Source organism: Shewanella kaireitica (assembly GCF_023284045.1).
Lineage (GTDB): Bacteria > Pseudomonadota > Gammaproteobacteria > Enterobacterales > Shewanellaceae > Shewanella > Shewanella kaireitica.
Genome location: NZ_JAKIKQ010000001.1, coordinates 1 through 115343 on the forward strand (window position 1 = coordinate 1; position 115343 = coordinate 115343).

Genomic DNA, 115343 nt, shown 5'->3' on the forward strand with positions numbered 1-115343 from the left:
GTGCCAGTGCCAGTGCCAGTGCCAGTGCCAGTGCCAGTGCCAGTGCCAGTGCCAGTGCCAGTGCCAGTGCCAGTGCCAGTGCCAGTGCCAGTGCCAGTGCCAGTGCCAGTGTCAATAAGCTGGGCTGTGGGTTGTGGATTTGGAACTGATATTGAGGTTTTTTCTGGGGTTATAGTCGTTAAGGCTACGGTAAAGTGAGGCTGATTGTTTTCATTAGCAGTGAAGGTTAACGGTTCTGCTATGCTGCTCAAATCTATGGCACCATCAATGTTTGCGTGAAAATGTGCTCCTGAATGCAAGCCTGTTGTTTCGCTGGAACCCTGCTGCTGAGTGAGTGGCTGTTGTGCTATTTGAGCATTCTCTGTTGCATCAGCTTTCGCCTGCTTTGTCGATACTGTTTGCGTCTGTGTGGTTTTCGATTCGGTATCGAGTTGCTCGATATGCTGCTCTAGCTGAGCAGTGTCAGTTTTGGGCTCAGCCTCATTTTCATTGGCTATCGGAGTCGGAGTGCCCCAAGATTTATCCGCGACCAAGTCCTTATTGCCGATGATACTGGCTTTGCCACCGCTATCACGAAGCTCTTTGGCTTTTAAGCGGGCAACATCTTTATCCAGTTGCTTAGCCTTTTGTTTTGCTTCCAATTCCCTTTGTTTTTTTTCAGCTTCAATCGCTTCTGGTGTCTTAACACTTGATGTGGATTTCTTATCGTCCTGACTCATGATCTACTTCCTCTTTAGCGCTCACCAAAAGCTTCTGTGACATTAGTAAATACCGGCTTCCATAGATATTGGAATACCGTTTTATCGCCGGTTACGATGTCGGCTTCACCTGTCATCCCTGGGATCAGGTCAAACTGACCCGGCTTATCAGCAAAGTAAGGTTTATCTATACTGATTTGCACTTTATAAAATACGCCTCCTTTCTCATCTGAATCAGTACTAGGAGATATGCGTTTAACAATGCCATCGAGAGCACCATAACGGCTGTAATCAAAGGCATCGATTTTAATCCGCACAGGCTGGCCGACTTTCACAAAACCAATATCTCTTGGGGATAGTTTGGCTTCCATTAAGCCAGTTTTAGTCATGGGTACTATTACCGCGACAGTGCCACCTGGTTGGATGACGCTGCCTGTAGAAGAGGAGGGGATTGACTGAATAATTCCATCTACTGGCGCAGTCACAGTATTTTGTGACACCAATGAACCTGATGATTTTAAGCGGGCGATAATCCCCAGTAGCTCGGCTTGGGCATCGGTTCGTTTTTCACCAACCTCTTTTAGGAGAGTGGCTTGCTTCTGTTTTAACTGCTGCTCCAAGTTAAGCAAGTTTTTAGACAGTACTTGCTGTTTACTCTCCATGCCTTTGAGCTCACGCATATAGGAATCAAGTTTTTGTTGCGACTCTAAAATTCGCAGTTTTGAGACCGCTTGCTCCTCGGTTACTGATCGCATCATCTTAAGTGTTTGTTCGGCAGTATCTATCTGATCACTAAGCGGTGGGATCTCTGCTTTAAGGCCATCGATCTCTGCCTGGGATTTAGCGATGTCAGACTCTGACAGCTGCTGCATGGCTAAGCGTTCTTGATTCATTCTGCTAAGTGAAGCGGTGTGCAGTTTTACTAGTTGTGGATACTCCAACTCAAACTCGACGAAATTGGCTTCTCTTTGATCAATAAAGGCTTCGTAACGCTCAATTCTGAGTACCAAGTTGGCCCGTTTGCTCGCGAGTTCCTCTTCGGCTGATTGGCTGTCTATAGAAACAAAGCTGGCAAGCACATCACCTTTTTTGACCACATCCCCCTCTTCGACGACCACTGAAGCGATAGTCCCCCCGGTACGACTCTGTATGATCTGTCGGTGACCCAGAGGCACAACTTGTCCTTTAGATTTAGATATCTCTTCGACCTGAGCGAAAATAGACCACAGCAACATAATCAGTACCGAACCTGTGATTAAAAATATGATGCGCTTAATCAATTTTCTCTCTGCAGGCGCTTCAATTGCATCGGCAAATTCGTGCTCAGGCCATACTCGATTCGCTAGTTGACGATTATCCATTAGGGAGGTTCTCCTGAGGTGCTACTGATTGCGGTTGTTGAGCGGTTTGGTCGGGAATAGGACCTGCGTAAACGACTGCACCCTTATCTAAAATTACGACTTTATCAGCTTGCTGGATCAACTCTTGATCATGGCTGGTAAATAGCACGGTGCTTTTACCTTTAAGCGAGCTGAATGTTTTTAGCAATTGAGCTTTGGCTGCAGGATTACGGTTGGCAATGGGTTCATCAAGTATGAGTAAACTTGATTGCTTGAGCAGTGCTCGAGCTAAACTGATATAGCTACCTTCGACTGCAGATAACAGCGTGTGACCGCGGTTAAATAGATCGATGTTAAGATCATTTCCTAAGGCATTAAACAGTGACTCGCCTCCGGCAGCTTTGATAGCCGCAATCAGCTCTGCATCGCTGGCATCTTTTTTTGCTATGCGTAAGTTGTAGGCTAGAGAACCCGGGAAAAGATCTGGCTCTGCAGGGCAAAATGCGGCCCATTTTCGGTAAGCTTCAGGATCATATTGTTTTAGGTTTTTGCCATTAACACTGACGTATCCAGCCTGTGCTTCTGCGACACCCATTGCGGCAAGTAACATTGAGGTTTTTCCGCAGGCATTAGGGCCGATAATCGCTACATTTTCCCCTGGCTCTATATCTACGCTTACCCCTGCAAGGGCAGGATCTACATCTGCACCATAACGCAAAGTAAGGTGTTGAAAGCTAATCGCTGGCGGAGTATCTGTTGCTGGAGTATCGAGCCTTAATTCACTGTTCTCCGTTCCCGCTTGCATAAAGCGATCAAACTGCTTGATTGCCATATCCATCATGGTGATCTTTTGGCTAGAAGAAAACGCCAGTTGGGCTGGTCCTGTAATACGCCAGATTAGCATCACACAAGCAATGAGCGCTCCGGGGCTAATACTTTGGTTGAGCACTAAAAATATGCCGGTAAATACGGTGACCAATGCAGTGAGTAAGCTCATGGCATGGGCCACTGCGGCATTTAAACCATTACGCTTGGCAAAGAGAAAGTTTTGCCGACAATTTTCTTTGCACTGCCGCGCAAACTTAGTATTCCAACCGTCTGTTTCACCACTTGTTTTAAGTTGTAGTAAGTTTTTGGCTAGCTCGTTTATTGAGTTTTGGTAATCTCCGCTAATGGTGGGGGAGGCTGATTGAGCGTACTTATTAACTGCTTTCATCACCAAATAAAATAACAGCAACATTACCAGAGGAACGATGACTAACCAGCCACTCAAAAGTGCAATTGTGATAAGTGCAATAGCGGTAAAAGGTAGGTCGACTAGGCCTGCACCGCCAGGACCTGAAAGCAAGGTTCTTACTTTTTCGGCGTTACGCATTCGCGCCATATGGTTAGAGCTTCCCACTCTCGATAACACCATCAGCGGCATGCTTAATAGCCGCTTAAAAGTCAGATCCGATAAGTCTCGGGCAAAGCGGTTACTGGTGGTTGCGAGTACATTGGCTCGTGTCAGTCGAGTAGTGACCAACACCGCTAAGGCTAATGCGGCGCCAAGAGCGATAGTGGGCAGCACGTCTGGCGCTTGCCCACCAATGACACGGTCATAAACCGCCATGGTAAACAGTGGCACGGCTAAGCCAGTAATACTCGACAGTAAACTTAGCCAAAATACGGGTCGATACCATTTGGTGCGTTTACTCATATGGGCAGCAAAAGCACGTATGTTTTGCTTACTGGTTGGGAGGCTTTCGATAATAAAAACGTGGCCAACTAATGGTAAGTCTGCACCGCTTATGGGTTGCCACTGCTCAGTTTTCAGCTCAAAAATCTCATACCGCTCATCTCTACGTCGAGCTATAAGTGCAGGCCTATCATCGGGGATAATAATAAAGGGGTGAATGGCTTGTGATGTTGCCTCTTTATCAGCTTTAAATACTGAGTAACCGATATGGTGCTTGCTCAATAAATTAGCGAGTGTAACGGTATCAACATCCTTAACTGAGTCATCATTGACGATGTTGTTTGCTTGGGAGAATAGCCCTAGTTGCTGAAATAGCGCGACTAAAACACTTTTCAATTCTGTTAACTCTAATGCATCGCTTTCAGCTTCTGCTGGCTGAGCTTGATTGATTGAATTCATGATTCAGCCTCCTGAGTCGCCGTTAATAGTTGGCACTTACCTGCACTATCGATATTGACCTTTATCTCAGCGTTGTTAGCAAGCTCTACAAAATGAGAGGCGCAGATGATAGTCATCTCCCCTTTGTAGCGATTGATGACATTGATTAGCCGCACTTGGGAATCCGCATCTAGCGAAATCATTGGCTCGTCGAGCAGTAAAATAGAGGGGGATTGCACAAAAGCTCTGACCAAAGCGATGAGTTTTATCGCGCCTTTATTAAGCATTTGATTGTCGCTAACGCCCACTTCGGTTTGATAGCCAGATGGCAGCTGAGCGATGCTGCTGGTTAGCCCTAACGCTTCTGCTACCTCCATTGCCAGAGACTCTCGTTCGGGTCTAAACATGGTCATGTTTTCAAGTAAACTGCCGGCAAACAGCGTAGGCCAAGGTGAGACATAGGTTACCGATTGTCGATATTCATTGGCCTTGTGCTCGTCTTGCGCAATGCCTGCAATGGTAATTTTTCCTTGCTCTAAATGGTGGAAAGCACCAATAACGCTCAGCAGTAAACTGGCATGGGTGAGAGGATCTGAAGTTACCGTAACCAAACTGCCGCTTGGAATTGATAGGTTAAAATTGCTGAGCTTAGCACCCACTTGCGAGCTGGTAATATTGTCAAACTTGATTGGGCCTAGAGGCAGTTTCTGTTGATATTGGGTGCTGCCTTTAAACATCTCTTGTGGCAATTTAGCAAGGTCATTAACGTGATTCATTGCAGTATTTGCACTTGCGAGTCGCGATCGCAGACTAATGATGGCGCTGAGAGGGGCAATTGCTCTACCAGCCAATATCGAGCAAGCCGCAAGACCACCAGTCGTGAGGTTGCCATTGAGGACCTCATAACAACCAATCAAAACGATTAAAAGCGTAGTGCCCTGAGACGCGCCTTGGATCAACTCTTGTAGTTTGGAAGATAGCCAATCGACTTGTTGCTGCTGTTCTAGGCGGCGGTAATTTATCTCGCTATAAATTGCTGATAGTCGAGTTTCTAAGGCTAGCGCCTTTGCGGTAGTGAGCCCCGATAACACCAAAATCAGCATACGTGAGCGTTCACTGTCGGTGAGGGCTAAATCTTCAGTGGCACGGTTAAGCTTTTGACCGATAACAAATACCAAGCCACCGATAACAAACCAGACAGCAACGGGAATGAACACTAACGGGCCACCAATATAGGCAACCAGCGCTAGAAATATCAGCACAAAAGGGAAATCCATTAATGCCACCAGTGCTTGTCCTGAGTAAAGTTCGCGCATGGCGGCAATGCTAGCAAGGCCGTTTGATACTTTCCCTGTACCGAGACTTTCAACGTGGTGGTAGTCAGATTGCATTAATGCATTGACGACCTTAGTGGTGGTTTGTAACTCAAAGTTAGCGGCTGATGAGGCCAATAACCAGCTGCGAGAATAGCGTAATAGCAGCTCTAATAAGATAGCCACCGCCACCGCTGAAGCCAGCACACTGGCGGTGCCGTAGCCTTCATTTGGCAATATACGGTCGTATATTTGTAGCATGGTAAAAGGCAGGGCCAGCGATAGTAGATTGATGAAAGTTGAGGAGAGCAGTAACTCAGCCTTAGCGCGATTATTATTTAGTAAACTGAAGTTTTCTCTCATCGTTCATCACATCCTTGGGCCGTCAGAAAAGGGTGTATAAATAATAGTATAGCTTTCACTAACCTGTTCAACTTAACAGTTTTTTTACATCTTTGGTGTTAAAAATGGACAGTAATTTGTGATTTTCAGGCTTTTTTGGGGCTATTGTTCTAACCCTTAAGTCGTTGGGGGGGAGAGTCGAACATTGAATAATTGCCTGCTTTTTCCAAGCGGAGTTAGGGTGTCAGCCGGCAAATTGCAGGGGACCGGCTGACGATTAGCGCAACTAATGGAGCGATAGCTGCGCTAAATACTGCTTTGAAGTGGTAAGCTATTTGGCGTGCTTTATTCCCCCTTTATTTTTCATTGGGTCGCCATCATAACCTAGTGCTTTCCAATCCATACGGGTGCCTTTGTTATGGCAGTCGCTGCATTTCAATGCTTCCGTTTTTGGTGAAACCATGTGGTTTATACGCCACCACATCTCGGTTGCTGCAAAGCCATGTTCACCACTATAAGTGATACCTTTATCAGCTAAGACTTGATTGGCTTCCATGCCCAATTTAGCGGCTTTATCCCAATCATAATCTTTCCAATACCCGCCTTTACCGTAGACTTTAGCAGTAACAAAGATGTTCTGTTTACTGTCATAGATCTGCTTCCCGCGGTGTACTTTAAACGGATAGATTTTGGCGCTGCTATCGTTTATGTCTCCTAGCGGGCTTGTCAGTTTAGTCACCTTGGTTGGATCCATCTTGTCACCGACCATATAGGCATCGGCACTACCGTTATACCAAGCGTATTCAGGCTCAACCATCTTGCCCCAAACAAAGTTTCCTTTCTTTTTCTGGTAGCTCTTCTTGCCGTACTTATCTTTAGTTTCTTCAAGATCGCTACCCGCTGTAGACCAATCCCAGCTCATTTTGGTCGCTTCATTACGAGCAAAAAATGGAATATGACAAGTTTGGCAGGCAACACTGGCCGAATGGGTATTTAGCTTTTTATTTTTGTGCGGCGTGGCATCGTGGCAGTTAACACAACCAATTGGGTTTTGCCCTCCTGGTGATACCCCCATCGCATTTCCGGTGATCTGATGAGCTTCGGTGGTATGGCAAGTCTGGCATTGAAAATCGTTACCGTCGGTGTCCATATGCACATCGGTCGCTTTATCTGGGTAAGACATTGATGAATCTAAATCACCATGCTTTACCGCATCGCCACCGCCACCAAAGAAGTGGCAAGTGCCGCAGTTATCGCGCACTGGCGCGCCGACATTTTTAGCAACTCGCTCAAGGTTAACCTTGGCTAAGGCTTCGCCTGCGCCAGCGGGATCTTTGACATAGGTACCAGTGGTGTCATGACAGACAAGGCAGTCAACTTTGGTCATGTCAGTAAAATCAAAGTTGTTGTCTTTCCAACCATAGCCAGCATGACAACTGGTACATCTTGGTTCGTTACCTGAGATAGAGGTGCAGAAATTGTTGATGGCGTCTTTTTTACCACGTTTCACTGTACGTCCTGGTAACTTCTGTTCAAGTTCCCATGTCCAGTGTGACGACTTCATAAAGTCTTTAGCGTGGTCTTCGTGACATTCAATACATTGAGTGGTGACTTCTGAGCCTTGGGTAAATGGCCCCTCAACATACTCGCTGTGTGGGTTCGACGCCATGGCGAATTGAGCGCTGACAAGTAGCCCAAATACCAGGGTGGGGATGATGATTTTTTTCATTTTTAACTCTCCTGCCCCGGCTAACGCCGGGGGGATTCACTAGACTTAGAATTTAACGGTAAGAGAGGCGTTGAGGTCATAAGCCGTGTCGACCACGGGTAGCATTGAGTAAGCACTGCCTTCGATGACATCATCGATTTTCTGAGGTGCGCCAACTGGCGTGCCACTGCCGGTATATTCGAAGTCGTAATACATTCCAGCCAATTTGATGAACATATTAGGATTGATATCGAACATGTAATACGCCTCAGCAACATGGCCGCGGGTCGCTAGCTTGCTGCCGATCGGATCATCTTGTGCTTGGGTGAACGGAGTCCAATATTTTGAGCCGTAGTTGTATTCAAAACCGACCTTGCCGTAAGGCGCTGGGATCTGAATACCGGCATAGATGCTGTAACCGTCTTTGGCGCCGCTATCATCAGCTGCACTCGGCATCATGATAATTTCGCTGCCGTCAGAGTTAAGTTGCGCTTCAAAGACAGCGTCACTTAACATGCCGCCAAACATACCAGCATTGCCATTGCCATCAGCACGAGTCCAGCCTCCAGAGACAAACCATTTCACGTCGTTGTCTTCTTCACGTGAGAAGCCAATTCCACCTAAGAACATGTCGCCAATGACACCGCTTGGTTGTACGCGAGTGACAAAGTTAAAATTGTCGAATTTTTGCATATCTTGGTACATGGTTGGCGCAAAGATCCCAGCAAGTTGAGTTGGGAATGCCATGGTGCCTTTGAAACCATCATTAACATCTTTGGCACCAAACAATGTGAACTGGAGGAAGTTTTTACCATCGTTGATGGCATCAATATTAAACCCGCCGAGATGGGTATCTTTAGTGACGATGTCACCGAATAGTTCGCCATTTCCCCACTGTGATTCAAAACCTTGGCCGTAGCAGAAGCGCACCACTTGACCTTCAACGCCGGTAATATCACCGAGGTGGTAACCCATAGTCGCGCCGTCAAAATTGAAATTAACTAAGTGGCCTGATGGTGTGCCGCCACGCTTTTCATTCTCACGATATTGGGTGGGTGGGCCGTAAGTTGATGGGCGGCGTCCAATTGATAGATACAGCGGCGAGCCGTTAATATTTTTCCAGTCAAAATAAGCACGTTCAACTCTAAGCCAATCGCCACTGGTACTGCCACCGTTAGTGCCATCCATGGTAAATGAGTTCCATGAATCAAACACTTTTACGCCCGTTGAGTCGCCCCAGTTTTTGTACATAGAAAGGCGGCCAGCAAAGCTGACGTTGTCCCAAACTTTGGCTTTCAAGTTAAGTCTGAGGCGAGTGGTGTAAAAAATATCGTTGTCGATGTCTTGTGTGGTTTTAGGTGCTAATACATAGGGCATTACGCCTTGCAGTTGACCACTCTGGAATGCAGCTGCCAAATTAGGATCGGCTGCCATCATTTTGCCTAGTGGCGAATTAGCATCAGTTGGCGAGCCAAATACTCCAGACATCGCTTTGGCGCCAAAGTCATTGAAATTGACTTTAATAGCCGGGTTCCAGGTGACATTTTGGTAGTGTAAAGTGTGCGCTTTAGTGCGGAAGTCGCCAGTAATTTCAAGTCTGTCGAGCGCCGTATGACGCTCATTCGTATCGACACGATCATTGAGATCGTCGAGTTCACTGGTGATATCTTCTAGTTGGGCTTTTAGGTCGGCAATTTTTTGAGCATCATTATCGGTAGCATAAACGCTACCAGAAAAAGCGAGGGCGTTGGCGACAAGTAGTGAAATAAGGGTACGCATAACATCTCTCCTTTTGAGTGTTAACCACCCTGCTTGGTGATTAACCTCGATTGATGTTGAAGAATGACCTCGCTATTGCTGATTTTTGGCAGCACTAGTCCCTGAGGTATTCCCCATTTTCAATTTAAAATGTTGTTAGATATTGATTAGAAGGACTTAATCCCTCATACGGTTAACCACAAGTTTGTGGTTGATCTGAATCGGCCGCATGGTCATAAAGGAATTGTTGAATATCCTTAAGATCTTTTTCTGATAGTGCGTTGAAGGCTTCTTGATCGCCTTTGTGTTTCATACGCTTAAAAAAGCGATCCCACTGGCTCATGGTTTTAGTCATTGGCGTTATTTCGCCACCAATATCGCCTTGGCTATGGCAAGCTTTACACTCTTTTTTATACAGATGTTTGCCTTTTTTAGGGTTGCCGCCGTCTGCTGCTTGGGCTTGAAGTCCCAAAGACAGCGCTAGAGCAAGACCTATTCCAACTTTAGTGATTGTTTTCATCATCAATTCCTTACTATTTTTATAGGTTTTACGCCGTCCTTTGCGTGGTTAACAGAATGGTTCCAAAGTGCTTCTGTCTTGTTGCTAAATTTAACAGCCTGCTGTTATGAAATAGTTGAGCTTGATCACTTTCATGATAAAAATCTAATTGATAAAAATATCATTGAAAAAAATCTAATGGACATTTGACTTGTTGGTTAAGCTTTTGTTTTTTAATGGTTTTTGTTTTTGTTTGATATTGAGGGCGGGGAAGGGGTGCTTAGTTTTTAGCTATTTAGAGGTTGTTCAAGATCACACTTTTTGTTTTTAGCTATCACTAAAGTAATAGATTGGTTAATTTTAAGTGACAAAAAAGCCTCTATAGCGGATGCTGTTGAGGCTTAGATTAGACGCTACAATTTACACCACTAAGACTTTGAACAAGTATTAGCGGCGTATAATTAAGGCTGTTGACGTGTTGTCGCCAAGACAATTTCACGCACACAAACATTTTGTGGCTGTTCGAAAGCAAAGATAGCCGCATCAGCGATTGATTTCGGTTCAATGATCCCGCCCATGAACTCTTTCCAATCTTCGTAGCCTGACTTAATTTCGTCATTAGTTGTGTGGCTTAGCAGTGGGGTTTCAACTGCACCAGGTGCGATAGTAATCATACGTACGTCATCCATGGCCACTTCTTCACGAATGTTTTCAGTTAACGCGTGAACGGCAAACTTAGTGGCACAATATGCAGCGTGGTTCGGGAATGTTTTGCGACCCGCAACAGAGCTAATGTTAATGATAGTACCGGTTTTACGTGCTTTCATGCCTGCAAGTACTGCGTGAATGCCATTAAGTACACCCATAACGTTTACGTTAAGCATTTGGCTCCACTCAGCTGGATCTTGTACATCTGCCGCGCCAAGTAACATCACGCCGGCATTATTGATTAAGCCGCCAACAGGACCAAACTTCTCTTCAGCTGCTGTGATAGCCGCTTTCATTGCTGTCGCGTCAGTAACATCTACACTTGTGCAAATGGTATTCTCAAGCTGCAGTGCTTCCATTGGCTCAACGCGACGAGCCAATAAAAGTAGAGGATGACCTTTAGCACTGAATGCTTGTGCCATAGCTGCGCCAATACCTGAAGATGCGCCAGTAATTACGATAAGTTGTTTCATATAAACCTCAGTGAAAATGTATTACTCAACTCATGCAGTTGAACTGACTGTATTGAGTCGGCAATGTTAGTTAGTCATGTCGAATTGGGCGTAGTCTAACGCCAAGCTTATTGTTGATATATAATACATAGCGAACATCATTGTTTACATATAACTCCTAATGTAAGCTTGCCACTCTGTTTTCAGCCGAGCCGATGAGATGTACAAAGATTTAAATCTAGCAGATGTTAGAGCATTTACAGTGATTGCTGAGCAGGGCAGTTTTACCTTGGCAGCTGAAAAGCTTGGTTGTTCACGCTCGCACTTATCTAAGCAGTTGACTCAGTTAGAGATTTATCTCGGGGTGACCTTGATTACGCGCACGACAAGGGCGCAAAGGTTAACGGATCAAGGCGATTTTTTCTATGAGCGCTGCCAACATGCACTCGATGTGATGGAGCAAGCCGTTGCAAAAACGGTAGATAATGCGCAAAACCTACAGGGTAATATCAATATTAACTGTGTTGGTGGCTATATTGGCGAGGAGATTGTCACCCGCTTAGTGAATGACTTTATTAGTGCTCATCCCAATATCAGCATTAACCTAGACTTTAGCAGTCAACGTGTTGATCTAGTGTTAGATCATTTTGATTTAGTGTTTCGCATGGGGGAGTTAGAGGACTCTGGCCTAGTGGCTCGTAAACTCATGGGCATCGCTAACTGCACCTTGGCAGCGCCCGCATATCTTGAGCAAAGAGGCATCCCATCTCATCCGAAAGCATTGCATGAACACAGTTGTATTATCGGCTCAATTAACCACTGGAGCTTTCAGCATAAAGCTGATGCGCAGCAAAAAGCAGAGGTAGCGATCACCGGCAAGTTTCGCTGTAAAAATGGGCGAGTGATGAAAAGCAGTGCGTTAGCTGGTCATGGTATTGTGCGCTTGCCTGAGCTCTATTGTATTGATGAGCTACGACGCGGAGAGCTAGTACATGTGTTTGAGCAGTGGCTTATCCCAGCTACGCCGCTGTACCTGTTATACAGTAAAGATAAGTTTCAACCAGCACGGTTAAGGGAGTTTATTACTTTTACTACTCAACATTTTCTGGACTATGTTTGATAGGTTTTGCAGATAGCTTCACGTGTCGCTTCGACCACGCCAGAGGCGGAGATAATCAAATTTCGTTTGATAAAGGTCATGGTGCTTCGCCCATTCCTGTAATCAAGAGTTGAGCCAAGGGGAAAAGCGGCTTGCGCCCGCTCTTGATTTCATAAGAGTCAATCCCTCAGCGCCCCGGCGAAATAAGCCTTAAGCTTGCTCTAGCAGTTCCTCGACACCGGTTACTCCGAAGTATTGCACTGAGTTCTTGATGCTGACCTTTTTGGCTATCAGTTCACCATCTTTATAGATCTTAACAACTTTTTTGCCGCCTCTGTCATTGGTGCTGTACTCGTACTCATCGTTAAGGCGAAGTTCGTCAAACTGAGTTCTCATGATTAGATGCATAGTCACTCCTGTTGTAGACAAATAATACGGCTCACATTTACCTAGGCCTACACTATTTAGACGCCTGTTGGCAGGTAATAGTTTCGCTTTATTGTAATACTTTAAAGTCGTATGTATGGCTCTGACTTAAGTTTCAATATAGGTTATCTTCCCAGCGTTTGTCACAGCTTTTATGATTAGTTTTCTGCTGTTGAGCAAGTATTGCTGCAGCGGGGGGAGTTGGTCAGTATGAAAGTGGTATCGCTAGTCTTGCAGAACCATTAGGGGCGCAGCATTTTTCCCCTAATGGAGTGGTATTTTGAGTATTAACTTAAAGAACCCGTTACAGCGTTTTTATAATGCGATCTAAGCCTTTTTTCGATAATGCCACAGCTTCAAGTGGTGTCAGCCCATCGGGATACTCTTCCTGCTCGACGACAAACCACTGGGTGCCACCAACGGCTATGTTGCTGCTGATCACCGCTGGCCAGTCAGTCATGTCTTCGCCAATAATTGCACGTTTTCCTGCTAAGGCTTCGGTGGCCACAAAGCTCTTCGGCAGCTTTGCTTTAAAGTGGGTTGTCTGAGTACGGTTTGGGTAACGGTTGATATAGAGCACCGGGCTTTTTTCGGCATAAGCAACCCAACCGACATCCATTTGCATCACAAAGTCATCAGTAGTGTTACGGGCTATTTGATCCCAGAAAGTGTGCTGTTGGTAGGCTTCAAACTCTTCATCATGGTTGTGGTAACCAAAGCGTAACCCTTCAGCTTTTAACTGCTCGTTTAGCTTATTAAGATCGCTGACTAGTTCATTGATTTTATCTGGATCATTGGCGCGTTCATCCCAAGGTACAATCACGCTATCAACCCCTAAGGTTTGGTAAAATGCCACTGATTTAGCAAAGTTGTCGGCATCAAAATGCTTAAAACGTACGTGAGCGCCACTGGCTTGCAGTCCAAGGCTGCTAAGGTAATCTTTAAGTCCTTGTGGATCATCGCCATAGGGGCCGAAATCACCAGCAAATTCAACACCGGCAAACCCCATGGCGGCAATACGGGTTATGGTTTGCTTAAAGTCAGCTTTCAGATCATCTTTAACAGAGTAAAGCTGCACGCTGATTCGCGGTAAGCTAGTGGCTGCTTCAACCTTGGCGGGAGTGGCGTTTGCTGTTGGTTTAGCGGCTGTCACAGTTACAGTCTCCTGCGGCGTTGAGTCGGTACAAGCAATCACAATAAGCGCGAGTGCTATAAGGCTGATATTAGAGAGTCTATTCATTGTAAAATCCATGCTTTTTATTGTATTAAAGTCGGCTCATTTAAAACTAATTGGCTTAAAGTCTTTTCTGTTGTAGTTCTTTGGCGGCGTAATCGACGGCTCTTGCGGTCAGCGCCATAAATGTCAGGCTGGGGTTCTGCACTGCCGATGAGCAGAAACTTGAACCATCAGTGACAAAAAGGTTGGGTACGTCGTGGCTTTGGTTATAACCATTTAAATATGAGGTTTTAGGATCGCGCCCCATTCTTGCGGTACCAACTTCATGGATCGCCAGCCCTGGTGCTTCGTTGGTCACTTCAGTTTTGATATTGGTTAAGCCTGCTGCGGTCAGCATTAGCTCTACTTGATTGGCCGCATCATGCATCATGGCTCGCTCATTTTCAGAGAACTGACAATTGATATTGAGCTGAGGCATACCCCATTTATCTTTTAGATTTGTGTGCAGGCTAACGTGGTTTTCATAGCGAGGCAGCATCTCACCTTGGGCCCAGAGGCCAAACTTCCATTTACCTGGTCGCCTAAGTTTATTCTTGAAATCTACACCAATACCGTCACTACGTTGCATACTTTTCCAGTCTTCACGGTAAGCACGGCCAGAGAGTGCGTAGCCCCGTAGGAAACCGCGTTTGTTATCTGGCTTATAGTTGAAGTTGGGCATATAAACGCCAGTAGGGCGACGACCGGAATAGAACTCATCTTCAAATCCAGCTAGATCGCCAGTGCCGCCAGCATTGTAGTTATGGTCCATTAAGTAGTGACCTAGCACTCCTGAACTATTACCAATGCCGTTGGGGAAACGCTTAGAGGTGGAGTTGAGCAAGATCTGAGTTGAGCCTAGCGTTGAAGCGCAAACAAACACCACTTTAGCAAAGTATTCACGCTGGCTAAGGTCATCATTATCAATGACTCTGACCCCTTTCACTCGATTACTGCTTTCATCATAGATCAGACTGTGAACCACGCTATTGGCAGCGATATGCAAGTTGTTAGTTGCTGCAGCGGCGGGCAAGGTTGAGCTTTGGGTTGAGAAGTAAGCGCCAAAAGAGCATCCCGCTTGGCATTCGTTTCGAGCCTTACACTGCATCCGTCCTTGAGATATTTGCAGCTCGGTTGGCTCTGTTAAATGAGCGGCGCGGCCAATAATCATCGGCCGTTCTGGGTAGAGCGCTGAAAACTGCTTTTGTAGTGCTTTTTCGGGAGCATTGAGATCGAATGGCGGTAAAAACTCGCTATCAGGCAGGTTGGGTAGGTTCTCTTTACTACCACTAATGCCGGCGTGACGTTCTACATGGGAGTACCAATCAGCAATATCTGCATAGCGAATAGGCCAGTCATTACCATGACCATCAGTTTTGTTGGCGATAAAGTCGTAAGGTCCCCAACGATAAGATTGTCGGTGCCAAAGTAGCGATTTACCACCCAATTGGTTGGCTCTTATCCAGCTAAATTGAGTGCCTTTAGCGGTGGTATAAGGTAGGTCTTTATCGTTACCAAAAAAGTGTTTAGTGGCATCTTTAAAGGCATAGCATTGTTTTTGGATCTTATGTTGCTCGTTCACGAGTAGGTTGTCGACTCGAGTACGTAATGGTTGCTGCCATGGCGCAATATTCTCACCAATATAATCTTTCTGGTGCTCGACAATACGGCCACGTTCTATCATTAAGGTTTTAAAGCCGCGTTCGGTAAATTCTTTAGCAGCCCAACCGCCTGAGATCCCAGAGCCTATTACGATTGCATCAAAGACAGTGTCGCTGTTCTTAATATAATATTCGTCTTTTTTGTTGTTCATCTTGTCTATCTCACTGTGCTTTTTTTAACAGAAAACTGCGTTAAATAAATCTAGTAAAACAAGCCTTGAGAGCCCCAGTTACTGTCATCTTCACCTAATGCCACTGTGCCCTTATAACCGTTAGGGATAGGATCAAAGCGTAGCTCTTTCGTCGCGCCAACCTCAGAGGTGTAATAACCAAAACAGATCAAACTTTTTAGAAATTTAAAGTCATTGGTCTGTGACTTATTGAAGGGAGATTGTCCGGTGTCGATAGCATTGAGTAATTGAACTTGCTGAGTGTCGCTCACCGCTGTAAACATCAGTTGATATTGATGTTTAGCAGCACTATTGAGGTTATTAAGCGTAGCAATGACTCGCTGCTGCTCTCGCGCTTCATAACAATGGGCTAACTGGTTATCGATAAAGCCATGGCAGTCGACATCGGCAGCACTTGGTGTGTTGGTGCGCGGTAACACTTGGCGACATACTTGTGCTAATTGCTCAAGCTGAAAAGCCGTTAATATTTGGCCTTTTCCCTGAATACCACCGGGCACTATTTCGTAAGCCTGCGCCACCGATAGACCATTGCCAAAGATAAATTGACCAGCAGCAAAGCTGCCAACAAGGGCACTGAGGCCTTTTAGAAAACGGCGTCGGTGTAGCTGTTCGCTCGAGTCAGTTTCGTTATGCGGCATAGTCTTCACCATGATTAGTTTGCGGCTCATTTCCCGCTGGGAGTGCTTTTTTCGCGTTGTGTTTTCTCATGTAAAGCAGTAACACACTAAATGCGACGATCAATATCACAGGGAATATGGATAAGCTTGCCAGTACCGATTGCCCAGCTGCTAGTTCGGGGTTACTGCTTAGCTGTGATGCACTTTCTCTGGCTGTATCTATCCAACTGCCGATGATAGGGTTCCAAATGCTGACACCGAACATGCCAATGCCACCCATAACTGCTAAGCCGAGTGCACCGGTTTGCGGCATTTGTTCAGCGACAAAACCTAGCATAGTAGGCCAGAAGTAAGTGACACCAAGGGCGAACAGTATCGCTGCAACGTAGACAAAGCCGCCGGTTGCCCAGCTCATGCTGTAGATGCCTAAGCTTGCGACGATTGCCGACCCGAGTAGCAATCCAACAGGGTTGAGGGTATTTACTAGGAACGCTGAGAAATATCGGCCTAGTGCCATAATGCCAGTAATGAGTGCCATGATGAGCATAGGTGAAGCGCCTGAGGCGCCGAGTATTCTCTCTATCCATTGCTGAGTGCCAAGCTCAGTCGTTGCCGTTAGTGTCATGCATACAGCCATGAAGATAAATAGCGGTGAAATTAGCGCAGAAACATTACGACGAGTCGATATTTGTTGCTGTGGGATTGGCGGGAATATTTGCCTAAAAGTGAGTATGCCGTAAATCAATGTTGGTACTAGCATAATGGCTATTTGTGTTTGCCAGCCAAACCCAAGCTGAGTTAACAGCTGTGATGAAAGTGCGCCAATCACGATCCCGCCTGGAAACCACACATGGAAACGGTTAAGCATGATGGTTTTCTTATCGGGGTAAGCTGCCGCGATAAGTGGGTTACAGCCCGCTTCGACTGCGCCATTGGCAAAGCCTATAAAGAAGGTGGAGATCAATAAACCATAAAAGCCCTCTGCCGAGAGAGTGAGCAGCAGTCCTAATAAGTGACAACTAAAAGCGATAATGAGCAGCTTTTTGGCACCGAGCGAGTTATAGACTAATCCGCCAAATAGCGTTGCTACTGGGAAGCCGAAAAACGCCATTGCATTAACCCAACCAAGTTGGTTGTCACTGAGGGAAAACTCGCTGCTGAGCTGGGTTAAAATGCCAGCCCTGATTGCAAAGGTCATCGCGGTAACAGTCAGTGCGATACAGCAGATCCTAAATAGCATTGAGGATTGCCTGTGGGTATTCATCATTGCTCATGTCCTTATGCTTAAAGCCCAAGTAGCTTTTGATTAAATGTTAGGTTGGTTTCAACCGCGGCAAAATCATCAAACTGTTTGTCGGTTGGCCTTATCAGTTGCTGCTCGATATATTTTGCACCTTCACTGGCACCATCTTCAGGGTGTTTCAAACAGCACTCCCACTCGAGCACTGCCCAGCCTTGGTAGTCATATTGGGTGAGCTTGCTAAAGATGGCTTTAAAGTCGATTTGACCATCGCCCAGTGAGCGGAATCGTCCGGGGCGCTCCTGCCATGATTGATAGCCACCATATACTCCAGAGCGGCCATTGGGGGTGAACTCAGCATCTTTGACGTGGAATGCTTTGATGCGTTCATGGTAGATATCGATAAAAGCCAGATAGTCGAGCTGTTGCAGTAGAAAGTGGCTCGGGTCGTATAAAATATTGGCTCGTGGATGAAAGTCTACCTCGGCCAGAAAGCGCTCGAAGCTGGCGCCATCATGCAGGTCTTCACCCGGGTGCAGCTCAAAACAGACATCGACACCCGCGGTATCAAATGCATCTAAAATCGGTCGCCAACGTGCGGCTAGCTCTTTAAAGCCAAGCTCAACTAACCCAGCTGGTCGTTGCGGCCATGGATAAACAGTTTGCCAAAGCAGAGCGCCAGAGAAGGTAGCATGTGCTTTGAGTCCTAAGCGCCTGCTGGCAAGGGCGGCATGTTTTAATTGAGAAACTGCCCATTGGGTTCGTTCTGTAGGATTATCTCTATATTGCGGCGGTGCAAAGCCATCAAACATAGCGTCGTAAGCAGGGTGGACTGCAACAAGTTGACCTTGTAGGTGGGTCGAAAGCTCGGTGATTATAAGACCGTGGCCAGCCACAATTTCAGTGATGCTGTCGCAATAGCTTTGACTGCTGGCCGCTTGTTCGAGATCAAGCAGCTTGGGATCGGTAGGCAGCTGGATGCCTTTAAAGCCTTTATCGGCAGCCCACTGACATAGCGAGTCTAGTGAGTTGTAGGGGGCGCTATCAGCCATAAATTGTGCGAGAAAAATCGCAGGGCCTTTAATCTGTTGCATTAGGACTGCACTCCAAGCTCAGTGCTTGGCAGTTTGTGCCATTTAGTCTCAGCTTGGCTGGCAGTCACAACACCTTCAATAAAGGCCATTCCTGTTATAGCGGCGTCAATACCGGGGAGGTCAAGACTAAAAGCACTTTCAGGAAGATTGTCGAGTCTGGCATTTAATTTTGCGGCAAACTGCTTATAAATATTGGCAAAGGCTTCAATGTACCCTTCTGGATGACCTGCTGGAGTGCGGGTACATGCAGCTGCAAGCGGACTGATAGCACCAACACCCGTGCGGATCACTGAAGTTGCATCGGGATGTTTTATGATAAGGCTGTTTGGCTCCATTTGTGACCATTCAAGACTGGCTTTGTCACCGTAAATTCTCAGGGTGAGGCGGTTCTCTTCACCTATCGCTATTTGACTACTAAGCAATACTCCATGAGCTCCAGAGTTAAAGCTGAGCAGGATACTGGCGTCATCATCTAGAACGCGGCCCTCTACATTGCTGCTTAAGTTTGCGGATACCTGCTCAATAGACAAACCACTGACATATTCAGCAAGATTGGCGGCGTGCACGCCGATATCACCAACACAACAGCTGATCCCTGACTGTTTTGGATCTAAGCGCCAAGCAGCCTGTTTGCTGTCTTCGTCATCTTGAGACGATAACCAGCCTTGGGAGTATTCCACCAACACTTTGCGAATGGTACCAAGCTCACCACTGGCGATGCGATGCTTAGCTTCCTTGACCATAGGGTAGCCGTTATAGGTATGCGTTAAGCCATAAAGCAGATCACTGCTTAGCAGCTGTTGTTTTAATGCGACTGCCTGAGCAAGGTTTATGGTTGCGGGTTTATCGCTAATGACATGGAAGCCATACTCCAATGCCATTTTGGCTACTGGGTAATGCAAGTGGTTTGGAGTGACGATTACCACGACATCCATGCGAATGCTTTCATCGAGTTTGGACTCTTCAATAAACATCTGCTCATAACTGGCATAGCAGCGATCATGTGCTAGATAGAGATTTTTACCAGACACTAACGATTTAAACGGGTCGGCACTGAAGGCGCCACAAACTAGCTCAAACTGTCCATCAAGCCGAGCGGCCATTCTATGGATCTCTCCAATAAAGGCCCCTTGGCCTCCGCCTACCATTCCCATTCTAATTTTGCGCATGTTTAAATTTAACCTTACTGCAGTGATTAACTTATGTTATCTAAGTGTTACTAATAGGGTTATTATGATTTCGGTTTATTATATGACAAAATCGGCGTGGTATATTTTATGCCTTTTGTAAGTCTTTGTTCAATTTCTATAAAATATTGGAATAAGTGGAGATGCTTGTGCATCAGCGGAATAAGTGGCCAAACGAGTTAAATCAAATACTTTTACTAAGGCAGCTGGTGGAAGCCTTCGATCTTATGCCTGATATTCTGTTTTGGGTGAAAGATTCAGACAGTCGATTTATTTACGCTAACCAGTACTTTCTTGAGCATGTAGGTGTGCAGACACAGGCGCAGATCTACCATTGTAATGATTTTGATTTTTCTGAGCCGCATATTGCCCGGCAGTTTATTAATGATGATCAAAAGGTGATGCGAGGAAACCGGGTTAATGATCGTCTGGAGATGAATCGCCTTAAAGGCCAGGAGGTTGCGTGGTTTATTACTTCTAAACGTCCAGTAATGAATGATGCGGGTGAAGTGATTGGTTCCTATGGCATATCACGGCATTTGCAGAAAACCTCACTGACCCTAAGTAGTATGGATGCCCTGAAAGTTCCGGTAGCGTTTATTAAAGAGAACTACATGCAGCCGATTACTTTAACTGAGTTGGCACAGACCGCACACCTTTCTATCAGTGCCCTAGAGCGACGCTTTACAAAACATTTAGGGCAGACACCGAAACAGTTTATCAATGAGGTGAGGCTAGAGAACGCACGCCGGTTGCTGATTGAGACTAATGAAAGTATTGCTAATATTGCCCAGGAAACCGGCTTTAATGATCATAGCTATTTTAGTCGCCAGTTTCAGCGCCTATTCGGCAAGAGTCCATCGCTGTTTAGGCGAGAACATTGTACTCATTAGCCTTCATCAATTAATGGATAAACACTTTAAACTTAGCTTTAGATAATGCTAAAGCAGCAAGTCAGACGTTGTGTTTTAAGGTTTTGATATATCGTAGTTATATGCGTTTTGCAGCCAGTATACATCACCATTCTGAAAGCCTATTGAACCCACATCTGCCCGAGTTAGTATGGGTTGGTAATAAAAATGTGAGTTTAACGTTAAAATTTATCCCTTAGTTGTTATTTTTGGCTTAGAATAACTCTAATAAGAAAAAACAATTTAAGACCTTTTTTCGATTTGAGCCGTATTGGTGTTAAAGCGTTAAGGAAATAAAAAGGGCGGAATGGATGAAACTACGTAAACTAGCGCTACTGTGTACCTTGATCCCCAGTTTTTTTGCCTACTCAGGCCAAGAATATTATGAAGCGCGTAGTGATGCTATGGGGGGGGCAGGTGTTGCCTCATCGAACCATGAGGGCGCAGCATTCGTAAACCCCGCTCTACTTGGTTTAAATGCCCACAAAGATAACTCCGCTGTATTGCTTATGCCGGTTTTAGGTATTGATATGGCAGATAGCGACAACATGATCGACAAGTTCGATTCGCTTATTGATTCTTACGACGGACTTGCAGCATCAATTGATGCTGGAAACAGTGCCGATATCGATGTTTATCGAGATGAGTTGATTCTAGATTTAGAATCGCTAAAGGGAACATCGGCATATGCTAGTGCTGGCCTTGGGTTTAGCGTTGCTATCCCTCATCAAAGAATGCCGATAGCCATCTTTTATAAAAGTTATGTTAATGCGGTTGGGGCTGCCAATATTGATCAAGCCGATATCGATGCGCTTGCGACTCTCGATCCTGTTAATCCACCGCAAGTGACAGATTTACTATCAGAAGGGCAAGTGATTGGTGGTGCAGTATCTGATTTAGGTGTCGCATTAAGCTTTCCACTTTCTATCGTTAACATGCCGATTTCTGTCGGTATCTCGCCAAAGTTCCAACGTATCGATACCTATAATTACATTGCTAATGCCAACAACTTCTCGGCCAGTGACTTTGATGATGTTGAGTACCGTAATGATGAAACTAATTTCAATGTCGATGTAGGTTTTGCTATTGAACCTCTTAATGGCTTAGTGTTTGGTTTATCAGGGCGTAACCTTATCAGCCAGGATGTGGAAACGATCGAAGTAGAAGGTAATAAGTTTACCTACAGAGTAGAGCCATTAGTCACAGCTGGAGTGGCGTATGATTGGAGAAAGCTCACTGTCACTACCGACGTCGACTTGGTTGAGAATAAGAAGTTTAAAGAGCTTGATGGTACTCAGTATTGGCGCGTGGGTGGAGAGGTCAGAGCATTTGATTGGATGTCACTACGATTGGGTTACCGTCATGATATGAAAGACTCTACTGCCAATATCTACTCTATCGGTTCGGGTTTTACTATCGGTGAATCTTTTTTCCTCGACTTTACTGGTATGTTTGGTAGCGATGAAGCTTTAGGTGGAGTGCTGCAGACCTCTTATCATTTCTAAAATTGAGCCTGTTATCGATAATAAGCCAATTTTGACAAACAACTTAGTGTGATAATTAACTTAGCTCAATAACAGACTTAATCGTCAAAATCACAGCACTTAAACTACATAAAGCCAGAGTGAAAGCTCTGGTTTTTTGTTTATCTATTTTTCCAACCAACCTTCCAGCAACCACATAGCCGAGTATAACTGACGGCAGTAACATCAAAGAAACCCACAGGTGTTCGAGCTTTAATAGGCCGGCGAACGCTAGAATGGCTAAAGCGATCATAGAGCTAAAAATAAAAAATGCCGATAGAGCCGCTCTAAACTGCGCCGCATCTTTGCCTGAGAGCAATATCGCCAGTGGTGGTCCACCAATAGCGGCAATATTGCCAAAGACCCCTGACAATATCCCTGCAATGAACAGCGTAAAGCGATTAACGGGCAGACTAAATTTGAGTAGGCTGAAACCGACGGCTAAGGCCACAATAAAGGCTATAGCAAGCCCCAAAATCGCTTGAGGTGCGGTTAGAATAAGCAACGCACCTAAGATCCCTCCAGGAATACGCCCGAGTAACGCATATTGCAGTCCATTGAACTCAAGTTGTCCTCGTTCTCTAAACAGCGTTAGCGCCGCGATTGAAAACCCCATCAAGATCACTGGAGCTGGCACAAGCGAGGGTTCGATAATATAAAGTAATGGACTGGCAACCACAGCTAAGCCAAAGCCAATTAAGCTTTGAGTTAATGCGCCGCAAAAAATGATCAGTGAAGCGAGAATAAGTGTGCTTGGATCTAACATCAGTTTTTTAGCCCTGTGATGGCTTTAGAGCTCACTAAGGAGGCGCAGAGCAATTAGGAGTGCAATGTCCAGCGTAGGTAAGAATTCAGTGACAACGGTACACAGTGCAGTATTAAGCCGCTATAGCCAAATAACAGATATTGCTAAATAGTTGCCAGCATTGTTTACCAAATCGTTCAGTAACAATAGAGTTGCGTTGATAGAGAGGCTATAAAATCAAAAGAGGATCGCTTAAGACCCTCGATTTAATAATATCGTTACTCTAGTTCTTCCCACTCGATGCCCATTTCATCCATGAGGCGCTTTACTTCCGCAGGCATGCTGTCAGGCTTATCTTTTGATAGATCACCATCATTTGGCAGCGGTTGACCAGTGTATGCATGTAGAAACGCCTCACAGAGTAATTCGCTGTTGGTGGCGTGACGTAAGTTGTTCACTTGGCGGCGTGTACGCTCATCGGTAAGCACTTTGAGTACTTTTAAAGGAATAGAGACAGTAATTTTTTTCACTTGCTCATTCTTTTTTCCGTGTTCAGCATATGGGCTGATATAATCGCCGTTCCACTCAGTCATTGACTCACCTGTAATTTTAAAATGCGGGGCAGATTTTAACCCCTTATGCAGCACAGTCAAATTATTGCCTCTATTTTATGACAAATGCAAATAGATTTCTAAATGCTTGGACGTCTAAACGGCTAAATTGGTTGACGAGGGTGGATAGCTTAGGTACATTTAGACGTCCAGACATCCCTAATAAGAAAATGTAGAGAGAGGAGTAGTACATGACCGAGCGTAAACTAGCCACCGCTGCTGTGCGCCAAGGCATTGAGTCCGATACCCAACACGGTGCAGTCGTACCTCCGATATACCTCTCTACAAATTATTCTTTTGATGGTCACAAAAATCCAAGAGATTTTGATTACAGCCGCTCAGGTAACCCAACTCGCTCGATTCTTGGTGATGCGATTGCTGAACTAGAAAAAGGCTGTACTGGCGTTGTGACATGCACTGGGATGGCGGCAATTACTTTAGCGACAAGTTTACTCGGTCCTGATGACTTATTAGTCGTGCCTCATGATTGTTATGGTGGCAGTTACCGCTTATTTACTAATCTGGCTAAGAAAGGCCAGTTTAAACTAGAAGTTGTCGATCAAACTGATGCCAGTGCATTAGCTACTGCGATTGCCAAACAACCTAAGATGGTTTGGCTAGAAACCCCTTCAAACCCATTACTTCGGGTCGTTGATATCGAAGCTATTAGCTCAGCTAGTCATGAAGTTGGAGCATTAGTTGTAGTTGATAACACTTTTCTATCGCCTATCTTGCAGCAACCTCTCTTACTTGGCGCTGATATTGTTATTCATTCGACCACTAAATACATCAACGGTCACAGCGACGTAGTTGGTGGCGCTGTGGTGGCTAAAGATGAAGAGTTGGGTGAGCTGTTGCATTGGTGGTCCAATACACTAGGGCTAACGGGGGGGGCATTTGATAGTTACCTTACATTGCGCGGAATTCGAACACTTGCAGTAAGAATTCGTGAACATCAGGCCAATGCTCAACGTATTCTTGCTACTCTTAGCGCTCATAGCGCAGTGGAAAAGATCTATTATCCAGGTCTTGCAGATCATCCTGGCCATGAGATTGCCGCTAAGCAGCAAAAGGGCTTCGGTGCCATGCTCAGCTTCGAGCTAAAGGGCGGCGAAGAGCAATTAGTCGCTTTCTTAAAAAATCTTAATTATTTCTCTGTTGCAGAAAGCCTCGGAGGAGTAGAAAGTCTAGTGGCAGTGCCTGCAACCATGACGCATCGAGCGATGGAACCAGAAGCGCGTGCAGAGGCGGGGGTAAAAGACACCCTTATTCGTCTGTCTGTTGGTATTGAAGATGCTGACGATCTTGTTGCTGATATTGAAGCTGCGCTTAATGCAGCTGTAGCTTGTTAATTAAAGGGGTTTAGGATGGCACGTTGTCACTTGCATAAATTTGGTGGCTCCAGTTTAGCCGACGCAGACTGCTACCGTCGCGTTGCACATATTCTCCTGACACATGGTCATAGTGATGATCTTGTTGTGGTTTCTGCAGCAGGGAAAAGTACTAACTTTCTATATCGTTTGCTTGAGCTGAGCACGACTAAGCAGCTTTGGCAGGAAGAGTTGCAGATCTTAATCAGTTTTCAGCAAAAACTGATAGAACAACTGTTATCTAATGAGCAAGCTCGTTCGTTAAGAGAGCGACTATCGAATGATAAAGCGCAGTTGATCAGCTTACTTTCATTAGCGGCGATTAATGATTACCAGAGCAGTCAAGTGGTGAGCTTTGGTGAACGTTGGTCGTCACGTTTGCTCGCAGCTTTACTGCGAGAGTCCGGTGTTGCGGCATCTGATGTAGATGCACGTACTTTGTTGATTGCAGATGAAGGCGCAGTGCCACAGATAAGATTGCAGCAGTCACGTCAAAGAGTACAAAAGCTGATTGATGAGCATCCTAATGAGCGACTCATTATTACCGGCTTTATCTGCGCCAATGATAAAGGCGATACCTTGCTATTAGGCCGTAACGGTTCGGATTTTAGTGCTACGTTAATCGCAAGTCTCGCTGATATCGAACGGGTAACGATTTGGACCGATGTTGAAGGTGTATTTAACGCAGACCCCAACAAAATTAATGACGCGAAACTATTGAGTAGCTTGTCATTAGATGAAGCCAATCGCTTAGCGCATTTAGGTTCGCCAGTATTGCATAACCGCACTTTACAGCCACTATTCGATACCCAAGTTAGCCTCGCTGTGCGCTCTAGCTATGCATCTCATACCGACTTCACCTTGATTGCGCCTAAAAGCTCTTCAGCTAGTGCACCAGTGGTAACCAACCTAAATAGTGTGTCTCTGTTTAACATTCAGTTGGATGGTGCTTTATCCGATCTATTGAGCTTATTGACTGATTCTGGGCTCTATCCATTAGCCCATTGGTCGCTGGCGCAAAAACGCGTTGAATTGACAGTTACGCTTGAGAATCAGAAACAAGTGCAGGCGCTGCTTGATGTCAATAGCGATGCATTGGGAATAACAGATATTCAGATAAGAGATGACTTGGGACTGGTGGCATTGGTGAGTGCTGATGCGGATCTCTACCGTCGTGGCTTTGCCAGATTATTGAGTCGTAATGCTCGACCATTGTTTAATGACGGTATGAGTTTAGTGACTTTGGTGCCACAGACGCAAGTGAACTTGCTAACTCAGAAAGTACATCGCCGTTGTGCAGGCCCGCGCAAACGTATCGGTGTTCTGTTGTTAGGTGTTGGCAATATTGGTGAAGCATGGATAGACCTGTTTGATGGTGCGAGAGCAGCGTTAAACAAAGAGCTCGAGGCCAGTGTTGATCTAGTTGGGTTAGTGAGTTCGCGTAAAGCTTTAATAAGTGACAAAGGAATCGCCCTTGATACTTGGAAAAGCGAATTTGAACAAGATGCGACGCCATGGCAGTACAGTCATCTTTTTGAAGAGCTTCAAGGCCTAGAATGTGATGAAGTTGTGGCGCTAGATATCAGTGCTAGCGCTGATCTGACATTGCAATACCCTGAGTTTTTTGCTCGTGGAATCCATGTTGTCAGTGCTAATAAGCTTGCTGGTTCTGGCCCACTACCTTTTTATCGAGAGTTGAAGCTGCAGCTGGGTAATCGCCGATTATTTTGGCGTTATAATGCCAGTTGTGGAGCAGGCTTACCTGTACAGCACGCGATTAATGATCTGCATAATAGTGGCGACAGCATTGAAGCCGTTGGCGGTATTTTCTCTGGTACGCTGTGTTGGTTATTTGAAAACTATGATGCCGTCAAACCTTTCTCTGAGCTAGTAGTCGATGCGCGTGGGCTTGGGATCACCGAGCCCGATCCGCGAGATGATCTGTCTGGTCGTGACATGCAGCGTAAACTGCTTATTTTAGCTCGTGAGATTGGTTTAGAGATAGAGCTTGAAGATATAGAGCTCAAATCCTTGGTCCCCGCTCATCTTGCAGAACTTCCGCTTGAGCAGTTTTTGTCGCGTATAAACGAATTAGATGAAGACATGCTACAGCAGTATCTTGCCGCAGTGGAGCAAGACAAAGTGCTTAGGTATGTAGCTGCTCTAGATAGAGTCAATGGTAAGCTTAAAGCTGAAGTGAGCTTGCAATGGGTTGATAATAGCCACCCGTACGCTAATTTAACCCCTGGCGATAATGTATTTGTTATCCGCAGTAAATTCTATCAGGACAACCCGCTCATTATTCGTGGACCCGGTGCGGGTCGTCAGGTTACCGCTGCGGCAGTGCAATCTGATCTGGCACATATCTGTCGAGACCTACTACAAGAGTAGTGACGCTTAGCAAGTCTTAATGAATCAATAATGAGTGCATTTCAGTTTATGGAATGCACTTTTTTTATGGTGGTAATCCGTCTTATCAACTTCAGTTATTTGCCGTTCCATCAAAACTTCACTTACTTATTGAGCAAATAGGCAGATAAACGCTATTGTTAACATATCTATAGATGGAGGTGTGATGATGAAACGTGGATTCATAATGTCGGCTTTACTCATGTTAAGTAGTGCATCTTATGCAGCTATGCCGCCTCAGGCTGCGCTGTGTGGCAGTTGTCATGGTCCTCAAGGGCAAGGTGTTGAACCTTTAGGTCCTCGACTGGCTGGGCTGCCATCAGACTATATAGTGAAGCAAATTAAGCTATTTCAGTCAGGTAAAAGACAAAATTCAACAATGCAACCGATGGCGATGACCTTGCAAGGTGATGCCATTGTTGCGGTTGCTGAGTATTTTTCTGCCTTTGACGTGCCTATGGTTACACCGCATCTACGTGGAGAGAAAGCAGTCTATTCAGATCCTACTGAACAGTTAGTTTATCAGGGCGATTGGCAACGGGTGATTCCTGCATGTGTCACCTGTCATGGGCCTTCTGGGCACGGTATTGGTGAATTCCCAAGGCTTGCAGGCCAACAAGCTTCTTATATCAAAAGCCAGTTACTTGCTTGGCAGAAAGATACCCGAAGTGGCGATCAGGACGGCGTGATGGACACCATCGCAGACAAGCTCACAAGTGCAGAAGTTGATGCATTAGCCAAATATTTTTCAGAATTGAAATAAGGAGTTAACCATGAAATTACATCATTTAAGTTGGCTCGTTATTAGTCTGTTTTTCAGTATAGGTTTCAGTGTTGTTGTACAAGCAGAAGAGCTACCCGATAAACAAGCAGAGCTTAATGCTAAAGTTAAGCAGGATGGACAATTATACTTAACGCCAGCACCGCTAAGCACTATTCCTGAGGGCGAATTTGGCGACAAAGTTCGCCTAGGTTACCAGCTGTTTGTTAACTCTCAGCAGATGAGGGATGCGTACGTAGGTAATAATCTTAACTGCTCTAATTGCCATATGGATGCAGGGCGACGAGCTAATGCTGCACCATTGTGGGCGGCCTACTTTGCTTATCCCGCGTACCGGAAAAAGAATGATAAAGTAAACAGTTTTGAAGAGCGTCTACAAGGGTGTTTTACCTATTCAATGAATGGCAAACCGCCAGCCTCGGCAAATAAAGAACTGGTCGCTTTGTCGGCTTACTCATATTGGTTAGGTATGAGCGGTTTGATGCAGCAAGCTGGGATTGATAGCGCAGTGCCTGAACTATCTGATAGCGAACTATTAAAGGGGGGGAAGCGCGACGAAATCCCTTTACCTGAATCAATTAAAAATGCCATGACTCTTGAACAGCGTGCTTCATTACCGGGTAAAGGGTATCCGAAAATAGCCAAGCCTGCTCAAGCCTATTCACCAGAGCGTGGTAAGAAGGTGTATGTGGCGCATTGTCAGTCTTGTCATGGTGATGATGGACAAGGTTATGAAACATCGGGTGTTTACTCTCTGCCGCCACTTTGGGGCCCTCAGAGCTTCAATTGGGGGGCGGGTATGCATAGAGTTAATACCGCAGCCTATTTTGTCTATGAAAATATGCCATTCGGCAAAAGTTACCAGCTAAGTAATCAAGATGCCTGGGATGTTGCCGCCTTTATTAATGCTCAAGAGCGGCCACAAGATCCTAGGTTTGAAGGGGATATTAAAGCCCTGAAAGAGAAGTATCATAAGCATCAAGGTTATTACGGCAGTAGTGTAAATGGACATAAAGAGCTGGGCAGTAAAGCTTATCCTATCAATCCTAAGCGCAGTGATTAACCGGTTTAGTGCACTGTACAGAATCAACAGGGTTCGCTAGCGCGAGCCCTTTTTGTTACATTGAACTTTGTTCTGATATTTGGAGTATAGGCTTTGAAGCAAACACATATCGCCAGTTGCCATTGTGGCGCGGTTCAGTTGGCGCTGAACCTTCCTCAAGGGCTGACAGACTTAAGGCGTTGTGACTGTTCCATGTGTCGCCGTCGAGGCACCATAGTGACTTCTGCTGAGCTTGATGGGCTCAAGGTTATTAGTGGTAATGACAAGCTATCGCTGTATCAATTTAATACTTTTACTGCCAAACACTATTTCTGCAGTGTCTGCGGTATATACACTCATCATCAACGCCGTTCTAATCCAAATCAATTTGGTGTGAACGTGGCGTGTATTGATGGGGTTAATCCATATAAATTGACCAATGTCGCCATGCCCGATGGAATTAATCATCCGGCGGATCGATGAAACAGAGGGGGAAGAGTGATGACAATAGATGCTACAAGCTGTCCACTATGCCAATCTAAAAATCGCTGCGCCGTGCAGCAAGGTGAGGCTATTGAGCAGTGCTGGTGCCTATCGCAGCCATTTCCTGCTAAGACTGTGCTAGATAGTGAAAAGTTAGCTAATAGCGTGCTAGATGCTGAATCTTGTGTATGTCAGGCCTGTATAAAAAAATTGAAGCAGCAAGAGGAGAGTCAACTTTATAAACAAGTTGATTAGACCTTCAGACAAAGCTCAACGGCATGATAATGAGATACAAAAAAAGGAACCATAAGGTTCCTTTTTCATTTTATAAAACGCTAAGCTTTAATAAGCTGGCATTTAATCTTACTCAGCGTCTTTTGCTGGACCTTTACGGTGCGGCTTTCTGTCACCAGAAGGACGACGATCGCCTGAAGGCTTACGAGGACGACGTGGAGGACGGCTATCGCCACCAGAAGTGTTCTCGAACGTCTCACCCGCTGCTTCGCGAATGTTTAATGGACGGCCACATACGCGTACTTTCTTAAGGTGCGCTAATACGTCTTTTGGCATACCATCTGGCAAATCGATTGCAGTGACTTGATCAAATAACTGGATTTGGCCAATGTAACGGCTGTCGATGTTTGCTTCGTTTGCAACAGCGCCAACGATGTTACCAACGCCAACACCATTATCACGACCTACGTCGATGATGTAACGGCACATCTTAACATCTGGGTTATCCTTTAGTGAGTCTGCTGAGCCAATGTTAGCTGGCGTAGGACGAGATTCACGACGAGGACGGTCACCACGGTCACGGGAGTTGCGGTCGTTACGGTCACGTGAATTGCGGTCATCACGGCTATCGCGCTGACGTTCGTTCATTGACGGCAACTGTAATGGACGATCTTTCTGAACTTGCTGAAGTAAAGCAGCAGCAAGTACATCAGTGTCAACTTCTAGCTCTTGGCATAGTTTTGCAACTGCACCTTTCATAAAGTCTAAAGAGTCTTTAGCGATTACTTCACCAATTTGCTCACCTAAACGAGACAGACGACGCTCGGTCACTGTTTCAGGACTAGGCACATCCATTGGCGAGATACGGCTCTTTGTTGCACGTTCGATAGTGCGCAACATACGCATCTCTCTGTGTGTAACGAAAAGAATTGCCATACCAGTACGACCGGCACGGCCAGTACGGCCAATACGGTGAACATAAGCTTCAGTATCGTATGGAATATCGTAGTTAACTACGTGTCCGATACGCTCAACATCAAGACCACGTGCAGCAACATCAGTTGCGATGATGATGTCTAGCTTGCCGCGCTTAAGTTGGTCAACAGCACGTTCACGGGCTTGTTGGTTCATGTCACCATGTAGTGGTGATGAAGCGTAGCCACGTGCTTCTAGCTTTTCTGCTAGCTCGACACAACTGTTACGAGTACGAACGAAGATAATAATACCTTCAGTCTTCTCTACTTCTAGAACGCGAACTAACGCTTCTAGTTTGTTGTGTTGTGATACTTGTACAAAGCGTTGCTCGATCGTTTCAACAGTGGTTGTTGTAGCAGCGATTTTAACGTGTACAGGCTCTGATAAATATTTGTTAGCAACACGCTTAATTTGCTCAGGCATAGTCGCTGAGAATAACGCAAGTTGGCGTTGCTTAGGAGTGTGCTCCAGGATCCATTCGATATCATCGATGAAGCCCATTTTTAGCATCTCATCAGCTTCATCAAGTACCATTGCTTTTAGTGACTCTAACTTAAGAGTGCCACGACGCATATGGTCCATAACTCGACCTGGAGTACCGACAATGATTTGAGGGCCACGACGCAAAGCATTCAGTTGTTGATGCATGCTTTGTCCACCGTAAATAGGTAGAACGTGTAGGCCTTTCATGAATTTTGCGTAGCTGCCGAATGCTTCAGCAACCTGAACAGCAAGTTCACGTGTTGGGGCAAGTACTAAAATTTGTGGAGAATTAGTATTTGGGTCAATGCTGTTTAGCAGAGGTAGTGCAAACGCACCTGTTTTACCTGTACCTGTTTGAGCTTGACCTAAAATATCTTTTCCGGCCATGAGAGGATCGATACTCGCAGCCTGGATTGGAGTTGGTTTTTCGTAACCGAGCTCATCAAGAGCACGCAACAAAGGCTCGGCAAGACCGAGTTCGCGGAAAGTTTTTTCACTGGATGACATGGGTTGTAGCCTTGTGGAATAGCAGAGTGCAATAAAGCACTTATGTTTATAGACAGAAAATCAACCCCGTGTCGACTTCCCGCACCGAAAACGTATCAGTAAGCCGACTATTATAGCAGGGTGTAATTGGTATTACCATTTAATGATGCTATTTTTATCAATATTCATAGCAATTACTAGGCCAGTTAGCGGCTTACAGTAAAATAAAAATCAATGAACGTGGCCTTTATGGGGCGTTTTTCAGAAGAAAACTGTCGATAACCAACAGTTGGTAAGCAGATTCCACTGTAGCGGCGACAAAGCTAATATCTATTTTATCTGCGATATCACTAGGTTGATGGTAATCTCTATGGGTTGGAACGCCAAAGTAAAGCCAAGGGATCCCTACTTTGTGCATTGCGTAATGATCTGATGCACGTAATAGATCAACACTGATAACACTGCCGTCGAATGATTTTGGCTGACGAGTCCTTATGCATAATTGGTTTGATTGAGTCATTAATTGCTGTATTTCATCGAATGAGTCGAATCGTCTTGCACCCTCAATATAGATAGCATTGCGACGATCTGGGCGGCCAATCATATCTAAATTGATAGCGAGTTCAATCTGGGGAATTTGCGGTTCACTGCGTTTGTTGGCCAATTTATCTGCAAGTGCGTAACCCCCATACAGCCCTGGTTCTTCTGCATCGGTCGCGACAAAAAGTAAGTTTACTGGACTTCCTTTGCTAGCAGCGTGCTGCGCAAGTTGCAGTAAGCCTGCCACTCCTGAAGCGTTATCATCAGCGCCATAGTATATACGAGAGCCTTTGTGACCAAGATGGTCATAATGGGCAAGCACCACACGCCATTTACTGGTTGGTGTAGTGGCTAGCTGCACGCCAGCAATATTGACACCCACTCTATCGCTAAAAGATTTAGTAAAGTTAAATGGATGTTGGAAATCACCTTGCCAAGGCTTAAGCCCAATTTGTTCAAATCGTTGGATTAGATATTGCCTTGTTAGCGCTGCACCTGCGGAACCCGTTTTTCGGCCTGCGAATTCTGTTGACGCTAGTTTATGTATATCGCGACTAATCTGTGCTTGGTCTGCCCATAATGTGCTGGGGCGCTTTTGGCATTGGGAGGTTGAACTGCAGGCATTCAGGCTTAGAGTGGTAATAATAACTAAGAGAGTCGTTAATTTTTGCATTTAACTGTCCCTTTATATATGCAAAAAGCCATTACAACAGTTACTCAACCTACAGGTAATGGCTTTAAATAGCGATACTCTTACTCACTTTGTTGATTTTCAGCCGATTTATCAATATTCGACAACTTTAACTTGTACTCGTGGGTACCTGAAAAAAGCCGTTGTTTTGCACCAACAGTGACTTGAGATTGCGGCGCTAAGTTGCCCACACTTACTCGTGCAACAGAGCCATCAGGTAGGGATATAGTACTGCTTTGCTGGTCGCTACTAATGACTCTTGCCTCAGTAGAAGCACATTGGCCAAACAATGGATCAACCACCACCATTATAAGTAGGCCTAGTGTTACCACAAGGCCTGAGGCTAATAAAATATTACTGCTTGTCATTGAACTGGATGATCTCTTACTTTGCTAAAAGTGGCTTTAAAAAGCGCGCTGTGTGTGATTCTGTATTCTCAGCAACAACTTCAGGGGTACCTGCTACCAAAATGGTACCTCCGCCTGAACCACCTTCAGGCCCCAGATCAATAATCCAATCCGCGGTTTTTATTACATCCAAATTATGCTCAATCACCACTATGGTATTGCCATGGGATTTAAGGCGATGTAATACGTCCAATAACAGCTGAATATCTGCAAAGTGCAAACCAGTTGTTGGTTCATCTAAGATATAGAGAGTTTTGCCAGTATCACGTTTAGATAGCTCTTTTGCCAGCTTTACTCGCTGCGCTTCACCACCAGAAAGTGTGGTCGCACTTTGGCCTAAACGGATATAGGATAAACCAACATCCATTAGCGTTTGCAATTTGCGGGCGACAGCTGGAATGGCATCAAAGAAAGGTCTGGCTTCTTCAACTGTCATCTGCAGAACTTCGTGAATATTCTTGCCCTTGAAGCGAACATCCAAGGTTTCGCGATTGTATCGTTGACCTTTACAGCTATCACATGGCACGTATACGTCAGGCAAGAAATGCATCTCTACTTTGATTAAGCCGTCACCCTGGCAGGCTTCGCAGCGTCCACCTTTAACGTTAAATGAGAAGCGACCTGGCTGATAACCACGAGTACGAGATTCTTGAGTGGCCGCAAACAGTTCGCGGATTGGCGTGAAAATCCCCGTATAAGTCGCTGGGTTCGAGCGCGGTGTACGGCCAATGGGGCTTTGATCAATATCGACCACTTTATCGCAATGATCCATTCCGACAATACTCTTGTACGGTGAGGGTTCATCAACGGTAGCGCCATTCAACTCGATATGAGCGATCTTATAGAAGGTATCATTGATCAGTGTTGATTTACCTGAGCCGGATACGCCGGTAATACAGGTAAACAGTCCTACAGGGATCTGCAGGTCAACATTTTTGAGGTTGTTGCCTGTAGCACCAAAAAGCTCGATAAGTTTGTTAGGGTCATACTGGGTTCGTTCGGTTGAAATGTGGATCTGCTTTTCACCGGATAAATACTGTCCAGTGATAGACTCTTTACACTCAAGTAGGTCTTTAAGTGTGCCTTCACCTATAACTTGTCCGCCATGCACACCGGCACCTGGACCGATATCGATAACATGATCGGCCATACGGATAGCATCTTCATCATGCTCAACCACAATGACGGTGTTACCGAGATCTCGCAGATGAATAAGCGTTTGTAGAAGGCGCTCATTATCACGCTGATGCAGGCCAATAGAAGGTTCATCGAGCACGTACATTACGCCAACGAGCCCAGCACCAATCTGGCTTGCAAGACGAATACGTTGTGCCTCACCGCCAGACAAGGTGTCAGCTGAGCGAGATAAACTGAGATAATTAAGGCCAACATTAACCAAGAAGCCTAAACGATCGCGTACCTCTTTGAGGATCTTATCGGCTATTTGAGCTCGCTGACCTGTGAGTTCAAGCTTTTCAAAGTAATCCATGGCTTCGCCAATAGACCATTGGGTTAACACTGGCAGATTCAACTCTTCAATAAACACGTTACGTGCTTCTTCACGCAGGCGTGAACCACCACAACTTTTACATGACTGAGTATTGATAAACTTGGTTAACTCTTCACGAACAGCATTCGATTCGGTTTCGCGATAACGTCTATCCATGTTATTCAAAATCCCCTCAAAAGGGTGATTCCGAACCACGACATCGCCGCGATCATTGATATATTTGAAGGCGATGCTTTGGGTACCAGAACCGTAAAGCACGATGTTTCTGACATCGTCGGTTAACTGTTCGAAAGGTTTTTCGATATCAAATTTATAATGTTCAGCCAAAGAACTGAGCATTTGGAAATAATAGAAATTACGTCTATCCCAGCCTCTAATCGCGCCGCCAGCGAGTGACAGTTCAGTATTGGTGATCACTCTTTCTGGATCGAAATACTGCTGTACGCCTAAACCGTCACAGGTTTGACATGCCCCTGCTGGGTTATTGAATGAGAAAATGCGTGGCTCAAGTTCCGCCATAGAGTAACCACAAACAGGGCAGGCGAAATTCGCTGAGAACACATGTTCTTCTGCTTTTACATGTCCCTCAACAGGATCCATGCTGGTGACTTTGGCTATTCCGCCCGATAGTTCAAGGGCGGTTTCAAATGATTCTGCTAAGCGCTGCTTAATGTCATCACGGACTTTAAAGCGATCGACGACCACTTCAATGGTGTGCTTCACGTGTAAGTCTAGTTCTGGTGGATCGGTTAAATCGCACACTTCGCCGTCAATACGAGCACGAATATAGCCTTGTGCCGATAAGCTCTCAAGCAGCTTTACGTGTTCGCCTTTACGTGCATTAACCACGGGCGCAAGCAGCATTTGACGACTGCCTTCAGGCATCTCCAATACTTTGTCCACCATCTGGCTGACAGTTTGTGCGGCTAATGGCTCGCCGTGAGTTGGACAGCGTGGTTCACCCACTCGGGCAAATAGCAGTCTTAAATAATCATAGATCTCGGTAATAGTACCCACGGTAGAGCGTGGGTTATGCGAGGTTGATTTCTGCTCGATAGATATTGCCGGGCTCAAGCCTTCGATGTGATCAACATCGGGCTTTTCCATCAAACTTAAAAACTGACGAGCATAGGCTGAGAGTGACTCAACATAACGTCGCTGACCTTCTGCATACAGGGTATCGAATGCTAGAGATGATTTTCCAGAACCTGATAGCCCGGTAATAACAATGAGTTTGTCACGAGGTATGGTTAGGTTGATGTTTTTAAGATTGTGGGTACGAGCGCCACGTACTTCAATATTTTCCATCTAGCGTTCAGATCTCAAAGCCGAAAAAAGTGGTTAAGTATCTCACAAATTTGCCTTAGGCAATAGACAAAGTAAGCTATCAATTGTAGGAGAAATATAACGTATTGGCAGGGAAAGTTAGCAAAACCAAGCATGCACGCGGGTTTGCTGCTAATGCTTAAAAGAGGGGTTGAGTATACATCTTTTACTTTTCCTTTTGGGCTATTGAAAAACTTCGTGATAAACTGCGCCCCTTATTTAGAGTTCACTGATCAGGGCGGGGGCAATGGCCAATAACGGACTTTCGAACACTGAGAAAAAAGTAGCGTTTTCTTTAGCCAGTGTATTTGGATTGCGCATGATGGGTCTGTTTATGATCATGCCTGTCTTCGCACTTTACGGGCAGCATCTAGAAGGCTTTTCACCGTTATGGGTGGGTATTGCTATTGGTGCTTATGGCTTAACGCAAGCCATTCTACAAATCCCTATGGGGATCTTATCTGACAAATACGGTCGTAAGCCTATCATTTTAATTGGCTTACTGATCTTTGCTCTCGGTAGCTTAGTTGCTGCTAATGCAGAAACAATTTATGGCGTAGTTGCTGGTCGAGCTCTGCAGGGGATGGGGGCAATTGCTGCCGCGGTGCTGGCATTGGCTGCTGATCTAACTCGCGATGAACAGCGCACCAAAGTGATGGCTATTATCGGCATGTGTATTGGCTTTTCCTTTGCCTTATCACTACTTGTCGGCCCTATTGTTGCTCAGCATCTAGGTCTATCTGGTCTGTTCTTTATGACGGCCGGGCTAGCTGTTTTAGGCATGTTAATCGTGCAGTTGTTAGTGCCTAACCCGATTTCACAAGCGCCGAAAGGCGATACGGTTGCCGCACCTGAAAAACTACGTCGGATGTTGGTTGACCCGCAATTATTTAGGCTCGATGCGGGTATCTTTATTCTGCACTTGGTGTTGACAGCTGTGTTTGTGGCACTGCCTTTGGACCTAGTCGACGCCGGACTTGCCAAAGAGGAACATTGGATGCTGTATTTCCCAGCATTTATGGGTGCCTTTTTCTTGATGGTACCGCTGATTATTATTGGTGTTAAACGCAATAATACTAAAGCGATGTTCCAAGTTGCCTTGCTGATAATGATGGTGGCCTTGGGTTCAATGGCACTATTTGCCAACAATCTGATGGTATTGAGCATTGCAGTGGTGTTGTTTTTTACTGGCTTTAATTATCTCGAAGCGTCTTTACCAAGCTTGATAGCCAAATTCTGTCCAGTGGGCGATAAAGGCTCTGCAATGGGCGTGTACTCCACAAGCCAGTTTTTAGGTGCTTTTTGTGGTGGCATACTCGGTGGTGGAGCTTACCAACTTGTTGGCGCAGAGGGCGTCTTTGCCGTTGCCTTGGGCTTGATGGGCATTTGGTTCTTGCTGACATTTGGTATGAAGAACCCAGTGCTATTGAAGAGCTACACACTGGAAGCAGACGTGTCCGATAAGCAAGCAGCCAAAGTGATGGCGACAGAATTGTCTGCATTAGCCGGTGTGTCTGAAGCTATCGTGGTACTCGAAGAGAAAGTGGCTTACTTAAAAGTAAATGATGATTTTGACTTGAAAGCTGCACGAGCGGTATTAGGTTCTGTAAACTAACAAAGGCTCTAAATTCACCACTAAAGTGGGAGAGCAATATTGCCTATTCAACTGCAATATTGCTCCTTACATTAGCTTTTTTGGCTAGCGAAAACCATTTACTACAAAGAGTAATCAGCAGAAAACCCACCATAATCGAATACTGCATCATTGGCATATTATTCCGTATCGATATCTAAGCGAATAACCTGACGTAATTGGCATGTCTGCCTCGATATCTGTTTTTTGACTATAGCCTTGTGCTAGCGTCCCGTTAGACTTGTCGATACGACTTCGATGCCAGCAAAATAGGTTGGTTGAGAGGCAGATGTATTGTTTATGTAACAACTAACTCTAAGCTTTGCTGATCAATATTCAATGGGTTCAAATATCTCATCTGCGATAATCTCTTCGGCAATGATTCTATCTTCAATGTCACGCCTTACAATTTCATCTTCTATAATTTGGCAATTAAGATCACAACCTCTGTGATCATTGTAGATCGTATGACGATTGCCACTATTGCTATTGTTAGCGCAGGCCGACATCCCTACGATCAGTATTAAAGTCAGTGCGATTTTCATATTTTGCTCCCTGTTATTAAGCCCAAATTATCTGGGCTTAGATACGAGTGCCCGCATGTTGCATTCGCTGCCATCGGCGCGGCGATTACTGTTGCCAAGGTCGTTGCTAAAGCGATAAGTTTTACGTTTTGCATATTTATTTCTTCAATAGAAATATGAGTTTTTAACTCAAGCGGTTCCTTGGTTGAGGTAATGATATGGCTATTTTGAAAATGTGTTCAGTTAGAAAGTATATGAAAATCGAATGAACTGAGTTGGGAGGTGGGGTACCTGAGGAGTTGGTTTAAAAATACAAATGAAACAGCAATATTGCGTTATTCAACAGCAATATTGCCCCTAACATTAGTTTTCTAGGCTAGCGTAAACCATTTACTAGAAAGAGTAATCGACAGAGAATCCGCCGTAATCGAATACTGCATCATTGTAATATTCATCAGTATCAGTATTTTGTGCAAATTGACCATAGAACAAGGAAGTTGACCATCGTTCATTGAATTGGTACTCAACACTGCCCCATAAAGAATCTGATTGGTATTCAGATAAACCTGAATACTTATAGCCAATGCTGGCGGAAATGCTCTCGGTAAACTGATAGCCACCCTCTACAGCCAAAGAGGGGACAACGAATAGATCATCATGCTCACCTAGGTTGTTGCCATTATAGTCATCTAAGCGAATAGACTGGCCGACAAATGCTATACCTGCTCCTATATCTGCTTTCCAGCGACTGTCCGGTAGCAAGCGGAACATGTAGTCCGCCGCCAGCGTCCAGTTACGGTAAGCTGATATGACTTCGCTGCCGGTGGCATAGCTTTTTCCGCCAAAAATAATGTCTTCTTTTAGAGTCGCAGTATCTCTGGTTTCCATTGGGGTAAATTCAAAGGCAAGATATTGCTGTTTATCGAGACCCCACTTTAGCATTGCTGAGGCATAGGTATTAGGCTCTGATTCTTTACTGAAATCATTTAGATCAAAACCATTTTGGCCCTGCTCATTAATGCTGTTCTTGTTAGTGTCGAAACCACCGATTAACAATGAATAACGACGCATAAGCTCAGTTTCTTTCTGTCCCCAACCACTATCTACGTTGGAAGAGGATCTAGCTTTACTACCCGCAAGACCGGGCGTATAGCTCATTGCTAAGCCTATTTGACCTTCACTAAAACTTGGGGCAATAACCAGATCTGTTGAGTTATAAGGATCGGTAAAGTACAAGCTGCTCATTACCGCAATAGAGCCACCAGCTAACACATCGTCGATATAGTGTTTGTTTGCCCACAATCGACTGCCACCAACAAATGTAGCCGCTGCGTATGCCGGGATCCCCCATGCATTACCGTATCTATGATGAATATATGCAGCGCCAGAGAATGCGGCTGATGTATGGCCTGATGGAAAAGAGTTATTCTCGGAGCCATCGGGTCTGAGGCGCTCATAACCAAACTTCAGCGTATGAGTAATTGCAGCTGTGGTTGCAACACCTTTAGTTAGCTGCCAAGCACCTTCAGTATCACCTATCCATAAACTGCCAATCAATGCGCCGGCTGGAAGCGCGATTTGAACGACATCACCAATCTCTGAAATAGTACCGGATTGATTATCAAAAATTTCACTCTGTGCTTGGCTTAAGTTTGGTATCGAAATGAGAAGAAAAGATGCGGTAATTGCGCGACTTAAACGGGAAGCCTGAAAATGCATAGAAGTAATCCCAAAAGATAGAAGTAGACTCAGTGTATCAGTAGAATAGTTGTTAATGCATTGTTTTGCGTTGTGTCGGTTGTAGTTTTTTGTTAATTGTGCGCGGTGTATTTATCTAGTAGAGGTTCTATTAATTATTGGTGTTTGAACGCAGCAGTAAAGTACGCAAGTGCTAATTAATTTAACTCTTATTTTAATGTGATTAATAGCGGATGCTTGTTGTTATTTGAAAATAAAGGGTTATTGTCTTTTTGCTGTCCAATGATTTAGCTACTAGGGGATATTTTTAATAGTAATACCATTGAAAAGTGAATTACTATTTATGAGTGAAGAATGAAAAATAGAAGTAAAACCTGGCAGAAAATGGGGTGATATTGTTTGTACACAACTGGTTAACTTTGTTTACATACTCAAGGCTATTGGTTAAGGTTGGATTCTGTCACTGATAAAAAGGCCAGTGTGTGAACTCAGCGTCAAGCAAATATCTTTACCTGTCTACTAGTATGAAACTTGCTGTTGCATCGAGCATTTTTTTATTATTACCAAGCTATCTTAATGCGATATCCATACAGTTCGAGACTTCAGTTTATGATCTTAGTTATTTGGCGACAGTTGAATTATTTGGCTTCGCATTAGCCTCGGTTATCTGTTATTTCCTGGCGAAATCCCGTTCAATTAAAATTAACGAACGCTTCGCTATGCTGGTATTAGCCGGTAGTCATTTTGCGAGTGCATACTGCAGTGATATTAACCTTTTTCTAGCGTTAAGAGCTATATCAGGCGTCGCAGCTGGGTTAATTTTAGTGCTATGTTATGAAGCCCTGTCCCATGAGGCAAATCCTGATCTTGCTTTTGGTAAGGCTATTGCTTTTCAGATGCTATATAGCGGCTTTCTGTTTCTTTGTTTACCCTATTTAATACAAGACTTTGGTGTTGATACTTTCTTTTTTCTGTTGGCAGGGTTGAGCGTATTCCTGTTGTTATTACCTAAATTTTCACCGTTATCCCCCGAATCTGCAGAGGTATTTAGCCTGCCAAAAGCTGACCTATCAACCAAGCTATTGGGCTTGGCGGCGGTGTTTATGATTATCTTAACCCACTCTGGTTGTTGGTCTATGTTGAGTGTTGTGGGTGATAAGCTACGGGTATTGCCGACTGAGCAAGGCCAGGTGTTAGCGGTTGGAACTCTGTTTAGCTTGTTTGGTGCTGTGTTAGCGAGTTTAGCCTCTTTAAGCCGCTTTAAAAAAGCGTTGACGATAGCTGGACTATTTTCTCAAGGGGTGGTGATTGTGTTGCTGTTTACCACTAAGAGCCAATTGTTATATTTTGTTGCCGTTAGTCTATTTATGCTGTTTTGGAATTTTTTATTACCCTTGTTTATGGGCACTATTTCAGAAAGTGATCACAGCGGAGACATTATTCGCTTATCGGTGGCGGCGCAAACAACAGGAGCTGCATTAGGCCCTTATGTGTTGCTTAAAGGCTGGGTGTTGTCTGAACTGGTGATTTTCTTAGCGATTACGTTAATCTGTATCTTTCCACTGCTATCTCATCGTCGCGCAGTGAGTGTAAAGTAAGCCTGTTGAGGCAAGTTTAATTTAACCACTAAAGCTCGACGAATTGCTCTACAAACCAGCGACCAGCAGGGCCAAGAGACGGGCTCCAAACAAGCTCTATTGGCCAGCCTGGTTGCTGCTCACTATCTTCCATTTTTAACTCTACTAAGGTATTTGCTATAAAGTGTTTTTCAGCTAAGTGGCTAGGAAAAAGAGCAAAACCAAGCCCGTTAAGTAGCATTGACTCTATCTGATAAAACTGTGAGCAATACAGTAAATTAGGGCTGAGCCTGAGAGATTCCACTAAATGCTTTTCAGCAAAAAGGTTTTCTGCGGTAATGATCTGCCGATGACTTATCAAATCTTGGTAAGTTAAGCGGCTTCTTATTTTGGCCAGCGGGTGGCTTGGTGAAGCAACGACCAGCCAATCTAGCTTATCAATAATTTGGGTATCGTAGCCGTGGCGCTGCTTTAATTGGCTTGGGGCGATGATGATATCCGCAGCATTACTATCGTCTACGCTAAGCGCTGTAATATCTTCTACATCCATTAAGTTAATGGTTAGTTCTGGAAATCTGTTGGACAGCGCCGCAATTTTATCGACATAACTGGGGAATAGGGTAAAGCCATACACTGCGATATTAAGTTTATCTTCTATCCCAGCTTGAAAAGCCTGCGCACGTTTCTCCATTGCTTGTAGCCTTGGAATGACCTCTAAAGCTTGCAAATACATCGCTTTACCAACTGCGGTTAATTGTGGCGCTTTGCCCGCTACACGGTCAAATAGCACAATATTTAGGTCTATCTCCATATTTTGAATCACTTGCGCGACCGCGGAGGGGCTCACACCCATCTCTCGGCCAGCGGCAGAGAAGGAGCCTTTATCTGCAACTAAGACTAAATAAGTTAACCGTTCAGGTGTGACCAGCATGTTGGACTCTTCGATATTGCGATTGACTGCTGCTAGCTTAATCAATTTGCGGCCTGTTTAACACCCAGCTTGTTCGCGACGATGACTAAATATCTGGGCTGCTAACTGTGGGGGCTCAAAAAGTAGTATGCCTGTACTTTTCACTAGTATTAAAAGTACAGACACTTTATCTTGACGCAATGTAGATGCGTGACTAGCGCTGCATTTGCGGATAGATATCTGTGTATAACCAATCCGTTTCTTTGCGAGGGAGGTGACAACCCTGGCAGTAGTTTTTGTCTTGATTGGTATTCACCGTTGGCTGTTTAACATCAGTGAATTGTGCCCAGCCCCAGCCATCACCCCAGATCGCTTTATTGCTTGTGTGTTGAAAGCGATTCTGAGTATCTTTAACCATGACAAATGCAATATCTTGGCTAGTTTGGTGTTGAACTTGACCCGAGAGCAGGCTTTTTTTAGCGGAAACAAACTTTAGGATCTTAACAATGAGTGTTCCATCTGGCCACTCTCCGGTTTTCTGATACCACATAAGGGCGGACTTTTGGGTGTAGCTAGAGTTTATATTAAAGATCTCGCCTGATTCAGGGGTGGCAACAGTATTGCTGCCCAGGTGGACAAAGCCGTCCATCAAAAAGTCACTTGGAAAAGTGATGTTTCCCTGCTGATCAACATGCTTGCTGTAAGTTTTTGACAGATCTCCAGCTTGTATAGAGAGGGAGAAAAAAATTAATACTGTACATAGTAGGTATTTCATAACGTTACCAAATAATTAGAGATTGACTGTTGCGCAACTGGCAGCAACTTGTGCTTTGACGCTTATAGATGATGGGTTGTCTCAGCTTGGTATAAATGTAAAGGGCACTTATTTGAGTGCCCTTTGAGTTTAAGCTGAGTCTTAGCTTTACTTCGCTTGTGGGTGTGCGCCAAGTACAACACGTTTAGCTTGGGTTGCGTCAAACATGTCAAAGCTATAGTGCTCAACAGTCCAAGTGTCGTAGCGGTCAAGGTTCCACTCTTTTGCATCGCGGTCTGTGTGAATCGTCCATAGTGTTGGGAAAACATCATTCACATAAGGGTCGATTTGGTCGTAGCCTGCGAATACAGTTGCTGCAACCGCTTTGATAGAAGCTTTTGCTTTGGTGTTATCGGTCACATCACGAGCATACATATCTTCGACAATCGTTTTTGCACGTAGGCGACGGTCATAGGCACGTACTGTTGAACCAGCTTCTGCTTTTTCAGCATCAAGCACTAGGTGTACGCTAAACTCTGGGTCGTTACTCATGTATGCAGAGCCATCTTCAGTGTAGGCTTTCATTTCGCCATCAATAAACTCAACTACTGCTGTGTTGCCTTGTGCATCTGCAAACTGGTAGTGCACAGGTGGGTATAAACATTCGCCTTCATGGTTAGGTAGGTCACACACTTTGGTCGGCAGTACATCGACGTTTTTCAGTGCGTTAATCACGTCTGATACAGTGTCAAAGTTATCAACAGCCCAGCTTGGAACATTAGCGGCATCGACGTTTTTAACCTTTGCTCTATCTGCAGCAAACTGGGTGCCAGCAGCAGTACCTAAGTAGAGGATACGTGCTTCAAGCCCTTGTTCATTCATGGCTTCAGCTACGATACCTGGCTTGAATGATTCAATTTTCATTGCAGCAAACTTGGAGTCAGTTTGCACGCCGTCAGTGGCGCTGTAAGTATTAGTCATGCCTGCACCTGTGCCGACGACTACTGCGTCGTCATGTCCAAACCAATCCATTGTGCGAACGGTTAGATGAGCATCGCCATTGTTATAAACGGCGGTGGTACATGCTTGAGCGATACCGATAGCAGCTGTTGCAGCAATAGCGATGACAAGTAGTGATTTTTTCATGGTGTTACCTCGATGTGTTGGTTAGTGCCTCGTTGGCTTGGGTGAATTATTGCAAAAGCTGTAATTCAGGTCGATTAGGCACCTTTAAGCCTGGCTGTTAGGTTGTTGGCGATTTAAGGAAGTTATGCTGCAGAGTAAGAAGGGAAAAGGAGCAATTGATAGAAGAAGCGACAGGTAAGTTGATGACGAACCTAGTCAAGACAATGAGCTACCAACTCGGCAGGAGCTTAATAACTAGGAGAGGGAAGATTACAAAAGTTAAATGTAGTTATGATCATTAATGGTGCGGTTACAGTCGCAGAACGGTAAAGGATAGAGTTGGCGGTATAACCAAGCTAAGCATTAGATCTCTTAGCTTGGTTAAGAATTGAAGCGGCTGAGTAATAAAACTTGATTAAAAAATCCAAGCGTAGCGCAGCTTGATAGTAGACTCAGTACCAGGCACGTAACCTGCAATAGGTGCATTTTCACCGACGTAACGGGAACGCATACCTGAAGCGCGATTATTGACCATAAAATATTCGTTCACTAACATGAGTTTGTGACGTTTACTTTCGGTCAGATCAAAAGTCGCTCCTAATTCCAACTTTAGGGTGGAGCCCATCGTATCTGATCTCCAATATGCATACTGAGGGTGAAATGACAGGCTGAGGCGATCATGCAATTTATAATCTAGCTTTACGTTGAGCTGTGCCCCATGGTCATTGAAGTTGCTACCGTCTGCCAACTTACTATCGAGTGTGGCTAGAGTTGGGTTGATGCGAAAGCATAAATCACCGCTGCAATTCTTATAGGCAACACCAGCTGCAAGTATGCTTGGTCCTACTCCTTGCCAATCGCCTTTAATGATGTCGAGTGACAAGCCAAAATTTTCGTTCCAATATCCATAAGCCCAATTTCTAGCGACCGTGATATTGCCATGACGATTGAATTTGGCTGCGGTGGTGTTATGCCAGTTTAACCCTGCAAAGTCGATTCCTATGCCTTGGACAATGGTTTCTATTTGCTGTACATCTTTTTTTGAGCTTGCCTGCACGGTTCTAGCTTGCTCTAGTCCGACTATACCGACCCAAGCTGATTTTGCATGGGCGGTATACGTGACTGTAGTGAGCAACAACGAACTGCACAGTATTAATTGTCTCGATATTGACTTTCTACGCAATAGCTTTATACACATTATCTTTAATCTATATAAGGAATAATTTGCAGATGGTGCAGTGGTTTTTATTAAAATGCTTGTTAACACCTTTAAGTTACTCTTTAAACTCAGCTGTATATTTATATGGCCATTTTAATGAAGGCTCGTAAGTTGAATTGCATTTTTACTGGTGGGTTATTACTGGAGTATTGATGTATGTGTTTTCCGAATGGTAACTACCTAACAAGTTAATCTGTTTACTTATAAGATGAGTGGGTAACGAATTGTTTGTTTGCTTAGAACCACTCCCACCATTTTAATCTTGAGTAGTCAGTATGATAAATACCTCATTATTAAAATTCTGATCGTCAAATTTTTCGTTATCCTCTTTTGCTCCCACTAGTTTCAATGTTTTGGCTGACGGCGTTGCTAGTTGGGGGCGCCTACTTGATTAACCTCTTCGTAAATGCGTCGATTTAAGATACTTGTAGGGAACAAAACTGTTTGTAGCAATTATAAGTCTATCAAGACCTCACTCTATTGAATGACCTTTCTATTGTATTAGCTGAACCCATTTTTATTTAAACTTTTCACTTTTTAAAAAATCAAACTGTAATGGTCGGTATTATAAGTGGACTAATAAAATATCAATTTAATATTTATTGAGCCGATCAATTGAATCCCTTCATCATGAAATGAACAACGGTAGCCGCTTTAATAAAAATTAATCTCACCAGCTACTGTATTATTCGTACTTATTAAAATTTTACCAATGACTGCGCTGCAATTTTATTCACCTCATAGCTGATACAAACTGAACCTGAGCTGATCAACTGTAGATTCAATTCTTTAGACGTATTCGTTTTCAATATAGTAACTAACTCAATGGATTTGGTTTTCGACGGGATAATAGCCCCACTTAGCGACAACGCGGAATGTTTCGCACTGCTAATTAACTTAAAAATTAACTCCATGAGGATGAACACTATGAAAAAGTCAGCCATTGTTATAGCAACACTAATCGCACTTTCTGCAGGTACAGCAAGCGCAAATACTGAAGTCTTAAATGGCTTCACTGGTAAAATTGAAGCGGAATTTACCACTCAAGATAAGAATGCAAACGTTGAAACCCAACTCGGTTACGATTTCAACTTCGGCGCAGTATCGGTTATCCCGTTCTTTGCCGCTGAAACAGCTTACTCTGGTGAGCGTAATCTAGAAGATGGTAAACGTGAAGGTTTTGATAATGGCGGCCTAGGTGGCGGTATCAAGATTCAAACCAACTTCGACAACTTTTATGCCTATGTTGAAGGCCGTGCGATGCGTAGAGACCGCATTAAATTAAGCATTGCCGATGACGCCGGTTTACCCATTCTGCCAGACCCAATCGCTAAAGAAACAACTTTAGCTAACGCTACAGTCAAAGAGTACCGCGCTGAAATTGGTACAGGCTACAAATTCGATAACGGTCTAAGTGCTGGTATCGAAGCCTCTTTCACTCAAGACCGATTCGAAGGTCTTAAAGATGAGAAGCGTGAAGTATACGCAGTTGCTGGTTACCAAGTGTCTGACAACTTCAACCTCTATGTTAAAGCTGGCCAAGCCGATACCGGTGAGCCAAAACCTGAGTTGGCGAAAAAATCAAATAACGATGAGTGGGAAACTAAAACGGTTATCGGCCTAACTTACAAGTTCTAAGCTGAGCTATCCCCTCAATAAAAGATGCCTAACGAGTTTGAGTTAGGCATCTAGTATTTAGCGTAACCTATCTAATACAAGGTGTTTCTTGAGAATAGCTTGTATGGAAACTGCTTATAAGGAGCCTAGTTGCAATGGCTAAATTTGATTCTTGTAACAAACTATTTAACTTAAAGCTGCCGATGCTTTTACCCGAATTGCCGCTTCTCAAAAAGCGAAAGTCTAAGCTGGCTAATTTTCTATCGATAGCCGCTCCTTCAGCAATGCTGGGTTTCATTCTTATCAATGATGCTAATGCCGCTCCGGTTTGTGGAAGTGCTGATTTTGAATGTAAAGCAGCTTATGCCGCTGAGGTTGAACGCGAACTCGATGAGCGTTTAGCGCTTTATAATAAGCAACAACAGCTACAACTTGAGAAACAACAGGTACAGCGCGAGCATATGAAACAGGCTCACAACCTTTGCCTTGAAGATCCGTTAACGCCAAAAGATGAAAGGGACTGCGAGCGTTGATAATGTTATTGCTGTGGATAAATTTAAAGCCTGAGTGTAGCCATTCAGGTTTTTTGTTGTCTAGTAGACTCCAATGAGTCCCCTATTCATTGCTACATTACTTGTGAAATATTGTTGACCATCTGCTGTTTTACTATTTATCTCTTACTAACTAGCGAATCTCCTGTTTTGTACGCTAATCTCTTTAAAAATCGCCAGTTAGTGCTGACTGAGATCATTAACCAACAGAACTGCACTCGCGATTAATCCGGCTTATTTAAAAGTTGCTGAGCTTTTCGATTTGAGAGTAGCCTAAGCTGTGTTACGCTCTGTCGATTAGTAAAAATTTTAAAATTTAGCAGGAGATTTCAATGGCCAGTCGTGGTGTCAATAAAGTAATTTTGGTGGGTAACTTAGGACAAGATCCTGAAGTTCGTTATATGCCGAACGGCAATGCCGTAGCCAACATTACCGTGGCGACAAGTGAGTCTTGGAAAGATCAAAGTGGTCAAAAACAAGAGCGCACTGAATGGCACCGCGTAGTGATGTTTGGCAAGCTTGCTGAAATCACTGGTGAGTACCTGCGCAAAGGCTCTCAAGTTTATCTAGAAGGTAAATTGCAAACGCGTAAGTGGAAAGATCAAAGTGGTCAAGATCGTTACAGCACTGAAGTTGTTGTCGATCAAGGCGGTCAAATGCAGATGTTGGGTGGGCGTGGTCAAGGTCAAGGTGCTCCTGCTCAAGGTGGTTATCAGCAACCACAGCAGCAAGCTCCTCAACAGGGTGGTTATGCGCCTAAGCCTCAGCAGTCAGCACCTCAGCAAGGTGGTTATGCACCTAAGCCTCAAGCGGCTCCAGCACAAGGTGGTTACCAGCAACCACAACAGCAACAAGCTGCACCGGCACAAGGTGGCTACCAAGCACCACAACAGGGCGGGTATGCTCCTAAGCCACAAGCAGCTCCAGCCGCTCCACAGCAGCGTCCAGCTCCTCAGCCACAGCAGAATGTGACGCCTGATTTGGATGATGGGTGGGACGACGATATCCCATTTTAGCAAACGGTTGATTTAAGCTGTAAAGCTAATGCTCAATTCGATAAGAACCCAGCCTAAGTGCTGGGTTTTTTGTTAAGTCATGCAGTAACGTCGAGTTTTACCAAGGCTCGATATGATACTTATCTAAAATGGCTTGGTATTGACCGGACTCTTTGATGTTCTGTATTCCTTCTGCAAATTTACTTGCATAGTTCTGCTCAAGATCTTTATGGCTAAAACCGACAAAAAGCGGAGTTGAAATCCCCTCACTACCAGCAAATTTTATGTCGTCGTAATAATCAAATTTCTTCGCTGTATATTCAATGACATAACGATTGCCAATTAAGATGTCTACACGATCTTTCTGCAGCAGGTTTAGGTTTGTTTTTAGTGGTGTTTCACCAGAAGCGCGAAAGCTAGTTGGGCTTTTAGCTAAGAGGGAGTTAAGTTTATCGCCATAGTCATAGCCTAAAATGCTGGCAATAGTTTTGTTATTCAGCTCCACCAATGATGAGTATTGCCAATGACTAGTAGAATGCACATAAAAGTCATTCGCATACTGGCCTAATATCAAATCAGAATCTTGCAAACTGGCCTTGCCAATATGCTCAGGAGAAACGGCCAATACTGCATGAATTCTATCTGCTTGGGCTAATCTCAATGCTCTCTGGAATGGTATAGTTTCGAATTTTGTACTGACACCAACTGAAGCAAAAGCTTGTTGAGTTAGCTCTACAAAGTAGCCGGAATTGTCTGCACAGACGTAAGGGCACCAAATATCAGATGCAATGACTATCTGTTCAGTTTCAGACTGAGCTTGGAAGCTCAAACATAAAAGGACAAGTAACTTAAGTTTCAAAATAGTTTGGCGAGCACTAAATGTCTGATGGTGAGTTTGGTAGTGTAACAAATATGGGCTAAAAAATCGCTTTTTTACATCGCTTCAGCGGGTGACCGTGCAGAGTGAAGTACTGTCGATCAGCAGGTAGATTGAGCTATTTCAGAGACTGACATCGTTTCGTCATATTAATTAAACACCATGTCTCTAGTCTTAGTATTATTGTTACACCTGAGTCCAAAATTCAACCTACTGATAAATGGCTGTTTGTTGCGCTTATTTGGCATTATTACAATTTATTCTCTAATAAAAACTTGAATAACGACGGCTTTGAACTAAATTCGATATTAGTGTAATTGAGTTGAAAAAAATTAGCTCAATTCATATGAATTATATGAACTTGGTCATTGATATTGACTCAAAAACTGTAAGAATATGGTCGAAAACCCAAGCTAAAATGATTGGGGAAACCGAAGTAAATGAGCGTTCATTTACTTTATATTGATTAGTATGTGTTGATTTTTAAGGGTATTAGCATATATGTATAACACGTCTAAAAAATCTGTTTGGTACGGAGAGCTTAGAACCTCTCGTGGAAATACCGTAATCATTTACGATAAGCAGTTCCCTGAAGCCTCTGCGGGTAGAGTTTATTTCTATAATACTACTCGAGATGCCATTATTGAGTATGCTGAAGAGATCGTTAGGCCTAATTTGCATGAGCTTACCGGTGCTGAGTTAGCCACCGCTGAGACAAACTACAGTGTTGCATGGGAACTGGCTCGAGAAGCGTTTATGGAGAAGCACTCGGGTTGGGTTGAGGCTAATAATCCAAAGGCCGTAAATGTGGCTAAAAAGCCTAAGCCAGAGCCTGAGCCAATTATGGAAACTGAAGACGAATCTGAGCTTGAGGTTGAAGCTGCAGATGATGATGACTTTAATCGTGGCTGGTCGAGTGACGACTTAGATGACTAAATTGGTAGTGAAAAAAACAGCGCTTAGGCGCTGTTTTTATGCTTCATTATCAAATTGATAACGACTTATATGGTGATAAAGAGCGCCTGGTTTGACTAATGCATCTCCGGCAAATGTTGGCTGATTCGGCGCGTCAGGTACCTGCTGGGGCTCAAGACAGACTGCTTGATATTGACACAAAGATTGCTGACCTTTACCGATTGTACCTTGCAAATGATTGGCACCGTAGACCTGTACGCTTGGTTGATTGGTATACAGTGTCATACCCCGTCCACTTTTAGCTGAACTTAAGCGACCAAATCGTTGCAGTTGCTGGTCGCTCTGCGGCATGACATAGCAGTGATCAATCCCTGATGTTGGGACGAATTCTTCTGCACCAATCAGTGACTGCATCAGCGTTGGCTGTCGCATATCAAGTGCACTATTCTCAGTTAAGCTTAAGGCGGTTGGTACGCCGACTTCATTCATTGAAAGATACTGTGTTGAGTCAATTTGTAGGGCGTGTTGTAAGCTTGAGTCACTACCATCAAGATTGAAGTAACTATGTTGAGTCAGGCTGATGGGACAGGTTTTATCTGTGCTTGCGAGTATTTCAATATAGAGATTATTGCCGGCTAATCGGTAATCAAGTTGCACAGTACATTTCCCCGGAAAACCCATGTCACCATCGGGACTCACTAAGCTTAAGCGCACACCGTCTGGTAATTGACCTAAATTCCAATGCTGGCGATTAAAGCCGTCCTTACCGCCATGGAGACAATTACTCGCCTGGTTGATGCTTAATTGATGGCTTTTTCCATCGGCGGTGAATCTGCCGTTGGCTATTCGGTTAGCAAAGCGTCCAGCAATGGCTCCTAAGTGGGCATCTTGCGCTAAATAGTCACTGGCACTATCACAGCCTAATACGATATTGGCCCGTTCACCATCTCTATCTGGTGTCCAAAGAGAGCGGATAATGCCGCCTAAGCTGAGCACTTCTATTGCTATGGTGCCATTATCTACTATCACCCGTTCAATTTGACCACCACGGGGATCGTTCCAAGGGTCTTGCGGGCGAAAACGTACCATGGTTTGTCCTTGTCATTAGCAAAACACTACAGTGTACTATTCTGGCGTTAACTTTTTGATTTAGCGAGATGAATACGTATTCTAATGTACATATACCCATCCCACTTGAAAATGCTCGTTTCAGAGGTGTTGTGCTAGTTCAATTCTAGGCGCGTTAACGTGGAAATGGCTATTCCCTTTTAAGTTGCCACAACAACGAAGTGGGCTTGCACAACACCTTCTTCGATGGGCGTTTCTTATATAAAAAGCATGGGCTTTACTCTGTGTTATTGATTTTACCAAGGGAGCGACCATTAGCTGCAATCAATGCCTCGCCTACATGGATGTAGGTGCTTAGGTTCAGCATGGAGCAATGAAGCTGTGACTAAAGCCCATTAAACTCCCACTGAATCCTGCATTTTCAGGTCGGATGGGTATAATTAGCTATCTATCCTTTTCGCCCCGTCAGAGGCTGAGCATAAATAAATTGAAGCTTCTATACCCGTTTTTTGCTGATACTGTTGTTCTACGGCTTCTACCACTGCATCGGTAAATTCATGATCAACCAGTGCAACCACACAGCCGCCAAACCCGCCGCCAGTCATTCTTACACCGCCTTTATCACCAATAACATCAGAGATAATATTGACCAGATAATCAATCTCAGGGACGGTAATTTCAAAATCATCACGCATTGATAGATGGGACTCAGCCATCAAGCTACTCAATTGAGTGATATTGCCTGATTCTAGTGCCCAGGCCGCATTCTGAGTACGCCGATTTTCAGTAATGACATGCTTAGCACGTCGGTAGCAAACGTCACTCAACTCATTTTTTGCAGCTTCTAAAGCATTAAGCTCCAGATGGCGCAGAGAATCTAACTGAAAATGCTCCGCCACTTGTTCACATTGCTCACGTCTTAAGTTGTATTCAGACTCCACCAAACCGCGCTTAACATTTGAGTTGATAATAATCAGGCTCAAATTATCAGGAATACTAACCGCTTCGCTATCCAGATCTAGACAGTCTATCAAAAGTGCATGATCTTGCTGTCCCAAGGCACTGATCATCTGATCCATAATGCCACAGGCGCAGCCTACGAATTGGTTTTCGCCACGCTGTGCGAGTTGTGCAATGGCTAACGGTGACAGTTTAATTTGGCTGGCATCATTGACCGCAGTACCAAAAGCAATCTCAAGTGCCGCAGAAGAGGAGAGGCCTGCGCCTAGCGGCACATTACTGACTATGGCTAAATCAATACCTTTGGGTGATAGACCTGCGGTAGCCATTGCAGAGCTAAAGCCTTTAAGGTAATCAGCCCATTCTGGATCTTGCGGTGTTTGGCCTTCTTGACCAAAGGTCCACGCTTTCATTTCGCCAGGAAAGGCGTCAGACACGGCACGAAATTGGGAGTCATCACGACGTTTAATAGCAATAATAGTATTAAAATTTATCGCCGCTGGCAGCACAAAACCATCGTTATAATCAGTATGTTCGCCGATTAAATTGACTCTTCCTGGTGCAAAATAGAGTGCATCAGCTTGGGTGCCGAAGGTTTGGACAAAGAGTTTATTGGCGCGTTGAACTGGATTGGACATGGTTTGCTGTGTTCCGTAAGTAGGCCATTGTAATTAAAACGAAATCTGCTTATTTTTTGCAACCGTTTACACTAGGGCGTGGTTAAACGTTGTAGTCGACGATGATATTTTTTGGTCCCGAATTTACGACTTTACTTAAGCGTAAAGTCGCTTATCAATGAAAGTGGGTAAGCTATTTAGCTTGCTACTCTGTCCCTGAGTCAAAAATATTTACTTACACTTCATTAGCTTTATATCACGACTTTACATCATGTGTAACTGAGTTTTTCTATTGATTTTGGTAATGCACTTCAGACTGAGCCCGCAGCAGATGTGCAGCTTGTTCCGCTGTGAGGTCTCGCTGACTTTCAGCCAGCATCTCATAACCAACCATAAACTTCTTCACATCGGCGCTACGCAGTAGTGGTGGATAGACGTGTCCATGCAGTTGCCATTCTGGGTGTTCGCTACCATCAAATGGTGCGCCATGCCATCCCATAGAGTAGGGGAAGCTGGTATTAAATAGATTGTCGTATCTCGTCATAAGTGACTTCATTATGCTGGCTAAAGAGGTATGCTGGTCTGCCGTGAGCTTATCCAAGTGTGCTACCGCAAAGCGCGGTAAAATTAACGTTTCAAATGGCCAAGCTGCCCACCATGGCACCACAACAAGCCAATCATCATTGCTGACGACGACTCGCTCTGTATTGGTGAGCTCTTTATTTGTATAATCAAGTAGCATGTTTTCTTGATTCTTTTTAAAGTAGTTAAGCTGGGTACGAGACTCTGTAACGGCTTCGTTAGGTAGCTCACTCACCGCCCATATTTGCCCATGGGGGTGGGGGTTTGAGCAGCCCATAGCGGCACCTTTATTCTCAAACACCTGAACCCAGGGGTATTGCTCTCCAAGTTCAGCAACCTCTTTGCCAAGTCTGGCGAATACGGCGGTAAGCTGTGCAATAGAAAGCTTTGGCAAGGTTTGGCTATGATCGGCAGAAAAACAGATAACCCGACTGGTTCCCGTTACGGATTGTAGCGCAAAGAGAGGGTCGTTTTTCTGAGCTGGCGGCGTATCTGCAGTTAGCGCTGCAAAGTCGTTAGTGAACACAAAGGGCTCTGTGTAGCTTGGGTTTTTTTCGCCACTAATTCGACGATTGCCTGGGCACAGATAACACTCAGGATCGTAATTAAGACTTGCGACTTCAGCCGTTGCTTCACGTTGTCCTTGCCAAGGACGTTTTGCTCGGTGAGGCGAGACCAGCAGCCATTGTTCGGTTAGCGGGTTGAAACGTCGGTGAGGGTGGTCGTCACGATCAAACATCTATCAATAATCCTTTATGATGAGCAGTTAAAGGGCTGCTTTATGCAACCCCTTTGAGTTTAAGTATTAGCGGTGAGCGGCGCGATATCTTGCTGCGCTGCGAATACAAATCGACTGAGGAACAAAGTGACCAAGATAGTTGCCGCCAGGGTAATCGCCATCATGTGAATAAAGTGGAAAGGACTCCAGACAAAAGTAAATACGGCGTATACTAAGACCCCAAATACTAGACCAACCTTAATCGCATTAGCGCTGACATTTTTAAATGCCAGTGCGCAGATAAAAGCTGCTAATACCGGCATAGAGTATAGGCCATTAAGCTGTTGTAGCAACGAGATGATACTTTTTGATTCCGCGAATACAGGCACTAATGCAACTGAAATTAGTGTAAATATCAGTGCAACCCGAGTGCCTATTTTTTTCACATTGGCATTTGGGTTGATATAGTTTTGGTGGATGTCACAGGTGTATAGCGCTGCTGCTGAGTTTAGGCATGAGTTAAATGAGCTTAATACTGCGCCAGCCATAACCGCCGCAAATGCGCCTGACATCCAAGTTGGCAATATATCGCCGACCAGTCTGCCATAGGCAACGTCACCCACATCACCATATAGTTTGTAAGCGACAAGCCCTGGCAGAACCACAATAATAGGGATAATAAGCTTCATCACTACCGCAGCATACAAACCTTTTTGTGCTTCTTTAACTGACTTAGCGGCAAGGGCGCGTTGGGTGATCACCATGTTGGTGCCCCAGTAAAATACTTGAATGAAAATCATCCCGGTAAGCAAGGTATGCCAAGGGATATCTGATTGGTCGTTACCAACTAAGGTTAGCCTTTCAATCGGTATACCAGATAGATCCCAGTTGACGGCATTAAGTGCAAGATAAGATACCACCACACCCATCACCAACAAGCCGATACCATTTAGGCTGTCCGATATTGCGATGGCTCTCAATCCGCCAAAAATAGCGTATATGGCACCAACAATGGCAAAGATAATCGCTAACGCGGTAACTGAAATAGACAGACCAAACATCGATTTCATAAACAGTGAACCAGTGTATAGCACTACTGGCAGCAAGATGAACGCATAACCGAGCATAAACAGCACTGAGACCATGGCGCGGATCCCTTTGTCATTATATTTGCGCTCAAGCAGTTCAGTGGTAGTGGTACAGTTATATTTGTAATAGATGGGGATTAACCATTTAGCGAGAATAATGAGGCCGACAGCAGCGGCTATTTCCCACCAAGCGACTAGAAGAGTTTGCGCACCGTTCATCCCCACAATCTGCTCGGCACTGATGTTGGTCATCATCAATGAGCCTGCGACAACGATCCAGCTTAAGCCGCCTCCTGCAAGAAAGTAATCTTTACTGTCACTGCTATCTCTGACTATTTTTCGGCACTTGAGGTAGGTGATCAGGCCGACGAGTGCTGTTAAGCCAAAAAATATGACCAGCTGAATAACTTGTTCCATGTTTATCCTTTATTATTTTTCTAATGCCATATTAATAGCTAATTTTAGGCGTGGTTACTTCCCAGTTCTTAAGGTTTTGTTCTTGCTTGTTGTTGAATATCAGCTGCTGCCGCTAGCGGTTCAATGGTAAATTTGAACTCCATCGGCTCAGCTTTGATGCGGTACGGCTGGTGAACTTGCCTGCCCCAAGAGGTATCTCCGCCTACACCCATCTGTTTATGGTCAATATTCCAAGTGACAAACTTCTGAGTTGTTATTTCAGCGCCGTGATTGACGGTAACGGGCACGAGCCCAGAAGCTGAGCCTGACGCGTCTCCTTGTCTGAAGTCGATATCGGCTTGTGCAAAGGGCCAAAGGCTGGTTTGCAAAGTGGTATTGTCTGCATTGGTTTTGGCTAGTAATCCTTTACCCTTACTATCAGTAATTGCTACATACCGCACATCAGTGCGTTGGCCTGTTTCTTGTGGGCGAGAGTAACGGTGAAAGGTTTGCTCGATTGGCAGTGCAAACCAACCGACTGGGTTACCTGATTTTCTATCGGCGTAGGTTTCTTCTGGACCACGACCAAAGTAATGCATAAAGCGTTGGCTAAAAGGCAACTGTGTTTGAAAACCAAAGCGGGGAAGGTCAGCAAGTGCTACTGTCCCAGGTTTAAACTGACTTTGTACCAGCAATTGACCTGCTGTACTGATTTGGTAGCGAGTGTTAAGACTGAAATCTAAGGTCGGATGCTGTTGCTGAACCTCAATACTGTAGGGATTAATGCGTTTAATCGATAGTAGCCTCAGCTCCTTTGCAGCATCTTGCCAAGCGCCTGCCCATTCGGGCATCTGATTACCTAAATCATTATCGGTTGGTGCACGCCAAAAGTTAACCATTAGTGGTGCGGTTAGTTGTGACAGCCCATCTTGTTTGATATCGGTGAGCCAACCACTATTTTTAGAGATAAGGTATTGGGTTTGCTCATTACCTAACAGCCAAAAACTATCTTGCTGCGCTATTGTTACCGCTAAGGTATGTGGTTTACTGCTGGCGGCTCGCAATGAAAATTGACCAAATGCGATGCGGTGATCGCTAGGTAGCATAGGTTGAGGCTTGTCGACTAACACCTCGAGCAACAACTGATATTCAAAATGGTCAGCGAATAGACTCTGATCTAGCGGCAGGTTTATTTGCTTAGATAAGCCAGCTTTGACTATCGGCATCTCAATGCTGCCGACGCTAAATGGGCGACCATCTTGCTGGATTGTCCATTTTAGTTGTAAGTTTTGAGTGCCTATAAAGTCATAGCGGTTTTCAAGTTCAAAACTCGCTGAATTAGCATTGACTACAAAATTGTTGAAACGTAGCGGTTGGTAAACCTTCTTCACCTCACTTAAATGCGGGTGTGGATTACGGTCAGGATCAACCAGGCCATTATTGAGAAAATTACCGTCAGTCGGCATATCAGGGTGGTAATCTTTGCCATAAGCCCAGTAGCGTTGACCGTTTGAGTTGGTAAAGGCTAGGGATTGATCCACCCAGTCCCAGATAAAGCCGCCTTGCAGTTGCGGGTAGCGCTCTATGACGTCCCAATAGTCCTGTAGATTACCGACCGAGTTCCCCATCGCATGGGCGTATTCGATCATAATCAGTGGGCGATCATTATGGGATTTAGCGTATTTCTCAATCCGCTCGATTGACGGGTACATAGGAGCAACGATATCGGTATAAGCGTGTTGACCTGCGGGTTCATATTGCACCGGACGACTCGGGTCGCGTTGTTTAACCCAATCATATAAAGCTTCAAATAAATGACCTTCTCCAGCCTCATTTCCTAGCGACCAGATAATGATAGAGGGATGATTTTTATCACGCTCAATCATGCGCTCAACGCGTGCTTGGTGCGCTGGTAGCCAGCTCATCTCGTTACCGATTTGGGTCTTTTCGTCAATAGCCAATGGGTGCGATTCGATATTGGCTTCATCGATAACATACAGACCATATTTGTCGGTTAAGCTTAACCAATAGGGGTCATTAGGATAGTGACTTGAGCGTACTGCATTGATGTTGTTCTGCTTCATTAAGCGGATATCGGTTTCCATGCTAGCCCGACTCACCACATGGCCGGTATCAGGGTCGGTTTCATGCCTATCGACACCGCGTATGGTAATGGCCTTGTTATTGACCAGTAGTTGACCTTGCTTTATCTCTACTCGGCGAAAGCCTATCTTCTGGCTACTGGCCTGCAGCAGTGTGCCATCGGCTGCTTTTAGGCTCACTAATAGTTGATATAACGCAGGGGTTTCCGCACTCCAAAGAGCGGGATTATCGACAGATAAAGTAAGGGTTTGCTCAAGATTGTGATTAAACTCTGCGACAACTTGTTGGCCCAGTTTAGTGCTAGTCCCTTGAGGAGAAAACAACTGGTACTCTAGGTTTAGCTCCCCAGCTTTAATAGCGGTTTTAATATGATTTTTTAGCTTAATTTTAATCGCCATATTGGCTTTGGTGAGATTTTCATTGAGCGTGTAAGTTGCGTCGATATCAGCGATACGCTGCTTCTCTGTAGCGTAAAGGTATACATCACGTTCAATACCACTAACTCGCAGCATATCTTGGCTCTCGAGATAGCTGGCATCACTCCAACGTATTATCTGCAGGGCTAGCAAGTTTTCACCTTGGTTAAGGTGGGAAGTAATATCAAACTCGGCCGGTGTTTTTGCCCCTTGGCTATATCCGACTTCTACACCGTTTATATGTGCGCTTAACGCTGAACGCGCCGCGCCAATATGCAGAAATATTTGCTTGTCTTGCCACTCTTGGGGTAACTCAAATTGTCGACGGTAGCTACCTGTAGGGTTGTGATCTTCTGGGGCATTGGGCCAAGTAGTAGTGAAAGGGTAGCGTTCATCTAGGTAGATGGCATGACCAAAACCTTGGGTCTCCCAGTTACCGGGTACTTGTATGCTTTGCCAATCATCTAGCTTAGCCTGTTGTTGAGCAAAATCTTTAGGCGCCACAAAGGGGTTTTTAGCGTAATGAAATTGCCAACGCCCATTGAGATCAAGAAAGTTATTACTGGCTTGATAATCATCGACAATTGCTTTTGATAATGAAGAGTAGCCAAAAAAGCTGGCGTGGGGTGGCTGCTTATTTTGTTCAAACACAAGGTGGTCTTGCCAGCGCTCCGCTTGTGCAACGGACTGTGGACTTACCAGGCTCACTGCCAATAAGCTAATCAGTTTGGCGAAACGATATCGGAGACGCACTTGTTTTATTGAGGGTTGAAACTGTCGGGTTCGAAGTGTAGTTAGCATAGTATGTTATTTGGCATTTTTTTTATTTGCCAAATAACATACTCGATAGTGGGAATAATGTATACAATCAGTCTTAGGGTTTACTTTATAAGCGCTGCAAACCTTAACTTTCGCTGCGTGGATGATTCACCACTTCTGGATGATCAGGCTTGGTGCCATTAGGACTAAGCAACTCTTTAACGACATGATCGACAAAACCGGCACCAGCTGCTTCATAAAGGTTATATACGCTGTGTACTCCTGATTCTTGCAATGAATCAGCATCCTCTTTGTATTGCACGATGGCACTGAGTTTGCCCTGGTAATCAAGACGTTTTAGTTGTTCAACTGCAAATAAATTCCCCACGTGATGCGGCATAGCCAGTAATACCAGCTCTAGATTAGGCGCCTTATCAAGTTTCTCCCAAAAGTCGGTGTCGGAAGCATCGCCCTGCACCACATTACGCCCCTCTTGGTTGTGATAATCGACCAGATCTTGCTTGTGCTCCACCCCCAGAATTTCACCTTCGTACTGCGCTCTAAGCTCGTCATATGCACCAGAACCAATGCGGCCCATACCTAAGATTAAAAATCTTGGGTTACCCACATGGATCGGACGATCTTCTGGGTGCAATGGATGCTTCTCCAATCGCTGTAGTCGGTTTTGATACTTTTGATATAGTCTGTTTGAGGCTATATTGAGCGGTGCTGAAAATAGAAAACTAAAGCTTAAGGCCACGGCTAATATCACCATCCACTGCGGCGGTAACCAGCCTTTTGAGGTCGCGACGGCAGCAACGATTAAACCGAATTCACTGTAATTACCTAGGCTAAATGAAGAGAGTAACGCAGTACGTGAACGCAGTTTAAAGTGAGTCAATAGATAGAGGAATAGCACGATTTTAATCGGCACCACCAACACCAAAATGGCCGCTAAACCGATATCAGAGAATGTTGGTAAGCCATTAAGGCCAACTGTTAAGAAGAAGGCAACCAGGAACAGCTCTTTAAAGTAAAACAGCGACTTTGCTAGCTCTGAAGACTTAGGGTGTCCGGCCAGTAATATGCCGATTATCAGCGCACCAAGGTCGGGTTTTAGGCCGACGATTTCAAACAACCATGCACCCATAACAAGCGCCATGACTAGCCCGAATAGCACCAATAACTCACCGTGACCGACTCGGTCAAAGGTTTTATAAATAAGCGGTTTAGCTAGCGGAAGTAGTAGTAGACACAACGCCCAATAAGAGGGGATATCACCTTTAGAGATCGTTAAGAAGGCGACGGCAAAAATATCCTGCATAATCAAGATACCGATAGCTACGCGGCCATAGAGTGACTGCATGTCACCTTTGTCTTCTAATATCTTTACCGCAAAAATGGTACTAGAGAAGCTCAATGCAAATGCGAGTAGACCGAGTTGATTGAGTTCAAGACCAGTTAGTTGCTCTAAACCAAGTAGACCTAACAATTTTAACAGCGGTATAAAAAACAGCATAGAGCCGAGCAAGTGCAAGCTTGAACCCGCTAAAACCTCTGCTTTAAACAAGCTGCGAATATCCAGCTTAAGGCCGATGGCAAACAACAATAAGGTCACACCTAAGTTAGCTAACTGCTCTAACATTGGCAGGCTAGATTCTTCAATTCCGAATAGAAACAGTACAAATCCCGCAACAAGGTAGCCGATCAATGGGGGCAGTCCCACACGGCTAACTAGCATGCCGCAGGCTAAGGTTATAATGAGTATCGCGGGTTCCATGGTGCTCCTTGCAAAAGATATTATTAGTGAGCATTGTACAAGAAGTTTGTGAATTTGAACTGAAGTTTACGGATTTATTTAAAGATTGTGATAGCGGCAATCGTGGGGACAATTGTTATCTGATAGAGGAGCAGATGGCGATGCAGCCTTGCTATTTCTGTGTCGATAACAATCAAAAAAGCCCCCGCTAGCAGATAAATGCTAACGGGGCTTTTTACTGGATACTTCTGAGTTATACCAATTGTGTTAAGTATTTGACCAGTTCAGAGCCCCTCAGACTTTTCAATTCAAAGCGCATTGGTAAAGAAATGGTGATTCCCTTTTAAGCCAATGCAAAGCAGAAGTGGAAAGCCTGAGAGCCTCACGTAGTGCGGCTGAGGTTAAACAAATTGGCAAAACGCTTTAGACTTCGCTATGGGATTTGGATATAGAATAACTATTAGCTCAAATTCCACTACTTGCCTACAGCTTTTTGAATTCCCGCTGAATGGTCAAAATTTTAATGCAATTGGTATAAATGGTCTATTTTGTTCCATACAAAATAAGACATTCCGGCCCTCCTTGGCGGTCAGATTTAGGAGGTACGAGACCAAGGATGGTCGAAGGTAGAATAATGCAGGAGCAATTATCGAGAGCGAAGCAGGGGGCCAGAGCCGAGAATATCTATTAGCTCAAATCCCACTGCTTGCCTACAGCATTTTGAATTCCCGCTGAACGGTCAAACTTTTAATGCAATTGGTTTTATTTTACGAGATGATCCAAATGTTCTGCGAACGCTTTAGGACGCATAAAGCCGGTGACTCTTAAGTCATCCCTTACAGCGCCATTTTCGTCAAACATCAGCAATGTCGGTAAACCGAGCACATCGTAATGTTCTAGTAGCTCAATATCGACAGCATCATTTTTGGTGACATCAGCTTGCAGTAATACCATCTTGTTCATCCGCTCAAGGACTGCAGCATCTTTAAAGGTAATTGCTTCAAATTCTTTACAAGCGACACACCAGTCGGCATATAGATCTAACATGACTGTTTTGCCCTGTGCAGATGCCGCAGCTATTTCGCGATCGAGATCTTCAAGTGATTTAACACGCTTGAAGCTGTGATTTTGCTCGCCAGTCGCTAGCGTTACACTGCTGTTTGAGACAAAGCCAAAGTGCGACATTACCGCTTGTAAGCCGTAAGAGAAACTGCCCAATAGTGCTAGCAGAAGCAGTACCGCACGGGTTGTTTGTTTCCAGTTGAACTCAGTGAGCTTGTTTTGGTGCATTAGGTAACCGACGATGCTGATCCCCCAAACAGACCAGAGTATATCTGAGATGAGTCCAGGCCAAATTCGACCTAACATTACGATAGAAACTGCAATGAGTAAGAAACCGAAGATGGTTTTGATGATATCCATCCAGCTGCCCGCTCTTGGTAAGATCTTACCACCTGAGGTGCCGATAATTAGCAACGGTAGCCCCATACCCATACTCAACACGTAAAGCGCTAAGAAGCCTTGCAGTAAGTCGCCTGTTTGTGCGACGTAAATCAGTGCTCCAGATAGTGGTGCTGTGGTACAAGGCGAGGCAACAAGGCCAGAGATAACACCCATCAAGAACACACCAATGACGTTACCGCCTTTTTGATTGTTTGATAGAGTGTTCATCTTCTCCTGCCACTTAGATGGCAGTTTTAAGTCGTATAAGCCGAACATCGACAAGCTTAATACGAAGAACATTATCGCTAGTGTGATCAGTACTGCAGGGTGCTGTAGGTAGGCCTGATATTTCATTCCGGCAGATGCCACTACCAAGCCTACCAATGAGTAGGTGATAGCCATACCTTGTACATAAACCATCGACAAGCTAAAGGCTTTGGCGGTCGAGAGTTTCTTACCCTGGCCAACAATAATGCCCGATAGAATCGGATACATAGGGAACACACAAGGCGTTAATGCTAAGCCGATCCCTAAGCCAAAGAAGATAACTAAGGTCCAAATTAAGCTGTCGCTAGCAAGCATTTGAGTCAGGTTATCTTGCTGAGTTATTGGCGCGTTAGGCTCATTGCTTGCTGTGGTTATCTCGTTGTTTTGTTGTAAGTCGAGTACGCCGTCATTAGGGCTAACCTCGGTTAGCTCTGCCACTTTTTTGGTTGGAGGGAAGCACAGTTTGCCCTCAGCACAGCCCATAAATGTAACGTTGAGAGTGTCGCCAGCTGCCGCTTGTTTAATTGCAACCGGCATTTCTACAAATGAGTAATAAACCTCTTGTTCACCAAAGTATTCATCGGTATGAGATTTACCTTCAGGTAAGGCGATTTCTCCCAGCACAGCGCCGTTGGCTTCAAATTTGAGTTTATCGCGATACATGTAGTAGCCGTCGGCAATCACCCAGCTAATTTTTACTTTATCACCCTCCTGTTTGAAGTCGAAAACAAACGCTTCATCGACAGGCATCAACTCTGGTTCACCCTTTAAAAAGGAGAATTTACTACTATTAAAAATGCTTTCAGCTTGTACTAATGGACTAAGCATTAGTAGTGATGCTAAAAACAGAGTTATGATTTTTTTCATGGCTGTGTGGTTTCTTTTATCCAATCAAAATAGGCTGGCAATCCCTGGGTTACAGGTAGTGCTATTAGCTCGGGAACGTCATAAGGGTGCAACTGTAAAACTGCAGCCTCAATCGCGGGGTAATGCACGGCAAGGCACTTAATATGTAAACAGAATTCAGTATCTTCACAGACTTCAGCTTGCCACTCATATACGGAGGTAATGGCTGATGAGATCTGCACACATGCCGCTAATTTCTTTTTGACAAGGGCATGAGCTAAAGATTTAGCGCTAGCTTCGTCTGGGCAAGTGGTCATTAAGAGTAAAAATTCGTTATCCATTAAACTGTGTTTGTCCGTCTGATAGCTTGTTCAATTTATATTAAGCAGATTAAAGCTGCGTTAAGGCAATTTAGTTAAGCTGATTATCACGATAGTCAATATTGTTACTTTACGTGTTTTGCAGAATGCTTGCATTAAGGCATTACTAAAATAGTGATGCCAGTAGTTTTTGCTTACAAATGCGTATGCATTCTGCTGCATGTGTTGATTATTGTTAGCACACAAGCCAATTGTTGGTTATGCGACTTGAAAATAGACCGACTAACCCCAATTTAGTTTTCATCGCCATAAAAAAATGTGAGGTCAGCGTGTTTTTTATTCTGTTATTAATTTTTGTATTAGTTCCTGTGATGGAGCTATCTGTATTGATCCGGGTGGGCGAAGCATTAGGCAGCTGGACAACGGTCGCTTTGGTTATATTTACCGCAGTGGTCGGCGTATCATTAGTTCGTAGCCAAGGCATTAGTACCTTGATGCAGGTTCAGCAAAAGTTGGCTCGTGGCGAAGCGCCAGGGCAAGAAATTGTTGAAGGAATGATGTTGGCGGTTGCAGGACTACTGCTGCTAATTCCAGGTTTTGTGACCGATTTTTTGGGGCTCATTCTATTAACCCCATTTACCCGCATTCCTGTGGCGGGTTACTTTTTTAAGCGTATGCAGCAGAAAGCTAAAACCCATGGTGGCTTTCAAGCTGGCTTTGGTCCTGGTATGGGCGGACAAGGTAACCCCTTTGGGCAACAAGGTGGACGCTCACCTTTTGATGACGGTAATACCTTTGATGGCGACTTTGAACGTAAAGATGATCCTAGTGATAAGCGCCCTGAAACACATCAAGTTGAAACTTCACTTGATGACGATGACAAGCCAAAAGATGATAAATCTAATACCAATTAGTTAAAGCCTTAACTTTGTTTTGGGTTGCGCGGATAAAAGTTATCCGGCTTGCGCTCAAGATGGCTAAATTTACGGGTGTTTTTATAGGGAAGCTTCATAAAGCCTGACACCCCTTTGCCTTGTATCTTATCAACGTGACTTAAAATTCGATCTAAACAACCTCTAAACGCTGCTTGTTTCCTAGGGTTTAATAACCTTAGGTAGCTGTGGATCTTCATATGGTTTGGCAAAGCCTCAAAGATAATACAGCCGGTATGGTGAATTTGGTTGATGATGGCGAGTTCAGTCATGATCTCTTTTGGCAGTTCTAAATTTTCTTCAGGATCGCGGCCATCTTCAAAATAGGAGTGTAGTCTTGAACGATCTTCTAATGACGGCACATCACCCACTTCAAAAGGTAATTGCAATTCACTGCTAATCAAGAACGGTTGCTGACTATCTTCTCGTTCAATATGCAGCGTATCTCTTGCATTAAAGAAACATGCTTTGAACACCCCGATACGATGAATACCACGGGCGAGAGTGACCATATTGTTGACTGCAATGGTCAAAGCCTGCTTTTGGCTGTCGTTATACAGTGCTAGGTTCGAATCAATAAACACTCCGGTTTCACGCCAATGAATCGCTAAGCCGCCTACGATGTCATATTGTGCCAAGCGGCCTACTGATGCGATAAAGCCTTTCTCAGTATCGCCCATGCCAGCCATAAAGTTACGGTAGTATTTTTCCAGCTGTAGATCGTCCATTTTGGCAATGGGATCATCGGCATTGTGTTCTTTAAGAAATGACTTTCTTGAGCTATAGCTAACGGTTTCCACCTCTTTATTGCTGGCAAGCACCCAAACTGGGATTTCGGCGATAAGCGGTCCATTGTCAATCTCTGGCAGGTGCATCCTGTGACTGTGAGCCATACTTTTGAGAAAGTAATCACCCGCCTGCTTTCGTTGCATAGGATCATCGCTCAGCATACCATCCAAGGTTTTAGCAAGCTCAATGGGCAAGCCTACGCTGGTGGCGGGGATGACTTTACTGCCGAAACGACTGGCTTGGCCAGATGCTAGTGCATAAAGTGTTGCTGCTACGCCTTGCTCATCAAAACGTGGACTCGACAATGCGCCATTGAGTTGCTCTTCGCCAATAAAATACACATCGCCCATGCGGGCATTAGTATGTTGATGGTCACTGGACATCAAATCCATGACGTTGCCATTTACTGGGTTGCCATCATTGTCGCGCTGAGCGAATACCGCTGAGCCCCAGTCAATTAAAGACAAGTGTTGATTTTTAACATCATAAACCAGATTCGAGGGCTTAATATCACCATGGATCAGCGGCCGACCGTTATGCAAGTATTTGAGTATTGCCGCAAGTTGGCGCGCGATGTTCATTACCATGGCAACGGGTAACGCACCTATGCGCAGACAAAGTTGTTCTAAGTCCTCGCCCGGTGCTCTTGCCATAACAAGAATGCCCTGTTTTCCTACATGCTGGAATTTAATGGCTGGAGGTACGTTGGGGTGGATCACTTGAGAGAGCATAAACGCTTCCTCTTCGAGTCTGTCTTGTATGTGCTGCGGCAGTGTGAGCCGGGAGAATTTAAAGACATGGGCTTCGCCACTGGCATTGACGCCTGCAAACACAAACCCATAAGCACCCTTACCAACCATCTCAAACTCTTTATAACCTAGCTTACTCAGCTGCTGCTTACACAGCCTTATCCAAGCACGATGTTTACGGGCATCATTGGCTGCGAGTAGGTAAATTGATTGCTCTTCTGAGATATAAAAGTGTTGCAGTTCTTGGGTTTGCAATTGTCTCTCCTCGTTAATGTTGTTATTAAATCAACAATCGCAAAGATAGTCCAAGTAGATCCATTAAAAACTGCAGCTTAAAAGGGGGAAGTCGGTCACACCTAACCAATAATTTTGGAAGAGTTCTTGATGTATATCAATTCTGTAACAATAAGGGACAGGTAGTCTTAAAGTCAGTACTAATATAGAAGATATCAACTTAGTTTTATAAGTTAAATCAGCACAAAGGTGATTATATGTCAGGGTTAGATAAGTCACGCTTAATAGAATTACTCGAGTATCCTCGGCAGCGTATTTTGCAGTCAATGGAACTAAACCAATGTCCTCACGCTGGTTTTTTTAATCATACTGACATGCAGTGTATCAATTGCCATCAAGGCATGGAGTGCACCTGGATGAACCACAACGATGAGACTGTTGCGGTAGATCAAAAGACAGCCGAAGAGCTCAAACAACAGTTACTGGTTGCGGTAGATTTTATTGATTCAAGCTTAAGTCCACACCACTTATCTCGTCGTCAATGTGAGTGTGAGAATTGTACTTGGCTTAAAAAAGTCCAAAAAGCGTTGGATATTCCTGCAGCCTAAAGCATTGGTGTTTATTTTTCCTTTTGCTAAATGAAAGTATTGGCTTTAGAGTGTTGCTCATTCGGTTTTGACAGAAGTCGCTTAATTAAGGGAGGCTCCCTTGGTTATCGCATTCAGGTTAATCCTCCCTCTAACGCTTTAGGATTTTAGCAATGCAACCAAGCTTTTGGCATGAAAAATGGGACGCTCAACAGATAGGTTTTCATCTAAGCGCCGTTAACCCGCTATTGATTCAGTTTTGGCCACAGCTAAAGCTCCCCGCAAACTCGCAAGTTTTTGTTCCTCTTTGTGGTAAGTCTCTTGATATGTGTTTTTTGGCTGAGCAAGGCCACGAGGTGTTGGCTTGTGAGCTCAATGAACTTGCGGTAGCACAGTTCTATCAAGAGAATAATCTTACTCATACCGTTGAACAAATTGGCGAGCATAAGCGTTATTCAACCGAGCAGGTCACCATCTATCAAGGTGATATTTTTAGCCTCCAAAATACTAATAGTACAGAGCTTGATAAAACCAGTGCTTTTTACGACAGAGCAGCCTTAATTGCTTGGCCTGAAGCGATGCGATTGCAATACGCAAAGCAGCTTGCCTATCTAATTCCAGCAGGCAGTGTTGGCTTACTTGTGACCCTAGACTACCCGCAAGCAGAGCTAAATGGTCCGCCATTTGCGGTATCCGATGACTGGGTGCAGGCTAACATGGGCGCTGATTTCGAGATTGAACGTTTGGCTTGTGAAGATGTATTGAGTGACAATCCTCGCTTTGTCAAAAAACAGGTGTCATCGTTAACTGAGTCAGTTTATAAGTTAACCCGAAAAGGCTAGCAGCGGATAAGCAGGATAAGAGCAGTAAAAGCTGAGGAAGATAGTAACGACCATCTTTTATTTTGTATAAGTGTAGCGTCGGCTTTGGTACTTCTGCTATCGGCATCTATTGATGGGTTATAGTCTTCACTTGACCTTATTACAGGCATTAAAAAAGCGACCATCAGGTCGCTTTTTTGTACTTATGATTCAAGAGTCTAATGACTCATTGAATTAGAAGTTGTAACGAACACCAACGGTGAAGATGTTGTCATCTTCTAGGTCGATTTTAGCGCCTGCTACTTTGTAGTCACCTTCGTACATAGCGTAGTGGCCATATACCATAGTTGACTTAGATACCTTGTAGTCAGCACCAACAGTGATTGACTGCACGTTTATATCAGACATTTCGTCTTGGTATCCGCCAGAAATATTTTTGAAGTACTTACCGAAACCAGCTTCGTCTTTACCGTACTCAGCTTTAAGGTTAACGCCGCCTAGATTGTAAACAACGTTGACGAAGAAAGAGTCGCCTTCTTGGTCAGAAGTTTGGCTTTCAGTGTTCTGGTATAGACCACCTACTTTGAAGTCGCCTAGCTTAACTTGAGCCACACCACGGTACGCATCGATACCACCGATAGTGTTGTATGCACCCGCTACGTAGTAGTTTTGTGCTTTAAGCTTCTTGTCACCGATAGTTGCGCTAAGTGCGTACTGATCTTCGTAAGAAGTTTTGTTTGCATCGTTAGTGTAGTTGTCTTCCATTAGGTACGTTGCGTTCAACGTCACTAGGTCAGCAATTTTTGGTGAGTAGTACCAGATACCGTCGCCAGAACGAGTTTGTCCACCTACTAAACGGTCGATATCAGCATTTGAGTTACCAAATACGTCAACACCACCTTCAGACTGCTTGAATACTGTGTCATTACGACCAACAAGTACGGTACCAGCTTGAGACTTAAGACCTAGGAAAGTGTTACGCGCTTTGAAAGTCTCACCTGAGTTAGTTGTGTTTTCTACTTGGAATTCCATTTGGTAGATCACATCGATGTTACTTGTTAGGCTTTCGCTGCCTTTAACACCTAAATGAGAGAAGTTGTTCTCTAGAACAGTACCTTCTTTACTATTTTGTGTAGTCGCACCAGTATCTGAGTTAGTTACTGATAGATCTAAACGACCGTAAAAGCTAGGACCTTCGGCTAGCGCACCGAAAGAAGCTAGGGTTAAAACTGATGCCACTGATGCAGAGATTAGTGTCTTTTTCATTTCATTTGCTCCCAGAACCTAAGTTCTTATACGTTTCTTATGGTTTTTTACATAAACTTTTGTTTTTGTTACAAGCATCCGAGCTCATAACAATTGTGGGTGCAAATATTACAGTTTTATGGCTTTCAGATTGTGGGCTGGATCAAGTTTTTACTTTTCCACCGTAGATTAGCTGCTTTTTTGTGGCGCTTAGTGGATTTTAGTTATCAAAATAGCAATTTTTACAGAATTCAATGCCATAACGTATCTCTAAAGGGGTATCCGTGGTGATTTGTTGTTAAATATCGTCTGTCTTAATTAGTGAATGACTAAGCAAAGTAAAGGTCATTGAGCCGCAAAAGTGACAATGTTAAAAATGAGTGTGTGGCCGTTATCGTGTCAAAATGGAGTGAAGTAGCTGAAATGTTGCGTTTATGTTGTGTGTCGGTAAGGCTGTTCATTTATAAGAACAATAAAAAAGGCAGCCAAGGCTGCCTTTTTGTTGAGCAGGTTAAAAGCTTAGAAGTCGAAACGCATACCTATGGTAACAATATCATCACCAAGGTCTTGTTTAATGTTACTCAGCATCATGTCGCCGTCATACTTAGTATAGTGTCCATAAATAAGCGTGTTCTTGCTTAAGCGGTAATCGGCACCAACACTGAACTGCTGAATATCGACGTTGCTGACGGTTTCTAGACCACCATCGACATTACCAACATAGCGGCTGACGTATTTGCCTAGACCGGAATCATCACTACCGTACATCGCTTTCAGTTTTAAGTTACCCATCACGTATGCTGCGTTGACGAAGTATGTGTCACCTTCAAGATTGGCATACTTGCTGTCAACATGTTCACTGTTTTGGTAGAAACCACCTAGAATAACATTGCCTAGTTTTACTTGAGCAACACCACGGTAAGCTTTAATGTTTTCAATACTGTCATTGTAAGCGGCTGATACATAGTAGTTCTGCGCTTTTAGCGCTTTGTCACCAATTGTTGCACTCAGTGCATACATATTGTCGGTATACTTTTCTTCACCATCAGTATCAACTTGATCGTAGTTATCATCCATCAAGTAAGTTGCGTTTAAGGTGACAAGATCTGCAATTTTTGGTGAGTAGTAAGTAAAACCATCAGCACTACGTGTTTGGCCCGCAGCTAATAGGTCGATGTCTGAGTTAGTATTACCAAACAAGTCAAACCCGCCTTCAGCGGCTTTGAAAACGGTGTCGTTACGGCCCACAAGAATAGTACCTGCTGCTGCAGACTTAAGACCTAAAAAGGTATTACGTGCGCCGAATGTGTCACCTGAGTTGTCGAAGTTGCTTACGCCAAACTCCATTTGGTAGACAACTTCTAACTCGTCATTAATTTTTTCAGTGCCTTTAACGCCTAACCAAGAGAAGTTGTTCTCAATGATAGTGCCAGATTTTTGGTTTTGGGTGGCGAGACCCATGTCTGAATTGGTGATTGCTAGGTCAGCACGACCATAAAAGTTCGGGCCATCAGCTAGTGCTGTAAAAGAGGTGGCGGTTAGTGCTGAGATAATAGTGGCGGACAGAACAGTTTTTTTCATTTTCATCTTCCTATAGCTTGAAGCTATTCTAAGTTTGGGCTGCCATCTCGGTTATTGAACCGGTTGAATAACCAAGGTGAAGCTGTATTTGTCGATAGAAATACTGCAATGAAAGGGAACTTATAAGTGTGATCTCAGTCAAGTTTTGCGGATGATGTGTGATATCAATCATAACTGTTTACCTATATTAAACAGTTGCTTAATTGAAATTAGATAGTTGATTACAGGGATGTTTCGAAACACTGTTTTTTGCTTTAAATCGTTTACATAGCTTTCATTGCTGCAGGGAATAATTTAGAGTTTTCAGCAGAATTAATATAAAATTGACCATCACATTTTATCTATTACGCCTCCAGATTGAGTATTACCTTGAATAATCAAATTTTGTCAGACGCCTACCTGAATCGTTTTGCTGGTATTGGTCGTTTATACGGTCAACAAGCACTTCATTGTTTTGCTCAATCTCATGTTGTGGTTGTTGGAATTGGTGGTGTTGGCACATGGGTGGCGGAGTCTTTAGCGAGAAGTGGCGTGGGGCAAATTACGCTGATTGACCTAGATGATATTTGCGTGACTAACACTAATCGTCAAGCCCATACGTTAAAAGAGACGATTGGTGAATCTAAAGTCGAGGTGATGGCACAACGATTAAAGCAGATTAACCCAGAGTGTGTCGTGAATGAGGTAGAAGACTTTATTACCGTAGATAACTTGGCGGAATATTTTCTAGGAAAGAAAGCGGGTGGCGATTTGGATTATGTTGTTGACTGTATCGATGCAGTAAAACCAAAGACCGCGTTAATCGCTTGGTGTAAAAGGCAAAAACTGCCAATTATTACTGTTGGTGGGGCGGGAGGCCAGAGCGATCCTACCCAAGTACAAGTCACCGATCTTGCCAAGACTTACCAAGATCCTTTACTTGCTAAAGTGCGCAATTTGCTAAGACGTGAGTATAATTTTTCTAAAAATGTAGCGCGTCGATTTGGCATTGAAGCTGTGTTCTCGACCGAGCAGTTAGTGTACCCGCAAACCGACGGTTCAGTGTGTAATACCAAGGCAACGGCTGATGGTAATATGCGCATGGATTGTGCTTCAGGCTTTGGTGCGGTAACCGTTGTCACTGGTACATTTGGTTTTGTTGCGGTTAGTAGAGTGCTAAGCAAACTTGCAGCTAAAGCACAACGCAGTGAGTCATAATCATTGCTTGAGTAACCTATCCGTTAGGGCTGATGTTCTGACGGTCGACTCACTAACAAGCTAACTTTTTGATCTTTATTTTTTTGACGCGATCTTTGGCACTGTTTTTGCTTTTATCTGGTTAGGAACAGAATTCTGACACTGGATTTGGCAATGCAAAAAATTAACCTCAATGCACTTTCTTTTACTGGTAAATCAATTAAAAAATTGATCTTTAATGCAATGCTGTGGCTTTCTTTGGCATGTACTGCGTTATTATTCTCGCCAGTTAATTTTCTTGCCTCAATTAATCTTGCTGAATTTTCCGAGCAACATGCCAATCTAATCGGTTTAGGTTTGATCATCGGCGCCGCGTATTTATTGACACAGATCCTTAACTATTTCCTTGATGAGGCCATTGGCTATTTAAGTGATAAACGCTCAGTTGAAGTTATTGAAGAGAAAGTAAAACTATTAGACCCTACCGAACGTGCTTTGTTGAGAGAGTTTTTTCTACAGGGAGAAACGATTTTGACTCTGCCTGAAGCGGAGCAAGCTGTGAAGAGCTTGTCTAAAGCGGGAATACTGGAACATCTTGGTAATCAAAAGCATTATGCTATTCAAGGTTCAACCGCAGATTTTAAAATATCGATGCGTGCTCGTGAGTACCTAAATCGTCAAGTGCTGCGCTTTCCGGTTGGAGAGCCTAGTGCTGAAGAGATGAAAAACCTGATTAAAGCTCGCCCACAGTTCATCAATAGTTTTGTTACTCCGCGCAAACACGCGGCTTAAGCTTTTTAGCTGTGGCTGGTTCTGTTCGCTTTATAGTGAAAAACGGACAAAAAAATGGGGGCAAATAGCCCCCTGCATTAATAGAACGTTGGAGATTAACTCTCAGGATCCGCAGACTTGGTATAGAACATCCACATTAGATAGGAAACAATGCCTATCGTACTAAATATAACGATCATTGATAGCAAGCCGATAGCGTTGCCAAACATCAAATCTAACCAGAATGCCATGTCCGAAATCCTCTTTCTTCTTAGTTCACAGTTAAAGTACTCCTCTCGATTAATGACGTAATTGATCTTGGTCAAGTTACTACCTAGTTATTGGGAATTTGCTGCACGAGTGTTAATAAAGATGCTGTTGATCACGTTTTGCTAATGTGGTGGTTCGCTAAAGTAAATTTCGTAGCTTGAATCGGGATGTTTTTTGCCGTCGAGGCTGAATTTTGCTCAGTTGATAAGAAAGTCAAATCAAAGTGCTTGCCATTACGATATCGGAAGGTATAATTCGCATCACTCCTTGAGGTCCACCTCATTGAGTCGAGTAACAAAGCCTGAGTGGTGGAATTGGTAGACACGTCGGATTCAAAATCCGATTTCGAAAGAAGTGACGGTTCAAGTCCGTCCTCAGGTACCATTTCTCTTAAAGAGAAATAATCAAACCGACATTAAGTCGGTTTTTTTGTGCCTGAAATTTAGTATGAGCTTTTATCTTGGTGATTGCATGCTTTTCGTCGTTAAACTTAATTCAACTTCAGCCACATATCTATGCTCCAAAAAGACTTCAAACTAGGAAGTTTTATTTTGTTAGAAAAAGGCACCCATTACGGATGCCTTTTTTACTGGATAGGGTTGTCCAGTCTTAAGTTAACTTTTTAAGATCTCTAAAGGCAGCGCCAACATGTCATCGCCGCTCCCTGCAAAGTACCAGATAATTCCAATCAAGCATCCAACTGTGAGGAAATACCATACTGCTGAGAAGATCTGACCGTAGCGATCAAGTGGCAGTAAGTGACTTTGATGACGTGTTTTCCATTCAAAGACGATTTCAGCGCTACCAATAAGTAGCAGGAAGCCTAACAGCGCTAAGCCAAGGCTATAGCTGATGTAGACGCCAACTGCTGCGCCTGCAATACATGCAACAAGCCCCATAACGCTGTTCATAGAAAAGCTGATGCTTTTGAGAATATGACCACCATCAAGGGGCAATATCGGTAACAAGTTAAACAGATTCAGCAATGCATTAAAGGCCGCTAATCCGGCAAAGAAGATATTACCTGTTACCCAATAGGCAATCAGCGCAGCGATTGACATGAATAGGCCAAATGTAGGCCCCATTATTGAGATCACTACATCTTGCCAGCGAGTATTTATTTTCTCATCACTTAAGGCTAAGCCGCCCATAAAGGGGATGAGGTAGATCCCTTTTGTTTTCATGCCAAAATACTTCATCGCACGAATATGACCATATTCATGGAATACCAAACAGGCAATAAGCGCGAGAGCAAACTGAAATGAAAACAACCAAGAGTAGGCGGCTACACTGGCGCCAGCTAATACGACTTTAATCACCTTGGCGCTTTTTAATAGCTTAAAGCCCAGAGATGCAAGGCCGATCATGCTAAATTGCTTTTTTTCTACAATAGCGACAGTTGGGACTTGTTGCTCAATATCTTTAGTGTTGCGCTTGCCGCTAGCGATGACGTTCTCATCTTGCAACAGGCGGTAATCGATGACAAAAGGCTGCCAACGTAAATCCGTTTCTAAGGTGATTTTTATGGTTTTATGTGGGACTTCATCTGGTGAATCAATTGTGGCTGGAGTTGCAGTATTAAGCTCAAAAGAGTGGCTTTTTAAGCCTTCGTTATCTGCACTTGCTTGAATAACCGAAACTAAGGTGTCACCCCAAAACAGTTGTTGCCAGCCTGCCAATGAGCCTTCTAAGCGAAGCGGCTTACCTAGGCAGTCAATTTTCAATAATTCCACGTCATATCTCAACGATTTAAAGTAACGTTATTATGACGCTAACCATCACCCTTAGGCAATGGTTGTAAATCTGCCTGTTGCGGGGTTATTTCTTAATACTGTAATCGTAGTTGATCTCTTGATTACAGTTGGTGATACAGCAGGGACCATGTTCTCTTTGAGTTCGGTTGAACGCGCCACCAATATGGATCTCGATATTGGCGAAAACATGTTTTAATGCATCAATGCGGTAGTTTTTGTAGTAGCTTTCTACTTCTTGCTTAGTCGTTTCAAACTCTGTTTCTTCTTCACGCATAGTGCTGATGATTCGTCGCTTCTCTTCCAGCATTCCTTTGACTTGTTCAACCATCATCTCATCATCTTGCCATTGGGTTTTAGGAGGCAGATTACCTAGTTGTCCCTCAATATTTTTTACTGCGATTCTCATTGAGGTGATGCTCTCTTTGAGCTGAACTAGGTTATGTTTGTGTTCGCTAATATGCATGGCGCAGAATATTTCAGTTTTTGTTCCCGCTGTTGCGCCAATGGCAACGACCTTCACCCCTTTATCGGCTTCGACTTTGCCACCGACTAAATCGCCGCGACGACCGCTTGCATCGCAAACAATTAGCTGGTGTTTAGTTTTTGCGTGACTATGCAGGAGTTGTTTGGTTACAAGAATATTACCAGTGGCTTCAAGATTTGAGTATTGAACGAATTGAGCACTGATCTGCCCTTGAGCTTTGAGTGTGGTAGAAAGCGCATTGTCTTTTAGCTGACGGCCAATAACGCCTTTACTGACAGTAACATCGCCTTGAGCAATTAGGGTTGCAGAGTCGACAAAGCCCATCACCGTGATATCACCGCTGCTTTTAACCACCATACCTTCGCCAACATCACCGGTAATTAACACGCTGCCTTTAAAGTCGACATGGCCATAACCAACGTTGACATCTTTTATCTGCAGTACGTCATCAACTTGCATGCCATTTTTGGTTTCTACCGGTTGCCCTGCAACGCTTGCGATAAGCAGGTTAGGGTTATTGGCGCAAAACTCGGTGCCCTCTCCGGCAACCAATTTTATGTCTTTGCCTGGCTTAGCAAGCAGTTTGTCGCCAAAGACGTTGTAGCCATCAACTCCTGCAGTCGCCGGGTGCTTCAAAATAAGTGCGTTGCCGGCCTTTACCATGATGACCGAGCCGAGGTTGCGCATATCGACGCTGCCGTCACTATTCTCTTGAGGTTGCAGCAGCCTTTCTCGCGCCAACATGACTTTGCGCTCAATAGTGGCGGCTTTGCCATGAACAGCCAAACGTCCACTGGCGATGATATTGCAACATTCATCACCTGGTAAAAGGTCGGCTAATTGTTTTAACGACAGTTCTATTTTGGGTTTACTTAAACCAAGTTTAATATGCTGCGATTTTAAGTTTTGCAGGATATCTTTCAATGTGATCGTTTGGCCGCCATACGCTGCGGTCAATGTCATTGAAGCTTGCATTTTGTCATCGGAGAATTCAAAGCTGATTACTGCATCGCGACGCTCAGCGATTTCAAAACGTTGTTCAAACTGGCCGTCATCAGTGCCCGATAACTGGTTTATCTGGATAACAGCTTTGCTTATCGTCTCTTTGAGTGGAAATAGCTCGCTAAAGTCGGGAAATGCCAATAGCTCCACAATGTCCTTTTCAGTTAAAGGACCATGGGTATTGGGAATGAGTGTTAATACGGCTTTTTTACCGTCAACACCTAACTCTATAAGCTCCGGATGCAGCATGCAAACCCCTAGTATTTACTCTTTTTCTAAGAGATATTACCTTTGATTATAAGCATATAATATCCGTATACGGAAATATTAAATTAACAATATTTGACAAAGATATCAGTGAATATGTAACACGATATTGGTTGCAGAATAATCAGCTGGTTAGAGGTTCAAAGTATACTTTAATACTCTGCTTTAACGTTTTGTGTTGGAGTATATTTTGTAGCGGTTATTCTCGGCACTGACGTTTACGTTGCCAAAGTTTTCAGCGATACAATCCGAATAGGGTAGGTGGCGGTTAGCAACAATATGGAACAACCCTCCCCGTACTAAATTGGCCGCGCTGGCTTTGACGAAATCTGTCGCAATATTGGTGGTACTGGTTAAGCCGTCATGAAAAGGAGGGTTAGAGATAATGCCATTGTAGTGCTGATTGGTTTGCGCCATGCCGTCAGATGCAAATACATTGGCGTTAAGTCCGTTGGCTTGCATTGTTAGTTTGCAAGAGGCTAGAGCCATCGCGTTAATGTCGACGCAATCAAGCTTGAGTGTCGGTTGTGCCGTTAGTAATGCTGCGGCGATTACCCCTGCACCACAGCCAAAATCAAGCACATTCCCTTGCATTTTCGGCAGGTTTTCGAGCAGTAACTTAGTGCCTTCATCAAGTTTTTTCTCACTAAACACGCCTACCAGGTTACAGATAGTGATCTCACCTTGTGGGGTTTGCAGTTGATACTTGCTGTACCAATCTTGCAGTTTTATCTCTGGTGCGGGTCGATTTAGCTCACTGGTGAATACGATGCAGTGGCGGGCATTATCCATTTTAAATGCTTTGTCGAAGTAATCAGGGAGTTGTTTAGGTAATGACTTAATACCGCCTTTATTCTCACCAACAACAATGAGCTGTCCTTGAGGTTTAAGGTGTTTCGCCGCTAAGTTGAATAGATACGGTGCTAGTGCTTTGGCTTTTGGAAAATAGACTATGACGCTATCAAAGCACTCTTGGCTAGGCAGCTGATGACCAAAATACAATTGCAGATTTTTGGCTGCGTAGGGCTGCATTATAAGGTGGTGATGAAAATCCAATGCTAAGGCACTTACGCTCGACGCGCTATCTAACAGCGCTTTAAGAAGTGTATCACCTTCGTAGTTGAGTACTAATACAGATTGGTCTTTGACTAAATCACTATTTCTAAGAAGGACTTGCGAAGCGTTGGTTAGCATGAGTTTTCAAGGTCGGATGTTAAGTGGCAGTAATTATACCCAATTGGCCTAAATATGCACATTGCACCAATATAAAAATGCCAGCTAACCACAAAAATTAACTGGCATTTATTCTTAATGTTAGATTGTTATTAGACTAATCTTTCTTTGGCAGCAGACTCATCATCTTTTCAGCTATCTGGGTGTTGTCTTGATTGCCTTTAAACAGATCGGCGGCTGGGCCTACAGCAAAGACTTGCACGTCACTGCCGGTGTGGCCACTTGTCGTCCAGCCTGTATGGCTGCGGATATCGATAAGCTTCTTCAGGGCTATTTGCAATGCTTCATTGCCCTGCATGCGCGCATTACTCAACTGTTGTAATTCTTCGGCTGTTAATTCAAAACCAAGGCTTTTGCTTACACCTGCCTGCCACTCTTCATTAGCAATGGCTGCTACGCTAATGTTTGATGGGCTAGCGCTAATGCCTTTAAGCAGCTCGGTGTCCCAAGCATATTCGCCATTCGCACCAATAGAGAGGCCACCAGTATTATGATCCGCAGTTGCGACGAGTAAGGTATCTGGGTGTTGGCGAACATATTGCTCGACTACTTCCATCGCGTTGGCAAAGCTGTGCATCTCTGCCATGGCGGTAGCTATGTCGTTATTGTGTCCAGCCCAATCGATTAAGCTGCCTTCAACCAATAGTACAAAGCCTTTGTCATTTTGCGATAGTAGCTCTAAAGACTTCTGGGTTAAACGGCTTAAGGTATTTGCGTCTGTATCGTTAATCACCCATGGCAGTTGCACCTCGGCAAACAGACCAATGACTTTTGGTTTAGAGATCGATTCAAGCTGAGCCAAGTCATTAATATGCTGGTAGCCCTTGGCTTCAAACTGGCCTAGTAGCGCTTCAGAGAAGTATTTCTGTCCGCCACCTAAAATGACATCAGCATCAGACTGCAGCATATCGGTGGCAATTGCGTCGTAGTTGCGACGGCTTTCGTTATGCACTAAAAAGGCTGCTGGTGTTGCATGGTTTACTTGTGAAGTCACTGCCACACCTGTTGACATGCCACGCGCTTTTGCCATCTGCATGATGGTGGTCAATGGTCGCTTATTGGTATCGACTGAGATGGCGCCGTTGTAGCTTTTAAACCCAGTGGCAAGTGCAGTCGCTGATGCCGCTGAATCGGTTACATAGCCACTCTCTCTCGCGGGGTAAGTGGATGCCATACCCACTAACAAGCGATCAAATACAGTCTGCTCGATCTCTTCGGTATCAGGGTTGTCCTGAAAGTAACGATAGGCGCTGGTATAAGCTGGACCCATGCCGTCGCCGACCATGATGATCATATTCTTAGGTCGTGATGGTGCATCTGTAATATCGATATTGGCTGCAGCATACAGTGGCAATATGGCAAGGGCACTAAGGACCCAAGTAAAGGTGTTTCTAAAAGTCATACCGGGTCCTTGGACTGGTTATTTGTTGATTCTAGCTTCGATGGCATCCATTAACATGCCGCTAATATCGACATCAAAAGCAGCTTCAATCTCTTTTATGCAAGTTGGACTGGTGACATTAATTTCAGTCAGTTTGTCACCGATAACATCGAGCCCAACAAAGATTAGACCGCGCTTTTTAAGCTCAGGACCTAAGGTGCGGGCAATATGCCAATCGGACTCAGATAATGGTTGAGCAACACCGCGGCCACCGGCTGCTAAGTTACCACGTGTTTCACCTTTTTGCGGAATACGTGCTAACGAGTATGGGACGGGTTCGCCATCGACAACCAAGATACGTTTGTCGCCTGAAGTGATATCTGGAATAAAGGCTTGTGCCATTGCATATTGCTGGCCTTCACTGGTTAAGGTTTCGATAATCACACCAAGATTTGGGTCATCTTTTTTGACTCGGAAAATAGAGCTACCGCCCATGCCATCTAATGGTTTTAGAATGATGTCGCCTTTTGCTTTGTGGAAAGCACGAATACGTTGTTCATCACGGGTAACCACAGTCTCTGGAGTAAACTCTGAGAACCAAGCGGTAAACAGTTTCTCGTTAGCATCGCGTAGGCTTTGCGGTTTGTTAACAATTAACACGCCTTGCTCTTCGGCTCGCTCGAGCATGTAAGTTGAGTAAACAAACTCTGTGTCGAATGGAGGATCTTTACGCATTAAAATAACATCTAGATCGGCCAAAGGAGTGTCGATAGCTTCTTCAAGCTGATACCAACCGAGTGGATCTTGTTTGACTGTTAATGCACGCATGGTCGCCATCGCTTGGCCATTAACCATGGCTAGATCATTCATCTCCATGTAAAACAGTTGGTAACCGCGAGATTGGGCAGCCATTAACATGGCAAAGCTTGAATCTTTCTTAATATTAATGTCGCTGATGGGATCCATCACGATACCGAGTTTTATCATGGAACTTGTTCCTTATTCTATATTTCGAGTCAACTGCTAACATGGGGGCTATTAAGCCGTTTTTCCAGCATCGAACTGATATTCTTATCATTGGTGAAGCTAATTCACTGCGGCGTTAAGTTTAACCAATATCACCAAATTTGAGCTGCAGAGCGGTAATAGTGGTCAGCGCAGCGGTTTCGGTGCGCAGTACTCTTGGGCCAAGCAGTACATCGGTAAATTTATGGGTTTCTGTCATGGTGATTTCTGTTGCTGATAAACCACCTTCAGGTCCAATAACCAAACGCACACGATTGTTAGGTAAGCTGAGGCCATTAACCCCGTGAGAGGCTCTAGGGTGCAAATTCAACTTCAGCGAGCTTGTCTCTTCTGCGCACCAGTCACTCAGTTGCATGGCGGGGCGAATAACCGGTACCACACTGCGACCAGATTGTTCACAGGCGCTAACGACTATTTTTTGCCACTGCTGGATCTTTTTCTCTAAGCGCTCACCGCTTAATTTGACTCCACAGCGCTCAGAGAAAAGCGGTGTAATAGTGTTAACCCCCAGCTCGACAGACTTTTGAATGGTAAAGTCCATTCTGTCTCCACGGGAGATCACTTGACCTAAATGTAGATGCAGTGGCGACTCGCTGTCGTTGCTTTCACAAGATAAGACCTTTACCGCGACGTTTTTCTTACTGGCACTGATAATCTCAGCCAGATAATTATTACCATCGCCATTAAATAAACAGACTTGCTCTCCTGCAGCCATTCGCAGGACGCGACCGACATGACCTGCAGCTTCCTCGTGTAGCGACACTGTTTCATCAATAGCCAACGAAGAGGCTTGGTAAATTCTTGGAACTCTCATGGTACAGGTTTGCCTTATTCTGCGATGTTCGATGCTGAGATTAGTTGCTGACACTGAGTTTGTACAAAATGATTGTGGTTACCTTGTACATTTGCAATAGCTTGATCTCGCTTGCACTCAATAGTATCAACTGGATAGCTTTTATCCCATGCTTTAAATAACTTTAATTGGCTACTGGATATTTGTAACCCATAGGCGCTTTGCATATAAAAATAAATGCGGGCTATTTGCCCTCGAGTATAGCTAGGCGGCTGCACTTTTCGCGACTTAAAGTTAACGCTCATATCGCATTGGCCATATTGCAAGGGCTTGGCATTCCACTGGCTAAAGCGATAGTTACTGCGATCGCCATTTACTTCGCCAATAGCGGGCACTAAATTGTGCAGATCTGACTCCATCTTTTTAAATAGTTTATCAGTCCTCCCACAATTTTTTCGTCCACCTTGTTGCCAACATTGGCGTTGGTGGCCGAACTCCCAAGCCGGGACGATATGTTCCCACTCAATTCTTGCTGCTCTTTTTTGCTGTTTACGTACTTGATAACCACAGTGCTCAAAGTCAGTTCGCCATTTTTTGCCTTCAATCTTAATATCACAGCCACAATAGAAACTGCTGACGGGTAAAGATTCGCTGTAGAGCTTTTTAGCTAAACGTTTCGCTTGGCTAAAGCTGGTTGGGTGCTTTACTTCGGCAAAGCTCTGCTGAGGTGCAAACCATATAATACTAAGCGCTAATAAAAGCGTTTTTAATCCACTGCTGTTCAATCTTAATCCCCAATACTAACGAATCGTAGGCTCGTTTGCGGCGATTGTAAGGGAGCAAGGGTATTGGAGCAATATGTGAAGTGGTTGAAAGCATTAGCTGGGTTTAGAATTTAGCAGGTTCTGGCCGCATTTACGGCAACGGTATTGGGTATCTCCTCGTACAACTTTGTTATGACGCCTGATGCTCAGGTTTACCGAGCCACAACCGCAAAAATACTCGAATGTCTTACCTTCGACTGATTGGGTATTAAAGCTATGGGTAGTGCGAGGTTGGCGTTGATAAAGCTGACGCATTAAGCGTTGCCATTCAAGACCGTGAGGTTTTACTCTGCCATAGAGCTGGAAAGCCAATAGATGGCAGATCTCATGTGGCACCACATCATCAACAAAAGCTTGTGAGTTATCTTTAAGTAACAGCGGATTAAAGCGCAGTTTGTTGAGTTGTAAATGCGCAGTGCCTGCACTTTTTCCGCGCAGCTTAAAGTTGACCTCTGGCCGTGGGAACCGTTGTGACAATGCCGATTCCGCTATTTGATAACAGCGCTCAACCTGAACCGCAATGGATTGCTGCAATGGGTCGTTGAACGTCAGCTGAGGGTAATTTACCAGAGAACTGGTTTTTAATTGGCTGGACTTGAAAGGGTTAAGCGCTTTGAACATTGACTCAATTAACTCATGGTTGATGAACTCGCACTGCACGAGTTCATCAATGTTACCTGAGACAATAGTGCCATACCAGCAGAGGTTAAAGAGTTGCTGCAGCCACCTCTACCATGGCTCTTACTTGTTCGACAATATCGTGCTCGACTTTTACGTCGTATGCTGCAATACGCGGTGTGTGGATATGGCCAACGGGAATGCTGCTATTGAATTGTTTTTGTAACAATATGGCACGGTAGGAGATCTCATTGGATAGATAGCCACCGCCAGAACCCTCCACCGAGATTGCGCTTTGTAGTTGTCCTAATGATTTCGCTTGAAACTCGCCTTGCGCTAACGTCGACACCGTATGGTTGTCATTAACTTTCCAAGGGCCAGCCACAGTTTGCATTGCCGCAACGGGTAGCGAAAACTCAACAAATTCAGGACCATTAAGTGTGCCACCATTAAATAAAGGTGCGATTGGGGCTTGTTTGCTAGCACCGGTCAGTACATTTAAGTTATCAGGCGCTGCAGCACTGCGATTACGTCCTGGAAAACGCTCGATATCAAATTCGTCGCGGCCCATGCTGACGGTAAATATCATATCAACACTGTTGTCACGATAGATAGGCGTTAATATTGACTCGATAAGTCCATCATCAAAATCGGCAAATCGCACTGGGATCATCGCAGTTTCAATTTGAGCCTGTTTACCATCAATATTAAAGCGGTAGCCATCCAGCGCCAGAGCTACTAAGCCCGATGGATTACTCTGGTCGATATGTCGATCGAGGAAAAAAGGATCAAACCCTGTTAGTAGAATTTTAATCTCGGCATCATCTTTAAAAGCGATGTCACTTAAACCTCGTGATGATTTTTCAACAGCTTTGATAAGGATATCTCGCTGCCATGCGGCAATATTAAAATCCGGCTTTTGCGTCTTCAGTAGCTCTCGCATCGCAAGACGATTCCAATACAAAGAGCGATCGTCCAAGTGACCTGACTGTACATCTCTCACTGCTTGCTGCCATAAGCGTAAACCTTGGTGCGCCACCATTTTGGTGATTTTTAGTTCATCAGAGTGCTGGGCGTATTTGTCAGCAAGGTTGCTAACAAATGCTTGGTAGCGGCTGACGACATCAGGCATTGCCTCTGTTGCAGCAGGTAATCTAGCCTCTTCAACATCGAGTTTTGCAAAAGCAGCAGTTGAAGTTGCGCTGACAAAAAGTGCAGTGGCGACAAGTGCCATGCTAGATAATTTCATTACTACATCCTTTGTTATTATTCTCAGTTTTTGCTACTGGCTGTAAGCAGTAAAAGCTGAACTCTCAGGCTATTAGCTCATTTGCTTCAGTATGCCTTAGCCATGAAAACATTGAAAGCGACGAATAATTCTTCAGCTTGAGAGGCTCCTACTGCCATTATTTGGCCATAATTGATCTTCATATAGCCATTTTTCACCGCCTAATAACCGCTACTATGGATACAAAGCTCAGTGCAATAAAAAGAGAATGAAGAGGCTTACAATGACAAAAATAGTACCGCTGCTGTTGTTCACCCTATTAGCTGCAGCAGCACTGATTGTTGATGCCAGTGATAGCGATGACCATAGCGTTCAATTGGCAGAGTTAAGATTGACTCCGCAATTAACAACCGACTGGGACTCAGTATTTCAGCAGCACCAAGTCGAGGGGGTGTTAGTGCTGTTTGATCCCCAGCAACAGACTTTGACCACTAATGATATAAGCCGAGCCAATAAAAGCTTCATTCCTGCATCGACTTTTAAAATTGCCAATGGATTAATTGGTTTGGAGTTAGAGGTAGTTGCTGGAGCAGAGCAAGCCTATCCGTGGGATAAGCAACAACGGGCTTTTAAAGCTTGGAATCAAGACCACAGCTTTAAAAGCGCATTTAAGTATTCAGTGGTACCAATATTTCAGCAAATTGCCCGAGATATAGGTAAACAGCGGATGGCTAATATGCTGGCAAGCCTAGAGTATGGTAACCAGAAGCTGGGCCCTGAGCTGGATAGCTTTTGGTTAGATGGCGATATACGGATTAGTGCTATAGAACAGTTACAGTTTTTGCAGAAACTGCACGATGAAACCCTAGCGGTTAGCCAGCGGTCACAGCGGATCATTAAACAGCTAATGCTGACCGAGTCCACCGAAGATGACACCATTTACGCTAAAACTGGGTTTGGCCATCATGGAGACAAATACATTGGCTGGTGGGTAGGTTGGGTCGAGGTGGATGAGCGCACTGTTTATTTTGCGCTAAATCTTGATCTGGCCAATATACAACAAGCGCCACTACGAAAAACGATAGTGATGCAGATCCTGCAATCAGAGCAGATGATGTAAAGCGTTATTTTATACCATCAAAGATTGCAGTGACTCTTGACTGGTGAAACGTTTATGGAAAAAGTCGAGAAAGACACTGATGTTGGTTGCCAGTTGTCGGCGGCTGGAGTAGACACCGTAAACCTTAAAGGCCTCCATAGGCCACTCTTGTAAAATGGGCACTAACGAACCGCTGGCCAGTTCATTCTTACAGACTGAGTTAGATAGCATGGCGATACCAAAATCATCCATCACCAGCTGTTTGACCATCACCGCACTGTTAACTCTGACTTTACGCTTAAAGTTCACCATCGTCTTACGTGTCCCTTTTCCTAAGGGCCAGATAGGTGCTGAGCGCGATGTTCCTAATAATATGCCGCTATGTGTTGCCAGTTCTTGTGGATTGGCTGGGGTGCCATGAGTTTTCAAATAACTAGGGCTTGCCACTAATATCGGTTGGCGTTCGAATAATAACCTCGCCACTAAATCGCTTGATTGCAAAGGACCATACTTAATCGCAATGTCGTAACCTTCACCGACCAGCCCAACATCGTTATCGGTAAACTGCACATCGAGTTCAACATTGGGGTAGAGCCGCATAAAGCCACTACAAAGATTAGCGATTAGCTCTTGGCTGAAAGAGACAGGTATAGCCACCCTCAATGAACCAGAGACATCATTGTGGGTGTTTTCGATAGTCGCTTTGGCAGCTTCTATTTCATCGCTTATACTGGTGCAATGCTGGAAAAATAGCGCGCCAACCTGAGTTAAGCTCAGATTACGGGTATCTCGCTGTAAAAGCCGAACCCCTAGCTGCTCTTCAAGCTGGGCAACCTTGCGACTAATGGTTGACTTTGGCATGCCTGTTTCGCGGGCGGCTTGAGAGAAACCCTGGGCTCTAACAACCGCTGCAAACAGCATCATACCGTTTAAATCTGGCATGTTATCTTCACTGTCTCAAAAATGGAACAAAGCGTCTAGTGCAGTTTAATAGCAATTGACAGGATAACAAAGTTATATTTACGGGCTAAAAATTTCAGAGGCTAAAAGCAGAGGATCTTTCGATGACCAGCAAAAATCAGCCCGCTAACATGACTCAAGCGCAAACTGCCGATCCGCTTTTTTTAAAAGCAGAGCAATTGGCTAAAGACTTTTCGCTGTTTCCTGAGCACAGTAAACAGACACTATCTGAGGAGATTAAAGGTCTTCTTGGTGATGACGAAATCCAAGCAAATCTAAAAGATCTTGCTGGATTAGACGTTGATGGTTATGTCACTAAGGTGATCCAACCGACACAAGACAAGAACCGCCCGGGTGCGAAACGCATGATTGCGGACCTTAAAGGCAAGCTTGTTACTGAAACCCACATCGGCCCTTTTTATAGTGCAGAGATTGAACTGAATTTTGGATCTCGTACTCGCCGTATCGGTTTTGTTGCACAAGAGCGTACTACAGCAAACGGTGCGTGGATGCCTGAGCATCACCTAGCTTGTTGTAAAGCGATTCGTCATTTTGCCGAATTGTCTATGCCTATTATCTACCTTATTGACACTCCAGGTGCCGATGCTGGTGAGATTGCTAACAGCCAAAACCAAGCCCACTCAATCTCTAAAGCAATTGCAGAGAGTGCCAATGTTGACGTACCGACAGTCGGTATTGTGATTGGTGCTGGTTATTCTGGTGGTGCTATTCCACTGGCTGCAGCAAATATCTTATTGTCACTGCGTGACGGTATTTTCAACACAATTCAGCCACAAGGCTTGCAAAGTATTGCGCGTAAGTACAACTTGTCTTGGCAAGAATGTGCTAAATCTGTAGGTGTTTCTCCTGAAGAGTTATACACCTCTGGCTGCATTGATGGCATTGTCGATTTCTCGCCGTCAGACAGAGATGAACGTCAACATAACTTGCGCCGTGCTATTATCAGCAGTGTTGAAGCTGTTGAAAAAGCCGCAGTACAGTTTGTACGTGAATCATCGGATTTACGTGAGCATTATGACCGCAGTCTAGAGCGCTTCTTAGCTCCGTCTAAAAACTTAGCGGCTCTAGAAGTCAATGCTGAGCTAGCAGTAGCTAACAACCCAACCATGCACTTAAACCTGTTTGGTAGTACTTACCGTTACTTGCGTTACCTAACACTACGCAGTCGCATCCACTCTATCTCACAAGAGCAGTATGGCCGCCTGTCTAAGGTCAGCGTACCTGAAGGTGATTTGCTAGCCCGTATTCAACAAGAGCAAGATCGCGTATTCCAGTCTTGGTTATCAAGCCCTGATAAATTGGTTTATGACGAAGAGCTGAATAAGCTTTGGGGTAACTTCACCTCTAAGCGTGATGATGTTTCAACTGAGCGTAATATGCTGACGCGTTTGATTTTGGGTGAGCCAAAAGAGAACTACAAGAAAGCACGTAAAGCGCTTATCTTTAATATCAGCTGGTCGCTATACCACCGCTGGAAAGGCAATGCAGAGAATAACTTCAAAGGGCTAATTAGCTACCTTGAAACATTGCCATCAGAAGTGACTCAAGCAGACTGGCCAGAGCTGAATCAACTCACTGTACTTGATGTGATTGTGCACGATGAACTGCGTGAAGATTTCATCTGGCAGTGTCATAACATTTTGGTCTTTAACGCACTGTACGACAACGTAGTGGGTAACCTGGCTTCTATCGCTAAAGAAGCGATGATGTCTAAGAGCCTGTCTCGTAGTTCAGTGGATAACCTATTGCATGACTCTATCGACAGAGCACTATCTACTCAAGATGTGGCTAACGATAAGAACAAATTCTACAAGTGGCTGAAGTACTTTATGTCTCAGTCAAACCGCGCTGAGCTACTAACTCGAACAGAGCAGTGGAAGAGTGTTGGTTTCCCACAACTGAACGACAGTTTATTTGTTATTTTGACCTACTTCTTCGAACGTTTACTCCCTGAGTATTTTGACAGCGAAGAGGAAAGCAGTGAATACACTGGCGCAATTAACCCTGTACGTATCGGTCGTCGTAAAGACTTCTGGAACCGTTTGACCATGGGTTATCAAGATCTACTGATCCAAAAAGTGCTTCGCGATGAAAAGCGTGCAGGAAAAATGGGTTGGGATGCCATCATAGGTAAGTTCTTCACTGATTTCGAAGAGATCAATGGCGATAAAATGTCAGCTAATCTGCTGAACTTCCCAGGTTTCCGCCTTTCTATTGAAGATGCTATTGATAAAGGTATCCGCCCATGTGGTTTAATCACTGGTGTGGCTGACTTTGACAGTGAAGGCAAGCCAATGCGCGTTGGTGTTGCAGTGTCAAACACTGCATTCCAAGCGGGTGCATTTGATATGGCCGCAGCAGAGAAGTTCAGTGCACTACTGATTGAATGTGCTAAGCGTAAACTTCCGGTTATTTGCTTTATTAGTTCTGGCGGTATGCAAACTAAAGAAGGTGCAGCAGCACTATTTTCAATGGCTGTAGTGAACGACCGTATTACACGTTTTATTCGTGATAATGAATTGCCTGTATTGATGTTCGGTTATGGTGATTGTACTGGTGGTGCACAGGCGAGTTTTGTGACGCATCCTTTGGTGCAAACATACTACCTATCGGGGACTAACATGCCGTTTGCTGGCCAAATGGTTGTGCCTGCATACTTGCCATCAACTTCTACGCTGTCGAACTACTTGTCTAAAGTACCAGGTGCAATGAATGGTTTAGTTGAAAACCCGTTCAGCAGTACGCTAGATGACCAGTTGAGCAGCATCGATCCACTCATGCCTAAGCCTAGCGGTAAGATCGAAACCATTATTAATAATGCGTTGTCGACACTAGTGCCTGAAGCTGAAATCGAAGATGAAGAGATTGTTCAAGACGACCCTCGCGCATTGATGAAGCCAATTAACAAAGTATTGGTTCATGCTCGTGGTTGTACTGCGGTTAAACTTATCCGTAAGGCGCATGATAACAACATCGACGTTGTACTAGTGGCATCAGATCCAGATATGACATCTGTACCTGCTGATATGCTTAAAGCGAACGACAAACTGGTTTGTATTGGTGGTAACACCTCAGATGAAAGTTACCTCAACGCATACTCAGTATTGAAAGTAGCTGAATACGAAAATGTTGACGCCTTGCATCCAGGTATCGGTTTCCTATCTGAAAGCCCGCAGTTTGCCGCGCTTTGTGTGAATAACGGCGTTAACTTTGTCGGACCAAGTGTCCACAGTATGACGACCATGGGGAACAAGTCGAATGCGATTAAGACTTCGCAAGACCAAGGTGTACCTGTAGTACCCGGCAGCCACGGTATTTTGACTAATGCAGAGCAAGCGGTAAACGTAGCGACTGAGATTGGTTACCCAGTACTGCTTAAAGCGGTACAAGGTGGTGGCGGTAAAGGTATTCAGGTTGTAGAGCGTCCTGAAGACATGATTGAATTGTTCCAAAAGACTTCTACAGAAGCTGCTGCTGCATTTGGTAATGGCGATCTTTACCTAGAGAAATATGTCACCTCGTTACGCCATATTGAAGTGCAGTTACTGCGTGACCAATTTGGTAATACCAAGGTACTGGGTTTACGTGATTGTTCTGTGCAGCGTAACAACCAGAAAGTGGTTGAAGAGTCTGGTTCAACCATGTTGCCTGACGAACTTAAGCAGCGTGTGATGGAATATACTCGTGCACTGGGTGACGCGACTGATTACATGGGCGCGGGTACCGTTGAATTTATCTATAACTTAGACGCAAATGAAGTCTACTTTATGGAAATGAACACCCGTCTACAGGTAGAGCATCCAGTGACCGAAGCGACATCAGGTATTGATATCGTTAGTGCAGGTTTCGATATTGCAGCGGGTCGCTCGATTGCAGATCTTGAACCACAAGAGATTGGCTATGCCATGGAAGTGCGTGTTACTGCTGAGAAAGCGGCACTTGATAGCAATGGTATTTTACAATTACTACCAAATCCGGGCCTTATCACTGAATACAAGATGCCAGAGCGTGATGATATTGAGATCATCTCAATCGCTGGTAAAGATAAAGAGGTATCGCCTTACTACGATAGCTTGATCGCACAGATTATTTGTCGCGGTGAGAGTCGTGAAGACGTTATTAACAAGCTACACGATTACTTAGCTAACGAAGTGGTTATTAAAGGCATCGCGTCAAACATTCCATTGTTAACACGCATTCTTAAAGATGGCACCTTCAATGAAGGTGTCTACGACACCAATTACCTACCACGCTTTATGGCTGAGCTTGATATTCCAGAGCTTATTGCTGAAATGGAAGCGGCGGCAGAAACTGTTGGCGTTGATACTGAGTCACTGCGTGTTGGTGAAAGTAACGAGCTTAAAGTGATGGCTCAAGGCGCGGGGATCTTCTATACCTCTCCAGCACCGGGTGAAGCAGACTTTGTTAAAGAGGGTGACATTGTTACCGTGGATCAGACTTTAGCGCTAACTGAAGCGATGAAGATGTTCTCACAAGTGACATTAGCAGGCTTTAACCGCAAGAACGCCGTATTGTACCCTGAAGATCAGCAGTACCGTATTGAGCGCATTCTTAACAGTAATGGACAGCAGGTATCGCAAGGTGAATTGCTGTTCGTGGTATCGCCAGTCGCGTAGCACTGAATATAAAACAACGTCGAGCTTTAGCGTGTTGTTTTACTAGCGGTTAATATTAAAAATGCCCACCTAGTCGGTGGGTATTTTTATGTCTAAAATTTATCGTTTATCAGTCGATAGTATTATATAACTTGTGTTTAACAACTGTTGTCAGTAGTTTTAGCTCAATTGGGATTGCAGCATAAAGAGGTTATTGGTGGGTGTTGTTAGCTCATCAGAATGTAGATAAATGGAAGCGGTAAAAGCTGAACTGGCTAAGCTACAGAAAATACTTGGTACGCTAGAACAAGAAAATAAGCAGCTTTTGAACGATAAAGCGGAACTTGTGCGGCAAAAATCTGTGTTAGAGGAAAAGCTCAATGCAGCATTAGATGGCACAGGTTTATGCTTATGGGAACAGCATATTCCTTCGGGGAACCTTACCATGTTCAATATGGAATGGGGCTCACTGCTTGGCTATACCATCGATGAACTCGCCGCTCATATCGACAGTTGGAAAGGTAATTTACACCCAGAAGATAGAGACTGGGTTATCCAGAACTTTGAAGATCATATTAACGGTAAAACCGACTCTTATCAGGTGACTCATAGAATGCTGCATAAAGATGGTAGCGTTAGTTGGGTTTCGGATCGTGGTCGAGTTATTGAGTTTGATGAAAACGGTCAACCACTGCGGATCATGGGCACTCATATCGATATAACGCAAGAGAAGCGGTATGAGCTCGGTTTGGCAGAGCTTGCACACAAAGACCCTCTAACCGGCTTATTGAACCGTAAGGCGATTATGGAGGCCTTTGAGCAGCCTAAACGACGAGCATCTGCTGGGGCTATGCTATTTATCGATCTCGATGACTTCAAGGCGCATAATGATCATTACGGACATAAATTTGGTGATAGTGTACTCATCGCGATTACTAACAAGTTAACCTCATATCTAAAAGAAACGGCTGATACAGCCCGTTTAGGCGGAGATGAGTTCGTGATACTTTACCCTTCGACGGATAAAACGATATTGGCAAAGTTAGCGAAAGCGTTACTGCATCTATTTGCTGAGCCGCTAGAGGTTGAAGGTCGTCATGTTAACGTTAGCTTGAGTATTGGTATTGCAATCTGCCAAGCGGATGAATCATTCGATTCTGTTTGTGAGCATGCCGATACTGCAATGTACCAAGTAAAACGACAAGGGAAGAACTGTTTCCAGTTCTTCCCTTAATCAAGCTCATCTGCTTAGGGTGTACGTCTAGGTGTTAATGCCAAGGCGCCATTTCCCCACTGGCTTAATACCGCGCTAACATCTCCGATGCTGGCATCGAGCAGGGTCACTTTCTCATTTGGCACCAATTTCAATGGCCCGGCAAACCCTGCTGGAGCATGAGGAATAAGCACACATGAATAGTCATCATCTTGCTCAATTAGATAGGCAAATTGATGACTACCATCTTGGTTCTTAAGCATCGCGGCGCGAAAGCCTCCATTGTATTCACCGTTCTCATTAACTGAATTCTTATCGCAGAAAATACCGCTCGCGAGTTGTTTGATGGAGCGATAAAGCGCTAAACGACCGATGGTGCTACGCTCGATATAGCGAAAGAATTGGCTCATGAAAGCGGATTTCAAAAAAATGCCAAATAGTAAAGATGTTAACGCAAGGGTAAGCAACGCTAGGCTAAACGGGTGATCTTCCAATCCCATGACTGAACTGGGTAACAATTGCACTATTGGACTCGATAGTCCGATAAGGAGTTCTATCATTTCATCGGCCATAAGGTACAAAAGGAGTAAGGGTAATACCACTAGAAAGCCGCCAAACAGGCTGGCCTTTATCAAATCAACTGCATTTTTCATCTTATCCTCGCAAGGTTATCTGTTAGATAGGCTATTCAATGCGGCGATAATACAATTTAAATCGAATACGTCCTTGGTAGTAACTATGCGATATTTGGATACATATAATTAGCTTACACTTAACTCTCTGCTTAGGTTGATGAAAGTCGATGCCGCAGGTGTCAGTGGCAAGTTTTTACGCCAAATTAGCGCTAAATCCCAAGTCAGTTGAGGGTTGAGTGCTTTATAAATCAAAGTGTCTGAGTTCACTTTCTGGCAGATAGGTTCAGGCAAAATAGCCACCCCCATTTTAGCTTCAACCATCGCGGCGATAAAATCCCACTGGCCACTTTGAGCGGCGACATTAAGCTCTACATTGGCTGCTCGACTTAAACGATGAATTAATTTTGTCAGTGAGAAGTCATCGTTATATTGGATGAACGGGAACGGCGCCAGATCTTGCCAGCAGATACTATCTTTTTCGGTTAGCGGGTGCTCTTTCGGCAGGCAAGCTAATAACGGGTAGCCTTTGAGCTCTAAGCTATCGAATTCTTGAGTGTGGGTCGTTGGTAGAGCGGTAAAAGTCAGATCTAGGCTGTCGTTAAGCAAAGCTTGCTCTGCACCGAAACCACCTAACTCTTGAATACTCAGCTCAACCCCTGGGTATTTTTTCCTGAATTGGGCAACGAGCTCAATGATCATCTCACCCATCATTGGACAAACTCCTAAGCGCAGTTGCCCTGTTTGTAGGCCATTAAGGCTATTAAGATCTTCGCGGAGTCTATGCCACTGCCCGACAATTTGCTGTGAAGTGCAGATAAGTGCTCGACCAGCTTCTGTGGCGATCACTTTCTGGTTATTGCGGATTAGCAATGGTTGGCCAAGATTCTCCTCCAAGCGCTGGATCATTTTGGTTAGGGTTGGCTGAGTCAGGTGCAGCTTTTCTGCCGCACGGGTGTAATTGCCCATTTCAACCAAGGTCACGAAACAGTGTAGATTCTTAATTTGAATATTCATGCTTATATGGAATGTAGTCGATGGATATTATTCATTTTACTAATAGTATAAACAAGATTACTTTGACCTCAAGCACATACCCAACCATTTATTCCATTATCAGAGGTCACCGCTATGAAATCTTACCAAGGTCTGTTTGCTCAAGCACTTTATCTAGCCGCAATGCCGTTAAACTCAGAAGAATCGAGCAAGGCTAAAGCGAACATCAATGAGCAAGAGTGCATTATTGAAGAGTCTACGAATAAGCAGGCTTAAAACTGCAAAAGCATAACGTAGAGACGAGCGCTGATAACCCACTGCCAATCTATTGCCAGCCAAAGTGCCATTTGTCCTCGTTTGTTAATTCGTGCCAATCGATTTGATATTGGGCACGAGTTAACACAGCTTCAAATAGACATAAGCTGACCAAGCCCTCCTCATCAAATTTTACTTTAGTGACTAAAAAGTGTTTCTGCTTTTTTCTAGGCTCAACGGCTGTCCACTTACTATGAAGCAACTTTCTTGGATTTATTTTATTCATAGTGGTTTTTACGAAATATAGCCACGAAAAGATCAATGATGATTTATAACAATGAGTAGAAGAGAGCGGGAAAAGTAATCGGAACCCACCGAGCTTGTTACAGTAGGTTCGATTAAAGCTGCGGCGTTTAGTTGAGTAGTTCGTGATCTGCAGGTAACTGACGGCTTATCCATAGCACCAGTTTGTGCTTCATATTAGGACCATCTTCTTTGTCTTTTGATAGCGCTTGAATGAGGTTATCTTTAACTAATAAGCGGTAAATACACTCGACTTTATCTTTCGGTGAAATCCCCTGACCGAAATCAGCAAAACCTCTTTTCTTGGCATATCCCACACCAATTTCCATTGCAAGTTTTAGCAGTTGTGCATCGTGTTTTCCAGACTTCATATAGACACTTCTTAAGTCGATTGATATAGCTCTAACGTTACCTGAATCTAACTGAATGGCAAGAGACATTGCGCAGATAAGATGAGTTTAATCATTAGCATTAAAATCACTGTTTAGCAGGTTTTTGCTCTTTTAATGACCCCTTTAACATTAGCGGCCCTGCGATGGTGGTAATGACGATAATCATCACTAATTCAGTGAATAGTTTCGGCGGAATGATGCTCGCTTGGCGCCCCATCTCAGCAAAGACTAAGCCGACCTCACCACGAGGCACCATAGCGCAGCCAATAGTGAGTTTTTTTCGCCATGGCCCCTGAGCTGAGAATCCCGCCGCCAGTTTGGTTAAAATAGCTATTAGCGCTAGCCAAGCGAGTAACAGTAATCCTGTTCCGCTTATATCCAACTGGCTTAGATCCACCGTAATTCCAACGTAAACAAAAAAGATAGGCGCGAAAACATCGATAAGAGGTTTGGTGGACTTTTCCAGCCTATGTGTAAATGCAAAGGGATTTTGCAGGTAGCGGTTTATTGGGGAGACAAATTGTCGTGATAAAGCAATACCTACAGCAAAGCCGCCAAGTAGGGCAGGGGCGCCGAATAGGTGGGCTAACCAGGCAAATAGGCAGATGAGAGAGACGATAATAAAGACGTCATAACCGGGTTGTTTGAATCTCGATTGAAACCCGCGTGCTATATAGATTAACGTACGAGCTAATGGCGGAGCGATGAGTAAAAAAATGATGACTTTGAGGGTAAGCAAGACTATTGATAAAAAGTTTAAGCTACCGGATTCATTGAAATTTAATAGAATACTAAGTAAAACCACCCCTGCCACATCATCGATGACAGCCGCCCCTAAAATAATTTGCCCTGCGTGGGTATGAGTCTGTTTAGCTTGTGACATGACTCTAATGGAAATTCCTATACTGGTTGCAGTTAACGCACAACCAAAAAAAAGTGCGGTAAATGTAGATAAGTTGAGCCAATATGCAGCCGCAGCACTGGCGATAACTGCAGGGAATAAAATACCACTTAAAGCGACCCATAAAGAGTGTCCTTTAGCGTGATATAGCCGCTTGATGGAAGTGTCACAGCCAATATCAAACAGCAGTAAAATCACCCCTAATTCGGCCAGTACTGAAAGGGTATTGTGCGGGCTTATCCAGCCGAGAACTGAGGGGCCAATAAGTAATCCTGCAATAATCTCTCCCACTACCGCTGGTGAGCCTAACTTAGCTGCAAACTCGCCCAGCAGTCGACCGCACACCAGAATAAGAAAGATGGAAATTACAAAGCTATCTATTGCCAATTTCCGCTCCTTAAATTATTTCCACGCCGCTTTTGATCTTGATCATGACTCTGCTGCAAAGCGCGGCAGATCTGAACAAGCTTGTCTAAGCTAAAGTAAGGTAATAATAGCTGGAGCAAACCATGGATAAGGTATTTATTATTTCGCAGCGAGAAGAGTCTCATGTAGATGCTATTGCTGCGGGAATTGACTTGGCTAAAGGGCTGGGTAAACGTGCTGAGATTTTTGCCTACAGCTTCGAATACTTTGGCAGTGCTGAATATTATAATACCAGCTTCGCTGCGGTAGCTCATAAGCATATCATGAAGCAGCGCGAGGCGAAGATTGAAGCGGAGCTGCAAGAGTTGCAAGCACAAGAAATCCCTATCCATAGTGTTTGGAGCAAAGACCTGTCTGAACATGCCTGTAATCATTCTATTCGTCATGGCTTCGATCTCATGGTTAAAGCGGTGCATCATGCTGACCATTATCTCCCTGTTGATTGGAACTTGATTCGCCATATTCAAATCCCCCTTATGTTGTTGACCGATAACCCGCTACACAAAGGTAATGCTGTCATGATGGCTGTTGACCTTGGTAATGAAAAACCGATTAAAAAGCAGCTTAACGAGTCAGTCATTAAACATGCTAAGGCCTTAGCTAAAGCCACGGGTTGCCAACTGCACTTAGCTTTCATTATCAGAGTACCTAAAGTCCTTCGTGATATGGACTTGATCAATACCAGCACCTTGGTAAAAGATGCCTACAAAAAACATCAACAGCAACTCGCCCAGTTGGAGCTCGATCCGGACTGTATCCACATTACTATTGGTGAACCAGACCTTTGTCTTTATGAGCTTTCTTGTCGATTTAAGGCGCGCTACTTAGTACTTGGTGCATGCCAGCGTCGCGGTATTCTTGGTTTCGTTATTGGCAATACGGTTGAATCCATAATCAGTAGAATCCGTAGTAATGTATTGGTTATTCCTGCTGATGATTGCTCATCGTAGCCGCTATTGTCGGGTTTGTTTTAGTTCGCCAGTGTCTTTTATGGAGTTCGTCCACAACAAATAGCACGGAAGCGGTAATGAGTAAGATTAACCAGTGGCTAAAACTAATAGGAGTTAGTTGCAGCGCATCACTTACTCCAGGCGTATACATGGCGCCGATATGGATCCCTTGTGCAATGAGAATGCCCACGAGCAATATCGGATTGCTAAAAAAAGGGATCCTAAGTAGCGACCTATGTTCCGAGCGACTATTGAGGGCATGTACATTTTCAAATAACACCATCAACATTAATGTTAAGTTTCGGGCTTGTGTTTCATCGGCACCCATTTGCAGTGATAGTGCGAACAAAGAAAATGCGACTAACCCCATAGTGAGGGCACTGCTAAATACGCGTTCAAGCATTAATCGATCAAAGATTGGTTCCTTCGGAGAGCGGGGGGCTTGAGACAGCTCTTTGCCCTCTGCAGGCTCAAAAGCAAGAGCCACATCTTGAACTCCGTTGGTGACAATGTTGAGCCAAAGGATCTGTAATGGAAACAGCGGAATAGGGAGTGCGAAAAGCACACTAAGCACAAACAGAAAAATCTCCGCAGCACCGGTACTTATGAGTAAATATATTACTTTGCGAATATTGTTATATACCACTCTCCCTTCGATGATGCCTTTGACTATTGAGCTGAAGTTATCGTCGGTGAGTACCAGTGATGCGCTTTCTCTCGCAACATCAGTTCCTCTAAGCCCCATTGCGATACCTACGTGAGCGTGTTTTAAAGCTGGTGCGTCATTCACGCCATCTCCGGTCATGGCGACAAATTCCCCTTGCCTAATAAGTGATTGAGTGATTTCCATTTTCTGCTTTGGCTTAACTCTGGCAAATACTCTATGGCTACTGACGAGCTGATCGAATTGCAATTCGCTTTGCTGCTTAGCCTCTGCGAGTGCTTGGCCTGTAATCGCACAATCATTCTTGGTGGCTATATTAAGCTGTTGTGCCAATGTTAGTGCGGTTGTTGGATGGTCGCCGGTGATCATGGCCACCTTGATTTGTGCTTTTTTACAGGTATTTATAGCATCTATTGCATCAGGTCTAAGGGGGTCGTTCATGGCGACTAAACCAAGAAACTCCAGTTGGTTGAAATGGTCATCTTGTGGGTTGCCAAGGCCATGAGCTAATGCGAGCACACGGTAACCCTGCTCTGCCATTAAGTGGGTTTGGTTGATTATTTTGGTCTGTAATTCAGTGTTTAATGCACACATTGGGATAATCTTTTCTACCGCTCCTTTGACTGAAACCCTCGGGCCTAGTTCACTGGCATCAATGCTGGCACTCAAGCCCTTTTCTGACTCATAGGGAAATAGTCTTAATTGGTGCTGTCGCAATGAGTTGAGAGATAATCTTAGCTTATGTCCAATGACCAAAAACGCTAAATCGACACCATCCCCATCGGCGTGTATCTCGCCATTGTCATAAACTAAGTGCGCTTCGTTGGCTCGTATTCCAGCGTTGACTAACTGCTCTAGATTTGGTTCTGCCGCTAAATCGACCATACTATTGTTTGTGTTATGGCTAACAACGCCAGTAGAGTTTAACCCTTCGCCAGTAACCTTGTATGTCCGATCGTTTGCTAGCCATATTTGCCCTATGGTCATTTCATTTACGGTCAAGGTGCCTGTTTTATCTGAGGCGATAAAGGTACATGAACCAAGTGCTTCCACTGCCACAAGTTTACGAACTATCACATTGGCTTTTGCCATTCTTTTCATACCGATGGCAAGTGCTACAGTAATGGCTGCTGGCAGTCCCTCTGGGATGGCAGAGACTGCAAGTGCGACGCCGAGTAAAAACACGTCAGTAAGTGCGGCGCCGCGAACTAAGGTTAAGCCAAATATTAGGGCGATAATTATGATTATGGCGATTGCAATTCGCATTGTGAATTGATCGATTCTCTGCATCAGTGGTGGCTTTGTAATACTCCCTTGGTGAACCAAGTTAGTAATCTGCCCTATCTGCGAATTGAGACCTGTGGCGAACACCTCTCCTTCTGCTCGACCATGAGTCACTAAGGTGCCGGCGAGTGCTTGCTTTGTATTGCTAACCGATGCGGACTCGCCTGTGAGTGCGGACTCATCAACTTGAAATTGCATAGATTGAACGAGTTTTATATCTGCTGCGATGCGATCACCGCTGCTGAGGATGACCCAGTCTCCAGGAACTACCTGTTCACTTTTGATCAGTATGGGGTGCCCATCCCTAATGACTCTGCTTTGTTGGGGAACCATATTAGCTAATGAGTCGGCAGCCTGCTGAGCTGAATATTCTTGAATTGCCCCTATCAGTGCGTTAAGCATTAATACAATTGAGATAAAAAGTGCGTTGATAAGCTGATTAAGGAGTAAGCAGGCAATAACTGCTGCAAGAAGCACATAAATGAACGCACTACGAAACTGGATAACGAACAGCCGAAAGAAGCTATTTTTGGGCGGCTTTGGCAAAATGTTTTCACCAAACTGCTTCAATAACTTCTCTGCCTGCGGGGTCGTCAGCCCTTGAGTTGCCACAGTGACTCCCTAAGTGTTTTTTATTCTACCCTTTGATCTATAGTCAATAATTAAAGAGTTAGGCAGTTAATCGGATACTTAATTGACCAGCATCAAAGGTAGGCTGACATATGTAGAGTGTGGTTTTGTATTTAAGCTTGATGTCGTAACAGGGGGGGCCACTATTTAGTGATTTATAAGGAGTTTTAATGATAAAAAACCACCCCAATAGAGGTGGTTTTAAGATATTTACTTAGCAGGATCGAACAAGATTACTTGTTTGAAAAGTCGTTCTCTACAAGCTCTGTTTTGTTTTCTGCTTGCGGTGTATGACACTGGGTACAGTTGTAGTACTCATTGTTAAGTTTAGCGTCAGCTAGCAAGTGTGAAGGATCGATCTGAGTCGCCTTCATACGTTTTGCTTTCGCTGGGCTGTGACAGCTCATACAGCCGTTTTTCTTAAGCGTGATAGGGTATTCGGCTTTATGTGGGATCATCGGTGGTTGATGTACAAAAGTACGCTCAATTGACTTACCACGCTTAGGGTAAATCGGTGCTGCATCTGCTGCACGAATATCGGTGATCTCTGACTTACCAAGTGAGCTAACGTTTACCGGCTCTGCTTGAGAAGTTGCTTGCTGACCAGAACAAGCGCTAAGCGCCAATAGCGCAGCTAAGGTGAGTGCTTTTTTCATTGGTTGTTCTCCGCCTTTAGGGCAATTCGATTTTGATACTGGAAAACGCGTTGGGCACAAACGTCGATACAACGGCCACATTGAGTGCAATCACTGTCGGTTATCATCGGCTGCTGTCCTCGCAAGGCAGGTTTTAATACCTGTCTTTCAGGGCAGACGTCAAAACAATCCATACAGTTATCACAATCTTTGGCATTCACTGCCGATACTTTAACTGGACTGGCTTTACCAAGCAGAGCAAATAATGCACCTGTTGGACAAAGGTGTCCGCACCATGCTCGCTCACTGATAAACAGATCCAGTAAGAAGATGGCGGCTAATATCCATAAACCACTGCCAGCGCTAAATAACACTGCTCGATACAATACAGGAACAGGATTTACCCATTCCCAGACTGTCATGCCTGTTAGCACGGGCAGAATAAGCACGAGTGCTAGTAAGTAGTAACGCAAATTTCTTGGCATCTCACTGGTGCGAGGCAAGTTCATTTTGCGGCGTAACCAACTAGCAAGATCTGTCACCATGTTAACGGGGCAGACCCAGCTGCAAAATACTCGACCACCCAGTAACGCATAAAACAGTGCGATAATGACGGCGCCAAGTATCAGGCTTAGCTCTGGAATATGACCTGTCAGTAGCACTTGCAAGCTGGCAAGTGGATCTGACAGAGGTACAACACTTAGAAGCTCACTGGCTGAGAGGTTACCTTTTAGCAACCACAGGCCAAACCAAGGGCCGATGGCGAACATTGCAAAAACGCTGACTTGGCTTAAGCGGCGTAAGAATAGGAACTTGTGAGCTTGCCACCATCCTAGTTCATCGATTGCCGCCTGGGCGAAGCCCGGCTTTTTCAGGGTATTATTTTTGCTGTGGCTCATAGTTCAAGCCCCTTGTTCAGCATCTCAAGTGTAGTTTCTTCAGTGTTGATATAAGTATCGTGTGCGGCAGTTTTACCGAGCGCAATATGAGCAGGCAGTACTCTGATCGCAGCTTCCTCTAACACGCAAACATGTTCACATTTACCACATCCAGTGCAGCTATCGCTGTTGACCGTAGGTAGGAACATAGCGTGGTGGTCGCTACGATTATTGTGTTGCATTTCAAGCGTGATAGCGTCATCAATTAACGGGCAAACCCGGTAACAGACATCGCACCTTAAGCCTTTAAAGTTAAGGCAGTTCTTCTCATCAATAAGTACTGCTATTCCCATTTTTGATTGATCGATATCGGTAAGTTCATGATCCAGCGAGCCCGACGGGCAAGCCTTAACACAGGGGATATCTTCACACATCTCACAAGGAATGGTGCGGGCGGTGAAATAGGGCGTGCCCGTTGCTGCACCTTCAAACCAGCGCGCTAGTTTGAGGGTGTCATAAGGGCAAGCTTCCACGCACAGACCGCAGCGTACACAGGCTGAGAGAAAATCATCTTCGCTTAATGCGCCTGGAGGTCTAATCGCGAGTGGATCTAACTGTGCTGACTGTTTAGCCACTGCAGTTATTCCCATCCCTAGTAAGCCCATTGCGCAACCTGCCTTAGCCGAAGTGGCTAAGAACTGGCGGCGGTTGACGCCTTTGACGCTGAACTTACTTTGATTGACCTGACTCATTTGCTTTCGTTGTCTCCGCTTTTGCTCAAGCGATTAAAGTTAAGTGTGTTGGTGAAAAGTCTTAAGCTTTCATCACTTTGACTGGACACTTCTTGAAATCTGTCTCTTTTGACAGAGGATCAGTCGCGTCAAGTAACAACTTGTTGACCAGTTGGCGCGCATCGAAGAATGGCATAAATGCCACGCCTCTTGGCGGCTTGTTACGGCCTTTAGTTTCCACACGGGTTTTCACTTCACCGCGAGGTGAAGCAACAATCACTTCATCACCACGTTTAACGCCACGTGCTTTGGCATCTTCTGGGTGCATAAAGATCTGTGCATCTGGGTAAGCACGGTATAGTTCAGGTACACGTGCAGTCATTGAACCTGTGTGCCAATGCTCTAGAACACGACCGGTTGATAACCATAGGTCATACTCTTTGTTTGGCTCTTCTGCTGCTGGCTCAAACGGTAGTGCAAAAATAACGGCCTTACCATCTGGTTTACCGTAGAAGTTGAAGCCTTCACCGGCTTTAACATAAGGATCACTACCTTCAACAAAGCGACGTAGGGTCTCTTTGCCGTTAACTACAGGCCAGCGTGCACCACGGTTTTCATGGTAAGTATCGAAGTCTGCTAGATCGTGAGCGTGGCCGCGACCAAACTGTGCGTACTCTTCGAACAGACCTTTTTGAACGTAGAAGCCGAACGCATCAGATTCATCATTAAGATCTGCTTTACACTCTTCAGCAGGGAACTTGTTAACTACGCCATTGGCAAATAGCACGTCATAAAGTGTTTTATCTGCATATTCAGGCTTCTTAGCAATTAGCTCTGCAGGCCATACTTCAGAGACTTTAAAGCGCTTAGAGAATTCCATAAGCTGCCATAGATCAGACTTAGCACCTTCTGGTGGCTTAACTTGCTGATGCCACATGTGAGTACGACGCTCAGCGTTACCGTAAGCACCTTCTTTCTCAACCCACATCGCGGTTGGCAAGATCAAATCTGCAGCCATTGCAGTTACTGTTGGGTATGGATCTGATACCACAATGAAGTTTTCTGGGTTACGGAAACCTGGGTAAATCTCATCATTGATGTTAGGACCCGCTTGCATGTTGTTGGTACACATAGTCCAGTAACAATTCAGCTTGCCATCTTTAAGCATACGGCTTTGCAATACAGCATGGAAACCAGGCTTTGGTGGGATAGTCCCTTCAGGCACTTGCCATAGTTTTTCTGTTTTAGCACGATGTTTTGGATTTTTAACTACCATGTCTGCAGGTAGACGGTGCGCAAACGTACCGACTTCACGTGCAGTACCACAAGCAGATGGTTGACCCGTTAGTGAGAATGGGCTGTTACCAGGTGTTGCGATTTTACCCGTCAATAGGTGGATGTTATAAAGCATGTTGTTTGCCCAAACACCACGAACGTGCTGGTTAATACCCATGGTCCATAAGCTCATTACTTTCACTTTTGGATCGGCATAGGCTTTAGCCATCAGCTCGAGCTTTTCTGGCTCAACGCCACTCATCTCCGCTGCATATTCAAGCGTATAAGTGCTAACAAACTTAGCGTACTCATCAAAGCTGATAGGCGCAGATTTACCATTACCTGGGTTCTTTGCTTTTTGTTCTAATGGATGCTCTGGACGCAAGCCATAACCGATGTCAGTTGTACCTAAGGCGAACTTAGTGTGCTTGGTGACAAACTCTTTGTTAACTGCATCATTCTGGATAATGTAGTTGGCAATATAGTTAAGGATCACTAAGTCAGACTGAGGACGGAAAACCATTGAATTATCAGAAAGATCGAAGCTGCGGTTTTCGTAAGTAGACAGTACATGTACACGGCTAGTCGGGCTGCTTAAGCGGCGATCTGATAGACGAGCCCAAAGGATTGGATGCATCTCTGCCATGTTTGCGCCCCATAGGACGAACTCATCTGCGGCTTCAAGGTCATCGTAACAACCCATTGGCTCATCGATACCAAAGGTACGCATAAAGCCACCAACAGCTGATGCCATACAGTGACGCGCGTTAGGGTCTATGTTGTTGGTAAGGAAACCTGCTTTGTGCAGTTTAGACGCAGCGTAGCCTTCCCATACTGTCCACTGACCGCTGCCGAACATACCTACAGCTGTCGGGCCTTTAGTTTTAAGTGTGTTTTTCCACTTATCAGCCATGGTATCGAGTGCTACATCCCAGCTAACTGGCGTGAATTCACCCTCTTTATCATATTTGCCATCGGTCATACGCAGTAGCGGCGTCGTTAGACGATCCTTGCCATACATAATTTTCGATAAGAAATAACCTTTAATACAGTTAAGGCCTTTGTTGACAGGGCTTTCTGGATCGCCTTTAGTTGCAACAACTTTGCCATTATCTGTACCGACAAGAACACTACAACCTACGCCACAAAAACGACAAGGTGCTTTGTCCCACTTAATGCTATCTTTTTGCTCTGCAGCTTCTACTATCTTCACTGGCAGAGTCGCACCGACGGCTGTTGCGGCGGCAACTGCTGCGTTGGCTTTTAGAAACTCGCGACGGCTAATGCTCATGGTGTTCCTCACTCTTTTGTTCTACTGGATCGACTTGATGATAAATAAGGCTGCTATTAATGACGCCTTCAAAGGCGTTAATAGCTTCGACGTTATCGAGGATAGATCGTTGAGTTTCACCTTCTAGGGTGACCACAAACTTTCCTTCATCGGTAACGGCATGGATTTCGGCGCCAACAAGGGCAGACAAGCGTTGCTTGATATCTTCTACAGACTTGGACGCTGCATGTATGACTAAGCTGGTAATATGAAATTCTTGGCTCATTCTTCTACCTTCTTTGTTTTGGCAAATAACGGCGATGAAAAATCTTGCGGCTACTTACCAAGGTTTAACTCGAGTCTAGACCTCATAGAAAATGTGGGTATACCTCACAAGGGGTATTGAGGTTTTTTATCGACCAAGATCAACTTTTAGAGGGTGATCTAGTTCTCAAATTTACTAATAAAGACTAGAAGCTTGTTTGAATTTTGTCCACTCGAAATGTTAGCTTGCGCTACATTAAATATCCAAGATATTCATAAGCTTAGTAAATGATAATTATTCTTATCTATTGCTTTTTGAACGTAATAAAATCGTTCGTTTAGCTTTTGTTTGAGTGGTTATTACGGCTTAGTAGCCGGTGAGTTCCATGTAACCTTCGCCGCTATGGCTCCCCTCTATACTGATCGGTCCCTCCCAATAAGGGATAGAGAGCGGCATGCTAGAGTCATTATTTAGCGCAGTGGTGCTAATATTGATATTTTCTGAAGGAATTTGAATGCGCCACTTTATTGGGTAACGTCCTGACTGTGTCTGTTGCCATGCCGTGGCAGTCATACTTATCTGCTCACTGGCAATGTTGCGACCACGACCATCTCGATGCATAACACGGGCGCTATAAAAACTACTCTGGGTTTTGCTATCATCCCTTAGTTGAAACAACATCAGTGCGGTGTTGCTATCGAGTCGGATAGCAAACCAATCCCAACCCTGCTGTGTTTTCGATAAAAACTGCGAGCTCCATTCTCTGTCGAGCCAAGCTTGTCCGCTAACTTTCTGCTGTTTACCATCGATGACTACATTGCCACTGACATTGATAAAAGGTTGGCTGTAGTAATAGGAGGCGACGCTGCCTGCTGCATTCTTCTCACTGTAACCATTGTCACCTTGCAGCTGAAAGGGCGCAGTTGAATCAAGTTGTAACTGATAACTGAAATCTTGACCACTAACACTGAGTGTTGCGGGAAATAGGTGCTTGCTCTGGCTTAGCCATTGCCAGTCATCTTGCCTAATGGATAGCGGCTCTGCTTGGGTGCCAGCAATACTTTGATGACCGCGAGACCACTTCTCTTCAGCTAAATGGTTGGATATAGAGGTAACTGCGGTATGCGACATATAGAGTTGCTGGGTCTGCCAGGAAGTGCTATTAATCGGTGTATTTTGCTCGTTACTCAGCTCTGAGGGCGGTGCTAATGCAATGCGAAACTGGGTCCACTGTAAGCCAATTTTTTGCTTTGATTCAGTCTCGAGATTAGCGGTGAGATACCACCATTCCTGCCTGAAATCATCGTGCGCCATATGATCATCTGGAAAGCGTAATATGACGTTTGGCTCTACCGGACTATAACCTTGTGTATTACCATCGAGTAGCTCTCCCATGCCCGCAGTGCTTTGTTGCGCAGGGGAACAGGCTGTTATGCAAAGCGCCAAGAGCGTAACCACAATCGCTTGGTTCATAATACCTCCTGCTGCAAACTGCTGATCAATGGTTTGCGAGTTTGCCAATATAGCGGCAGTAATACGGCAAGTGCGCTGGCAGCTAGAGCGATTGCCACCACTCTAAAATAAGCTTGCCAGTCCCAAACCATAGCGATACTCCAGCCAAATGCTTGTAGCGTTACCTTGTTAATTAATAGATAACCCAATAACGCACCACTTGGCAGTGCGAGAAGACAAGTAAACAGGACAATTAGCAACATTTGTAGTGACACCAGACTTAGCAGTTGAGTTCGGCTCACGCCCAGTGCATATAAACGAGCCAACGGTGCTTGTCTCGCTTTGGTGAGCATCAAACAGGCACTGAACAGCCCAATAGCGGCAACCATAAGGGTAAGGCTGTTAAGAACCAACGTAATCGAAAAGGTGCGTTTAAAGATCTCCAATGCGCGCTGTTTTATCTTGGCTTGGTTATACATCTGCGCTGCGGACAATGGAACTTGCTGCTGTAATACCTGTTCTAATTCAGCGATATCGCCATCGTAACTGGCTGCAATACTGCTAGGTTTGCTGGGCAAGTTCAATTGCTGCCAAGTTTGCTGACTAACAATGACTTGACCTAACGGATTGCCGTAGTCGTAAAAAATGGCTGCAATCGGTAATGGAGGTTGCTTGGCAGATTCGAACTCTGGCAGTGAGATCGAGTCACCGACTTTGAGGCGATACTTGATAGCCATGGGCTCACTTATCATCAGCGCTTTGCCCCCAAAAAACTGCGGCCATAGGTTATCGGTTTGCGCTTTCATTTGATTGCTATTTCTAAGCGAGTGTTCATCTCGGGTCATCAAGCTCACTGGGGTATGTTGATATTGGCTGTTATGCACCCACTGGCCGTATATTTCAGTTACTTTAGGCTGCTGAGCAAGCAGTGTTTCAGTGGCTACGATTTTGTCATTAGGTGGGCGAATATAAATATCTGCATACAAGCGGGCATCTAGCCAGTTCTTCAAGGTTATCTCAAAGCTGCCAACCAGGGTGTTCATCGAAATATTAGCGGTTAACGCCAATAACATCGCCATCATCGCCAGTGACAATGGAGCGATCAACTCTTTGCTCTCAGCAACCGCATATTGCCATAAGCCATTGCTAGTCACACGGGTAGAAAGGCTAAGGCAAAACTGCAGTGATAATGGCAGCAGCAAGGGAATTGCCACCGTGACGACACCCAATAACACCAGGCTGTGTTGATACTCTTGAGTTAATGGAAACAGCATTGCAGCGAGGATGAGCAGAGCAATAGCGACCATAAACATAATTCGCTGGTATTGTGCCGCATGGCGTTGCTGTTCAAAGCGGCTAGCGCTACGGGCTAAAGGTTGCTTTGCTAATGCATTAAATAGTGGGAAGCATGCGCAGATAGCGGCAACAAATGTCAATCCAATAGATTGATAAAGCCAGCTCCACTGCCACAGTCCCGGTAATAATCTAGCGCCATAAAGTTGCTCTAGTGTTAGGGCTATCATAGGTTGCAGCCAGTGGCTTAGTTGCAAGCCAAGTATAAAACCAAGGATAGAGCCGATAACGACCAATACCAGTAGCTCTAACATTAGTGCGGTTAATAATGCTAGCTGTGGGATCCCTTGTTGTTGCAGTTGTACCAGCAGTTTTTGTCTTTTTAATAAACTGTAACGTACACCGTTATAAGCGATAAATAGCCCAACGACAAAGGCGAGTAGGCTCATAGCGGTTAAATTCAAGTGGAAACTACGCGTTAGGCTCGTCAGTCCTTCGCCTTCATCCTGCTCAGCAATTTCAAACTGTTGAGCACTTTGCTCGCTAAAGATTTGCGTCACTTGCGTGTTGAGCTTATTGGTATCACCAAACAATGCGATGTAACTTAGCTTGCCGTATTTATCTAATAGTCTCTGGCCTAAAGAGATATCCATGAGAATGGCATTACCGAGCCCAAGCTCGTCATCTAAGCTAATAACGTTAAGTGATTCACCTTCAAGCTTAAGTTGACCATCAGTGGTTGCTTGTTCGGCAAAGCTTTCACTCATGAGTATGTAAGGCTGTCCAGAAAGCAATTTAGCCAACGGGATCTGACTTGAAAGCAATGAGGTTTGTGCGGGCTCAGCTGATTTATCTGAATGTTGCTTAAATTGCTGCACTGACAGTGCGGCAATCAAATCACTGGCTTGAATATCCCACCGCTGACCACTGTCATCGGTCACAGTGCCTGTTAGTACCGCCAATGATTGACTCACACCGGCTTGTCGAAGGCGAATGTAAACTGATTCTGGAACAATTTTTTGTCCGGCAATCGGTGCGAGAATAAGTTGAGCACGCTGACTTAATAACTCCGTTGCCTGGGAATAACTGCGCACTGCATTTTCGTTGGTTGCGCGAACGCCTATCAGCAACATCACCGCCAATATAAAGCCGAGCAGTATGGCGCCAGCTTGTAAAGGTGCTTTCAGGTAGTGGCGAGCAAATACCTGTAAGCTAAGGCGGACGGATAACCTAAACTGGCTATTCATTTATCTTGCCTTGCTCCAAATGCCAGCGCCTTTTCATAAATTGCGCACATTCATTGCTGTGGGTCACCATCAATATGCTAGTGCTGGATTCATTGGCCAGTTCGGTCAGCAGCTGCATCACCTCAAAACCTGCTTTTTCATCGAGGTTGCCGGTAGGTTCATCGGCCAGTAATAATCTAGGTTGGTGTGCTAATGCTCGTGCTATGGCCACCCGTTGCTGTTGGCCGCCTGAAAGCGCTTCAACATGACGTTTCTTAACATCATTTAAACCGAGCTGTTTAATGAGGTGATCAACCCAAGGTGACCACGACTGTTTATTGAGGCGCAGTGAGAACGCAATATTGTCTTGTACATTTAACGGGGTGAGTAAGTTGAATTGTTGAAATACGACACCGAGGTCGCGGCGTCTAAATTGACTCCACTGTTTGTCCTGCCATTGGCTGGTGTTGTCACCAAATACGCTCAGCTTACCGCTATCGATAAACTCAAAACCGCCGATGATATTGAGCAGGGTGCTTTTACCGCAGCCACTGGGTCCAGTTAGGGCGACGGTATCAGCACCTTCAAGCTGCAAGTCAATTTTATCGAGTACTTGGTGATATTTGTCACCGTCATTAAACCCTTTAGATACTCCAGATAAAGCTACGATACTTTTGCCCATTACCACTCCTTTGTCGGTGACTCAAAGCATGGTGCAAAGAGTGCCGATTGGCTTTTTTCAATATTTACTTTCGAGCATAGTAATAACAGTGTATACGCTTAGTGAGAGTAATTGGATCCTTTATCAATAAATCTTATTTGATTGAATTTTAGGTGTTAACTGCCAGTATTGCCTACACTTATTAGCGAGTTCTAATAACCCTATTAAGTCCAATAAAAAACGTTGTCAAAGCAGCGATATCGATTTTTGGCTTTACTGCACTGCTTATCGGCGATAGACCTGTGGAAAATGGAAATGAGTAGACTTCGCACCTTTCGTAGCCGAATTTTATCGCAAATTGCCTTACCGTTAATTGGGATCATGGCAATAGTATTTAGCATCAATGCTTGGTTTAACTATCGAGCAGAAGAGCAGTACATCTATGATGATTTAGAACAGCAAGCTGACAATATTGCTCGAAGAATTGAATTCCTTCTTAAATCTGCGGAAACAGATACCCGATCTATTGCTGATCTTCTCGGTGATAGTCGTAACAATGGTTTATACAGTGATGAAGCAAAACTTAATCTACTGCTGACGCGGAGGCTCGATAGGCACCCTGATTTTTACGGTAGTGCCATTGCCTTTCAAAAGTCTTCCTCTAATGAGTTATTCGCTCCTTACGCATACCGTGATGGCAGTAAGATTAAGGTTATTGATATCGGGGCTGATGGCTACGATTACACTGATGGCAATTGGGATTGGTGGACGAAAGCGATAAATAGCATCAACGGCTATTGGTCAAGTCCCTATTTTGATGAAGGTGCCGGTAATGCATTGATGATCAGTTACTCACAGCCCTTTGGTGAGTCATTGCCCTATGATGGGGTGATAACCGTTGATCTGGCGCTAAATACCATTCCTAAAATGGTGAATGTTGCGGCAGGTAGGATTGTGGTGATAGATGATAAAGGTCAACTTGTTTACCACCAAAATGATTCTCTATTATTGGCAGAAAGTACTGATAAATGGTTGGCTAAAGTCGATAGCAATCAGGCTTTTATTAACTTAGTACGCAGTAGTCAACCTGGTTATAGCTATGTTGAAGATAGCCAGGGCCAAGGTTACTTAGCCAGTGTCGGCGTGGTGCCATCACTCGATTGGCGAGTGGTAATCATGACCTCTCAACAACAGTTACATAATAATTTTTTGCTAGGGTTTTCATCGCTGGCGTTAAATTTACTGCTGATATCAACCATCCTATTATTCACTGGCTATTTCACTGCTAGGCGGTTGACTCGTCCTATAGAAGAGCTGGAATCGGGGATTGCAGCTTTTGGTGCTGGCGAAACTAAACGCCTTGAAAAGCCAAAGGGTGCCGCAAGTGAACTTATCACTCTGACTGATAAATTTAATGATATGGCACAGGTGCTAGAGGAGCGAGAACAAGCCTTGCTAGACTCCCGTGGTAACCGTTTTGCAAAGTTGATTGATGGCATGAGTGATAAATCTTTTTACTGCTCTCTAGAGCCTGATGGGCATATAGCTCAGGTCAGTGAAGGTGTTGAAAAAGTACTGGGGATCACGCCTGAATTATTGAAGCGCAAATATCAACGACTCTTTTCCGACAACCCAATTAATGAACAGAATTGGCAATACATGGATGAGGCGCTGCAGGGGAAAATTGTTCCTCCTCATCAAATAGAGATGTTGGATTCATGCAGTAAATTACGCCGACTAGATGTGTTTATGCAGCCTTTGTTGTCAGATAATCAAGAGCTACTCTCGGTTGAAATGTTATTTAACGATGTGACTGAGCAGTTTTCGGCAGCGGCCTGGTCAAACGCCGTGTTGGAGTCTGCACCTGAGGCAATGTTGATTGTTGATGAGGCGGGTAAGTTGGTCTTTACCAATAGCCGTTGTCAGTTACTGTTTGGATACGATGAAGCGCAAATGCTGGCGATGTCAGTTGATCAGCTTGTCCCCGATTCAGTTAGACCTAAACATGCTGGCTTACGTGAAAAGTTTGTCGCTGAAGGGAGAGATCGCAAGATGGGGCTGGGAATGAGCTCTGATCTGATGGCGCTTAAAGCTGATGGCAGTGAGTTCCCTGTTGAAATTAGCCTTGGCTTATTGCCTGTTGATGCCGATGGTCAGCGCCAAGTGGCTGCTACGGTGCGCGATATGACCGAAGAACTCAAGATTGCACAGCGTATTAAAGACAGTGAAAATCGTTTTCGTGGCTTAGTGACCAACATTCCTGGTGCTGTTTATCGTACTCGTATTGCAGATATCTGGGTGATGGAATATGTCAGTGACAATATCGGAGATATTACTGGCTACCCCGCAGCAGATTTTATTGAAAACAGTAAGCGTAGCTTTGCTAGCCTGATTATTGAAGAGGATCTAGCTATTGCTACTCATGCCATTGAAACTGCATTGGTCGAACAGAAAAGCTTTGAAGTGCAATATCGAATCCAGCATCGAGATGCCAGTATTCACTGGGTGCATGAGAAGGGCAAAGCTATTTACGATGGCCAAGGAGTTGCACTGTGGTTTGATGGCAGTATTAATGACATAACCGTCAGTAAGGCAGCGCAAGAGAAAATTGCCCAATCTCAGCAACAACTTGAAACCATTACCGAGTCGATCCCGAGTACCGTCTACCAGTTGCATTGGCGATCAGATCGCGATCGCAATTTTACCTTTCTCTCTAGTGCTTGTATTACCACCTTAGGTTTTCACCGAGACCAGGTGATTGATAATTTCGACCTCGTTGCCGAATGTATTATCAACGATGAGCGTTCCCATATCATAGAGGCTTTATCCGGGGTGAGTTCGTCGGGTTTGAATTGGACTGAAGAGTTTCGCTATCAGCACCCTATGGGTGATATCCGCTGGTTACAAGCGGGGGCACACGGTAACCAACTTGCCGATGGCAGTATTATCTGGAATGGTTACTTGATGGATATTACTGAGCGCAAACAGATCGATAAAGAGCTAGCTAAGCGTGAGGCGCATTTTAGAGCACTTTTTGATAATGCTGGAATAGGTATTGTAAATGTCGATGAACGCGGGATCATTTTAGATTGTAATGAACAATTTAGTCAGTACGTTCAATTATCATCAGATGAGCTTAATGGCAGCTCCTTTTTTGACTATCAGCATAGCGATGACAAAGAAGCAGCCAAGCAATTGTTTAGTCAATTGATGGGAAATGATGGCAGCAGTATGACTGCAGAGATCCGTTTATTGAGGCAGTCTGGTGATGTGATGTGGATGGATCTGACCTTAACTGGCCTTCAAGATAAGCATGGTACGCTCAATTCTGCAGTGCTATCGATGGCAAATATTACTTCATTGAAGCAGATCTCAAACGAGCTTAAACAAGCCAAAGATTCAGCCGATGCTGCCAGCAAAGCAAAGAGTGATTTCTTAGCGAATATGTCCCATGAAATTCGCACTCCGATGAACGCTATTATCGGTATGTCGCAGTTATGCTTGCAAACTGAATTAGACAAGAAGCAGCAAAATTATGTGCAAAAGATTGATAGAGCCTCAAAGTCACTACTAGGGATTATTAATGACATCTTAGATTTTTCAAAGATAGAAGCGGGCAAGCTCGATATTGAATCTGTTTCTTTCCAGCTCGATACCATGCTGGAAGATCTCAGCGATATGTTCTCGGTTAAAGCAGCCGATAAACAGCTGGAGTTGCTGTTTGCGGTAGCCCCTAATATTCCCAGACAGCTTGAAGGAGACCCGCTGCGCTTGTCCCAAGTACTTATTAATCTCATGAACAATGCCGTTAAGTTTACCGACCAAGGAGAAGTGTTGCTGTCTATCAGTCAGCTTGAGCGTATAGAAGATGTTATCACTCTGCGCTTTAGTGTGCGGGATAACGGTATTGGTCTGACGGAAGAGCAACGCAACAAACTATTTAAATCATTCAGTCAGGCGGATACATCTACAACCCGTAAGTATGGTGGTACAGGGCTAGGGCTTGCTATCTGTAAACAGCTGGTGGAGTTGATGGGTGGTGAAATTGGCGTAGAGAGTCAATTTGGTAACGGCAGTACCTTCTTTTTTACCGTTAAGTTCAAAGTGGCAGATAACAAACTGATTAAGGCGGGACAAGAGCTAGAAGGGATGCGGATTTTAGTGGCTGACGACAATGCCACTGCGCGAGATATTTTGCGCACCACACTGGAAAGTATGGGCTTTGAGGTTGATACCGTCAAAAGTGGCGCTCAAGCAGTAGAGCGCTGCAAAGCAACCCAATACCCTGTAGCGCTAATTGATTGGTTAATGCCTGAAATGAACGGCTTAGAAACCTCATCGGCAATTATTACGAATAGTGAAACGCCGCCCAAAATCTTAATCGTCTCGGCACATGCAAATACCGAACTGACCGATCATATCGAGGGTAGCGGTATCGCAGGTTATATCACTAAGCCTATCAGTGCTTCACGTCTGCTGGATGGCATCATGTCATCACTAGGTAAAAGCGGTGCCATACCTGTGCGTCGTAAAGGCATTGAGGTGAACCAGAAACTGCTGGCGCAGCTGAAAGGTAAGCGTATTTTGTTGGTGGAAGACAATGAGATGAACCAAGAGGTTGCCACTGAGTTCCTTGAGCAAGTAGGCATAACACTGTCGATTGCTGATAATGGCCAAATAGCGCTTGAAAAATTAGCAACACAGACATTTGATCTGGTGCTCATGGATTGCCAAATGCCTGTGATGGATGGTTACCAAGCCACGCAAGCGCTACGTAAAATTCCTGAGTTAGCTGACCTCCCGGTTATCGCTATGACGGCAAACGCAATGGCAGGCGATAAAGAGATGTGTCTGCGTGTCGGCATGAATGACCATATCGCCAAGCCAATAGAAGTGTCGCTGCTATATACCACCTTGTTGGAGTATCTCGGTAATCGGAAAGAGCAGGTGTTAGCCAGTGATTTAGGCGATAGTAACACAGACGCTGCTGTACTCTTTTGGCCGCAACATGATGAGCTAGATGTTGATAAAGGCTTGCAGTTAGTGCAGAACTCGGTGCGCCTTTATAGACGAATATTTGAACGTTTCTATACCGGGCAGATGCATACTGCCGAGCAGATAGAATTGGCGTTAAACCAAGGTAAAGTCGAGGATGCAATCCGCTATGCACACACCTTAAAGGGGGTGTCGGGCAATTTGTGTGCACCGAGATTAGTTGAAGTTGCTAAAGCCATTGAAGCTCAATTAACTGCTGACAGTGATGCTGATATTACTGCTGAAATTGACGAACTAAAACAGCTAATAGAAGTGATCTGTCAGGCTATTTCAGAATGGATGACACAATTAAACCTGCCAGAATCTGTGGTGCCAGCGGCTGAGGATATCAAGGTTCTGTCTGCCGCAGAGTTAAAGATCGCGATTGTAGAGTTGCTGATCATGTTAGAGGAAGCTGACTCGGATGCCGTTGAAAAAATGGAGGAGATAAAAGCTCAGGTTGCCGCTGATATGTGGCACAAAATGAATCCGGCACTGGCGATGATTAACAGCTATCAATTTGATGATGCCGCAGAGCTTATTAGATCGCTATTTGAGGTTTGATAGTTTTATTTGAGTTTGTTAATAGTGAAAAATATTGGCGTATCCAAATGCGCGGCAGTTTTAAAGCTGACTATACTTAAAAGCAACCAAATTTAAATTAGCTGCCTAGCAAAAAGGAGAGTCGGTTTAATGGATAAAGCCACCATCTTAGTTGTGGATGATACCCCGGAGAATATCGATATTCTGGTGGGGATCTTGAGTAGTGATTACAAAATTAGAGTGGCGATTGATGGCCCAAAAGCTTTGGCGTTGGCTCAAAAAAGTACGCCCGATATTATTTTACTGGATGTGATGATGCCGGGGATGAATGGCTATGAAGTTTGCCAACGTTTAAAGCAAGATCCGCTTACCTGCCATATTCCAGTTATTTTTGTTACCGCTTTGGCTGAAACAGCCGATGAAACCCAAGGCTTCGCTCTTGGGGCTGTTGATTACATCACTAAGCCTGTAAGTGCGCCAGTGGTGCAAGCTCGAGTTAAAACACACTTGGCGCTTTACGACCAAAAACGGCTACTAGAGCAGCAAGTAAAAGAGCGCACCAAAGAGCTAGAAGAGACTCGCTTTGAAATTATCAGGCGCTTAGGCCGAGCCGCTGAGTATAAAGATAATGAAACAGGACTGCATGTTGTCAGAATGAGCCATTACGCACGCCTATTGGCGATACAATCTGGTTTGCCAGACAAGTATTGTGAGCTGATCTATAACGCGGCACCTATGCATGATATTGGTAAAATAGGCACGCCAGATTCTATCTTGAAAAAACCAGCTAAGTTAGATGAGCCTGAATGGGATGAGATGCAACGCCATGCCGAAATTGGTGCCGAAATTATTGGTGACCATCAAGATCCATTACTGGAGATGGCGAGACGGATTGCACTGAGTCACCATGAGAAGTGGGACGGCAGTGGTTACCCATTTGGGGTGTCGGGTCAAGATATCCCAATCGAAGGGCGTATAGTGGCAATCGCCGATGTATTTGATGCGCTGACGTCAATTCGTCCTTATAAAAAGGCATGGACAGTC

The 115343-nt window shown here is 44.5% G+C and carries 91 protein-coding genes and 1 tRNA gene (1 of these 92 running past the window's edge); 28 read left to right on the forward strand and 64 right to left on the reverse strand.

Annotated elements, in window-relative coordinates:
• The 8 genes from L2730_RS00005 to L2730_RS00040 form a co-directional block, all read right to left on the reverse strand.
• On the reverse strand, positions 1 to 719 hold a 719-nt coding region (locus L2730_RS00005), incomplete at its 3' end, for a hypothetical protein (RefSeq protein WP_248972707.1).
• A gap of 14 nt (positions 720 to 733) precedes the next feature.
• Positions 734 to 2059, reverse strand: coding sequence for an HlyD family type I secretion periplasmic adaptor subunit (locus tag L2730_RS00010; RefSeq protein ID WP_248972708.1), 1326 nt, complete (start codon positions 2057 to 2059; stop codon positions 734 to 736).
• The gene (locus tag L2730_RS00015; protein ID WP_248972709.1) at positions 2052 to 4175 is read right to left on the reverse strand and encodes a peptidase domain-containing ABC transporter; all 2124 of its coding nucleotides are present in this window, start codon (positions 4173 to 4175) and stop codon (positions 2052 to 2054) included. Before L2730_RS00015 ends, L2730_RS00010 begins: the two co-directional genes overlap by 8 nt.
• Complete coding sequence (locus L2730_RS00020; protein ID WP_248972710.1) at positions 4172 to 5830, reverse strand: ABC transporter transmembrane domain-containing protein; 1659 nt, start codon at positions 5828 to 5830, stop codon at positions 4172 to 4174. The genes L2730_RS00015 and L2730_RS00020 overlap by 4 nt, the downstream gene beginning before the upstream one ends.
• Positions 5831 to 6140: 310 nt before the next feature.
• On the reverse strand, positions 6141 to 7478 hold the full coding sequence (locus L2730_RS00025; protein ID WP_428848422.1) for a tetrathionate reductase family octaheme c-type cytochrome: 1338 nt from the start codon (positions 7476 to 7478) through the stop codon (positions 6141 to 6143).
• A gap of 105 nt (positions 7479 to 7583) precedes the next feature.
• On the reverse strand, positions 7584 to 9296 hold the full coding sequence (locus L2730_RS00030; RefSeq protein WP_248972712.1) for a DUF3373 domain-containing protein: 1713 nt from the start codon (positions 9294 to 9296) through the stop codon (positions 7584 to 7586).
• A 172-nt stretch (positions 9297 to 9468) separates the two neighbouring features.
• Positions 9469 to 9798 (reverse strand): c-type cytochrome, encoded by a 330-nt coding sequence (locus L2730_RS00035; protein WP_044556137.1) that lies wholly within the window; start codon positions 9796 to 9798, stop codon positions 9469 to 9471.
• A 437-nt stretch (positions 9799 to 10235) separates the two neighbouring features.
• Positions 10236 to 10955: an SDR family oxidoreductase gene (locus L2730_RS00040; RefSeq protein WP_248972713.1), complete on the reverse strand. Its 720-nt coding sequence runs from the start codon at positions 10953 to 10955 to the stop codon at positions 10236 to 10238.
• Between the two features lie 199 nt (positions 10956 to 11154).
• Between L2730_RS00040 and L2730_RS00045 the strand changes: the two genes are divergently transcribed.
• On the forward strand, positions 11155 to 12054 hold the full coding sequence (locus L2730_RS00045; protein ID WP_248972714.1) for a LysR family transcriptional regulator: 900 nt from the start codon (positions 11155 to 11157) through the stop codon (positions 12052 to 12054).
• 189 nt (positions 12055 to 12243) lie between these two features.
• Here the strand turns inward: L2730_RS00045 and L2730_RS00050 are convergent, their stop codons facing one another.
• The 7 genes from L2730_RS00050 to L2730_RS00080 form a co-directional block, all read right to left on the reverse strand.
• The gene (locus L2730_RS00050; RefSeq protein ID WP_220735644.1) at positions 12244 to 12441 is read right to left on the reverse strand and encodes a hypothetical protein; all 198 of its coding nucleotides are present in this window, start codon (positions 12439 to 12441) and stop codon (positions 12244 to 12246) included.
• Positions 12442 to 12763: 322 nt separating this feature from the next.
• Positions 12764 to 13699: a sugar phosphate isomerase/epimerase family protein gene (locus L2730_RS00055; RefSeq protein WP_248972715.1), complete on the reverse strand. Its 936-nt coding sequence runs from the start codon at positions 13697 to 13699 to the stop codon at positions 12764 to 12766.
• A gap of 55 nt (positions 13700 to 13754) precedes the next feature.
• Positions 13755 to 15488, reverse strand: coding sequence for a GMC oxidoreductase (locus tag L2730_RS00060; protein WP_248972716.1), 1734 nt, complete (start codon positions 15486 to 15488; stop codon positions 13755 to 13757).
• 50 nt (positions 15489 to 15538) lie between these two features.
• Complete coding sequence (locus L2730_RS00065) at positions 15539 to 16165, reverse strand: gluconate 2-dehydrogenase subunit 3 family protein (protein WP_248972717.1); 627 nt, start codon at positions 16163 to 16165, stop codon at positions 15539 to 15541.
• On the reverse strand, positions 16155 to 17408 hold the full coding sequence (locus tag L2730_RS00070; protein ID WP_248973159.1) for an MFS transporter: 1254 nt from the start codon (positions 17406 to 17408) through the stop codon (positions 16155 to 16157). Before L2730_RS00070 ends, L2730_RS00065 begins: the two co-directional genes overlap by 11 nt.
• Before the next feature lie 20 nt (positions 17409 to 17428).
• The gene (locus L2730_RS00075) at positions 17429 to 18478 is read right to left on the reverse strand and encodes a sugar phosphate isomerase/epimerase family protein (RefSeq protein ID WP_248972718.1); all 1050 of its coding nucleotides are present in this window, start codon (positions 18476 to 18478) and stop codon (positions 17429 to 17431) included.
• Positions 18478 to 19647, reverse strand: a complete 1170-nt coding sequence (locus L2730_RS00080) for a Gfo/Idh/MocA family protein (RefSeq protein ID WP_248972719.1) — start codon at positions 19645 to 19647, stop codon at positions 18478 to 18480. Before L2730_RS00080 ends, L2730_RS00075 begins: the two co-directional genes overlap by 1 nt.
• A 245-nt stretch (positions 19648 to 19892) precedes the next feature.
• Between L2730_RS00080 and L2730_RS00085 the strand changes: the two genes are divergently transcribed.
• Positions 19893 to 20558, forward strand: a complete 666-nt coding sequence (locus L2730_RS00085; RefSeq protein ID WP_428848423.1) for a PAS domain-containing protein — start codon at positions 19893 to 19895, stop codon at positions 20556 to 20558.
• Positions 20559 to 20887: 329 nt separating this feature from the next.
• The gene (locus L2730_RS00090; protein WP_248972721.1) at positions 20888 to 22081 is read left to right on the forward strand and encodes a conjugal transfer protein TraF; all 1194 of its coding nucleotides are present in this window, start codon (positions 20888 to 20890) and stop codon (positions 22079 to 22081) included.
• Between the two features lie 55 nt (positions 22082 to 22136).
• On the opposite strand, the gene L2730_RS00095 is transcribed toward L2730_RS00090, so the two are convergent.
• Both L2730_RS00095 and metJ read right to left on the reverse strand, forming a co-directional pair.
• Positions 22137 to 22865 carry a sulfite exporter TauE/SafE family protein gene (locus tag L2730_RS00095; RefSeq protein ID WP_248972722.1) on the reverse strand — a complete coding sequence of 243 codons (729 nt, stop codon included), beginning with the start codon at positions 22863 to 22865 and terminating at the stop codon, positions 22137 to 22139.
• A gap of 257 nt (positions 22866 to 23122) precedes the next feature.
• Complete coding sequence (metJ, locus tag L2730_RS00100; RefSeq protein WP_020914530.1) at positions 23123 to 23437, reverse strand: met regulon transcriptional regulator MetJ; 315 nt, start codon at positions 23435 to 23437, stop codon at positions 23123 to 23125.
• A 209-nt stretch (positions 23438 to 23646) separates the two neighbouring features.
• Between metJ and metB the strand changes: the two genes are divergently transcribed.
• The 6 genes from metB to L2730_RS00130 all read left to right on the forward strand — a co-directional run bounded on the left by metB (position 23647) and on the right by L2730_RS00130 (position 29795).
• Positions 23647 to 24807, forward strand: a complete 1161-nt coding sequence (gene metB / locus L2730_RS00105) for a cystathionine gamma-synthase (RefSeq protein WP_248972723.1) — start codon at positions 23647 to 23649, stop codon at positions 24805 to 24807.
• Positions 24808 to 24822: 15 nt separating this feature from the next.
• Positions 24823 to 27216: a bifunctional aspartate kinase/homoserine dehydrogenase II gene (locus tag L2730_RS00110; protein ID WP_248972724.1), complete on the forward strand. Its 2394-nt coding sequence runs from the start codon at positions 24823 to 24825 to the stop codon at positions 27214 to 27216.
• Positions 27217 to 27403: 187 nt separating this feature from the next.
• Positions 27404 to 27997, forward strand: a complete 594-nt coding sequence (locus L2730_RS00115; protein ID WP_428848424.1) for a c-type cytochrome — start codon at positions 27404 to 27406, stop codon at positions 27995 to 27997.
• A gap of 10 nt (positions 27998 to 28007) precedes the next feature.
• Positions 28008 to 29078, forward strand: coding sequence for a c-type cytochrome (locus L2730_RS00120; RefSeq protein WP_248972725.1), 1071 nt, complete (start codon positions 28008 to 28010; stop codon positions 29076 to 29078).
• 93 nt (positions 29079 to 29171) lie between these two features.
• The gene (locus L2730_RS00125) at positions 29172 to 29540 is read left to right on the forward strand and encodes a GFA family protein (protein ID WP_248972726.1); all 369 of its coding nucleotides are present in this window, start codon (positions 29172 to 29174) and stop codon (positions 29538 to 29540) included.
• A gap of 18 nt (positions 29541 to 29558) precedes the next feature.
• A complete protein-coding gene (locus tag L2730_RS00130) occupies positions 29559 to 29795 on the forward strand; it encodes a cysteine-rich CWC family protein (protein ID WP_248973161.1) in 237 nt (78 codons plus the stop codon).
• 108 nt (positions 29796 to 29903) lie between these two features.
• Here the strand turns inward: L2730_RS00130 and L2730_RS00135 are convergent, their stop codons facing one another.
• The 4 genes from L2730_RS00135 to uvrA all read right to left on the reverse strand — a co-directional run bounded on the left by L2730_RS00135 (position 29904) and on the right by uvrA (position 36174).
• Positions 29904 to 31739 carry a DEAD/DEAH box helicase gene (locus L2730_RS00135; protein ID WP_248972727.1) on the reverse strand — a complete coding sequence of 612 codons (1836 nt, stop codon included), beginning with the start codon at positions 31737 to 31739 and terminating at the stop codon, positions 29904 to 29906.
• A 226-nt stretch (positions 31740 to 31965) separates the two neighbouring features.
• A complete protein-coding gene (locus L2730_RS00140) occupies positions 31966 to 32931 on the reverse strand; it encodes a M28 family peptidase (protein WP_248972728.1) in 966 nt (321 codons plus the stop codon).
• Positions 32932 to 33011: 80 nt separating this feature from the next.
• Complete coding sequence (locus L2730_RS00145; RefSeq protein ID WP_248972729.1) at positions 33012 to 33317, reverse strand: hypothetical protein; 306 nt, start codon at positions 33315 to 33317, stop codon at positions 33012 to 33014.
• Positions 33318 to 33333: 16 nt separating this feature from the next.
• Entirely contained in the window at positions 33334 to 36174 is a 2841-nt protein-coding gene (gene uvrA, locus L2730_RS00150) for an excinuclease ABC subunit UvrA (RefSeq protein ID WP_248972730.1), read from the reverse strand.
• A gap of 265 nt (positions 36175 to 36439) precedes the next feature.
• Between uvrA and L2730_RS00155 the strand changes: the two genes are divergently transcribed.
• On the forward strand, positions 36440 to 37807 hold the full coding sequence (locus tag L2730_RS00155) for an MFS transporter (protein ID WP_248972731.1): 1368 nt from the start codon (positions 36440 to 36442) through the stop codon (positions 37805 to 37807).
• Between the two features lie 347 nt (positions 37808 to 38154).
• Here L2730_RS00155 and L2730_RS00160 read toward each other — a convergent pair whose 3' ends face one another.
• Together L2730_RS00160 and L2730_RS00165 are read right to left on the reverse strand one after the other, a co-directional pair.
• Positions 38155 to 38370, reverse strand: a complete 216-nt coding sequence (locus tag L2730_RS00160) for a hypothetical protein (protein WP_248972732.1) — start codon at positions 38368 to 38370, stop codon at positions 38155 to 38157.
• 372 nt (positions 38371 to 38742) lie between these two features.
• Entirely contained in the window at positions 38743 to 40068 is a 1326-nt protein-coding gene (locus tag L2730_RS00165; protein ID WP_248972733.1) for a phosphatase PAP2 family protein, read from the reverse strand.
• Positions 40069 to 40571: 503 nt separating this feature from the next.
• Here L2730_RS00165 and L2730_RS00170 point away from each other — a divergent pair.
• Positions 40572 to 41645 carry an MFS transporter gene (locus tag L2730_RS00170; protein ID WP_346347805.1) on the forward strand — a complete coding sequence of 358 codons (1074 nt, stop codon included), beginning with the start codon at positions 40572 to 40574 and terminating at the stop codon, positions 41643 to 41645.
• A 28-nt stretch (positions 41646 to 41673) separates the two neighbouring features.
• Here the strand turns inward: L2730_RS00170 and L2730_RS00175 are convergent, their stop codons facing one another.
• The 4 genes from L2730_RS00175 to L2730_RS00190 all read right to left on the reverse strand — a co-directional run bounded on the left by L2730_RS00175 (position 41674) and on the right by L2730_RS00190 (position 45551).
• Positions 41674 to 42600, reverse strand: a complete 927-nt coding sequence (locus L2730_RS00175) for a LysR family transcriptional regulator (RefSeq protein WP_248972735.1) — start codon at positions 42598 to 42600, stop codon at positions 41674 to 41676.
• Positions 42601 to 42748: 148 nt separating this feature from the next.
• On the reverse strand, positions 42749 to 43309 hold the full coding sequence (locus tag L2730_RS00180; protein ID WP_248972736.1) for a cytochrome P460 family protein: 561 nt from the start codon (positions 43307 to 43309) through the stop codon (positions 42749 to 42751).
• A 147-nt stretch (positions 43310 to 43456) separates the two neighbouring features.
• Positions 43457 to 44434, reverse strand: coding sequence for a linear amide C-N hydrolase (locus L2730_RS00185; protein ID WP_248972737.1), 978 nt, complete (start codon positions 44432 to 44434; stop codon positions 43457 to 43459).
• A gap of 394 nt (positions 44435 to 44828) precedes the next feature.
• Positions 44829 to 45551 (reverse strand): hypothetical protein, encoded by a 723-nt coding sequence (locus L2730_RS00190; RefSeq protein ID WP_248972738.1) that lies wholly within the window; start codon positions 45549 to 45551, stop codon positions 44829 to 44831.
• Positions 45552 to 46559: 1008 nt separating this feature from the next.
• Here L2730_RS00190 and L2730_RS00195 point away from each other — a divergent pair.
• The 3 genes from L2730_RS00195 (at position 46560) to ssb (ending at position 48816) form a co-directional block, all read left to right on the forward strand.
• On the forward strand, positions 46560 to 47270 hold the full coding sequence (locus tag L2730_RS00195) for a hypothetical protein (protein ID WP_248972739.1): 711 nt from the start codon (positions 46560 to 46562) through the stop codon (positions 47268 to 47270).
• A gap of 134 nt (positions 47271 to 47404) precedes the next feature.
• Positions 47405 to 47782: a hypothetical protein gene (locus L2730_RS00200; protein ID WP_248972740.1), complete on the forward strand. Its 378-nt coding sequence runs from the start codon at positions 47405 to 47407 to the stop codon at positions 47780 to 47782.
• A 350-nt stretch (positions 47783 to 48132) separates the two neighbouring features.
• Positions 48133 to 48816: a single-stranded DNA-binding protein gene (ssb, locus tag L2730_RS00205; RefSeq protein ID WP_248972741.1), complete on the forward strand. Its 684-nt coding sequence runs from the start codon at positions 48133 to 48135 to the stop codon at positions 48814 to 48816.
• A 97-nt stretch (positions 48817 to 48913) separates the two neighbouring features.
• Here ssb and L2730_RS00210 read toward each other — a convergent pair whose 3' ends face one another.
• On the reverse strand, positions 48914 to 49654 hold the full coding sequence (locus tag L2730_RS00210) for a substrate-binding periplasmic protein (RefSeq protein ID WP_248972742.1): 741 nt from the start codon (positions 49652 to 49654) through the stop codon (positions 48914 to 48916).
• A 519-nt stretch (positions 49655 to 50173) separates the two neighbouring features.
• On the opposite strand from L2730_RS00210, the gene L2730_RS00215 reads away from it, so the two are divergent.
• A complete protein-coding gene (locus tag L2730_RS00215) occupies positions 50174 to 50608 on the forward strand; it encodes a hypothetical protein (RefSeq protein WP_248972743.1) in 435 nt (144 codons plus the stop codon).
• A 36-nt stretch (positions 50609 to 50644) separates the two neighbouring features.
• Here L2730_RS00215 and L2730_RS00220 read toward each other — a convergent pair whose 3' ends face one another.
• The 8 genes from L2730_RS00220 to cutA form a co-directional block, all read right to left on the reverse strand.
• The gene (locus L2730_RS00220) at positions 50645 to 51676 is read right to left on the reverse strand and encodes an aldose epimerase family protein (protein WP_248972744.1); all 1032 of its coding nucleotides are present in this window, start codon (positions 51674 to 51676) and stop codon (positions 50645 to 50647) included.
• 419 nt (positions 51677 to 52095) lie between these two features.
• The gene (gene galK, locus L2730_RS00225) at positions 52096 to 53253 is read right to left on the reverse strand and encodes a galactokinase (protein ID WP_248972745.1); all 1158 of its coding nucleotides are present in this window, start codon (positions 53251 to 53253) and stop codon (positions 52096 to 52098) included.
• Positions 53254 to 53521: 268 nt separating this feature from the next.
• Positions 53522 to 54553, reverse strand: a complete 1032-nt coding sequence (locus L2730_RS00230) for a UDP-glucose--hexose-1-phosphate uridylyltransferase (RefSeq protein ID WP_248972746.1) — start codon at positions 54551 to 54553, stop codon at positions 53522 to 53524.
• A 59-nt stretch (positions 54554 to 54612) separates the two neighbouring features.
• A complete protein-coding gene (locus L2730_RS00235) occupies positions 54613 to 56037 on the reverse strand; it encodes a solute:sodium symporter family transporter (RefSeq protein WP_248972747.1) in 1425 nt (474 codons plus the stop codon).
• 68 nt (positions 56038 to 56105) lie between these two features.
• Positions 56106 to 59336: a glycoside hydrolase family 2 TIM barrel-domain containing protein gene (locus L2730_RS00240; RefSeq protein WP_428848419.1), complete on the reverse strand. Its 3231-nt coding sequence runs from the start codon at positions 59334 to 59336 to the stop codon at positions 56106 to 56108.
• A gap of 103 nt (positions 59337 to 59439) precedes the next feature.
• Complete coding sequence (locus tag L2730_RS00245) at positions 59440 to 61074, reverse strand: cation:proton antiporter family protein (RefSeq protein WP_248972749.1); 1635 nt, start codon at positions 61072 to 61074, stop codon at positions 59440 to 59442.
• A gap of 741 nt (positions 61075 to 61815) precedes the next feature.
• Positions 61816 to 63630, reverse strand: a complete 1815-nt coding sequence (locus tag L2730_RS00250; protein WP_248972750.1) for a protein-disulfide reductase DsbD — start codon at positions 63628 to 63630, stop codon at positions 61816 to 61818.
• Complete coding sequence (cutA, locus tag L2730_RS00255) at positions 63627 to 63950, reverse strand: divalent-cation tolerance protein CutA (RefSeq protein ID WP_248972751.1); 324 nt, start codon at positions 63948 to 63950, stop codon at positions 63627 to 63629. The genes L2730_RS00250 and cutA overlap by 4 nt, the downstream gene beginning before the upstream one ends.
• A 308-nt stretch (positions 63951 to 64258) precedes the next feature.
• Between cutA and L2730_RS00260 the strand changes: the two genes are divergently transcribed.
• Positions 64259 to 64843, forward strand: a complete 585-nt coding sequence (locus L2730_RS00260; RefSeq protein ID WP_248972752.1) for an FxsA family protein — start codon at positions 64259 to 64261, stop codon at positions 64841 to 64843.
• 8 nt (positions 64844 to 64851) lie between these two features.
• Here L2730_RS00260 and L2730_RS00265 read toward each other — a convergent pair whose 3' ends face one another.
• Entirely contained in the window at positions 64852 to 66654 is a 1803-nt protein-coding gene (locus L2730_RS00265) for a protein kinase domain-containing protein (protein WP_248972753.1), read from the reverse strand.
• A gap of 236 nt (positions 66655 to 66890) precedes the next feature.
• Here L2730_RS00265 and L2730_RS00270 point away from each other — a divergent pair, with 236 nt between their 5' ends.
• Positions 66891 to 67241, forward strand: coding sequence for a hypothetical protein (locus tag L2730_RS00270; RefSeq protein ID WP_248972754.1), 351 nt, complete (start codon positions 66891 to 66893; stop codon positions 67239 to 67241).
• A gap of 152 nt (positions 67242 to 67393) precedes the next feature.
• Positions 67394 to 68062, forward strand: a complete 669-nt coding sequence (locus L2730_RS00275; protein ID WP_248972755.1) for a thiopurine S-methyltransferase — start codon at positions 67394 to 67396, stop codon at positions 68060 to 68062.
• 213 nt (positions 68063 to 68275) lie between these two features.
• On the opposite strand, the gene L2730_RS00280 is transcribed toward L2730_RS00275, so the two are convergent.
• The gene (locus L2730_RS00280; protein WP_248972756.1) at positions 68276 to 69307 is read right to left on the reverse strand and encodes a porin; all 1032 of its coding nucleotides are present in this window, start codon (positions 69305 to 69307) and stop codon (positions 68276 to 68278) included.
• A gap of 498 nt (positions 69308 to 69805) precedes the next feature.
• Positions 69806 to 70867, reverse strand: a complete 1062-nt coding sequence (locus L2730_RS00285; protein ID WP_248972757.1) for a porin — start codon at positions 70865 to 70867, stop codon at positions 69806 to 69808.
• Positions 70868 to 71236: 369 nt separating this feature from the next.
• Between L2730_RS00285 and tcdA the strand changes: the two genes are divergently transcribed.
• Both tcdA and L2730_RS00295 read left to right on the forward strand, forming a co-directional pair.
• Positions 71237 to 72064: a tRNA cyclic N6-threonylcarbamoyladenosine(37) synthase TcdA gene (gene tcdA / locus L2730_RS00290; protein ID WP_248972758.1), complete on the forward strand. Its 828-nt coding sequence runs from the start codon at positions 71237 to 71239 to the stop codon at positions 72062 to 72064.
• 153 nt (positions 72065 to 72217) lie between these two features.
• A complete protein-coding gene (locus L2730_RS00295; RefSeq protein WP_248972759.1) occupies positions 72218 to 72835 on the forward strand; it encodes a superinfection exclusion B family protein in 618 nt (205 codons plus the stop codon).
• A 95-nt stretch (positions 72836 to 72930) separates the two neighbouring features.
• Here L2730_RS00295 and L2730_RS00300 read toward each other — a convergent pair whose 3' ends face one another.
• Positions 72931 to 73065, reverse strand: coding sequence for a DUF3149 domain-containing protein (locus L2730_RS00300; RefSeq protein WP_079891968.1), 135 nt, complete (start codon positions 73063 to 73065; stop codon positions 72931 to 72933).
• A 318-nt stretch (positions 73066 to 73383) separates the two neighbouring features.
• Between L2730_RS00300 and L2730_RS00305 the strand changes: the two genes are divergently transcribed.
• Positions 73384 to 73468: transfer RNA gene (locus tag L2730_RS00305), tRNA-Leu, on the forward strand.
• Between the two features lie 230 nt (positions 73469 to 73698).
• Here the strand turns inward: L2730_RS00305 and L2730_RS00310 are convergent.
• From L2730_RS00310 to L2730_RS00350, 9 genes are all read right to left on the reverse strand, one after another.
• On the reverse strand, positions 73699 to 74817 hold the full coding sequence (locus L2730_RS00310) for a site-2 protease family protein (RefSeq protein WP_428848420.1): 1119 nt from the start codon (positions 74815 to 74817) through the stop codon (positions 73699 to 73701).
• Positions 74818 to 74902: 85 nt separating this feature from the next.
• Entirely contained in the window at positions 74903 to 76573 is a 1671-nt protein-coding gene (locus tag L2730_RS00315) for a flagellar assembly protein A (RefSeq protein WP_248972761.1), read from the reverse strand.
• A 183-nt stretch (positions 76574 to 76756) separates the two neighbouring features.
• Positions 76757 to 77785, reverse strand: a complete 1029-nt coding sequence (locus L2730_RS00320) for a methyltransferase (protein WP_248972762.1) — start codon at positions 77783 to 77785, stop codon at positions 76757 to 76759.
• Between the two features lie 136 nt (positions 77786 to 77921).
• The gene (locus L2730_RS00325) at positions 77922 to 79226 is read right to left on the reverse strand and encodes an alkaline phosphatase (protein WP_248972763.1); all 1305 of its coding nucleotides are present in this window, start codon (positions 79224 to 79226) and stop codon (positions 77922 to 77924) included.
• Positions 79227 to 79244: 18 nt separating this feature from the next.
• The gene (gene gshB / locus L2730_RS00330) at positions 79245 to 80192 is read right to left on the reverse strand and encodes a glutathione synthase (RefSeq protein WP_248972764.1); all 948 of its coding nucleotides are present in this window, start codon (positions 80190 to 80192) and stop codon (positions 79245 to 79247) included.
• A 121-nt stretch (positions 80193 to 80313) separates the two neighbouring features.
• Complete coding sequence (rsmE, locus tag L2730_RS00335; protein WP_248972765.1) at positions 80314 to 81045, reverse strand: 16S rRNA (uracil(1498)-N(3))-methyltransferase; 732 nt, start codon at positions 81043 to 81045, stop codon at positions 80314 to 80316.
• A 14-nt stretch (positions 81046 to 81059) separates the two neighbouring features.
• Positions 81060 to 81809, reverse strand: a complete 750-nt coding sequence (locus L2730_RS00340; RefSeq protein WP_283105609.1) for an endonuclease — start codon at positions 81807 to 81809, stop codon at positions 81060 to 81062.
• A 93-nt stretch (positions 81810 to 81902) separates the two neighbouring features.
• Complete coding sequence (locus L2730_RS00345; protein WP_248973163.1) at positions 81903 to 82469, reverse strand: SprT family zinc-dependent metalloprotease; 567 nt, start codon at positions 82467 to 82469, stop codon at positions 81903 to 81905.
• A gap of 85 nt (positions 82470 to 82554) precedes the next feature.
• Positions 82555 to 83715, reverse strand: coding sequence for a pyroglutamyl-peptidase I (locus tag L2730_RS00350; protein WP_248972766.1), 1161 nt, complete (start codon positions 83713 to 83715; stop codon positions 82555 to 82557).
• Between the two features lie 262 nt (positions 83716 to 83977).
• Here L2730_RS00350 and blaOXA point away from each other — a divergent pair, with 262 nt between their 5' ends.
• Positions 83978 to 84814: a class D beta-lactamase gene (gene blaOXA / locus L2730_RS00355; protein WP_248972767.1), complete on the forward strand. Its 837-nt coding sequence runs from the start codon at positions 83978 to 83980 to the stop codon at positions 84812 to 84814.
• 9 nt (positions 84815 to 84823) lie between these two features.
• On the opposite strand, the gene L2730_RS00360 is transcribed toward blaOXA, so the two are convergent.
• Positions 84824 to 85735, reverse strand: coding sequence for a LysR family transcriptional regulator (locus tag L2730_RS00360; protein ID WP_020914446.1), 912 nt, complete (start codon positions 85733 to 85735; stop codon positions 84824 to 84826).
• A gap of 122 nt (positions 85736 to 85857) precedes the next feature.
• Here L2730_RS00360 and L2730_RS00365 point away from each other — a divergent pair, with 122 nt between their 5' ends.
• Entirely contained in the window at positions 85858 to 90411 is a 4554-nt protein-coding gene (locus L2730_RS00365; RefSeq protein WP_248972768.1) for an ATP-binding protein, read from the forward strand.
• A gap of 229 nt (positions 90412 to 90640) precedes the next feature.
• Complete coding sequence (locus tag L2730_RS00370) at positions 90641 to 91624, forward strand: sensor domain-containing diguanylate cyclase (protein WP_248972769.1); 984 nt, start codon at positions 90641 to 90643, stop codon at positions 91622 to 91624.
• Between the two features lie 14 nt (positions 91625 to 91638).
• Here the strand turns inward: L2730_RS00370 and L2730_RS00375 are convergent, their stop codons facing one another.
• Both L2730_RS00375 and L2730_RS00380 read right to left on the reverse strand, forming a co-directional pair.
• On the reverse strand, positions 91639 to 92256 hold the full coding sequence (locus L2730_RS00375) for a hypothetical protein (RefSeq protein WP_248972770.1): 618 nt from the start codon (positions 92254 to 92256) through the stop codon (positions 91639 to 91641).
• Between the two features lie 108 nt (positions 92257 to 92364).
• A complete protein-coding gene (locus tag L2730_RS00380) occupies positions 92365 to 93252 on the reverse strand; it encodes a LysR family transcriptional regulator (protein WP_248972771.1) in 888 nt (295 codons plus the stop codon).
• A 114-nt stretch (positions 93253 to 93366) separates the two neighbouring features.
• Between L2730_RS00380 and L2730_RS00385 the strand changes: the two genes are divergently transcribed.
• Positions 93367 to 93507 carry a hypothetical protein gene (locus L2730_RS00385; protein WP_248972772.1) on the forward strand — a complete coding sequence of 47 codons (141 nt, stop codon included), beginning with the start codon at positions 93367 to 93369 and terminating at the stop codon, positions 93505 to 93507.
• 49 nt (positions 93508 to 93556) lie between these two features.
• Here the strand turns inward: L2730_RS00385 and L2730_RS00390 are convergent, their stop codons facing one another.
• The 3 genes from L2730_RS00390 to L2730_RS00400 all read right to left on the reverse strand — a co-directional run bounded on the left by L2730_RS00390 (position 93557) and on the right by L2730_RS00400 (position 95469).
• On the reverse strand, positions 93557 to 93772 hold the full coding sequence (locus L2730_RS00390) for a TIGR02450 family Trp-rich protein (RefSeq protein ID WP_248972773.1): 216 nt from the start codon (positions 93770 to 93772) through the stop codon (positions 93557 to 93559).
• Positions 93773 to 93899: 127 nt separating this feature from the next.
• On the reverse strand, positions 93900 to 94160 hold the full coding sequence (locus tag L2730_RS00395; protein ID WP_248972774.1) for a DUF5062 family protein: 261 nt from the start codon (positions 94158 to 94160) through the stop codon (positions 93900 to 93902).
• Positions 94161 to 94266: 106 nt separating this feature from the next.
• Positions 94267 to 95469, reverse strand: coding sequence for a cation:proton antiporter (locus L2730_RS00400; RefSeq protein ID WP_248972775.1), 1203 nt, complete (start codon positions 95467 to 95469; stop codon positions 94267 to 94269).
• Positions 95470 to 95591: 122 nt separating this feature from the next.
• Between L2730_RS00400 and L2730_RS00405 the strand changes: the two genes are divergently transcribed.
• Positions 95592 to 96458 (forward strand): universal stress protein, encoded by an 867-nt coding sequence (locus L2730_RS00405; RefSeq protein ID WP_248972776.1) that lies wholly within the window; start codon positions 95592 to 95594, stop codon positions 96456 to 96458.
• Here L2730_RS00405 and L2730_RS00410 read toward each other — a convergent pair.
• From L2730_RS00410 to L2730_RS00450, 9 genes are all read right to left on the reverse strand, one after another.
• Complete coding sequence (locus L2730_RS00410; RefSeq protein WP_248972777.1) at positions 96430 to 99018, reverse strand: cation-translocating P-type ATPase; 2589 nt, start codon at positions 99016 to 99018, stop codon at positions 96430 to 96432. The two genes, L2730_RS00405 and L2730_RS00410, sit on opposite strands and share 29 nt — an antisense overlap.
• A gap of 251 nt (positions 99019 to 99269) precedes the next feature.
• Positions 99270 to 99692 (reverse strand): nitrate reductase cytochrome c-type subunit, encoded by a 423-nt coding sequence (locus tag L2730_RS00415; protein ID WP_248972778.1) that lies wholly within the window; start codon positions 99690 to 99692, stop codon positions 99270 to 99272.
• Positions 99689 to 100570, reverse strand: coding sequence for a quinol dehydrogenase ferredoxin subunit NapH (napH, locus tag L2730_RS00420; RefSeq protein WP_248972779.1), 882 nt, complete (start codon positions 100568 to 100570; stop codon positions 99689 to 99691). Before napH ends, L2730_RS00415 begins: the two co-directional genes overlap by 4 nt.
• The gene (gene napG, locus L2730_RS00425) at positions 100567 to 101301 is read right to left on the reverse strand and encodes a ferredoxin-type protein NapG (protein WP_248972780.1); all 735 of its coding nucleotides are present in this window, start codon (positions 101299 to 101301) and stop codon (positions 100567 to 100569) included. The genes napH and napG overlap by 4 nt, the downstream gene beginning before the upstream one ends.
• Positions 101302 to 101362: 61 nt before the next feature.
• Positions 101363 to 103846, reverse strand: a complete 2484-nt coding sequence (gene napA / locus L2730_RS00430) for a nitrate reductase catalytic subunit NapA (RefSeq protein WP_248972781.1) — start codon at positions 103844 to 103846, stop codon at positions 101363 to 101365.
• Positions 103836 to 104111 (reverse strand): chaperone NapD, encoded by a 276-nt coding sequence (locus L2730_RS00435; protein WP_220735722.1) that lies wholly within the window; start codon positions 104109 to 104111, stop codon positions 103836 to 103838. The genes napA and L2730_RS00435 overlap by 11 nt, the downstream gene beginning before the upstream one ends.
• A 345-nt stretch (positions 104112 to 104456) precedes the next feature.
• Positions 104457 to 105563 (reverse strand): lipocalin-like domain-containing protein, encoded by a 1107-nt coding sequence (locus L2730_RS00440; RefSeq protein WP_283105610.1) that lies wholly within the window; start codon positions 105561 to 105563, stop codon positions 104457 to 104459.
• Positions 105560 to 108082: an ABC transporter permease gene (locus L2730_RS00445; RefSeq protein ID WP_248972782.1), complete on the reverse strand. Its 2523-nt coding sequence runs from the start codon at positions 108080 to 108082 to the stop codon at positions 105560 to 105562. Before L2730_RS00445 ends, L2730_RS00440 begins: the two co-directional genes overlap by 4 nt.
• A complete protein-coding gene (locus L2730_RS00450) occupies positions 108075 to 108743 on the reverse strand; it encodes an ABC transporter ATP-binding protein (protein WP_248972783.1) in 669 nt (222 codons plus the stop codon). Before L2730_RS00450 ends, L2730_RS00445 begins: the two co-directional genes overlap by 8 nt.
• Before the next feature lie 288 nt (positions 108744 to 109031).
• On the opposite strand from L2730_RS00450, the gene L2730_RS00455 reads away from it, so the two are divergent.
• Positions 109032 to 114320, forward strand: coding sequence for a PAS domain S-box protein (locus tag L2730_RS00455; RefSeq protein ID WP_248972784.1), 5289 nt, complete (start codon positions 109032 to 109034; stop codon positions 114318 to 114320).
• Positions 114321 to 114449: 129 nt separating this feature from the next.
• On the forward strand, positions 114450 to 115343 hold the 5' portion of the coding sequence (locus L2730_RS00460; protein ID WP_248972785.1) for a response regulator. It continues 123 nt past the right edge of the window; the window shows 894 of its 1017 coding nt (coding positions 1–894); its start codon is at positions 114450 to 114452; its stop codon lies beyond the right edge, outside the window.

What these genes read in the sequence shown, in the direction of transcription:
- L2730_RS00010 (WP_248972708.1), bottom strand. Translation starts at nt 2,059, where the DNA reads ATGGATAATCGTCAACTAGCGAATCGAGTATGGCCTGAGCACGAATTT.
- L2730_RS00015 (WP_248972709.1), bottom strand. Translation starts at nt 4,175, where the DNA reads ATGAATTCAATCAATCAAGCTCAGCCAGCAGAAGCTGAAAGCGATGCA.
- L2730_RS00020 (WP_248972710.1), bottom strand. Translation starts at nt 5,830, where the DNA reads ATGAGAGAAAACTTCAGTTTACTAAATAATAATCGCGCTAAGGCTGAG.
- L2730_RS00025 (WP_428848422.1), bottom strand. Translation starts at nt 7,478, where the DNA reads ATGGCGTCGAACCCACACAGCGAGTATGTTGAGGGGCCATTTACCCAA.
- L2730_RS00030 (WP_248972712.1), bottom strand. Translation starts at nt 9,296, where the DNA reads ATGCGTACCCTTATTTCACTACTTGTCGCCAACGCCCTCGCTTTTTCT.
- L2730_RS00035 (WP_044556137.1), bottom strand. Translation starts at nt 9,798, where the DNA reads ATGATGAAAACAATCACTAAAGTTGGAATAGGTCTTGCTCTAGCGCTG.
- L2730_RS00040 (WP_248972713.1), bottom strand. Translation starts at nt 10,955, where the DNA reads ATGAAACAACTTATCGTAATTACTGGCGCATCTTCAGGTATTGGCGCA.
- L2730_RS00045 (WP_248972714.1), top strand. Translation starts at nt 11,155, where the DNA reads ATGTACAAAGATTTAAATCTAGCAGATGTTAGAGCATTTACAGTGATT.
- L2730_RS00050 (WP_220735644.1), bottom strand. Translation starts at nt 12,441, where the DNA reads ATGCATCTAATCATGAGAACTCAGTTTGACGAACTTCGCCTTAACGAT.
- L2730_RS00055 (WP_248972715.1), bottom strand. Translation starts at nt 13,699, where the DNA reads ATGAATAGACTCTCTAATATCAGCCTTATAGCACTCGCGCTTATTGTG.
- L2730_RS00060 (WP_248972716.1), bottom strand. Translation starts at nt 15,488, where the DNA reads ATGAACAACAAAAAAGACGAATATTATATTAAGAACAGCGACACTGTC.
- L2730_RS00065 (WP_248972717.1), bottom strand. Translation starts at nt 16,165, where the DNA reads ATGCCGCATAACGAAACTGACTCGAGCGAACAGCTACACCGACGCCGT.
- L2730_RS00070 (WP_248973159.1), bottom strand. Translation starts at nt 17,408, where the DNA reads ATGAATACCCACAGGCAATCCTCAATGCTATTTAGGATCTGCTGTATC.
- L2730_RS00075 (WP_248972718.1), bottom strand. Translation starts at nt 18,478, where the DNA reads ATGCAACAGATTAAAGGCCCTGCGATTTTTCTCGCACAATTTATGGCT.
- L2730_RS00080 (WP_248972719.1), bottom strand. Translation starts at nt 19,647, where the DNA reads ATGCGCAAAATTAGAATGGGAATGGTAGGCGGAGGCCAAGGGGCCTTT.
- L2730_RS00085 (WP_428848423.1), top strand. Translation starts at nt 19,893, where the DNA reads ATGCCTGATATTCTGTTTTGGGTGAAAGATTCAGACAGTCGATTTATT.
- L2730_RS00090 (WP_248972721.1), top strand. Translation starts at nt 20,888, where the DNA reads ATGAAACTACGTAAACTAGCGCTACTGTGTACCTTGATCCCCAGTTTT.
- L2730_RS00095 (WP_248972722.1), bottom strand. Translation starts at nt 22,865, where the DNA reads ATGTTAGATCCAAGCACACTTATTCTCGCTTCACTGATCATTTTTTGC.
- metJ (WP_020914530.1), bottom strand. Translation starts at nt 23,437, where the DNA reads ATGACTGAGTGGAACGGCGATTATATCAGCCCATATGCTGAACACGGA.
- metB (WP_248972723.1), top strand. Translation starts at nt 23,647, where the DNA reads ATGACCGAGCGTAAACTAGCCACCGCTGCTGTGCGCCAAGGCATTGAG.
- L2730_RS00110 (WP_248972724.1), top strand. Translation starts at nt 24,823, where the DNA reads ATGGCACGTTGTCACTTGCATAAATTTGGTGGCTCCAGTTTAGCCGAC.
- L2730_RS00115 (WP_428848424.1), top strand. Translation starts at nt 27,404, where the DNA reads ATGAAACGTGGATTCATAATGTCGGCTTTACTCATGTTAAGTAGTGCA.
- L2730_RS00120 (WP_248972725.1), top strand. Translation starts at nt 28,008, where the DNA reads ATGAAATTACATCATTTAAGTTGGCTCGTTATTAGTCTGTTTTTCAGT.
- L2730_RS00130 (WP_248973161.1), top strand. Translation starts at nt 29,559, where the DNA reads ATGACAATAGATGCTACAAGCTGTCCACTATGCCAATCTAAAAATCGC.
- L2730_RS00135 (WP_248972727.1), bottom strand. Translation starts at nt 31,739, where the DNA reads ATGTCATCCAGTGAAAAAACTTTCCGCGAACTCGGTCTTGCCGAGCCT.
- L2730_RS00140 (WP_248972728.1), bottom strand. Translation starts at nt 32,931, where the DNA reads ATGCAAAAATTAACGACTCTCTTAGTTATTATTACCACTCTAAGCCTG.
- L2730_RS00145 (WP_248972729.1), bottom strand. Translation starts at nt 33,317, where the DNA reads ATGACAAGCAGTAATATTTTATTAGCCTCAGGCCTTGTGGTAACACTA.
- uvrA (WP_248972730.1), bottom strand. Translation starts at nt 36,174, where the DNA reads ATGGAAAATATTGAAGTACGTGGCGCTCGTACCCACAATCTTAAAAAC.
- L2730_RS00155 (WP_248972731.1), top strand. Translation starts at nt 36,440, where the DNA reads ATGGCCAATAACGGACTTTCGAACACTGAGAAAAAAGTAGCGTTTTCT.
- L2730_RS00160 (WP_248972732.1), bottom strand. Translation starts at nt 38,370, where the DNA reads ATGAAAATCGCACTGACTTTAATACTGATCGTAGGGATGTCGGCCTGC.
- L2730_RS00165 (WP_248972733.1), bottom strand. Translation starts at nt 40,068, where the DNA reads ATGCATTTTCAGGCTTCCCGTTTAAGTCGCGCAATTACCGCATCTTTT.
- L2730_RS00170 (WP_346347805.1), top strand. Translation starts at nt 40,572, where the DNA reads ATGAAACTTGCTGTTGCATCGAGCATTTTTTTATTATTACCAAGCTAT.
- L2730_RS00180 (WP_248972736.1), bottom strand. Translation starts at nt 43,309, where the DNA reads ATGAAATACCTACTATGTACAGTATTAATTTTTTTCTCCCTCTCTATA.
- L2730_RS00185 (WP_248972737.1), bottom strand. Translation starts at nt 44,434, where the DNA reads ATGAAAAAATCACTACTTGTCATCGCTATTGCTGCAACAGCTGCTATC.
- L2730_RS00195 (WP_248972739.1), top strand. Translation starts at nt 46,560, where the DNA reads ATGAAAAAGTCAGCCATTGTTATAGCAACACTAATCGCACTTTCTGCA.
- L2730_RS00200 (WP_248972740.1), top strand. Translation starts at nt 47,405, where the DNA reads ATGGCTAAATTTGATTCTTGTAACAAACTATTTAACTTAAAGCTGCCG.
- ssb (WP_248972741.1), top strand. Translation starts at nt 48,133, where the DNA reads ATGGCCAGTCGTGGTGTCAATAAAGTAATTTTGGTGGGTAACTTAGGA.
- L2730_RS00215 (WP_248972743.1), top strand. Translation starts at nt 50,174, where the DNA reads ATGTATAACACGTCTAAAAAATCTGTTTGGTACGGAGAGCTTAGAACC.
- L2730_RS00220 (WP_248972744.1), bottom strand. Translation starts at nt 51,676, where the DNA reads ATGGTACGTTTTCGCCCGCAAGACCCTTGGAACGATCCCCGTGGTGGT.
- galK (WP_248972745.1), bottom strand. Translation starts at nt 53,253, where the DNA reads ATGTCCAATCCAGTTCAACGCGCCAATAAACTCTTTGTCCAAACCTTC.
- L2730_RS00230 (WP_248972746.1), bottom strand. Translation starts at nt 54,553, where the DNA reads ATGTTTGATCGTGACGACCACCCTCACCGACGTTTCAACCCGCTAACC.
- L2730_RS00235 (WP_248972747.1), bottom strand. Translation starts at nt 56,037, where the DNA reads ATGGAACAAGTTATTCAGCTGGTCATATTTTTTGGCTTAACAGCACTC.
- L2730_RS00240 (WP_428848419.1), bottom strand. Translation starts at nt 59,336, where the DNA reads ATGCTAACTACACTTCGAACCCGACAGTTTCAACCCTCAATAAAACAA.
- L2730_RS00245 (WP_248972749.1), bottom strand. Translation starts at nt 61,074, where the DNA reads ATGGAACCCGCGATACTCATTATAACCTTAGCCTGCGGCATGCTAGTT.
- L2730_RS00250 (WP_248972750.1), bottom strand. Translation starts at nt 63,630, where the DNA reads ATGAAAAAAATCATAACTCTGTTTTTAGCATCACTACTAATGCTTAGT.
- cutA (WP_248972751.1), bottom strand. Translation starts at nt 63,950, where the DNA reads ATGGATAACGAATTTTTACTCTTAATGACCACTTGCCCAGACGAAGCT.
- L2730_RS00270 (WP_248972754.1), top strand. Translation starts at nt 66,891, where the DNA reads ATGTCAGGGTTAGATAAGTCACGCTTAATAGAATTACTCGAGTATCCT.
- L2730_RS00275 (WP_248972755.1), top strand. Translation starts at nt 67,394, where the DNA reads ATGCAACCAAGCTTTTGGCATGAAAAATGGGACGCTCAACAGATAGGT.
- L2730_RS00280 (WP_248972756.1), bottom strand. Translation starts at nt 69,307, where the DNA reads ATGAAAAAGACACTAATCTCTGCATCAGTGGCATCAGTTTTAACCCTA.
- L2730_RS00285 (WP_248972757.1), bottom strand. Translation starts at nt 70,867, where the DNA reads ATGAAAAAAACTGTTCTGTCCGCCACTATTATCTCAGCACTAACCGCC.
- L2730_RS00295 (WP_248972759.1), top strand. Translation starts at nt 72,218, where the DNA reads ATGCAAAAAATTAACCTCAATGCACTTTCTTTTACTGGTAAATCAATT.
- L2730_RS00300 (WP_079891968.1), bottom strand. Translation starts at nt 73,065, where the DNA reads ATGGCATTCTGGTTAGATTTGATGTTTGGCAACGCTATCGGCTTGCTA.
- L2730_RS00315 (WP_248972761.1), bottom strand. Translation starts at nt 76,573, where the DNA reads ATGCTGCATCCGGAGCTTATAGAGTTAGGTGTTGACGGTAAAAAAGCC.
- L2730_RS00320 (WP_248972762.1), bottom strand. Translation starts at nt 77,785, where the DNA reads ATGCTAACCAACGCTTCGCAAGTCCTTCTTAGAAATAGTGATTTAGTC.
- L2730_RS00325 (WP_248972763.1), bottom strand. Translation starts at nt 79,226, where the DNA reads ATGACTTTTAGAAACACCTTTACTTGGGTCCTTAGTGCCCTTGCCATA.
- gshB (WP_248972764.1), bottom strand. Translation starts at nt 80,192, where the DNA reads ATGATAAAACTCGGTATCGTGATGGATCCCATCAGCGACATTAATATT.
- rsmE (WP_248972765.1), bottom strand. Translation starts at nt 81,045, where the DNA reads ATGAGAGTTCCAAGAATTTACCAAGCCTCTTCGTTGGCTATTGATGAA.
- L2730_RS00345 (WP_248973163.1), bottom strand. Translation starts at nt 82,469, where the DNA reads ATGTTCAAAGCGCTTAACCCTTTCAAGTCCAGCCAATTAAAAACCAGT.
- L2730_RS00350 (WP_248972766.1), bottom strand. Translation starts at nt 83,715, where the DNA reads ATGAAATTATCTAGCATGGCACTTGTCGCCACTGCACTTTTTGTCAGC.
- blaOXA (WP_248972767.1), top strand. Translation starts at nt 83,978, where the DNA reads ATGACAAAAATAGTACCGCTGCTGTTGTTCACCCTATTAGCTGCAGCA.
- L2730_RS00360 (WP_020914446.1), bottom strand. Translation starts at nt 85,735, where the DNA reads ATGCCAGATTTAAACGGTATGATGCTGTTTGCAGCGGTTGTTAGAGCC.
- L2730_RS00365 (WP_248972768.1), top strand. Translation starts at nt 85,858, where the DNA reads ATGACCAGCAAAAATCAGCCCGCTAACATGACTCAAGCGCAAACTGCC.
- L2730_RS00370 (WP_248972769.1), top strand. Translation starts at nt 90,641, where the DNA reads ATGGAAGCGGTAAAAGCTGAACTGGCTAAGCTACAGAAAATACTTGGT.
- L2730_RS00375 (WP_248972770.1), bottom strand. Translation starts at nt 92,256, where the DNA reads ATGAAAAATGCAGTTGATTTGATAAAGGCCAGCCTGTTTGGCGGCTTT.
- L2730_RS00380 (WP_248972771.1), bottom strand. Translation starts at nt 93,252, where the DNA reads ATGAATATTCAAATTAAGAATCTACACTGTTTCGTGACCTTGGTTGAA.
- L2730_RS00385 (WP_248972772.1), top strand. Translation starts at nt 93,367, where the DNA reads ATGAAATCTTACCAAGGTCTGTTTGCTCAAGCACTTTATCTAGCCGCA.
- L2730_RS00390 (WP_248972773.1), bottom strand. Translation starts at nt 93,772, where the DNA reads ATGAATAAAATAAATCCAAGAAAGTTGCTTCATAGTAAGTGGACAGCC.
- L2730_RS00395 (WP_248972774.1), bottom strand. Translation starts at nt 94,160, where the DNA reads ATGAAGTCTGGAAAACACGATGCACAACTGCTAAAACTTGCAATGGAA.
- L2730_RS00405 (WP_248972776.1), top strand. Translation starts at nt 95,592, where the DNA reads ATGGATAAGGTATTTATTATTTCGCAGCGAGAAGAGTCTCATGTAGAT.
- L2730_RS00415 (WP_248972778.1), bottom strand. Translation starts at nt 99,692, where the DNA reads ATGAAAAAAGCACTCACCTTAGCTGCGCTATTGGCGCTTAGCGCTTGT.
- napH (WP_248972779.1), bottom strand. Translation starts at nt 100,570, where the DNA reads ATGAGCCACAGCAAAAATAATACCCTGAAAAAGCCGGGCTTCGCCCAG.
- napG (WP_248972780.1), bottom strand. Translation starts at nt 101,301, where the DNA reads ATGAGTCAGGTCAATCAAAGTAAGTTCAGCGTCAAAGGCGTCAACCGC.
- napA (WP_248972781.1), bottom strand. Translation starts at nt 103,846, where the DNA reads ATGAGCATTAGCCGTCGCGAGTTTCTAAAAGCCAACGCAGCAGTTGCC.
- L2730_RS00435 (WP_220735722.1), bottom strand. Translation starts at nt 104,111, where the DNA reads ATGAGCCAAGAATTTCATATTACCAGCTTAGTCATACATGCAGCGTCC.
- L2730_RS00440 (WP_283105610.1), bottom strand. Translation starts at nt 105,563, where the DNA reads ATGAACCAAGCGATTGTGGTTACGCTCTTGGCGCTTTGCATAACAGCC.
- L2730_RS00445 (WP_248972782.1), bottom strand. Translation starts at nt 108,082, where the DNA reads ATGAATAGCCAGTTTAGGTTATCCGTCCGCCTTAGCTTACAGGTATTT.
- L2730_RS00450 (WP_248972783.1), bottom strand. Translation starts at nt 108,743, where the DNA reads ATGGGCAAAAGTATCGTAGCTTTATCTGGAGTATCTAAAGGGTTTAAT.
- L2730_RS00455 (WP_248972784.1), top strand. Translation starts at nt 109,032, where the DNA reads ATGGAAATGAGTAGACTTCGCACCTTTCGTAGCCGAATTTTATCGCAA.